Annotated in this window: 99 protein-coding genes and 2 pseudogenes (2 of these 101 cut by a window edge); 52 read left to right on the top strand and 49 right to left on the bottom strand. The window is 67.1% G+C overall.

Going from position 1 to position 113,824, the window contains the following annotated elements; translation table 11 throughout:
- From hmgA to bdhA, 7 genes are all read left to right on the top strand, one after another.
- Window positions 1-365 carry the 3' end of a homogentisate 1,2-dioxygenase gene (hmgA, locus tag VQ065_RS15600; protein ID WP_003088587.1) on the top strand. It extends 934 nt beyond the left edge of the window, so only the last 365 of its 1,299 coding nucleotides appear in the window; its start codon lies off the left edge, out of view; its stop codon occupies window positions 363-365.
- A gap of 4 nt (window positions 366-369) precedes the next feature.
- Complete coding sequence (gene fahA, locus VQ065_RS15595) at window positions 370-1,668, top strand: fumarylacetoacetase (RefSeq protein ID WP_003111363.1); 1,299 nt, start codon at window positions 370-372, stop codon at window positions 1,666-1,668.
- Window positions 1,665-2,303: a maleylacetoacetate isomerase gene (maiA, locus tag VQ065_RS15590; protein WP_003088582.1), complete on the top strand. Its 639-nt coding sequence runs from the start codon at window positions 1,665-1,667 to the stop codon at window positions 2,301-2,303. Before fahA ends, maiA begins: the two co-directional genes overlap by 4 nt.
- A gap of 84 nt (window positions 2,304-2,387) precedes the next feature.
- Entirely contained in the window at window positions 2,388-3,740 is a 1,353-nt protein-coding gene (locus tag VQ065_RS15585) for an MFS transporter (protein ID WP_003088580.1), read from the top strand.
- A 68-nt stretch (window positions 3,741-3,808) separates the two neighbouring features.
- Entirely contained in the window at window positions 3,809-5,254 is a 1,446-nt protein-coding gene (hbcR, locus tag VQ065_RS15580; protein WP_003088577.1) for a sigma-54-dependent transcriptional regulator HbcR, read from the top strand.
- A 262-nt stretch (window positions 5,255-5,516) separates the two neighbouring features.
- A complete protein-coding gene (locus tag VQ065_RS15575; protein WP_003088575.1) occupies window positions 5,517-6,908 on the top strand; it encodes a GntP family permease in 1,392 nt (463 codons plus the stop codon).
- 33 nt (window positions 6,909-6,941) lie between these two features.
- Complete coding sequence (bdhA, locus tag VQ065_RS15570) at window positions 6,942-7,712, top strand: 3-hydroxybutyrate dehydrogenase (protein WP_003088573.1); 771 nt, start codon at window positions 6,942-6,944, stop codon at window positions 7,710-7,712.
- A gap of 190 nt (window positions 7,713-7,902) precedes the next feature.
- Here bdhA and VQ065_RS15565 read toward each other — a convergent pair whose 3' ends face one another.
- From VQ065_RS15565 to VQ065_RS15550, 4 genes are all read right to left on the bottom strand, one after another.
- Complete coding sequence (locus tag VQ065_RS15565) at window positions 7,903-9,327, bottom strand: short-chain fatty acid transporter (RefSeq protein WP_003088572.1); 1,425 nt, start codon at window positions 9,325-9,327, stop codon at window positions 7,903-7,905.
- 212 nt (window positions 9,328-9,539) lie between these two features.
- Entirely contained in the window at window positions 9,540-10,721 is a 1,182-nt protein-coding gene (locus VQ065_RS15560) for an acetyl-CoA C-acetyltransferase (RefSeq protein WP_003088570.1), read from the bottom strand.
- Window positions 10,722-10,870: 149 nt separating this feature from the next.
- Window positions 10,871-11,527, bottom strand: a complete 657-nt coding sequence (locus VQ065_RS15555; RefSeq protein ID WP_003088567.1) for a CoA transferase subunit B — start codon at window positions 11,525-11,527, stop codon at window positions 10,871-10,873.
- Window positions 11,528-11,561: 34 nt separating this feature from the next.
- Window positions 11,562-12,260 carry a CoA transferase subunit A gene (locus tag VQ065_RS15550; RefSeq protein WP_003088566.1) on the bottom strand — a complete coding sequence of 233 codons (699 nt, stop codon included), beginning with the start codon at window positions 12,258-12,260 and terminating at the stop codon, window positions 11,562-11,564.
- Between the two features lie 131 nt (window positions 12,261-12,391).
- On the opposite strand from VQ065_RS15550, the gene VQ065_RS15545 reads away from it, so the two are divergent.
- The 6 genes from VQ065_RS15545 to VQ065_RS15520 all read left to right on the top strand — a co-directional run bounded on the left by VQ065_RS15545 (window position 12,392) and on the right by VQ065_RS15520 (window position 17,939).
- A complete protein-coding gene (locus tag VQ065_RS15545) occupies window positions 12,392-13,312 on the top strand; it encodes a LysR family transcriptional regulator (protein ID WP_003088564.1) in 921 nt (306 codons plus the stop codon).
- Between the two features lie 67 nt (window positions 13,313-13,379).
- On the top strand, window positions 13,380-15,335 hold the full coding sequence (locus VQ065_RS15540) for an acetoacetate--CoA ligase (protein WP_003088561.1): 1,956 nt from the start codon (window positions 13,380-13,382) through the stop codon (window positions 15,333-15,335).
- Window positions 15,336-15,392: 57 nt separating this feature from the next.
- Window positions 15,393-15,671, top strand: a complete 279-nt coding sequence (locus VQ065_RS15535; protein ID WP_003088559.1) for a peptidylprolyl isomerase — start codon at window positions 15,393-15,395, stop codon at window positions 15,669-15,671.
- Window positions 15,672-15,689: 18 nt separating this feature from the next.
- Entirely contained in the window at window positions 15,690-16,046 is a 357-nt protein-coding gene (locus tag VQ065_RS15530; protein ID WP_003088557.1) for an MmcQ/YjbR family DNA-binding protein, read from the top strand.
- Complete coding sequence (locus VQ065_RS15525) at window positions 16,043-16,606, top strand: putative glycolipid-binding domain-containing protein (RefSeq protein ID WP_003088555.1); 564 nt, start codon at window positions 16,043-16,045, stop codon at window positions 16,604-16,606. Before VQ065_RS15530 ends, VQ065_RS15525 begins: the two co-directional genes overlap by 4 nt.
- A gap of 124 nt (window positions 16,607-16,730) precedes the next feature.
- Window positions 16,731-17,939, top strand: a complete 1,209-nt coding sequence (locus VQ065_RS15520) for an MFS transporter (RefSeq protein WP_003088553.1) — start codon at window positions 16,731-16,733, stop codon at window positions 17,937-17,939.
- Window positions 17,940-17,971: 32 nt separating this feature from the next.
- Here VQ065_RS15520 and VQ065_RS15515 read toward each other — a convergent pair whose 3' ends face one another.
- From VQ065_RS15515 to pedF, 10 genes are all read right to left on the bottom strand, one after another.
- On the bottom strand, window positions 17,972-19,666 hold the full coding sequence (locus VQ065_RS15515; protein WP_003088550.1) for a hybrid sensor histidine kinase/response regulator: 1,695 nt from the start codon (window positions 19,664-19,666) through the stop codon (window positions 17,972-17,974).
- On the bottom strand, window positions 19,650-20,813 hold the full coding sequence (ercA, locus tag VQ065_RS15510) for an alcohol dehydrogenase-like regulatory protein ErcA (protein ID WP_003088548.1): 1,164 nt from the start codon (window positions 20,811-20,813) through the stop codon (window positions 19,650-19,652). Before ercA ends, VQ065_RS15515 begins: the two co-directional genes overlap by 17 nt.
- Before the next feature lie 86 nt (window positions 20,814-20,899).
- On the bottom strand, window positions 20,900-22,726 hold the full coding sequence (locus tag VQ065_RS15505) for an alpha/beta hydrolase family protein (protein WP_003088546.1): 1,827 nt from the start codon (window positions 22,724-22,726) through the stop codon (window positions 20,900-20,902).
- A 4-nt stretch (window positions 22,727-22,730) separates the two neighbouring features.
- A complete protein-coding gene (gene pqqE / locus VQ065_RS15500) occupies window positions 22,731-23,876 on the bottom strand; it encodes a pyrroloquinoline quinone biosynthesis protein PqqE (RefSeq protein ID WP_003119136.1) in 1,146 nt (381 codons plus the stop codon).
- Window positions 23,848-24,126, bottom strand: a complete 279-nt coding sequence (gene pqqD, locus VQ065_RS15495) for a pyrroloquinoline quinone biosynthesis peptide chaperone PqqD (protein WP_003088542.1) — start codon at window positions 24,124-24,126, stop codon at window positions 23,848-23,850. The genes pqqE and pqqD overlap by 29 nt, the downstream gene beginning before the upstream one ends.
- A complete protein-coding gene (gene pqqC / locus VQ065_RS15490) occupies window positions 24,123-24,875 on the bottom strand; it encodes a pyrroloquinoline-quinone synthase PqqC (protein WP_003111679.1) in 753 nt (250 codons plus the stop codon). Before pqqC ends, pqqD begins: the two co-directional genes overlap by 4 nt.
- A 9-nt stretch (window positions 24,876-24,884) precedes the next feature.
- Window positions 24,885-25,799, bottom strand: coding sequence for a pyrroloquinoline quinone biosynthesis protein PqqB (gene pqqB / locus VQ065_RS15485; RefSeq protein ID WP_003088537.1), 915 nt, complete (start codon window positions 25,797-25,799; stop codon window positions 24,885-24,887).
- Window positions 25,800-25,851: 52 nt separating this feature from the next.
- Window positions 25,852-25,923: a pyrroloquinoline quinone precursor peptide PqqA gene (gene pqqA, locus VQ065_RS15480; protein WP_003106462.1), complete on the bottom strand. Its 72-nt coding sequence runs from the start codon at window positions 25,921-25,923 to the stop codon at window positions 25,852-25,854.
- 357 nt (window positions 25,924-26,280) lie between these two features.
- A complete protein-coding gene (gene exaC, locus VQ065_RS15475) occupies window positions 26,281-27,801 on the bottom strand; it encodes an acetaldehyde dehydrogenase ExaC (RefSeq protein ID WP_023097707.1) in 1,521 nt (506 codons plus the stop codon).
- 86 nt (window positions 27,802-27,887) lie between these two features.
- Window positions 27,888-28,325, bottom strand: a complete 438-nt coding sequence (gene pedF, locus VQ065_RS15470; protein WP_003088533.1) for a cytochrome c-550 PedF — start codon at window positions 28,323-28,325, stop codon at window positions 27,888-27,890.
- 312 nt (window positions 28,326-28,637) lie between these two features.
- Here pedF and exaA point away from each other — a divergent pair, with 312 nt between their 5' ends.
- Window positions 28,638-30,509: a quinoprotein ethanol dehydrogenase gene (gene exaA / locus VQ065_RS15465; protein WP_112201606.1), complete on the top strand. Its 1,872-nt coding sequence runs from the start codon at window positions 28,638-28,640 to the stop codon at window positions 30,507-30,509.
- Between the two features lie 53 nt (window positions 30,510-30,562).
- Window positions 30,563-31,210 carry a pentapeptide repeat-containing protein gene (locus tag VQ065_RS15460; protein ID WP_003088520.1) on the top strand — a complete coding sequence of 216 codons (648 nt, stop codon included), beginning with the start codon at window positions 30,563-30,565 and terminating at the stop codon, window positions 31,208-31,210.
- Between the two features lie 26 nt (window positions 31,211-31,236).
- Here the strand turns inward: VQ065_RS15460 and VQ065_RS15455 are convergent, their stop codons facing one another.
- Genes VQ065_RS15455 through VQ065_RS15445 form a run of 3 tightly spaced genes read right to left on the bottom strand, consistent with a single transcriptional unit; the run spans window position 31,237 to window position 32,726 of the window.
- Window positions 31,237-31,914: a response regulator transcription factor gene (locus VQ065_RS15455; protein WP_003088518.1), complete on the bottom strand. Its 678-nt coding sequence runs from the start codon at window positions 31,912-31,914 to the stop codon at window positions 31,237-31,239.
- 12 nt (window positions 31,915-31,926) lie between these two features.
- Entirely contained in the window at window positions 31,927-32,577 is a 651-nt protein-coding gene (locus VQ065_RS15450; RefSeq protein WP_003088515.1) for a sensor histidine kinase, read from the bottom strand.
- Between the two features lie 8 nt (window positions 32,578-32,585).
- Window positions 32,586-32,726, bottom strand: a complete 141-nt coding sequence (locus VQ065_RS15445) for a hypothetical protein (protein WP_003088510.1) — start codon at window positions 32,724-32,726, stop codon at window positions 32,586-32,588.
- Between the two features lie 515 nt (window positions 32,727-33,241).
- Here VQ065_RS15445 and agmR point away from each other — a divergent pair.
- Both agmR and VQ065_RS15435 read left to right on the top strand, forming a co-directional pair.
- A complete protein-coding gene (agmR, locus tag VQ065_RS15440) occupies window positions 33,242-33,907 on the top strand; it encodes a response regulator AgmR (RefSeq protein WP_003088508.1) in 666 nt (221 codons plus the stop codon).
- 9 nt (window positions 33,908-33,916) lie between these two features.
- Window positions 33,917-34,780 carry a DMT family transporter gene (locus VQ065_RS15435; protein ID WP_003113465.1) on the top strand — a complete coding sequence of 288 codons (864 nt, stop codon included), beginning with the start codon at window positions 33,917-33,919 and terminating at the stop codon, window positions 34,778-34,780.
- Between the two features lies 1 nt (window position 34,781).
- Here VQ065_RS15435 and nahK read toward each other — a convergent pair whose 3' ends face one another.
- From nahK to VQ065_RS15410, 5 genes are all read right to left on the bottom strand, one after another.
- Window positions 34,782-37,427, bottom strand: a complete 2,646-nt coding sequence (gene nahK / locus VQ065_RS15430; RefSeq protein WP_019486435.1) for a hybrid sensor histidine kinase/response regulator NahK/ErcS' — start codon at window positions 37,425-37,427, stop codon at window positions 34,782-34,784.
- The gene (nosP, locus tag VQ065_RS15425; protein ID WP_003088504.1) at window positions 37,357-38,520 is read right to left on the bottom strand and encodes a nitric oxide-sensing protein NosP; all 1,164 of its coding nucleotides are present in this window, start codon (window positions 38,518-38,520) and stop codon (window positions 37,357-37,359) included. Before nosP ends, nahK begins: the two co-directional genes overlap by 71 nt.
- Window positions 38,521-38,622: 102 nt before the next feature.
- Window positions 38,623-39,825 carry a porin gene (locus tag VQ065_RS15420; RefSeq protein ID WP_340080423.1) on the bottom strand — a complete coding sequence of 401 codons (1,203 nt, stop codon included), beginning with the start codon at window positions 39,823-39,825 and terminating at the stop codon, window positions 38,623-38,625.
- Between the two features lie 259 nt (window positions 39,826-40,084).
- Window positions 40,085-42,412: a pyrroloquinoline quinone biosynthesis protein PqqF gene (gene pqqF, locus VQ065_RS15415; RefSeq protein ID WP_044059439.1), complete on the bottom strand. Its 2,328-nt coding sequence runs from the start codon at window positions 42,410-42,412 to the stop codon at window positions 40,085-40,087.
- 76 nt (window positions 42,413-42,488) lie between these two features.
- Complete coding sequence (locus tag VQ065_RS15410; RefSeq protein WP_003088501.1) at window positions 42,489-44,192, bottom strand: phosphoethanolamine transferase; 1,704 nt, start codon at window positions 44,190-44,192, stop codon at window positions 42,489-42,491.
- Window positions 44,193-44,718: 526 nt separating this feature from the next.
- On the opposite strand from VQ065_RS15410, the gene brnQ reads away from it, so the two are divergent.
- Together brnQ and VQ065_RS15400 are read left to right on the top strand one after the other, a co-directional pair.
- Window positions 44,719-46,032, top strand: a complete 1,314-nt coding sequence (gene brnQ / locus VQ065_RS15405) for a branched-chain amino acid transport system II carrier protein (protein WP_003088499.1) — start codon at window positions 44,719-44,721, stop codon at window positions 46,030-46,032.
- 235 nt (window positions 46,033-46,267) lie between these two features.
- The gene (locus tag VQ065_RS15400; RefSeq protein WP_003088496.1) at window positions 46,268-46,507 is read left to right on the top strand and encodes a hypothetical protein; all 240 of its coding nucleotides are present in this window, start codon (window positions 46,268-46,270) and stop codon (window positions 46,505-46,507) included.
- A gap of 66 nt (window positions 46,508-46,573) precedes the next feature.
- Here the strand turns inward: VQ065_RS15400 and VQ065_RS15395 are convergent, their stop codons facing one another.
- The gene (locus VQ065_RS15395; RefSeq protein WP_003088494.1) at window positions 46,574-46,921 is read right to left on the bottom strand and encodes an I78 family peptidase inhibitor; all 348 of its coding nucleotides are present in this window, start codon (window positions 46,919-46,921) and stop codon (window positions 46,574-46,576) included.
- 91 nt (window positions 46,922-47,012) lie between these two features.
- Window positions 47,013-47,246, bottom strand: a complete 234-nt coding sequence (locus VQ065_RS15390; RefSeq protein WP_003088492.1) for a hypothetical protein — start codon at window positions 47,244-47,246, stop codon at window positions 47,013-47,015.
- A 184-nt stretch (window positions 47,247-47,430) separates the two neighbouring features.
- Here VQ065_RS15390 and VQ065_RS15385 point away from each other — a divergent pair, with 184 nt between their 5' ends.
- Window positions 47,431-47,931 carry a hypothetical protein gene (locus VQ065_RS15385; protein ID WP_003088490.1) on the top strand — a complete coding sequence of 167 codons (501 nt, stop codon included), beginning with the start codon at window positions 47,431-47,433 and terminating at the stop codon, window positions 47,929-47,931.
- 20 nt (window positions 47,932-47,951) lie between these two features.
- Here VQ065_RS15385 and VQ065_RS15380 read toward each other — a convergent pair whose 3' ends face one another.
- Window positions 47,952-48,323: a 5-carboxymethyl-2-hydroxymuconate Delta-isomerase gene (locus VQ065_RS15380; RefSeq protein ID WP_003088488.1), complete on the bottom strand. Its 372-nt coding sequence runs from the start codon at window positions 48,321-48,323 to the stop codon at window positions 47,952-47,954.
- Between the two features lie 128 nt (window positions 48,324-48,451).
- On the bottom strand, window positions 48,452-48,787 hold the full coding sequence (locus tag VQ065_RS15375; protein ID WP_003088486.1) for a hypothetical protein: 336 nt from the start codon (window positions 48,785-48,787) through the stop codon (window positions 48,452-48,454).
- A 304-nt stretch (window positions 48,788-49,091) separates the two neighbouring features.
- On the opposite strand from VQ065_RS15375, the gene VQ065_RS15370 reads away from it, so the two are divergent.
- On the top strand, window positions 49,092-50,681 hold the full coding sequence (locus tag VQ065_RS15370; protein ID WP_003111315.1) for an ABC-F family ATPase: 1,590 nt from the start codon (window positions 49,092-49,094) through the stop codon (window positions 50,679-50,681).
- A gap of 85 nt (window positions 50,682-50,766) precedes the next feature.
- On the opposite strand, the gene VQ065_RS15365 is transcribed toward VQ065_RS15370, so the two are convergent.
- On the bottom strand, window positions 50,767-51,033 hold the full coding sequence (locus VQ065_RS15365) for a hypothetical protein (protein WP_003088334.1): 267 nt from the start codon (window positions 51,031-51,033) through the stop codon (window positions 50,767-50,769).
- A 106-nt stretch (window positions 51,034-51,139) separates the two neighbouring features.
- The gene (azoR2, locus tag VQ065_RS15360) at window positions 51,140-51,748 is read right to left on the bottom strand and encodes an FMN-dependent NADH-azoreductase AzoR2 (protein WP_003088332.1); all 609 of its coding nucleotides are present in this window, start codon (window positions 51,746-51,748) and stop codon (window positions 51,140-51,142) included.
- Between the two features lie 147 nt (window positions 51,749-51,895).
- Between azoR2 and VQ065_RS15355 the strand changes: the two genes are divergently transcribed.
- On the top strand, window positions 51,896-52,831 hold the full coding sequence (locus VQ065_RS15355; RefSeq protein WP_003088330.1) for a LysR substrate-binding domain-containing protein: 936 nt from the start codon (window positions 51,896-51,898) through the stop codon (window positions 52,829-52,831).
- Between the two features lie 10 nt (window positions 52,832-52,841).
- Here VQ065_RS15355 and VQ065_RS15350 read toward each other — a convergent pair whose 3' ends face one another.
- Window positions 52,842-53,558 (bottom strand): DUF1294 domain-containing protein, encoded by a 717-nt coding sequence (locus VQ065_RS15350; RefSeq protein WP_003132686.1) that lies wholly within the window; start codon window positions 53,556-53,558, stop codon window positions 52,842-52,844.
- Window positions 53,559-53,629: 71 nt separating this feature from the next.
- Window positions 53,630-54,463: an undecaprenyl-diphosphate phosphatase gene (locus VQ065_RS15345; protein ID WP_003088326.1), complete on the bottom strand. Its 834-nt coding sequence runs from the start codon at window positions 54,461-54,463 to the stop codon at window positions 53,630-53,632.
- 281 nt (window positions 54,464-54,744) lie between these two features.
- Between VQ065_RS15345 and pnuC the strand changes: the two genes are divergently transcribed.
- From pnuC to VQ065_RS15305, 8 genes are all read left to right on the top strand, one after another.
- A complete protein-coding gene (gene pnuC / locus VQ065_RS15340; RefSeq protein WP_003088324.1) occupies window positions 54,745-55,320 on the top strand; it encodes a nicotinamide riboside transporter PnuC in 576 nt (191 codons plus the stop codon).
- Window positions 55,317-55,844: an AAA family ATPase gene (locus VQ065_RS15335; RefSeq protein ID WP_003088322.1), complete on the top strand. Its 528-nt coding sequence runs from the start codon at window positions 55,317-55,319 to the stop codon at window positions 55,842-55,844. Before pnuC ends, VQ065_RS15335 begins: the two co-directional genes overlap by 4 nt.
- 302 nt (window positions 55,845-56,146) lie before the next feature.
- Window positions 56,147-56,638, top strand: coding sequence for a hypothetical protein (locus VQ065_RS15330; protein ID WP_003088320.1), 492 nt, complete (start codon window positions 56,147-56,149; stop codon window positions 56,636-56,638).
- Window positions 56,635-57,204 (top strand): hypothetical protein, encoded by a 570-nt coding sequence (locus VQ065_RS15325; protein ID WP_003088318.1) that lies wholly within the window; start codon window positions 56,635-56,637, stop codon window positions 57,202-57,204. The genes VQ065_RS15330 and VQ065_RS15325 overlap by 4 nt, the downstream gene beginning before the upstream one ends.
- A 56-nt stretch (window positions 57,205-57,260) precedes the next feature.
- Window positions 57,261-58,283: a hypothetical protein gene (locus VQ065_RS15320; RefSeq protein ID WP_003088317.1), complete on the top strand. Its 1,023-nt coding sequence runs from the start codon at window positions 57,261-57,263 to the stop codon at window positions 58,281-58,283.
- Window positions 58,284-58,344: 61 nt separating this feature from the next.
- Window positions 58,345-59,025, top strand: coding sequence for a C39 family peptidase (locus tag VQ065_RS15315; RefSeq protein ID WP_003088315.1), 681 nt, complete (start codon window positions 58,345-58,347; stop codon window positions 59,023-59,025).
- A gap of 13 nt (window positions 59,026-59,038) precedes the next feature.
- Window positions 59,039-59,791, top strand: a complete 753-nt coding sequence (locus VQ065_RS15310) for a hypothetical protein (RefSeq protein WP_003088312.1) — start codon at window positions 59,039-59,041, stop codon at window positions 59,789-59,791.
- Window positions 59,792-59,851: 60 nt separating this feature from the next.
- Complete coding sequence (locus VQ065_RS15305) at window positions 59,852-61,117, top strand: transporter (RefSeq protein WP_003088309.1); 1,266 nt, start codon at window positions 59,852-59,854, stop codon at window positions 61,115-61,117.
- A 133-nt stretch (window positions 61,118-61,250) separates the two neighbouring features.
- Here the strand turns inward: VQ065_RS15305 and rbsK are convergent, their stop codons facing one another.
- The 7 genes from rbsK to VQ065_RS15270 all read right to left on the bottom strand — a co-directional run bounded on the left by rbsK (window position 61,251) and on the right by VQ065_RS15270 (window position 69,953).
- Window positions 61,251-62,177 (bottom strand): ribokinase, encoded by a 927-nt coding sequence (gene rbsK, locus VQ065_RS15300; RefSeq protein ID WP_003088307.1) that lies wholly within the window; start codon window positions 62,175-62,177, stop codon window positions 61,251-61,253.
- 53 nt (window positions 62,178-62,230) lie between these two features.
- Window positions 62,231-63,244 (bottom strand): LacI family DNA-binding transcriptional regulator, encoded by a 1,014-nt coding sequence (locus VQ065_RS15295; protein ID WP_003119158.1) that lies wholly within the window; start codon window positions 63,242-63,244, stop codon window positions 62,231-62,233.
- A gap of 3 nt (window positions 63,245-63,247) precedes the next feature.
- Window positions 63,248-64,246: an ABC transporter permease gene (locus tag VQ065_RS15290; protein WP_003088303.1), complete on the bottom strand. Its 999-nt coding sequence runs from the start codon at window positions 64,244-64,246 to the stop codon at window positions 63,248-63,250.
- A 23-nt stretch (window positions 64,247-64,269) separates the two neighbouring features.
- Window positions 64,270-65,802, bottom strand: coding sequence for a sugar ABC transporter ATP-binding protein (locus tag VQ065_RS15285; protein ID WP_003088299.1), 1,533 nt, complete (start codon window positions 65,800-65,802; stop codon window positions 64,270-64,272).
- 21 nt (window positions 65,803-65,823) lie between these two features.
- Window positions 65,824-66,783, bottom strand: coding sequence for a sugar ABC transporter substrate-binding protein (locus VQ065_RS15280; protein WP_003088297.1), 960 nt, complete (start codon window positions 66,781-66,783; stop codon window positions 65,824-65,826).
- 218 nt (window positions 66,784-67,001) lie between these two features.
- Window positions 67,002-68,330 carry a sigma-54 dependent transcriptional regulator gene (locus VQ065_RS15275; protein WP_003088295.1) on the bottom strand — a complete coding sequence of 443 codons (1,329 nt, stop codon included), beginning with the start codon at window positions 68,328-68,330 and terminating at the stop codon, window positions 67,002-67,004.
- 135 nt (window positions 68,331-68,465) lie between these two features.
- Window positions 68,466-69,953 (bottom strand): RimK family protein, encoded by a 1,488-nt coding sequence (locus tag VQ065_RS15270; protein ID WP_003088294.1) that lies wholly within the window; start codon window positions 69,951-69,953, stop codon window positions 68,466-68,468.
- 190 nt (window positions 69,954-70,143) lie between these two features.
- On the opposite strand from VQ065_RS15270, the gene VQ065_RS15265 reads away from it, so the two are divergent.
- The 7 genes from VQ065_RS15265 to VQ065_RS15235 all read left to right on the top strand — a co-directional run bounded on the left by VQ065_RS15265 (window position 70,144) and on the right by VQ065_RS15235 (window position 79,533).
- A complete protein-coding gene (locus VQ065_RS15265; RefSeq protein WP_003088292.1) occupies window positions 70,144-71,241 on the top strand; it encodes a GNAT family N-acetyltransferase/peptidase C39 family protein in 1,098 nt (365 codons plus the stop codon).
- Between the two features lie 157 nt (window positions 71,242-71,398).
- Entirely contained in the window at window positions 71,399-71,533 is a 135-nt protein-coding gene (locus VQ065_RS15260) for a hypothetical protein (protein WP_003088290.1), read from the top strand.
- Between the two features lie 310 nt (window positions 71,534-71,843).
- The gene (locus tag VQ065_RS15255; RefSeq protein ID WP_003088288.1) at window positions 71,844-73,739 is read left to right on the top strand and encodes a di-heme-cytochrome C peroxidase; all 1,896 of its coding nucleotides are present in this window, start codon (window positions 71,844-71,846) and stop codon (window positions 73,737-73,739) included.
- Between the two features lie 178 nt (window positions 73,740-73,917).
- Window positions 73,918-75,057, top strand: a complete 1,140-nt coding sequence (locus VQ065_RS15250) for a catalase family protein (RefSeq protein ID WP_003088286.1) — start codon at window positions 73,918-73,920, stop codon at window positions 75,055-75,057.
- A 429-nt stretch (window positions 75,058-75,486) separates the two neighbouring features.
- The gene (locus tag VQ065_RS15245) at window positions 75,487-76,671 is read left to right on the top strand and encodes a nucleoid-associated protein (RefSeq protein ID WP_003088284.1); all 1,185 of its coding nucleotides are present in this window, start codon (window positions 75,487-75,489) and stop codon (window positions 76,669-76,671) included.
- Between the two features lie 32 nt (window positions 76,672-76,703).
- Window positions 76,704-78,380, top strand: coding sequence for an AAA family ATPase (locus VQ065_RS15240; protein WP_003088281.1), 1,677 nt, complete (start codon window positions 76,704-76,706; stop codon window positions 78,378-78,380).
- Window positions 78,373-79,533 carry a hypothetical protein gene (locus VQ065_RS15235; protein WP_003088279.1) on the top strand — a complete coding sequence of 387 codons (1,161 nt, stop codon included), beginning with the start codon at window positions 78,373-78,375 and terminating at the stop codon, window positions 79,531-79,533. The genes VQ065_RS15240 and VQ065_RS15235 overlap by 8 nt, the downstream gene beginning before the upstream one ends.
- A gap of 724 nt (window positions 79,534-80,257) precedes the next feature.
- On the opposite strand, the gene VQ065_RS15230 is transcribed toward VQ065_RS15235, so the two are convergent.
- The 6 genes and pseudogenes from VQ065_RS15230 to VQ065_RS31990 all read right to left on the bottom strand — a co-directional run.
- Window positions 80,258-80,638, bottom strand: a complete 381-nt coding sequence (locus VQ065_RS15230) for a DUF4354 family protein (RefSeq protein ID WP_003088277.1) — start codon at window positions 80,636-80,638, stop codon at window positions 80,258-80,260.
- 494 nt (window positions 80,639-81,132) lie between these two features.
- Window positions 81,133-83,337 (bottom strand): xanthine dehydrogenase family protein molybdopterin-binding subunit, encoded by a 2,205-nt coding sequence (locus VQ065_RS15225; RefSeq protein WP_003088275.1) that lies wholly within the window; start codon window positions 83,335-83,337, stop codon window positions 81,133-81,135.
- Window positions 83,334-84,323 carry an FAD binding domain-containing protein gene (locus VQ065_RS15220; protein ID WP_003088273.1) on the bottom strand — a complete coding sequence of 330 codons (990 nt, stop codon included), beginning with the start codon at window positions 84,321-84,323 and terminating at the stop codon, window positions 83,334-83,336. The genes VQ065_RS15225 and VQ065_RS15220 overlap by 4 nt, the downstream gene beginning before the upstream one ends.
- Window positions 84,320-84,832, bottom strand: a complete 513-nt coding sequence (locus VQ065_RS15215) for a (2Fe-2S)-binding protein (RefSeq protein ID WP_003088271.1) — start codon at window positions 84,830-84,832, stop codon at window positions 84,320-84,322. Before VQ065_RS15215 ends, VQ065_RS15220 begins: the two co-directional genes overlap by 4 nt.
- A gap of 169 nt (window positions 84,833-85,001) precedes the next feature.
- A pseudogene (locus VQ065_RS31995) lies at window positions 85,002-85,346 on the bottom strand (methyl-accepting chemotaxis protein); the annotation flags it as partial.
- Between the two features lie 183 nt (window positions 85,347-85,529).
- Window positions 85,530-86,297, bottom strand: a pseudogene (locus VQ065_RS31990) (PAS domain-containing protein); the annotation flags it as partial.
- Window positions 86,298-86,604: 307 nt separating this feature from the next.
- Between VQ065_RS31990 and VQ065_RS15205 the strand changes: the two are divergent.
- Window positions 86,605-86,901, top strand: a complete 297-nt coding sequence (locus VQ065_RS15205) for a DUF7660 family protein (RefSeq protein WP_003088248.1) — start codon at window positions 86,605-86,607, stop codon at window positions 86,899-86,901.
- Window positions 86,902-86,947: 46 nt separating this feature from the next.
- On the top strand, window positions 86,948-87,517 hold the full coding sequence (locus tag VQ065_RS15200; RefSeq protein WP_003121997.1) for a GNAT family N-acetyltransferase: 570 nt from the start codon (window positions 86,948-86,950) through the stop codon (window positions 87,515-87,517).
- A gap of 61 nt (window positions 87,518-87,578) precedes the next feature.
- Here the strand turns inward: VQ065_RS15200 and metE are convergent, their stop codons facing one another.
- The 6 genes from metE to VQ065_RS15170 all read right to left on the bottom strand — a co-directional run bounded on the left by metE (window position 87,579) and on the right by VQ065_RS15170 (window position 98,968).
- On the bottom strand, window positions 87,579-89,879 hold the full coding sequence (gene metE, locus VQ065_RS15195; RefSeq protein WP_003088243.1) for a 5-methyltetrahydropteroyltriglutamate--homocysteine S-methyltransferase: 2,301 nt from the start codon (window positions 89,877-89,879) through the stop codon (window positions 87,579-87,581).
- A gap of 132 nt (window positions 89,880-90,011) precedes the next feature.
- The gene (locus VQ065_RS15190) at window positions 90,012-92,282 is read right to left on the bottom strand and encodes an OsmC domain/YcaO domain-containing protein (RefSeq protein WP_023657506.1); all 2,271 of its coding nucleotides are present in this window, start codon (window positions 92,280-92,282) and stop codon (window positions 90,012-90,014) included.
- A gap of 80 nt (window positions 92,283-92,362) precedes the next feature.
- The gene (locus VQ065_RS15185) at window positions 92,363-92,689 is read right to left on the bottom strand and encodes a DUF2149 domain-containing protein (protein ID WP_003088238.1); all 327 of its coding nucleotides are present in this window, start codon (window positions 92,687-92,689) and stop codon (window positions 92,363-92,365) included.
- Window positions 92,689-93,165 (bottom strand): MotA/TolQ/ExbB proton channel family protein, encoded by a 477-nt coding sequence (locus VQ065_RS15180; protein WP_003088234.1) that lies wholly within the window; start codon window positions 93,163-93,165, stop codon window positions 92,689-92,691. The genes VQ065_RS15185 and VQ065_RS15180 overlap by 1 nt, the downstream gene beginning before the upstream one ends.
- Window positions 93,162-97,007 carry a cobaltochelatase subunit CobN gene (gene cobN / locus VQ065_RS15175; protein WP_014603732.1) on the bottom strand — a complete coding sequence of 1,282 codons (3,846 nt, stop codon included), beginning with the start codon at window positions 97,005-97,007 and terminating at the stop codon, window positions 93,162-93,164. Before cobN ends, VQ065_RS15180 begins: the two co-directional genes overlap by 4 nt.
- Window positions 97,007-98,968 carry a TonB-dependent receptor domain-containing protein gene (locus VQ065_RS15170; RefSeq protein ID WP_023098674.1) on the bottom strand — a complete coding sequence of 654 codons (1,962 nt, stop codon included), beginning with the start codon at window positions 98,966-98,968 and terminating at the stop codon, window positions 97,007-97,009. The genes cobN and VQ065_RS15170 overlap by 1 nt, the downstream gene beginning before the upstream one ends.
- Before the next feature lie 167 nt (window positions 98,969-99,135).
- Here VQ065_RS15170 and VQ065_RS15165 point away from each other — a divergent pair, with 167 nt between their 5' ends.
- From VQ065_RS15165 to VQ065_RS15105, 13 genes are all read left to right on the top strand, one after another.
- On the top strand, window positions 99,136-99,945 hold the full coding sequence (locus VQ065_RS15165) for a class I SAM-dependent methyltransferase (protein WP_003088221.1): 810 nt from the start codon (window positions 99,136-99,138) through the stop codon (window positions 99,943-99,945).
- Between the two features lie 157 nt (window positions 99,946-100,102).
- A complete protein-coding gene (locus VQ065_RS15160; protein ID WP_003088215.1) occupies window positions 100,103-102,130 on the top strand; it encodes a ribonucleoside triphosphate reductase in 2,028 nt (675 codons plus the stop codon).
- A gap of 43 nt (window positions 102,131-102,173) precedes the next feature.
- Window positions 102,174-102,320, top strand: coding sequence for an anaerobic ribonucleoside-triphosphate reductase (gene nrdD, locus VQ065_RS15155; protein ID WP_003088212.1), 147 nt, complete (start codon window positions 102,174-102,176; stop codon window positions 102,318-102,320).
- The gene (locus VQ065_RS15150; RefSeq protein WP_003088207.1) at window positions 102,317-103,015 is read left to right on the top strand and encodes an anaerobic ribonucleoside-triphosphate reductase activating protein; all 699 of its coding nucleotides are present in this window, start codon (window positions 102,317-102,319) and stop codon (window positions 103,013-103,015) included. Before nrdD ends, VQ065_RS15150 begins: the two co-directional genes overlap by 4 nt.
- Window positions 103,016-103,143: 128 nt before the next feature.
- On the top strand, window positions 103,144-104,544 hold the full coding sequence (locus VQ065_RS15145; RefSeq protein ID WP_021264671.1) for an NAD(P)/FAD-dependent oxidoreductase: 1,401 nt from the start codon (window positions 103,144-103,146) through the stop codon (window positions 104,542-104,544).
- 12 nt (window positions 104,545-104,556) lie between these two features.
- Window positions 104,557-104,904: a cupin domain-containing protein gene (locus VQ065_RS15140; protein WP_003088200.1), complete on the top strand. Its 348-nt coding sequence runs from the start codon at window positions 104,557-104,559 to the stop codon at window positions 104,902-104,904.
- 44 nt (window positions 104,905-104,948) lie between these two features.
- A complete protein-coding gene (locus VQ065_RS15135; protein ID WP_003088197.1) occupies window positions 104,949-106,181 on the top strand; it encodes an aromatic amino acid transport family protein in 1,233 nt (410 codons plus the stop codon).
- Between the two features lie 63 nt (window positions 106,182-106,244).
- Window positions 106,245-107,792 (top strand): PucR family transcriptional regulator, encoded by a 1,548-nt coding sequence (locus tag VQ065_RS15130; protein ID WP_003088194.1) that lies wholly within the window; start codon window positions 106,245-106,247, stop codon window positions 107,790-107,792.
- Between the two features lie 567 nt (window positions 107,793-108,359).
- Window positions 108,360-109,586 (top strand): DUF2599 domain-containing protein, encoded by a 1,227-nt coding sequence (locus VQ065_RS15125; protein ID WP_003112111.1) that lies wholly within the window; start codon window positions 108,360-108,362, stop codon window positions 109,584-109,586.
- Between the two features lie 106 nt (window positions 109,587-109,692).
- Entirely contained in the window at window positions 109,693-110,373 is a 681-nt protein-coding gene (locus VQ065_RS15120; RefSeq protein WP_003088189.1) for a hypothetical protein, read from the top strand.
- Between the two features lie 91 nt (window positions 110,374-110,464).
- On the top strand, window positions 110,465-110,971 hold the full coding sequence (locus VQ065_RS15115) for a sigma-70 family RNA polymerase sigma factor (RefSeq protein ID WP_003088185.1): 507 nt from the start codon (window positions 110,465-110,467) through the stop codon (window positions 110,969-110,971).
- Complete coding sequence (locus VQ065_RS15110) at window positions 110,968-111,918, top strand: FecR domain-containing protein (protein ID WP_014603728.1); 951 nt, start codon at window positions 110,968-110,970, stop codon at window positions 111,916-111,918. The genes VQ065_RS15115 and VQ065_RS15110 overlap by 4 nt, the downstream gene beginning before the upstream one ends.
- 208 nt (window positions 111,919-112,126) lie before the next feature.
- A protein-coding gene (locus tag VQ065_RS15105; protein ID WP_003088172.1) for a TonB-dependent receptor crosses the window boundary here: on the top strand, window positions 112,127-113,824 show its 5' portion. The gene runs 717 nt beyond the window's last position; 1,698 of the gene's 2,415 nt are visible here — the first part of the coding sequence; the start codon lies at window positions 112,127-112,129; its stop codon lies beyond the right edge, outside the window.

Raw genomic sequence — 113,824 nt, 5'->3', positions numbered from 1 at the left:
TCTTCCCGCCGCGCTGGATGGTGGCCGAGAACACCTTCCGTCCGCCATGGTTCCACCGCAACCTGATGAACGAGTTCATGGGCCTGATCCAGGGCGCCTATGACGCCAAGGCCGGCGGCTTCGTGCCCGGCGGCGCCTCGCTGCACAGTTGCATGAGCGCCCACGGCCCGGACGCGGAAAGCTGCGACAAGGCCATCGCCGCCGACCTCAAGCCGCACAGGATCGACCAGACCATGGCCTTCATGTTCGAGACCAGCCAGGTCCTCCGGCCGAGCCGTGCCGCCCTCGAGACGCCGGCCCTGCAGAATGACTACGATGCCTGCTGGGCGTCGCTCGTATCCACCTTCAACCCGCAACGGAGATAACCCCATGAACCAGCCAACCCCCACTCGTAGCTGGGTCGCCTCCGCCAATGGGCATGCCGACTTTCCCTTGCAAAACCTGCCGCTGGGCATCTTCAGCCGTGCCGGCCTGAGCCCGCGTTGCGGCGTGGCCATCGGCGACTCGATCCTCGACCTGGACGCGGCGCTGGCCGCCGGGCTGTTCGAGGGGGCCGCCGGCGAAGCCGCCGAAGCCACCCGCGGCGGCGCGCTGAACGCCTTCTTCGCCCTCGGCAAGCCGGCCCGCGTGGCACTGCGCCAGCGCCTGCTGGAGCTGCTCGGCGAAGGCGCCGCGGAGCGCCCGGAGCTGCTCCATGCGGCCGCCGAGTGCCAAATGCACCTACCGGCCAGGATCGGCGACTACACCGACTTCTACGTCGGCATCCGCCATGCCGAGAACGTCGGCAAGCTGTTCCGCCCGGACAACCCGCTGCTGCCCAACTACAAGCACGTGCCCATCGGCTACCACGGCCGCGCCTCGACCGTGCGCGTCTCCGGCAGCGAAGTGCGCCGGCCCAACGGCCAGACCCTGCCGGCCGGCGCCAGCGAGCCGGTGTTCGGTCCCTGTGCGCGTCTGGACTACGAACTGGAGCTAGGCATCTGGATCGGCCAGGGCAACGCCCTCGGCGAAGCCATCCCGGTTTCCCGCGCCGCCGAGCACATCGCCGGCTTCTGTCTGCTCAACGACTGGTCGGCGCGCGACATCCAGGCCTGGGAATACCAGCCGCTCGGCCCGTTCCTGTCGAAGAGCTTCATCACCAGCGTTTCGCCCTGGGTGGTCACCGCCGAAGCCCTGGAGCCGTTCCGCCGCGCCCAGCCAGCGCGCCCCGAAGGCGACCCGCGGCCGCTGCCGTATCTTTACGACGACAACGACCAGGCCCACGGCGCCTTCGACATCGAGCTGGAGGTCCTGCTGCTCACCGAGGGCCTGCGCGAGAAAGGCCTGCCGCCGCAGCGCCTGACCCTGAGCAACAGCCTGAGCATGTACTGGACGGTGGCGCAGATGGTCGCCCACCACAGCGTCAATGGCTGCCAGTTGCAGCCCGGCGACCTGTTCGGCTCCGGCACCCTGTCCGGCGCCGAGCCCGGCCAGTTCGGCTCGCTGCTGGAGATCACCGCTGGCGGCAAGCAGCCGGTGCAACTGGCCTCCGGCGAGACCCGGCGCTTCCTCGAGGACGGCGACGAGGTCATCCTCCGCGCCCGCTGCAAGCGCGAGGGACACGTCTCGATCGGTTTCGGCGAATGTCGCGGCAAAGTGCTCGCGGCCCATCCGGGGGCGCGCGGATGAAGCTCTATACCTACTACCGTTCCACCTCCTCCTACCGGGTGCGCATCGCCCTGGCGCTGAAGGGGCTGGACTACCAGTCGCTGCCGGTCAACCTGGTCCGCGACGGCGGCGAACACCGCCAACCCGCCTACCTGGCGCTCAACCCGCAGGGCCGCGTACCGGCCCTGCAGGTCGACGAGGGCGAGCTGCTGATCCAGTCGCCGGCGATCATCGAGTACCTCGAGGAGCGCTACCCGCACCCCGCCCTGCTCTCCAGCGATCCGCTGCGCCGCGCCCACGAGCGCGGAGTCGCGGCGCTGGTCGGCTGCGACATCCACCCGTTGCACAACGCCAGCGTGCTCAACCTGCTGCGCCAGTGGGGACACGACGAAGAGCAGGTCCGGCAGTGGATCGGCCACTGGGTCGGCCAGGGTCTCGCCGCCGTCGAGCAACTGATCGGCGACCAGGGCTGGTGCTTCGGCGACCGGCCGGGCCTGGCCGACGTCTACCTGATCCCGCAGCTCTACGCCGCCGAACGCTTCGGCGTAGCGCTGGACGCCTGGCCACGGATCCGCCGGGTCGCCGACCTGGCCGCCGCCCATCCGGCGTTCCGCCAGGCCCATCCGGCCAACCAGCCGGACACCCCGGCCGCCTGAGGGACCGCAGAGTCCCGCTCCTGAAGATAAAGGGGGGCGTCCGCCGGACGCCCCATCACCAATAAGAACCTCAGGTACCTTGCGATGCACAACCAGATCGCCAGCTTTCGCGCGGCGCTCGACGCGCGCCCCGTGTCCCGCTACCAGTGGCTGTTGCTGCTGCTCCTCGCCCTGTTGCTGGTCACCGATGGCTACGATGCCCAGGTGCTCGGCTACGTGGTGCCGACCCTGGCCCAGGAATGGGGCCTGGACAAGGCCGCGTTCGGCCCGGTGTTCAGCGCCAACCTGTTCGGCCTGACCGTCGGTTCGCTGCTGGTGACGCCGCTGGCGGACCGCTTCGGCATCCGCCGGGTGCTGCTCTGCTGCGTGCTGATCTACGCCAGCCTGACCGTCCTGATGGTCTTCGCCGGTTCCCTGGAAAGCCTGATGCTGGCGCGCTTCGTCTGCGGCATCGGAATGGGCGGGGCGATGCCCAGCGCCATGGCGCTGATGGCCGAGTATTCGCCACCGCGCCTGCGTACCCTGATGGTCACCCTGGCGGCCTGCGGTTTCTCCTTCGGCGGCGCCGCCGGCGGTTTCGTCGCCGCCGCCTTCATGGACGGCTTCGGCTGGCAGGCGGTGTTCCTCGCCGGCGGCGTCACCCCGTTGCTGCTGTTCCCCTTCCTCCTCCTGTTCCTGCCGGAGTCGCTGCCGCGCCTGCTCCGCGACGCACCGCCCTATGCCCGCCTACGCCAGCTCAGCGAGCGCATGGCGCCGGGCTGGCAGCCGCCGCCGGCACAGGCCGACGCCGAGCCGGCGGCGAGCCTGACCGTGCTGGAGCTGTTCCGCCACGGTTACGCGCGGCCGACCCTGCTGCTCTGGGCGACCTTCTTCGTCAGCCTGATCCTGCTCTACTTCATGGTCAGCTGGCTGCCCTCGCTGCTCCAGGAAAGCGGCCTGACACGCAATGCGGCGAACCTGGCGACCTCGATGTTCCTCTTCGCCGGCACCCTCGGCGCGATGCTCCTGGCCTGGCTCGCCGACCGCCTGCGCAGCAAGGTCCGCCTGCTGGCGGCGATTCTCGCCGGCGCCGCGCTGTTCACCCTGCTCCTCGGCCTCAACCACGACCAGCCGCGCTGGCTGCTGGCGTTCGTCTTCGCCGCCGGCTTCTGCATCATCGGCGGGCAGTTGACCCTGAACGCCTTCGCCAGCAACTTCTACCCGGCCCAGGTACGCGCCACCGGCACCGGCTGGGCGCTGGGCGTGGGCCGCTTCGGTTCGATCCTCGGCCCACTGTTCGGCAGCCTGCTGCTGGGCATGCACATATCCGTGGAGAACATCTTCATGCTTGCGGCGATTCCCGCCGGGCTCGCCGCGCTACTGATCCTCCAGGTCCGCTCGCCCGCCGCCCAGGCGCAGCGGGAAAGCGCCGCCGCGCTGGCCGTCGAGGAATCCTGAGCCTTCACCGCGAGCGGCTTCCCGGCTACAGTGGCGGGCCGTTTCGCCGTCCGCCGCAGGAGCCGCCGATGAACGACGCCGACAGCCTCCAGGATTACCAACGCGTACGCCAGCAGGCGATCCGTTCGCTGTTCGAGATCGTCGAAGGCTCCAGCGAAGGCACGGTGATCGTCGACCGCGAGGCCCGCATCGTCTGGATCAACCAGCGCTACGCCCAGCGTTTCGGCCTCGCCGACCCGGCGCAGGCTATCGGCCGGCCCTGCGAAAGCGTGATCCCCGGTAGCCTACTGCGCGAGGTGGTAGGCAGCGGCAAGCCGATCCTGCTGGACATGATGGATAGCGCGAAGGACCCGCTGGTGGTGATGCGCCTGCCGATCCACGACGACGCCGGCGAAGTGATCGGCGCCATCGGCTTCGCCCTGCTCGACGAACTGCGTTCGCTGTCGCCGCTGGTGACCCGCTACCTGAGCATGCAGCGCGAACTGGCCTCGACCCGCTCGCAATTGCAGGCGCGCCAGGCCAAGTACAGCTTCAGCCACTTCGTCGGTACCAGTCCGGCCAGCCTGGAAGTCAAGCGCCGCGCCCGTCGTGGCGCGGCCAGCGAAGCGCCGGTGCTGTTGCTCGGCGAGACCGGCACCGGCAAGGAACTGCTCGCCCACGCCATCCACAGCGCTTCGCCGCGGGCGCACAAGGCCTTCGTCAGCGTGAACGCCGCGGCGATCCCGGAAAGCCTGCTGGAGGCCGAATTCTTCGGTACCGCCCCGGGGGCCTTCACCGGTGCCGAGCGCAAGGGCCGGCCAGGCAAGTTGCAGGTGGCCCAGGGCGGCACGTTGTTCCTCGACGAGATCGGCGATATGCCGCTGGCATTGCAAGGCAAGCTGCTGCGCGTGCTGCAGGAGAAAGAGTTCGAAGCGGTGGGTTCCAACGAAGTGATCCGCAGCGACATCCGCCTGGTCGCCGCCACTTCCATCGACCTGCAGCAGGCGATGCGCGAAGGCCGTTTCCGCGCCGACCTCTACTACCGGCTGAACGTCCTGCCGATCGAGATCCCGCCGTTGCGCCAGCGCCTGGACGACCTCCCGGCGCTCTGCGAGTCGATCCTCGACAGCCTCGACCACGGCCGTCTCCACGAACTCGGCGACGACGCCCTGGCGCTGCTCGCCCGGCATGCCTGGCCGGGCAATGTTCGCGAACTGCGCAACGTGCTGGAACGCGCGCTGCTGCTGGCCGACCAACCGTTGCTGGACGCCGCCGCCCTCGGCGCGGCGCTGGGCCCCCTGCAACCGCTGCCGGAGCTGCCTCGAGCGGCGGACGACAGGCCGGTCGGGGATTTCCAACAGGCCCGCGAAGCCTTCGAGCGCGACCTGATCGGACGGGCCCTGGCGCAGAGTGCCGGCAATGTGGTGGAAGCGGCGAAACGCCTGGGCCTGGGTCGCTCGACCCTGTACAAGAAGATCGTGGCGCTGGGCATTCGTCTCGATAACGGGACCCGTCTCGAAATAGAGACGAACTGAGACCTGCATAGCCACGGCACTTTCGCTCGATTACGTCTCCATTTTGAGACAACGCTGTTCCCCACGCTCCCCTTCGTCTCGCCGCAGCCCGCGAAAACCGCGATTCTGTGGCCTGGCACGGTTATCGCAACGCGCCTTTCCGACGGCCCTGCCCCGTTCCAGGCCGTCACGCCGGTGCCCGCACCGTTCGACAACAAGAAACAGGCCCGGAGCGCCCTTCCCCATGCGGAGCGCGCCCCGCAGCGCCGTGGAGATATGCCCGATGAGCGTGATCATCGCCCTTGCCGCCCTGGGCCTGCTGATGCTGGCCGCCTACCGGGGCTACAGCGTCATCCTGTTCGCCCCCCTCGCCGCCCTCGGCGCCGTCCTGCTCACCGATCCCAGCGCGGTCGCGCCGACCTTCACCGGGGTGTTCATGGAGAAGATGGTCGGTTTCATCAAGCTTTACTTCCCGGTATTCCTGCTTGGCGCGGTGTTCGGCAAGCTGATCGAGCTGGCCGGCTTCTCCCGCTCCATCGTCGCGGCGGCGATCCGCCTGCTCGGCACCCGCCAGGCGATGCTGGTGATCGTACTGGTCTGCGCGCTGCTCACCTACGGCGGCGTCTCGCTGTTCGTGGTGGTGTTCGCGGTCTACCCGTTCGCCGCGGAGATGTTCCGCCAGAGCGACATCCCCAAGCGGTTGATTCCGGCGACCATCGCCCTCGGCGCGTTTTCCTTCACCATGGACGCGCTGCCCGGCACCCCGCAGATCCAGAACATCATCCCCTCGACCTTCTTCGGCACCCACGCCTGGGCCGCGCCCTGGCTCGGCACCCTCGGCGCGCTGTTCGTCTTCGCCGTGGGCATGCTCTACCTGCGACGCCAGGCGAACAAGGCGCGGCGCAACGGCGAAGGCTACGGCAGCGACCTGCGCAACGAGCCGGAGACCGCCGATGACCTGCGCCTGCCGAATCCCTGGCTGGCGCTCTCGCCGCTGGTGCTGGTCGGGGTCGCCAACCTGCTGTTCACCCACTGGATCCCGCAATGGTACGGACAGGTCCATACCCTGCAACTGGCCGGCATGGCCACGCCGTTGCAGACCGAGGTCGGCAAGCTCACCGCGATCTGGGCAGTGCAGGCGGCCCTGCTGCTGGGCATCCTGCTGGTGCTGGCGAGCGGCTTCGCGGCGATCCGCAGCCGCCTCGCCGAAGGCACCCGCAGCGCGGTGGCCGGCTCGCTGCTGGCGGCGATGAACACCGCCTCGGAATACGGCTTCGGTGCGGTGATCGCCTCGCTGCCGGGCTTCCTGGTGCTGGCCGACGCGCTCAAGAGCATTCCCAATCCGCTGGTCAACGAAGCGATCACCGTCACCCTGCTGGCCGGCATCACCGGTTCCGCGTCGGGCGGCATGAGCATCGCCCTGGCGGCGATGTCCGATACCTTCATCGCCGCCGCCAACGCCGCGCAGATCCCCCTGGAAGTCCTCCACCGGGTCGCCGCCATGGCCAGCGGCGGGATGGATACCCTGCCGCACAACGGCGCGGTGATCACCCTCCTGGCGGTCACCGGCCTGACCCATCGGGAGGCGTACAAGGACATTTTCGGCATTACCCTGATCAAGACCCTGGCGGTGTTCTTCGTCATCGGACTGTTCTACGCCACCGGCCTGGTCTGATCCGCCCTTTTTTCATCCAGCGGGAGAAACAGCATGACCCTGAAAGGCAAGACCGCCCTGGTCACCGGTTCCACCAGCGGCATCGGCCTGGGCATCGCCCTGAGCCTGGCCGAGGCCGGCGCCGACCTGCTCCTCAACGGCTTCGGCGAGGTCGACGCGGCGCTGGCGCAGGTCCGCGCCCACGGCGTGCGCGCAGAGCACCACCCGGCCGACCTCTCCAGCCCGGAGCAGATCGGCGAACTGATGGCCTTCGCCGAGCGGACCTTCGGCGGCGTCGACATCCTCGTCAACAACGCCGGCATCCAGTACGTGGCGCCGGTGCAGGAATTCCCCATGGAACGCTGGGACGCGATCATCGCGATCAACCTGTCCTCGGTGTTCCATACCACCCGCCTGGCCCTGCCGGGCATGCTCGCGCGCGGCTGGGGGCGGATCGTCAACATCGCCTCGACCCACGGCCTGGTCGCCTCAGCCGGAAAGAGCGCCTACGTCGCCGCCAAGCACGGCGTGCTCGGCCTGACCAAGAGCGTGGCGCTGGAAACGGCGCGCACGCCGGTGACCTGCAACGCCATCTGCCCCGGCTGGGTGCTGACCCCGCTGGTGCAGAAGCAGATCGACGCGCGCACCGCCGAGGGCGTCTCGCCCGAACAGGCGGAACACGACCTGCTGGCGGAAAAGCAACCCTCGCTGGCCTTCGTCACCCCCGAGCAACTCGGCGGACTGACGCTGTTCCTTTGCAGCGAAGCCGCCGACCAGGTGCGCGGCGCGGCCTGGAACATGGATGGCGGCTGGGTGGCGCAGTAGCCGGGGCGGCCAGCCTCTCCCCAGACCCTCTCCCTGAAGGGAGAGGGAACCATCCGGAGTTCGCCCGCCCCATTGCGTAGGGCGGATAACGCCACAGGCGTTATCCGCCGATACCTCGTCTCCCGGCACGGCTGCCCGGTCCCCAACCTCCTCCCTGAAGGGAGAGGAAGTTATCGGGGGGTGCGATGCGCTACGGCATCACCGGCGGGATGTACGCCAGGGTGCTGCCCAGGGCCCAGAGCAGCACCAGCACCAGCGGGATGTGCACCAGCAACTGGACGAACGAGAAGCCGATCAGGTCGCGCGCCTTCAGCCCCAGCACGCCGAGCAACGGCAGCATGTAGAACGGATTGATCAGGTTCGGCAGCGCCTCGGCGGCGTTGTAGATCTGCACCGCCCAGCCGAGGTGGTATTGCAGCTCGTTGGCCACCTGCATCACGTACGGCGCCTCGATGATCCACTTGCCGCCGCCGGAGGGAATGAAGAAGCCCAGCACCGCCGAGTACACGCCCATCAGCAGCGCGTAGGTGTCGTGGGAGGCGATCTGTACGAAGAAGGTCGAGATATGGTGGGCCAGGGTCTCGCCGTCGCTGCCGTTGACCGTGGTCATGATCGCCGCGATCGAGCCGTACAGTGGGAACTGGATCAGTACCCCGGTGGTGGTCGGCACCGCGCGCGCCACCGCGTCGAGGAAGCTGCGCGGGCGCCAGTGCAGCAACGCGCCGAGCATCAGGAACAGCAGGTTATAGGTGTTCAACCCGGAGATCGCCAGGATCGCCGGCTTGGTCGAGAACTCGTGGACCAGCCAGCCGCCGGCCAGCAGTACCAGCAGGATGATCAGCAACGGGCTGTGCTCCAGCCACTCGCCGGGCCGGGTCGGCGCCAGCCTGGCCGGAGCCGTGAAGCTCACGTCGACCCCGCAATCCTTGGCGTCGCGGGCGCTGGCGGCGCTCGGCGCGGTCATGTAGGCGATCACCAGCGAGACCAGGATCAGCGCCAGCAGCATGACCCCGGACTGCCAGAGGAAGATGGTCTCGGTGAACGGGATCACCCCGGTGATCGCCAGGATCGACGGTGGCAGGCTGGCCGGGTTGGCCTGCAACTGCGCGGCCGACGACGACAGGCCCAGCGCCCACACCGCGCCCAGCCCGAGGTAGGCCGCGGCGCCGGCGGCGCGGTAGTCCATGCGCAGGTCGCTGCGGCGCGCCAGGGCGCGTACCAGCAGGCCGCCGAAGACCAGGCTGAGGCCCCAGTTGAGCAGCGAGGCGAGCATCGACACCAGCGCCACCCAGCAGACCGCCGAGCGGCCATTCTTCGGCACCCGCGCGAGCAGGTCGATGAGACGCGAGGCGGGGCCTGAACTGGCCACCACATAGCCGCCGATGACCACGAAGGCCATCTGCATGGTGAATGGGATCAGGCTCCAGAAACCGTCACCGAAGGCTTTCGCCGTGGCGGTCGGTCCGGCGCCCATGGCCAGCGCGGCCAGGCTGACGATGAGGATGGCCAGGGCGGCGAACACCCAGGAGTCGGGAAACCAGCGCTCGGCCCAGTTCGAGCAACGCATGGCGAAGCGCGCGGAGCGGCTTTCTTGGATGGGAAGGATAGCGGTCATCGCGGATTCTCTCGGTTTTATTGTTATTCGGCGACTACGGGGCCGCCTGTGTGTGCTACGGCTCCCTGGGCACCCGGCCGTCCCGAGGGGCGGAACGGTACGGGGCCGGTCGGACGGTCAAGGCCGTCCGCCGCTCGTTCCCTGGACACGAGCGCGCCATGCCCCCGCGAAAGGACATGGCGCGATCACGCCGCGAGCGGCAGGTCGATGGATCAGTCGCGGGCCAGGGTCAGGGCGACGCCCTGCCCGCCGCCGATGCACAGGGTGGCGAGACCCTTCTTCGCGTCGCGACGGATCATCTCGTACAGCAGGGTCACCAGCACCCGGCAGCCGGACGCGCCGATCGGGTGGCCAAGGGCGATGGCGCCGCCGTTGACGTTGACCCTGGCGGCATCCCAGCCCAGTTCCCGGCCCACCGCCAGGGACTGCGCGGCGAAGGCCTCGTTGGCCTCGATCAGGTCCAGTTGCTCCAGGCTCCAGCCGGCCTTGTCGAGCGCGCGACGGCTGGCGGAGACCGGGCCGATGCCCATGATCGCCGGGTCGACCCCGGCGCTGGCGTAGCTGGCGATCCGCGCCAGCACCGGCAGGCCCAGGGCCTTGGCCTTGGCCGCGCTCATCAGCAATACCGCGGCGGCGCCGTCGTTGAGGCTGGAGGCGTTGCCGGCGGTGACGCTGCCGTCCTTCCTGAAGGCCGGCTTGAGCTTGGCCAGGGCCTCGACGGTGGTGCCGGCGCGCGGCTGCTCGTCGGTGTCGAAGCTCAGCGGCTCGCCCTTGCGCTGCGGGACCTGGATCGGCGTGATCTCGTCGCGGAAGCGCCCGCCCTCGATGGCGGCGATGGCCTTCTGCTGCGAAGCGGCGGCGAAGGCGTCCTGCTCCTCGCGGGTCAGGCCGTACTTCTCCGCCAGGTTCTCGGCGGTGATGCCCATGTGGTAGTCGTTGAAGGCGTCCCACAGGCCGTCCTCGATCATGCTGTCGACCAGCTTCGCATGGCCCATGCGCAGGCCGGTGCGGGCGCCGGGCATGACGTAGGGCGCCAGGCTCATGTTCTCCTGGCCGCCGGCGACGATCACCTCGGCGTCGCCGCAGCGAATCGCCTGGGCGCCCAGGTGCAGGGCCTTGAGGCCGGAGCCGCAGACCTTGTTCAGGGTCATGGCCGGCACGCCGACCGGCAGGCCGGCCTTGATCGCCGCCTGGCGCGCCGGGTTCTGCCCGGACCCGGCGGTGAGCACCTGGCCGAGGATCACTTCGTCGACCTGGCCGGCATCGAGACCGGTCTGTTCGAGCAGGCGGCGGATCACCGCGGCGCCCAGCTCGGGGGCGGGAATGCCGGCCAGCGAGCCCTGGAAGCTGCCGACGGCGGTACGGGTAGCGGCGACGATGACGACGTCTTGCATGGATGGTTCTCCTGGATTCGCCCGTGGCCGGGCCGAATCGCTGCGGGTGGACGTAGACGGTGCGACAGCCTCCTATCCTACGCCCTCTGGAAAGGACGGTCCGCGCGGCCGGCGCCTTGCGTGGAGGCGCCGGCCGCGCGGACCGCGATTCAGAAACTCATTTCCGGCACGTGCTCGGGGACGATCAGCTTGCCGGCGGTCTTCGCCACGATCTCCTCGACGCTGACCCCGGGGGCGCGCTCGCGGAGGATGAAGGCGCCGTCCTCGATCTCCAGGTAGGCCAGGTCGGTGAGCACCTTGCGAATGCAGCCGCAACCGGTCAGCGGCAGGGTGCAGTACGGCAGCAGCTTGGACTCGCCGTCCTTGGAGGCGTGGGTCATGGTGACGATGATGTTCTCGGCGCCGGCCACCAGGTCCATGGCGCCGCCCATACCCTTGACCAGCTTGCCGGGGATCATCCAGGAGGCGATGTTGCCGCGCACGTCCACCTCGAAGGCACCGAGCACGGTGAGGTCGACGTGGCCGCCACGGATCATGGCGAAGGACTGCGCCGAGTCGAAGATCGACGCGCCGACGCGGGCGGTCACGGTCTGCTTGCCGGCGTTGATCATGTCGGCGTCGACTTCCGCCTCGCTGGGAAACGCGCCCATGCCGAGCAGGCCGTTCTCCGACTGGAGCATGACGTCGATGCCCTCCGGCACGTAGTTGGCCACCAGGGTCGGGATGCCGATGCCGAGGTTGACGTAGTAGCCGTCCTTCAATTCGCGCGCCACGCGCTGCGCCATCTGTTCGCGGGTAAGTGCCATCTGGGGAAACCTCTTGTCGTTGTAGCGGCCGCCGTCAGGCGCGCAGCGTGCGTTTCTCGATGCGTTTCTCGAAGCGACCCTGGATGATCCGGTCGACGTAGATGCCGGGGGTGTGGATCTGCGTCGGGTCCAGTTCGCCGGGCTCGACGATCTCCTCCACCTCGACCACCGTGATGCGCCCGGCGGTGGCGACCAGCGGATTGAAGTTCTGCGCGGTGTGGCGATAGACGACGTTGCCGAAATGGTCGGCCTTCCAGCCCTTGACGATGGCGAAGTCGCCGGTGATGGCCGGCTCGAGGATGTAGTGGCGGCCATTGAACTCGCGCGCCTCCTTGCCCTCGGCGACCGGGGTGCCGTAGCCGGTGGCGGTGAAGAAGGCCGGGATGCCGGCGCCGCCGGCGCGGATCTTCTCGGCCAGCGAGCCTTGCGGGGTCAGTTCGACTTCCAGCTCGCCACTGAGCAGTTGTTGCTCGAACAGGGCGTTCTCGCCGACGTAGGAGGCGATCATCTTGCGGATCTGCCGGTCTTCCAGCAGCACGCCGAGGCCGAAACCGTCGACGCCGCAGTTGTTCGAGACCACCGTGAGGTCCCTGACCCCGCGCCGGCGGATTTCCGCGATCAGGTTCTCGGGAATCCCGCAGAGGCCGAAGCCCCCGGCGAGGACGGTCATGCCGTCGGTCAGGCCTTCGAGGGCCTCTTCGTAACTGCCTACTCGCTTGTCGAGTCCGCTCATGCTGCTGTGCCTCTTCCGGCTCTTGTGATTGTGCGTGCGGCAGTCTGACTGCCGGGTCGCACAGAGCTTCTCCGCTGCGGACTGATTTGTTAAGTTTGTTTTTCCAATCCATTGATGAGAAAAACAAATAAATGACCGTCAAGCAGTTGCGCGCCTTCCTCGCCGTGGCGCAGAGCCTCAGCTTCGCCCAGGCCGGCGAACGCCTGCACCTCTCCCAGCCGGCCCTGAGCCTGGCGATCAAGAGCCTGGAGGAAAGCCTCGGCGGTCCGCTGCTGGAACGTACCACCCGCAGCGTCAGCCTCACCCCCGAGGGCGAGACCCTGCTGCCGCTGGCGCTGCGCCTGCTGGCCGACTGGGACAATACCGAGGAATTGCTGCGCCAGCACTTCACCCTGCAACTGGGCAAGGTCTCCATCGCCGCCATGCCCTCCTTCGCCGGCAACCTGCTGCCGCTGGTCTTGAAGACCTTTCGCGAACGCCACCCGCGGGTCAACGTGGCGGTGCACGACGTGATCAACGAGCAGGTGCTGGAGATGGTCCGCAACCGACGCGTCGAGCTGGGCATCGCCTTCGAGCCGGAGTCCCTGGAAAACCTCGAGTTCACCCCGTTCTACAGCGACCGCTTCGTCGCCGTGGTGCCGACCGGCTCGCCGCTGTCCGGGCAGGAGCGGATCAGTTGGCGCGAACTGCTCGGCGAGCCCTTCATTACCCTGCAACGCCCCTCGGCGGTGCGCCTGCTCCTGGAAGAAAGCGTGGCCGCCGAGCACGGCCGCTTGCCGGTGGCGTTCGAGAGCCACCAACTGGTCACGGTCGGGCGGATGGTCGCCCAGGGACTGGGTGTCAGCGCCGTGCCGACCCTGTGCATCCAGCAGATGCAGGAACTCGGCGCGCGCTGCCTGCCGCTCTACGCGCCGCAGGTGCAGCGACGGGTCGGCCTGCTGCGGCTGAGCGAGCACAAGCTGTCCACCGCCGCCCAGGCCCTCAGCGACGTGCTGCTGCATGGCACCGACTGGCGCTCGCTGGCGCTGCCGCAGGACCAGTCCACGGAGTGAGGCAGGCAGCGGCGGGTCCGGTTATGCTTCCTGCATGTCCCGGAACAACAACAAGGACGGACACGCCATGCCCGCACCGCTCTGGAGCCCTTCCGCCGAACGCATCGCCGCCAGTCGCATGGAGGCCTTCCGGCGCTTCGTCAACCAGCGCCATGCCCTCGGTCTGGCCGACTACCCGGCGCTGCATGCCTGGAGCGTGGAGCGGCGCGAGGCGTTCTGGCAGGCCATCGTCGACTTCTTCGAGGTGCGCTTCCAGCAACCGCCGCGTGCGGTCCTCGAGGAAGGCACGCAGATGCCCTCGGCGCGCTGGTTCCCCGGCGCCACGCTGAATTTCGCCGAACACCTGCTGCGCCGCCGCGATGATGCCCCGGCGCTGATCGCGGTGAGCGAAGACGGTCGCCGCGAGGTGCTCAGCCACGCCGAACTGGCCCGTCACGTGGCGGGCCTGCAGAAGCGCCTCGCCGCCCTGGGCATAGGCCCCGGCGACCGGGTCGCCGCGCTGATGCCGAACACCTGGCAGACCGTGGTCGGCATGCTCGCCACCGCCAGCCTCGGCGCCACCTGGTCGAGCTGCTCGCCGGACTTCGGCACCCAGGGCGTGATCGACCGCTTCGGCCAGATCGAACCGCGGGTGCTGATCGCCTGCGCCGGCTACCGCTACGCCGGCAAGTCGCTGGACCTGACCGCCAAGCTCAACGAGGTGCTCGCCGGCCTGCCCGGCCTGGAGCAACTGCTGGTGGTGCCCTACGACCGTCCGCAGGCGCAGCCGCAGGACTACCGCTGCCAGGCGCGTGTCGCGCTGTGGGACGGGTTCTACCAGGCCGAGGGCGAGCCGGTCTTCACCCCGGTGCCCTTCGAGCAGCCGCTGTACATCCTCTATTCGTCGGGCACCACCGGGGTACCCAAGTGCATCGTCCATGCCACCGGCGGCGTGCTCCTGCAACATCTCAAGGAGCACGGCCTGCACACCGACCTGGGCGACGGCGACCGGCTGTTCTACTACACCACCTGCGGCTGGATGATGTGGAACTGGCTGGCCTCCGGCCTGGCGGTGGGCGCCAGCCTGGTGCTCTACGACGGCTCGCCGTTCCACCCCGGCCCCGAGCGCCTGCTGGACCTCGTCGACGCCGAGGACATCGCCGTGTTCGGCGCCAGCGCCAAGTACCTGGCGGCGCTCGAGAAGGCCGGCGTACGCCCGCGCCACAGCCACCGCCTGGACAGTCTGAGGACACTGCTCTCCACCGGTTCGCCGCTGGCCCACGAAAGCTTTGATTACGTCTATCGCGAGCTGAAGAGCGACCTCTGCCTGTCGTCGATCTCCGGCGGCACCGACATCGTTTCCTGCTTCGCCATCGGCAACCCGGTGCTGCCGGTGTGGCGCGGCGAACTGCAATGCAAGGCGCTGGGCATGGCCGTGGAAATCTGGGACGACGACGGCCGCCGCCTCGCCAGCGGCAAGGGCGAGCTGGTCTGCACCCGGCATTTCCCGTCGATCCCGCTGGGCTTCTGGAACGACCCGGATGGCTCCAGGTTCTACGACGCCTACTTCGCCAGTTTTCCCGGCGTCTGGGCCCATGGCGACTACGCCGAGGAAACCGCCCACGGCGGGCTGGTCATCCACGGCCGCTCCGACGCGGTGCTCAATCCCGGCGGCGTGCGCATCGGCACCGCGGAAATCTACCGCCAGGTGGAAAAGGTCGAGGAAGTCCTCGAGTCCATCGCCATCGGCCAGGACTGGCAGGGCGATGTGCGTGTGCTGCTGTTCGTCCGCCTGCGCGACGGCGTGCGACTCGACGAGCCGCTGCGTGAACGCATCCGCCAGACCATCCGCGCCAACGCCACGCCGCGCCACGTACCGGCGAAGATCATCCAGGTCGCCGATATCCCGCGCACCCTGAGCGGCAAGATCGTCGAGCTTGCGGTGCGCAACGTGATCCACGGCCGCCCGGTGAAAAACACCGACGCCCTGGCCAACCCGCAGGCGCTGGAGCTTTATCGCGACCTCGCCGAACTGCGCGACTGAAGCCGCGGCGAGCCTGGGCTAGAATGCGCGTTCCGTGCTACCGCAAAAGGTAATCCCATGCCCGTCGCCATGGCCCGCCACATCCTGGTCAAGACCGAAGCCGAGGCCGCCCAACTGAAGCAGCGCCTGGCCAAGGGCGAGGACTTCGCCACACTGGCGAAGAAGCATTCGACCTGCCCGTCCGGCAAGCGCGGCGGCGACCTCGGCGAGGTGCGCCCGGGGCAGATGGTCAGGTCCATCGACAATGCCATCTTCAGGAAACCCGTGGGCGTGCTCCAGGGTCCGCTGAAGAGCCAGTTCGGCTACCATCTCCTGGAAGTGTATTTCCGCGACTGAACCGCCACCGGAGCGTCCATGACCGCCGACCAGATCGCCGCCTTCTGCCTGCAACTGCCCGGCGCCCGGGAAGACCTCAAGTGGGGTTCGAACCGGGTGTTCTCGGTGGCCGGCAACAAGATGTTCGCCATCCTCGACTTCGTCGACAAGGACGGCGGCCTGGCCTTCAAGGTCGGCAGCGAGCTGTTCCTCGGCTATGTCGACCGCCCCGGCATCCGTCCGGCGCCCTACCTGGCGCGCGCGCACTGGATCGTCATGGCCCGCCCCTACCCGATGAAGGCGGCGGAGTTGCGCGAGGCCCTGGTCCGTTCCCATCAACTGGTGGTGGCGCGCCTGCCCAAGCGCCAGCGCCTCGGCCTGGTACTCGACACATGAGTCGCGACCGTCTGTACACCTGGGCCGGCCTGTGGCGCTCGCCGTCGTCCAGCTGGGAGGCCCTGCGCCTGGAGGACGACCAGGCGGAAAGCCAGTTGCGCGCGCCGGACGAACGCAGCGGCCTGCCCTACCAATTGGACTACCGGTTGCGCTGGGACGCCGACTGGCATCTGCGTGAGGCGGTGTTCCACGTCGAAAGCGAAACCGGGGTGCGCAAGCTGCACCTGCTCGCCGATGGCCGCGGCCACTGGCAGGACGGCGACGGCGAAGCGCTACCGGCATTCGACGGTTGCCTGGACATCGATATTTGGCCAAGCCCCTTCACCAACACCTTCCCGATCCGCCGCCTGGGCCTGGCCGATGGCCAGCGCGCGGAAATCCGCGCGCTCTACATCGAGGCCCCGGCCCTGGAGCCGCGTAGCATGCGCCAGGCATACACCCGCCTGGACGCCAGCCACTACCTCTACGAGAACCTCGAAGGCAGCGCGTTCAAGGCGGTACTGCTGGTGGACGAACAGGGCCTGGTGATCGACTACCCGGGTCTCTTCCAGCGTCTCTGAACGCGCTAGCGCCGGGCACCGCGCGTCGCCGATAGCCCGGCGAATCCGTTAGCCTGCTTTCATTCGTCATCCGCAACGGTCATCATGGCGGACCGCGACAACCCACTGCGACCGCGTTTCCCACATGTCCGTCGATATCCGTCCCACCCCGCCGGCGCAGGACAGCGCCCGGCAGAACGTCACCCTGCAGATCGTCTCGGTGGTGATGTTCACCTTCATCGGCTACCTGACCATCGGCATCCCGCTGGCGGTGCTGCCCGGCTACGTGCACGACGACCTCGGCTACGGCTCGGTGCTGGCCGGCCTGGTGATCAGCCTGCAGTACCTCGCCACCCTGCTCGCCCGACCCTACGCCGGGCGCGTCATCGACGGCCTCGGGCCGAAGCGCGCGGTGCTCTACGGCATGGCCGGCAGCGCCGCGAGCGGGCTGTTCATGCTGCTCTCGGTGGCGATCCAGGGCTGGCCGGCGCTGAGCCTGGCCAGCCTGCTGGTCGGCCGCCTGGTACTCGGCGCGGCGGAAAGCCTGGTCGGCTCGGCGGCGATCGGCTGGGGCATCGGCCGGGTCGGCGCGCCGCACACCGCCAAGGTGATTTCCTGGAACGGCATCGCCAGCTACGGTGCCATCGCCCTCGGGGCGCCGCTAGGGGTGCTGCTGGTGCACTGGCTGGGGCTGTGGAGCATGAGCGCGTCCATCGTCCTGCTCGGGGCACTCGGCTTCGCCCTGGCCTGGCCGAAGTTGCCGGCGCCGCTGGTGCACGGCGAGCGACTGCCGTTCCACCATGTGCTCGGCCGGGTCACCCCGCACGGTATGGGCCTGGCGCTGGGGGCGATCGGCTTCGGCACCATCGCCACCTTCATCACCCTCTACTACGCCAGCCGTGGCTGGGCCAACGCAGTGCTCTGCCTGAGTGCCTTCGGCGGTTGCTTCATCGGCGCCCGGCTGTTGTTCGCCAATAGCATCAACCGGCTCGGCGGCTTCCGCGTGGCGATCATCTGCCTCGGCGTCGAAAGCCTCGGCCTGCTGTTGCTGTGGAGCGCGCCGAATCCCTGGGTCGGCCTGGCCGGCGCGGCGCTCACCGGCTTCGGCTTCTCCCTGGTGTTCCCGGCGTTCGGCGTGGAAGCGGTGAACCTGGTACCGGCTTCCAACCGTGGCGCGGCGCTGGGCGCCTACTCGCTGTTCGTCGACCTGTCGCTGGGCATCACCGGGCCGCTGGTGGGCTTCGTCGCCAACCTGTTCGGCTTCCGCTCGATGTTCCTCTTCGCCTGCCTGGCCTCGCTCGGCGGGCTGGCCCTGGCCGTCGCACTGCACCGGCGCAGCCGCCGGCCCGTCTAGGGCGTGCACCGTCCCAGGCGGCGGTACGCGTTCTAGAGCTCGCCGAGCAAGGCGCTCAGGGCCGCGCGCAACTTGCCGGGCTTCAGCGGCTTGTTGAGCAGCGGCACGCCCAGGCGGGCCAGCGCGCGGCGGCAATCGTCGCTGCGGTCGGCGGTGATCATCACCGCGGCGATCTCCGCGCCGTAGTCCTCGCGCAAGGCGCCCAGCAACTGGCAACCGGTAGCGCCGTGGTCCAGGTGGTAGTCGACCAGGATCGCATCCGGCGCGCGGCCATCGAGCGCCTTGCGCGCGCCTTCCAGGTCGGTGGCGGTAAGCACCTCGCAGCCCCACTGGCCGAGCAGCGCGGACATGCTGAAGAGAATCTCGGTCTCGTTGTCCACCACCAGCAGCCGCTGTCCCGGCAGCGGATCGCCGGCCGAAACCCGCGCAATCGCCTCGCCGGGTGCTGGCCGCGCCGGCTTGCGGACCAGCGGCACCTCGATGGCGAACAGCGAGCCTCGGCCTGGAGTCGAATGCACCTCGATGCGGTAGCCGAGGATGCCGGCGATACGGTCGACGATGGCCAGCCCGAGTCCGACGCCACGGCGCTCGGAAGCGCGCCCGGCGTCCAGTTGGTTGAACTCGAGGAAGATCGCCTGCAACTGGTCGGCGGGGATGCCCCGGCCAGTGTCCCACACCTCCAGGCGTACCTTGCCGCCACGCCGGCGCGCCCCCAGCAGCACGCTGCCGCGCTCGGTGTAGCGGCAGGCGTTGCTGAGCAAGTTGCGCAGGATCCGCGACAGCAGGCGCGCGTCGGTGCGCACTGCCAGTCGCGGGATCCGCGCACGCAGGGCCAGGCCGGCGGCACGCGCGACTTCCTCGAACTCCGAGGCCAGCGGAGCGAGCAGTTCGTCGAGGGAATAGTCGTCCAGGTCCGGACGGATCGCACTCTGGTCGAGCCGGGCGATTTCCAGCAGGTCGGTGAGCAAGGTCTCGGCGCCTTCCAGGGCCAGGTGGGTGCGCTCCACCAGTTGCAGTTCGGCGGCCGGCAGGCCCCGCTCACGCAGGGTATCGACCAGCAGCCGCGCCGCGTTGAGCGGTTGCAGCAGGTCGTGGCTGGCGGCGGCGAGGTACTTGTCCTTGCTGTGGTTGGCGGCTTCGGCGGCGTCGCGCGCCTGGCGCAACTGGCGGTTGAGTTCTTCCAGCTCGTGGGTGCGCTCGGCTACCCGCCGCTCCAGTTCCTCGTTCATGGTCTGCAGGCGCTGCTGGGCCTGGACCCGTTCGGTGATGTCGGCGACGAAACCTTCGACCAATTCTTCCTCGTCGTGCCTGAGCAGCAGGTTCATCAATACCTCGATGTGACTGCCGTCCCTGCGCCAGAGGCGCGTCTCGTAGCCGAACAGGCCGCCGCGCTCGCGCAGCAGCGCGCGGATCCGTCGCATCTCGGCCTCGCCGCCGACGAACAGTTGCCCGGCCATGTCCTCCAGCGACCAGAGCACCTGTTGCGGATCGTCGTAGCCGAGCATCTGCGCCAGCGCCGGATTGGCGGCGCGCAGCCCCTGGCCGAGGCTGGCCTGGAAGATGCCGTGCACCGCGTGCTCGAACAGCCATTTGTAGCGGTTGCGCTCGGCCTCCAGCTCCTCCAGGCGCGCCAGCAGCTCCGGGTAGTGGCTCTTGCGCGCGGAGTGGCTGCCCAGGCCGAGTAACCCGGCCAGGGCCTCCTGCTGCTGCTCAGAGGGCCTCGCCATAGACCACCTCGACATCGCGCTGGCTCGACTCGCGCGGGTTGGTAAGGATGCACGGGTCCTGCATCGCGTGGCGCGAGAGGAAGGGAATGTCGGAGCTGCCGACCCCGTGCAGGGCGAGGCTCTCGTGGAAACCCACGGCGTGCTTGAAGGCGATCAGGTGGTCCACCAGGCGCTGGCGGACCTGCCCCTGGGTCAGACCGCGGCAATCGATGCCGAAGGTCTCGGCGATCACCTTGAAGCGTTCCGGCGCGGCGCTGTAGTTGAACGCCACCACGTGTTCGACCAGCGCCGCGTTGCACAGGCCGTGGGGCAGGTCGAGATAGCCGCCGAGGCTGTGCGACATGGCATGCACCGCGCCGAGGATGGCGTTGGAGAAGGCCAGCCCGGCCTGCATGCTCCCGAGCATGATCTTCTCGCGCAGGGCGATGTCGCCGGGGTTGGCGATCATCTGTACCAGATTGCCATCGATCAGGCGCATCGCTTCCAGCGCGTGGGGATCGGTCAGCGGCCCGTGGCCGGTGGAGACGAACGCCTCGATGGCGTGTACCAGTGCATCGATGCCGGTACAGGCCGAAAGGAAGGGATCCATGGTCAACGTGGTTTCCGGGTCGATCAGCGAGACGTCAGGCACAACCGCCTTGCTCACCACGGAGAACTTCATGCGCTCGTCCTGGTTGGAAATGATCACGAACTGCGAGACGTCCGCCGAAGTCCCGGCGGTGGTCGGGATCAGGATCAGCGGCGGACTCGGCACCCGCAGCCGGTCGACGCCTTCGAACTCGAGGATGCTGCGGCCATGGGCGGCGACGATGCCGATGCCCTTGGCGCAATCCATCGGGCTGCCGCCGCCCACCGCGACGATCACGTTGCAGCCCTCGCTGCGATAGAACTCGGCGCCGAGCATCACCTCGTCGACCCGGGGGTTGGGCGAAACGTCGGTATACAGGCAGTAGTCGATGCCCTGCCCCTCCAGGCTTGCCTGGATGTCGGCGACCCAGCCGGCGGCGAGCACGCCGGGGTCGGAGACCAGCAGGACCTTGCGCGCACCGAAGGTCTTCACGTAGTTGGCGACGCTGTGCCGGCAGCCGGCGCCGAAGATGATCTCGGGCGAGACGAATTTACGCAGTTGGCTGAGGTCGTGGCTCATCTGACAGACCATTCTTATTGTTATCGGACATTGCCGGCAGCCTACTGCATTCGTCGGTTATTGCAATGCGACCTTGGCGGGTCCTTTCAATCCTCCAGCAAGCCCAGGTAGAAGCGCCATTCCGCCAGCAGCGCATGGGCGCGATTGGCCGGCTGGCGGAAACCGTGGCGTTCCTGCGGATAGCGGTGGCACTCCACGCGCACGCCGCTACGCCGCAGGCCGGCGACCATCGCCTCGGTCTGCTCCGGCACCACCACCGCGTCGAGCCCGCCCTGGAAGAACACCACCGGCGCGCGGATGCGCCCGACCTGCAGCACCGGACTGCGCGCCAGGTAGCGACGGCGCTGGCGCTGCGGGTCGCCGATCAGCCAGTCGAGGTAGTCGCCCTCGAACTTGTGGGTGCAACGCGCCAGTGCCAACGGATCGCTGACCCCATAGAGACTGGCGCCGCCGCGCAGGCCATCGAGGCAAGCCAGGGCGCGCAGCGCGCTGTAGCCTCCGGCGCTGGCGCCACGGACGAAGACCCGGGCGCGGTCGATCCGTCCCTCCGCGTCCAGCCGCGCCAGCGCGGCCTCGATATCGCGCAACTCCAGGCGCCCCCACTGGCCGCGCAAGCGCTGCCGATAGGCGCGGCCGTAGCCGCTGCTGCCCCGGTAGTTCAGCGCCGCCACGGCGAAACCGCGCTGGGTCCAGAATTGCAGGCCGGCATCGAACGCCGGCGAATGCATCGAGGTCGGTCCGCCATGCAGCCACACCAGCAGCGGCGCTGGTCGTCGGGGATCGACGCGGCGGCGGGCATTGCGCGGCGGATAGAAGAAACCGTGGCCGTTTTCGCCGTTGCCCAGCCCATAGACGAAGGCCTGCGGATGCGACAGGTCATCCTCCGCCAGCGGTCGCTCGCCGCCACGCAGCACCTCGACGCGCAGGTCGTCGCGGTGGATCGCCAGCAGCGCCGGCAGGCGTCCGGCCGCCGCCGCGATGCAGTAGAACGCCCGGGCATCCGCGGCCAGTCCGGCGAACCGGTTCCAGTCCGCGGCCAGGCGCCGCTCGCTGCCGTCCGCTTCGCGCAGGAACAGTTGCCCGCCGCCGACCTCGACGCGACTGAGCAGCAGCCTTCCCTCTCCCAGCGGCAGGTAGCTGCAAGCGCCCAGTTGCCAGGGCGCGCCAGCGTGGTCGGCATCGGCGAAGCGGCCGGCCAACGCGACCTCGGCGCAGGGACGCCACCAGCCGTCGCGGTCGCTCAGCCAGTGAAGGCGGCCGGCGGGATCGAAGCGTGGTTGCTGGATCGACTCGCCGCCTCCGGCTCCGGCCAGGCAGCGCGTACGCCCATTCTCCGCCAGGCCCAGGCGGGTCTCGGTCCAGGGCTGGTGCGGACGGTCCCATTCGATCCAGGCCAGCCGCCGCCCCTGGCCGGCGGCACGCGGCGCGGCGTAGAAATCGGCGCCCTCGACCAGCACCCGGCGCGCGCCATCGGCGTCCAGGCGCACGATGCGATGCACGACCCCGGTCGGCCCATGGCTCTCTTCCACCGCCAGCAGGGCATCCCAGGCATCGACGTAGGCCAGGTCGCCGTAGCGACACTGCGCCCCGCCGCCCAGCACTTGGGCTGCGCGGCCCGCTCGCCAGCGGCGTACCTGCTGGTCGGTTTCGTCGACCCAGGCCAGCCCGTCGAGCGTCACGCAGCAGGCGCCGCCGCCGTACTCGTAGACACGGCTGCGCACCGAGCCGTCCGGCGCGGTGGGCTCCTCCAGCACGCCGTCGCGCCACAGGTACAGGCGCGAGCGCGCGCTGGCCGGATCGAATTCCACCCAGGCCAGCCCGCCATGGGCCGCCTTCAGCTCGCTGAAATCGCGCCCGGCGGCTACCGCGCGCTCGGCGCTCCAGTCGCTCGGCCAGTCGCCGTAGTCGACCATTGCCTCAGGCCTTGCAGATCAGGCGTGACGCGCGCTGGTTGCGCCAGGTCAGCGCGTCCAGGCCAAGCGGCGCCTCCTCGGCCTGGCGACGGGCCGCGAGGATCAGGTCGTGCCGTGCCGACTTGGCGCAGACCGGGTCGGTGGCGTCGGCATCGCCGGTGAGGAGGAACGCCTGGCAGCGGCAGCCGCCGTGGTCCCTCTCCTTCTCCTCGCAGGAACGGCAGGGTTCGGGCATCCAGGCGTCGCCGCGGTAACGGTTGAAGCCGAACGATTCGTACCAGATGTGGCGCAGGCTGTGCTCGCGCACGTTGGGAAACTGCACCGGCAATTGCCGCGCGCTGTGACACGGCAGCGCGGTGCCGTCGGGGGTGATGTCGAGGAATACGCTGGCCCAGCCGCCCATGCAGGCCTTCGGCCGTTCCTCGTAGTAGTCGGGGGTGACGAAGATCAGCTTGCACGGGTTGCCTTCGGCGGCCAGCCGCTGGCGGTATTCGGCGGTGATCCGCTCGGCGCGCTCCAGTTGGGCGCGGGTCGGCAGCAGCCCGGCACGGTTCAGCGCGGCCCAGCCGTAGAACTGGCAAGTGGCGAGTTCGACGTAATCGGCTTCCAGCTCGATGCACAGCTGGATGATCCGCTCGATGTTGTCGATGTTGTGCCGGTGGGTGACGAAGTTGAGCACCATCGGATAGCCGTGCGCCTTCACCGCGCGGGCCATCGCCAGTTTCTGGGCGAAGGCCTTGCGTGAGCCGGCGAGCAGGTTGTTCACTTCTTCGTCAGCGGCCTGGAAGCTGATCTGCACGTGGTCCAGCCCGGCCTCGGCGAAGCGCGCCAGGCGTGCCTCGTCGAGGCCGATGCCGGAGGTGATCAGGTTGGTGTAGAAGCCCAGGCCGCGCCCTGCCTCGATCAGTTCGGCGAGGTCCTGGCGCAGCAGCGGCTCGCCGCCGGAGAAACCGAGCTGTGCGGCGCCCAGCTCGCGAGCCTGGCGGAACACCTCGATCCATTCCGCGGTACTCAGCTCGGCGCCCTCGCGGGCGAATTCCAGCGGGTTCGAGCAGTACGGGCACTGCAACGGACAGCGATAGGTCAGCTCGGCCAGCAGCCAGAGCGGCGGCCCCACGCTTTCACTGCAGCTCGATCCAGAATTGCGCATGGGCCACCTCGAGGAACGCCAGGATGTCTTCGTCTATGCCGGGGACTTCGGGGAAACGCTCGCGCAGCGCCGCGACGATGGCCGCCACGTCGCGGCGGCCATCGACCAGCTTGAGGATTTCCCCGGCGCTGTCGTTGAGCTTGACCATGCCTTCGGGGTAGAGCAGCACATGGCAGTCCTGGGCCGGTTCGAACTGGAAGCGGAAGCCCCGGCGCAGCATCGGCACGCTGTCGAGCGACGGCAGGCTCATGATGCCAGCCCCCGATGCCAGACCCGCTCGCGGGTCACCGTGTGGTACGGCGGGCGTTCGAGTTCGTAGGCCATGCTCATCGCGTCGAGCATGCTCCACAACACGTCCAGCTTGAATTGCAGGATATCCAGCATGCGTTCCTGTGCCTCGCGGGTCCGATAGTGCTCCAGGGTGATCCGCAGGCCGTGCTCGACGTCGCGCCGGGCCTGGGCCAGGCGACTGCGGAAATACTCGTAGCCGGCCGCCTCGATCCACGGATAGTGGCGCGGCCAGCTGTCCAGCCGCGACTGGTGGATCTGCGGGGCGAAGAGTTCGGTCAGCGAACTGCTCGCCGCCTCCTGCCAACTGGCGCGACGGGCGAAGTTGACGTAGGCGTCGACGGCGAAGCGCACGCCGGGCAGCACCCGCTCCTCGGACAGCACCTGCTCGCGCTCCAGGCCCACCGCTTCCGCCAGACGCAGCCAGGCCTCGATGCCGCCCGCCTCGCCGGGGGCGCCGTCGTGGTCGAGGATACGCTGGATCCACTCGCGGCGGACCTCGCGGTCGGGACAGTTGGCCAGGATCGCCGCGTCCTTCAGCGGGATGTTGACCTGGTAGTAGAAACGGTTCGCCACCCAGCCCTGGATCTGTTCGCGACTGGCACGGCCCTCGTACATCGCGACATGGAACGGATGGTGGATATGGTAGTAGCGTCCCTTGTCGCGCAGCGCCCGTTCGAATTCGGCGCGATCCATGGCGGCACGGCTCATGTTGGCCCCCTACAGCTGGATGTGCATGCCATCCCAGGCCACTTCGATGCCACTGGCATCCAGCTCGGCGCGTTCGGCCGAAACGGTGTCGAGGATGGGATTGGTGTTGTTGATGTGGATGAGCACCTTGCGCGCGGCCGGCACCTTCGCCAGCACCTCGAGCATGCCGCCCGGCCCGCTCTGCGCCAGGTGCCCCATCTGCCGGCCGAGCTTGTCGCCGACCTCGCAGACCAGCATCTCGTCATCGCGCCAGAGCGTACCGTCCACCAGCAGGCAGTCGGCGCGGCGCATCCATTCGAGCAGCGCCTCGTCCACCTCGCCGAGGCCCGGCGCATAGAACAGCGTACCGGCGCTATCGAGGTCCTCGACGAACAGGCCGATGTTGTCGCCCGGATGGGGGTCGCCGCGATGCGGGGAATACGGCGGCGCGCTACTGCGCAGGGGGATCGCGGTGAAGCGCAGGCGCGGACAGGCCGGGATGGCGAAAGGCTCGCCATCGAGGGCGATCGGCCGGTGGCGCAGGCCGCCGTTCCAGTGGGAAAGCATGGGGAACAGCGGGAAGCCTTCGCTGAGGTCCTGGTGGACCATCTGCGTGCACCAGACTTCGTGCGGGCAGCCTTCGCGCAGGCTGAGCAGGCCGGTGGTGTGGTCGATCTGGCTGTCGAGCAGGACGATCGCGCCGATCGCCGTATCGCGCGGCCGACGCGCCGGCTGGAGGGCCGGGAAGGCGGCGATCTGGGCACGGATGTCGGGCGAGGCGTTGCAGAGGATCCAGCGCTCGCCGTCGTCGGACAGGGCGATGGAGGATTGCGTGCGTGGCTGGGCCGCTACGCTGCCGTCGCGGACCCCGCGACAGTTGCGGCAGTTGCAGTTCCACTGGGGGAAGCCGCCGCCGGCGGCCGAACCGAGAATACGGATGTGCATGGGTCTGCCCCGCGGGCTGGAGGGAGGCCCCGGAAGACCGGGGCCGAACGGATCAGCGGTTGGCGAAGTAGAGGGTCACTTCGAAACCGAGACGCAGGTCGGTGAAGCTGGGCTTGGTCCACATGGGGTCGATCCTCTCTGGTGGGGCCGGGCGATTCCGGCAGGTCGAGTTAAACATCAGCGGGGCTCGCTCCGAATGAGACTTTCGAAGGAGTTTTCCCCCTGATTTGGTAGGGACTGCCTGTTCCGCCCAAGGTTCGCCGGGAGATCGCCGTTGCGCCCCCCTGGTTCGCCCTGGTGCAGGGCAGAAGCCTAGTCCATGCCGGGGCGGCGGCGAGGCGAAAAAAAAGACGCGGCCAGGGCCGCGTCGCGCCAGAACCCGCCATGGGGAAAGCCGCGTCGGGACGCGGGACGAGCGCACCCGCAGGTGCCTTGGCGGAAAGGCCGCGGGTCGGAGCGATCCGCGGCGGCTGAGGACCGCTCAGAAGAAGCCCAGCGGGTCGATGTCGTAGCTCACCAGCAGGTTCTTGGTCTGCTGGTAGTGGTCGAGCATCATCTTGTGCGTCTCGCGACCGACGCCGGACTTCTTGTAGCCGCCGAACGCGGCGTGGGCCGGGTACAGGTGGTAGCAGTTGGTCCACACGCGACCGGCCTTGATCCCGCGGCCCATGCGGTAGGCGCGGTTGATGTCACGGGTCCAGAGGCCGGCGCCGAGGCCGTACTCGGTGTCGTTGGCGATGGCCAGGGCCTCGGCTTCGTCCTTGAAGGTGGTGACGCCGACCACCGGGCCGAAGATTTCCTCCTGGAACACGCGCATGCCGTTGTGCCCCTTGAGCAGGGTCGGCTGGATGTAGTAGCCGCTGGCCAGGTTGCCTTCGAGCTTCTCGACGCTGCCGCCGGCGAGCAGCTCGGCGCCTTCCTGCTGGGCGATGTCGAGGTAGGAGAGGATCTTCTCGTACTGCTGCTGGGAAGCCTGGGCGCCGACCATGGTCTCGGTGTCCAGCGGGTCGCCGCGCTTGATCGCCCTGACCTTCTTCAGCACCTCTTCCATGAACGCCGGGTAGATCGACTCCTGGACCAGCGCGCGGGACGGGCAGGTGCACACCTCGCCCTGGTTGAAGAAGGCCAGCACCAGGCCCTCGGCGGCCTTCTCGATGAACGCCGGCTCGGCCTGCATGATGTCTTCGAAATAGATGTTCGGGCTCTTGCCGCCCAGCTCGACGGTGGAGGGAATGATGTTCTCCGCCGCGCACTTGAGGATGTGCGAGCCGACCGGGGTGGAACCGGTGAAGGCGATCTTGGCGATGCGCTTGCTGGTGGCCAGGGCCTCGCCGGCCTCCCTGCCGAAGCCCTGGACGACGTTGAGCACGCCCGGCGGCAGCAGGTCGCCGATGAGTTCCAGCAGCACGCAGATGCCCAGCGGGGTCTGCTCGGCCGGCTTGAGCACCACGCAGTTGCCGGCGGCCAGCGCCGGGGCCAGCTTCCAGGCGGCCATCAGCAGCGGGAAGTTCCACGGGATGATCTGCCCGACCACGCCCAGCGGCTCATGGATGTGGTAGGCCACGGTGCTGTCGTTAATCTCGGCGGCGGAGCCTTCCTGGGCGCGGATGCAGCCGGCGAAGTAGCGGAAGTGGTCGGCGGCCAGGGGAATGTCGGCGTTGAGGGTCTCGCGCACGGCCTTGCCGTTGTCCCAGGTCTCGGTGACGGCGAGCAGTTCCAGGTTCTGCTCGATGCGCTCGGCGATCTTCAGCAGGATGTTCGAACGCTCCTGCACCGAGGTACGGCCCCAGGCGTCGGCGGCGGCGTGGGCGGCGTCGAGGGCCTTGTCGATGTCCTCGGCGGTGGAACGGGGGAACTCGGCGATCGGCTGGCCGTTCACCGGCGAGGTGTTGGTGAAGTACTGGCCCTTGACCGGAGGCACGAACTCGCCGCCGATGTAGTTGCCGTAGCGAGGCTTGAAGGTGACGACGGCACCGGGGGTTCCGGGCGCTGCGTAGATCATGGCGAAGCTCTCCTGTGTGGTCGTTCCGCCGTGGCGCGGCGGACTCGTGCAAGGGCGCCGCGGTCGGCGGCGAAGGGTCGGGCGCGTCACTCGTCGACGTGCACGCTTTCCAGATAGCTGCGGATCGCCCAGAGGCCTTCCTGGCTGATGAAGTCGGCCATCTTCGGCATGTACACCGCGCCATCGCGCACCGCGCCGTTGATGACCCGCTCCTTGAACCATTCGTCGCCCTCGGCGCCGGTCTCCAGCAGGCGCAGGTCCGGGGCGATGCCGCCGGACTTGGCTTCCAGGCCGTGGCAGCGCGCGCAGTTCTGGTTGTAGGCGGAGGCGCCGATCTCGACGGCGAGGTCGTGCTTGGCGTAGGGCTCGCGGTAGGGGTTGGTGTCGCGCCATTCCTTGCCCAGCGGCTCGAGTCCCTTGGTGTCCACTGCCTGGGGGGTCACATCGCCGTGGGCCAGCGCCAGGCTCGAGAGGCTGAGACCGGCCAGCACCAGCAGGCCGCGCAAGGCGTTGTTCTTGTTCATCACTTCATTCCTCCGGGGAGACAGGACAAGGCACGGGCGCCAAACGGCGCTCATCGCCATCCTAGGAAGCTCCGCCGCGCGCCCGAATCCTGCTTTGGGCGTCCTCGCCTACTCCCTTCGGAGTAGAGCCTCGGAAGGCCTTACGCGGGGCTTTGGCAGCAAGTCCAAGTCATGCCCCGTCCGGGAAGTCTTCCCGGACGAATCGGGCGATCTTCCGTTCCCGTCGGCGCGCCCCGCTTCCACCATGAAGCCGCCGCGGCCCGAGCAGCGGCCTGCCGTTTCTCGACCCTCACTCCAAACGGGAACCCGATCATGACAACAAGAACCTCACCCGCCCCTGCCGGCCTCCTGCGCCCGAGCCTGCACTGCCTCGCCTTCGCCGTCGCCCTGGGCAGCGCTGGCGCCGCGCTGGCCAAGGATGTGACCTGGGAGGACATCGCCAACGACGACAAGACCACCGGCGACGTGCTGCAGTACGGCATGGGCACCCACGCCCAGCGCTGGAGCCCGCTCAAGCAGGTCAACGCCGACAACGTGTTCAAGCTGACCCCGGCCTGGTCGTACTCCTTCGGCGACGAGAAACAGCGCGGCCAGGAGTCCCAGGCCATCGTCAGCGACGGCGTGATCTACGTGACCGCCTCCTACTCGCGGCTGTTCGCCCTCGACGCGAAGACCGGCAAGCGCCTGTGGACCTACAACCACCGCCTGCCCGACGACATCCGCCCGTGCTGCGACGTGGTCAACCGCGGCGCCGCGATCTATGGCGACAAGGTGTTCTTCGGCACCCTCGATGCCTCGGTGGTGGCGCTGAACAAGAACACCGGCAAGGTGGTGTGGAAGAAGAAGTTCGCCGATCACGGCGCCGGCTACACCATGACTGGCGCGCCGACCATCGTGAAGGACGGCAAGACCGGCAAGGTCCTGCTGATCCACGGCAGTTCGGGCAACGAGTTCGGCGTGGTCGGCCGCCTGTTCGCCCGCGATCCGGATACCGGCGAGGAAATCTGGATGCGTCCCTTCGTCGAAGGCCACATGGGCCGCCTGAACGGCAAGGACAGCACGGTGACCGGCGACGTCAAGGCGCCCTCCTGGCCGGACGATCGCAACTCGCCGACCGGCAAGGTCGAGTCGTGGAGCCACGGCGGCGGCGCTCCCTGGCAGAGCGCCAGCTTCGACGCCGAGACCAACACCATCATCGTCGGCGCCGGCAACCCCGGCCCGTGGAACACCTGGGCGCGCACCGCCAAGGGTGGCAACCCGCACGACTACGACAGCCTCTACACCTCCGGCCAGGTCGGGGTGGACCCGAGCAGCGGCGAGGTGAAGTGGTTCTACCAGCACACCCCCAACGACGCCTGGGACTTCTCCGGCAACAACGAACTGGTGCTGTTCGACTACAAGGCCAAGGACGGCAAGATCGTCAAGGCCACCGCCCACGCCGACCGCAACGGCTTCTTCTATGTGGTCGACCGCAGCAACGGCAAGTTGCAGAACGCCTTCCCCTTCGTCGACAACATCACCTGGGCCAGCCACATCGACCTGAAGACCGGCCGCCCGGTGGAGCGCGAGGGCCAGCGCCCGCCGCTGCCGGAACCGGGGCAGAAGCATGGCAAGGCGGTGGAAGTATCGCCGCCGTTCCTCGGCGGCAAGAACTGGAACCCGATGGCCTACAGCCAGGACACCGGCCTGTTCTACGTGCCGGCCAACCACTGGAAGGAAGACTACTGGACCGAGGAGGTCAGCTATACGAAGGGCAGCGCCTACCTGGGCATGGGCTTCCGGATCAAGCGCATGTACGACGACCACGTCGGCAGCCTGCGCGCCATGGACCCGGTCAGCGGCAAGGTGGTCTGGGAACACAAGGAACACCTGCCGCTCTGGGCCGGGGTGCTGGCCACCGCCGGCAACCTGGTGTTCACCGGCACCGGCGACGGCTACTTCAAGGCCTTCGACGCGAAGAGCGGCAAGGAGCTGTGGAAATTCCAGACCGGCAGCGGCATCGTCTCGCCACCGATCACCTGGGAACAGGACGGCGAGCAGTACCTCGGCGTGACCGTCGGCTACGGCGGCGCCGTGCCACTGTGGGGCGGCGACATGGCCGACCTGACCCGGCCGGTGGCCCAGGGCGGTTCCTTCTGGGTATTCAAGCTGCCCAGCTGGGACAACCGCACCGCCAGCCGCTGATCCCTGCGCCGCGCCCTGCGAGGCGCGGCTTTCCCCGCCTGCGGAGTATCCCGATGAAGACCTTCCTCCTCTGCGCCGCCTTGCTCGGCGCCGGCCTGGCCCAGGCCGCCGACGACATCGACGACGTCCGCGTCATCGCCGGCTGCCGCCTGGAGCCCGGCGCGCGCTGCGCCAAGGCCGACTTGCGCGGCGCCGACCTGCGCAACCTCGACCTCGGCCGCATCGACCTGGCCGGCGCCGATCTCTCCGGCGCCGACCTGCGTCACGCCAGGCTCGACCTGGCCAACCTGGAAAAAGCCAACCTGCGTGGTGCCGACCTCACCCGCGCCAGCCTGCAGCAAGCCAACCTGCGCGGCGCCGACCTCTCCGGCGCCAGGGCGGTGGCCATCCAGGCCTGGGGCCTGTTCGCCCAGGGCGCCCAGTGGCAAGGCGCCGACCTCACCGCCGCCTACCTGGAGTTCGCCCGTCTCAGCGGCGGCCGCCTGCACCAGGCCACGCTGCGCGCCGCCGACCTGGAGATGACCTGGCTGTCCCGCGCCGATCTCAAGGGCGCCGACCTGCGCGACGCCAACCTGCAGGAAGTCAAGCTGGCCGAGGCCAACCTGGAAGATGCCGACCTGCGCGGCAGCAAGGTGCGCTTCGGCAACTTCCAGGGCAGCAACATGCAGGGTTGCAAGGATTGCCCCGCGGGCTGGCAGTGAAGCGCCGGACAGCAGCGACGGCCCCCCTAGCCGAGGCTGCCGCGAGCCTCCTCGGCGAGCGGCAGCGGCAGGCCCAGCCGCAGCACGCCGCTGTCGATGGCCCGGTGCACCAGTTCCGCCTGGGTACTCACCTGCAACTTCTGCTTGAGCAGGCTGACATGGTTGGACACGGTCTTGGCGCTTACCCCCAGGTGCTCGGCCACCTCGCGCAGGGCCAGGCCACGCGCGAGCAGGCGGAAGATCTCGAACTCGCGACGGGTCAGCCCGCGCAACGCTGCCCCGCCCTGCTCTTCCCACGACTGGCAGGCCAGGCGCGTGGCCAGCGGCTGCTCCAGATAGAGCTGGCCGGCGAGCACTCGCCGTATCGCCTCCAGCAGCACCGTCGGCGCCGCGCGCTTGGTCACGTAGCCGCGGGCACCGGCATCCAGCGCCTGGCGCACCAGGGCCAGTTCGTCGTGGAGGCTGAAGAACAGCACACGCAACTGCGGCAGGCGCTGGCGCAGCCGGCGAGTCAGCTCCAGGCCGCTGATGCCCGGCAGGCCGAGATCGACGATGACCAGCGAAGGAATGTCCCGCTGCACCGCCTGCAAGGCTTCTTCGCCATCGCCGGCCTCGCTCACCTCCACGTCGGGGAGCAGCCCGCGCAACAGCGCGGCCAGCCCTTCGCGGACCACGAAATGATCGTCCACCAGCAGGATCCTCATCGTCCCCTCCTCTCAGTCGCCGCGTTCCAGCGGCATCCGCAGGCGCAACGCCAGGCCCTGTCCGGGACGGCTGCGCAGGCTCAGTTCAGCGCCCAGGCAGCGCGCGCGCTGGCGCATCGAGTCCAGGCCGAAGCCGGGTGCCGGGTCCGCCGCGCAGCCGCGACCGTCGTCGCGTACGCTCAGGTAGAGAAAGCCGCCACGGCGTTGCAGGCGGATCCGCACGCGGCTGGCGCCGGCATGCCGGGCGACGTTGTTCAGCGCCTCCTGCAACAGGCGGTAGAGATGAGTCCCGGCCGCCGCATCCAGGGGCGGCAGCGGACCGCACAGGCGCAGCTCGCAGGCGATGCCCTGGCCTTCCTGCCAGTCCGCCACGCAGGCGCGCAGCGCCTCGTCCAGCGACTGGCGTTGCAGGGCCGGCGGCGGTAGACCGCGCAGCAGCGCGCGGAAGCTGTCGTCCAGCCCCTGGCAGTAGCGCTCCAGGCGTGCCAGCGCCGGCTGCCCGGCGCCTGCCGTGCAGCGCAGCAACAACAGTTGGGTGCGGATACCCGTCAGGTACTGGCCGATATCGTCATGCACCGCCTGGGCCAGCAAGCGCCGCTCGCGCTCCTGCACGGCGAGCAGCCAGCGGTACTCCGCCGGGCCGGCGGGTCGCAGGTCATCCATGGCGTGGCTCAGGGGGCGATCCGACAGGCCTGTCCGACGGCGCAGGCGGCAGGTCTTTCCTGGCCGAGGTGGCGGGAATAGAGGAAATCGAACCCGAGCAGGCTGAGGATCAGCAGGATGGGCAACACCAGGGTGACGGCGATGCGCATGGCGGCGACTCCTGTCCATTGTCGTTGTCGAGACATGCTAGGACGCGCGGAGCCACGGCGTGCTACTACCTTGGTACTGCCGGGCCGCTACTTTTGCGCGGCCACCCGCCTCCAGCCGCCCTTGCGGGCGCCGCCGATGCAGCAGGAGCGCTGCGCAAGCGCCTGGTCCTGCTACTTTGGTACTGGTTCACCCCTCCGGACGTCGAATTTCCAAAGCAGCGCGCCTGCCCTGTAATGACGCATACAAGAAGAAACGACGAGAAGCCGCCATGCCCCGCCTTGCCTTGCCCCGCGTAGCGCCCGACTACCCTGCGGCGGTCCCGCCGCAGTACCGAGTTCGCCTTCTCCGCCTACCCGGCTGCCGACCGTCCGCGACGCGTCCCCGGCAGCGCGCGGCGGAACGCCCGCCCGCTGGGCTATCGCGCCCACGGCTGCTACCGTGAGCGCATTCGCATCCGCCCGCGTGCCCCGAGCCGCCACCAGCCGCCCATAACGACAATAACGAGGTGCAGGCCATGTACAAGATCCTGATCGCCGACGACCACCCGCTGTTCCGCGAGGCCATCCACAATGTCATCGCCGACGGATTCCCCGGCAGCGAAGTGATGGAAACCGCCGACCTCGACAGCGCCCTGGGCCTGACCCAGGAACACGACGACCTCGACCTGATCCTGCTCGACCTGAACATGCCCGGCATGCACGGCCTCAACGGCCTGATGAACCTGCGCAACGAGGCCCCGACCATTCCCGTGGTTATCGTCTCCGCCGAGCAGGACAAGCAGGTGGTGCTACAGGCCATCACCTACGGCGCGGTGGGCTTCATCACCAAGTCCTCGCCACGCGCGCAGATGACCGAAGCCATCGAGCAGATCCTCAACGGCAACGTCTACCTGCCCTCGGACGTGATCCGCACCCAGAAGAGTTCGCCGCGACGCAGCGGCCACGAAGAACACGGCATCTCCCCGGAACTGCTCCAGGCCCTGACCCGCAAGCAGCTGCTGGTGCTGGAGCGGATGACCAAGGGCGAGTCGAACAAGCAGATCGCCTACAACCTGGACATCGCCGAGACCACGGTGAAGGCGCACGTCTCGGCGATCCTGCGCAAGCTCAAGGTACACAACCGGGTCCAGGCGATCCTCAGCGCCGGCGACATCGACTTCGCCACCTACCTGCGCCGCTGAGACCCGCCGATGCCCGACCGCCGTACCCTGCTGCTCACTGTCCTGGCGATGCTGGCCTTCGCCGGCAATTCGCTGCTCTGCCGCGCGGCGCTGAAGGACACCGCCATCGACGCGGTCAGCTTCACCGCCCTGCGTCTCTTCTCCGGCGCCCTCATGCTCGCCGTCCTGCTGCATCTGCGCCGGCGCCCGGCCACGCCCGCGCGCGGCGGCTGGCGCGGGGCGGCGGCGCTGTTCGTCTACGCGGCCGCGTTCTCCTACGCCTACGTGCAGCTGGACGCCGGCACCGGCGCGCTGCTGCTGTTCGGCGCGGTGCAGGTCACCCTGCTGCTGGCCGGCCTGCTGCGCGGCGAACGGCTGGGCGGACAGGCGCTGCTCGGTTTCCTGCTGGCCCTGGGCGGCCTGCTGTTCCTGTTGCTCCCCGGAGCCAGCGCGCCGCCGCTGGGCGGTGCCCTGCTGATGCTCCTGTCCGGCCTCGCCTGGGGCCTCTATACCCTGCTCGGCCGCGGCGGCGGCGATCCGCTGGCGGTCAGCGCCGGCAACTTCCTCCGAGCCCTTGCCTTCGCCGCCCTGCTGCTCCTGGCATTCCACGGGCAGTTGCGGCTGGACGGCGCCGGACTGGCCTATGCCCTGCTTTCCGGCGCCCTCGCCTCCGGCCTCGGCTACGCCGTCTGGTACAGCGCACTGCCGGGGCTGACGGCGATCCAGGGCGCCTCGGTGCAGCTCAGCGTGCCGGTGCTCGCCGCCCTCTGCGGCGCCCTGCTGCTCGGCGAGCCGCTCGCCCCGCGATTGCCGCCGGCGACCCTGGCGGTGCTCGGCGGGATCGCCCTGATCCTCGCCCCGCGCCTGGGCCGCGCGGCACGCGAAGGCGCCTGAATCAGACCGAGGCTTCGCGCTCCAGCAAGTGGCAGAGCGCGGTCTTCAGCTTCATCGGCCGCACCGGCTTGTGCATCAGGGTATGGCCAAGCTCGCGAACCTGCTGCTTGAGTTCGTTGCTGTAGTTGGCTGTGATCATCAGCGCCGGCAGCGGCGAGCCGCGCCGGGCGTTGATCGCGGCGACCGCGTCGACGCCGTTGCGCTGGTCGTCGAGGTGATAGTCGACGATCAGCAGGTCGGCCTCGGCATGGTAGTTGTCGACCTGTCGCGCCAGGTCTTCCTCCGACAGCGCCGTCACTACCCGGCAGCCCCAGGCTTCGAGCAACGTGCGCATGCCGGCGCAGATCGCCGCATCGTTGTCCAGCACCCACACCCGCGAACCACGCAGGCGCTCGCGCAGGTCGTCCGCGCTGGCCAGCGGCTCGGCGCGACTGCGCGGGGCATGGCGGGCCAGCGGTACCTCGATGGCGAAGCACGAGCCCTTACCCGGCAGCGAGCCGACCCGGACCCGGTGGCCGAGCATGCGGGCGATCTTGTCGACGATCGCCAATCCCAGGCCGAGCCCGCGGTCCTGGTGGCAACGCTGCGACTCGCCGCGCTTGAATTCCTGGAAAATCTCGCCGAGCTTGTCGGCGGCGATGCCCACCCCGGTGTCCCAGACCTCGATCGACAGGCGCTGCCGATGCCGGCGGCAACCCAGCAGCACGCGCCCTCGCGGGGTATAGCGGATGGCGTTGGAAAGCAGGTTGCGGAGGATTCGCGCGAGCAGTTGCTGGTCGCTGCGGACCAGCGCCCCGCAGGCCACGAAGTCCAGGCGTAGCCCTTCGCTGGCGGCTACCTGGCGGTACTCCGCGGCCAGGTTGCCGAGCAGTTCGCCAAGCTCGAACGGGGCGATGTCCGGGGTGATCACGCCGGCGTCCAGCTTGGAAATGTCCACCAGGGTGCCGAGCAGGTTCTCCACGTCCTCCAGCGAATGGCTGATGTTGTTCACCAGCGCCTCGTTGTCCGGCGCCGCGCTGCCGCGCTCCTGCAAGGCGCTGGTGAACAGCCGCGCGGCGTTCAGCGGTTGCAGCAGGTCGTGGCTGACCGCCGCGAGGAACTTGGTCTTCGACAGGTTGGCCTGTTCCGCCTCGCGCTTGGCCTCGCGCAGGCGCGCCTCGACCTGGCTGCGCTCGTGGATCTCGCGCTTGAACTGGTCGTTGAGGGTGGTCAGCTCGGCGGTCCGCTCGCGCACCCGCTGTTCGAGGTTCTGGTAGGCCTGGTGCAGCGCCTCGGCGGTCCGCCGGCGCTCGGTGATATCCCGAATCAGCACGAACAGCCCGGCGACCCGGCCGTCGGCCTGGCGGTTCGGCACGTAGGAGCGCTGCATGTAGCGCTCCTCGCCGGACAACGCGGTCTCGGCGATCTCGAAGGTCACGCTTTCGCCGGCCAGGGCCCGCTCGAAGTACGGTTCCAGGCGCCGGCAGTGCTCGGCGCCATGCACGTCGCGCAGGCAGCGGCCGAGCATCGAGCCGCTGGGCCAGCGGTACCACTCCTCGTAGACCTTGTTGGTGAATTCGTAGACCAGTTCGTCGCTGAGATAGGCGATCAGCGCCGGCACCTGGTCGGTGATCAGGCGGATCCAGCGCTCGCTGGCGCGCAACGCCTCGGCGTGGCGATAGCGTTCGGTGATGTCGGTGAAGGTGTTGACGAAGCCGCCGGTGGGCAGCGCATGGGTACGGATCTCCAGCACCCGGCCATCGAACAGGCGCTGCTCGCGGGCGCTCAGCGGACTCCCCTGGGAGTCCTGGCTGCACGGCGTGAGCAACGGCAATTCGCTCTCCGCCATGACTTCGGCGAAGGCCCGGTGCCCGGCGATCGGCGCCAGCCCGCAGAGTTCCAGGAAGCGCCGGTTCCACAACTCCAGCACGCCGTCGGCACCGACCATCGCCACGCCCTGGGAGAGGTTGTCCACCGCCCGCTGCAACAGGTGCGACTTCTGCGCCAGCGCCTGCTCGCGGCGCGCGGTCTCGCTGAGCTTGATCTCGGTGACGTCGCTGTAGAGTACCGCCAGCCCGCCGTCGCGGGTCGGCCGTTCGCTCATCCGCAGCCAGCGCTCGTCGCGCAGGCGATACAGGGTCTGCTGGTCGCCGCCGCGCTGTTCCTCGACGATCAGCCCGCCGCTGCGCGCCAGCCGGTGCAGTTCGGCGCGGCGCATGCCAGGACCGATCCGCGCCCGGCTGTCGATCCACAGCGCGCGGAAGCGCTCGTTGAACAACACGATGCGCTGCTGCGGATCGAACAGGACGAAGGCGTCGGAGATGCTTTCGATGGCGTCGAGCAGATGCTGGTGGGCGGTCTCGGCACGCAGGCGAGCGTCGCTGAGCAACTGGTTGCTGGCCTTCAGTTCGAGCATCGTCTGGCTCAGCGCGTCGGTGCGCTCGCGGACCTGCTCGGCCAGCACCACGGAATACTGGAAGGCGCCGTAGGCCTCGTCGCTCTGCGCGGCGCTCGACTCGATGCGTCCGATCAGCGCCTGGTTGATCCGCTGCAACTTGTGCCGCTCTTCTTCGAGGGCGACGACCCGCGCCTGCAGCTCAGCGACGGATACCTCCACGGGGTCGGCCAATGGCGACCCCGGTGAAGGTCTGGTTGATATGCATGCCATTGAATTGCTCTCCGTAGGTGTTGAAGCCGATCACCTGCTGGCTGCGGAGAAACGCGGCGGTAGCTTGCGTGTCACCGCCGACCTCCAGCTCCAGGCGCCGCAGGAAGCAGTCGCAACCGATGGTCAGCAACGGCGGTCCGAGGCGCTCGTGGAGGCGGCGGAACTGCGCCTCCAGGTTGGGCAACAGCGGGCCGGTGCTCATCGCGGTGAGAACGATGCCGTTCTCCACCGCACAGTAGAACGTCAGGCTCAGGTCCTCGTTGGCCTGCTGGATCGAGCGCACGTAATAGCGTTCGTCGACCCGCACCGCCAGCGGATGCGCGGAGAACAGGGCGAAATCCAGCGCCTGCGGCACCACCCCGACCAACCGGGCGTATTCCAGCGCAGCCGGCTCGGCGTTGAGTTCGTGGACCCGCCGGCTGCCGCTGTCGGCGCGGGTCACCACCAGCTTCTCGGCGCGCGGCACCACGTGATGGGTGGTGAAGACCTCGAAGTCCAGCCAGGTGTTGACCAGCACCACCACTGCCGCCCCGGTATGGAACTGGCCCCGGTGGTAGACATGGGTGTGGGTCAGGTGCCGGTCGTCGCCGGCCGAGCCACCGAAATGCGGGATCGCGCCGAGCGCCGCGCCAAGCGCGGCGAGCACCACCTCTTCGCGGCTGGACAGGCCGTCGAGCAAGGTCAGGGCGAAGCTGTGGTCCTTGATCGGCGCCAGGCCGCCGCGGCGACAGCCGGCCACCAGGGTCTCGACCATCTGCTGCGCGTCCAGCAGGTTGAAGCGCTCCATTTCGTCGATCAGCGCGCTGCTGATGGCGAAGCTGCGCACGTCGAAGCCCACCGCGCTGACGCAGCCGCGCCCGTAGCCCGCCGGAGTGATCTCGCCGGCGGTGGTGCAGCCGACCAGGTCGATGCCGCCGAAGTAGCGTTCGAGCATCTCGGCAAGGGCCGGCAGGTCGTATTCCGCGGAACAGAAGAACAGCACGAAGCCCAGGTGCGGATGGATAAGCTGGCGCGCCAGGTCCTGGGCCACCACTTCGACGTCGCGCGCGCTGGACATGCCCCTGCAGACCCCTTCCCCCTGCCCTTCGTACATGCCCGCTCCCCCGTCGTTCCGCCTCGCCAGCATTCTACGAAGGGCGCCGCCGCGGCCCCTATCCTACTTGGGTCGCGGCGGGGTCCTTCGAAAGTAGCGGTATCACCAGTTCAGTACGGCGCCGAGGGCCACGGTGTCGGTGTCCTCGTCGAGCGCGGCACCGTCGCGCCCGTCGATCCGGTAGCGGTTCAGCTCGGCGACCAGCTTGAGGTTGTCGTTGATCGTGCGGAAATAGGCGATGCCGCGACTCTCGTAGTCGGCCGCGGAACCCAGGCCGTTGCCGTCGTCGACGGTCTTGCCGTAGGACAGCGCCAGGCGGTTCTTGCCCCATGAATACGAGCCCTGCAGCAATGCGCCGCGGCTGTCCACCTCGCGCAGCGCGGCTTCGCCGGCGTTGTTGGTGAAGAAGGGATTGATGCCCTTGGCGGTGAACCCCGAACCGGTCACGGAGAAACCGCCCATCTTCACCTGCAAGCCATAGCCGACCCCCTTGGAAGTCACGCTGTCGACGCTGTCGCTGGTGTTCTTCGAAGTCTGGTAGCCGCCGTTGATCCAGCTGTAGACCTGCGCCCCAGCCAGGTCGAACTGGTAGCTGACCTCGCTCTCGTAGCGCGGGTTGTCCTGGTAGGCCTTGTCGTCGAGGCCGTCGCTGGCATCTTTGTCGATCTGGTTGGAGTCGATCGGGTCGAGGATGCCCACGGCGATGCGCAGGCCGGGCAGCAGGTCGTTGTTGCGGTAGGTGATCTGCGAGGTGGGGAACGGATACGGATAGCCGGTGCCGATGTTGCCGAAGGAGACGCCCTTGCCGTCCACCAGGCCGAGGGTGTCGCTGGGGTTGCCGAAACCGGCCAGCAGTTCGTCGAGGAAGATGTTCGAGCGCGAGAACAGGCCGAAGTCCTTGCCGATCAGCACCTCGCCCCAGTCGCCGGCGACCGTGCCGTAGAACTGACGGACGTCGATGGCGGTATCGGTGCCGTCGGTCTCGCTGTCGTTGATGGTCACCCAGAAGGAGGCGCGACCGCCGAGGCTCAGCTCGTCGATCTTCCTGCCGAAGTTGAAGCCGATGTAGTTCGGCAGGAATCCCATCTTCACCCGCGACTGGCGGCGATCGTAGGTCTCGCCCTGGCGGTCGACGTCGCTGTTGACGTAGAAGGCATTGAAGTAGCCGTCGGTGGAAAAGGTGGTCTCGTCCTTGTCGTACAGCAGGATATCGGCGGCGGCCGGTTGCAGGCCGCCCAGGGCACCCAGCGAGGCCAGGGTCAGCGGCAGGATTCGGCGAACGGCGGTGTTGTTTTCATGGCGCACTCCGCGAGGTGAAACGACCGGGCCGGTCGTGGCGGAGCCGATTATCGAAACCGGGAAAGCCCGGCCATACGCTTCCTTGGGCCTGCTTCGACGCTTCTTCATGGTGGGCGTGGGTGCCGCTGCGCAAGGCGCGGGCAGCGCTCCTCCGGCGGTAGCGCAACCTTGGTCGCGGCGGGAGCGCCACCGAAGCAGCGCGGCTTTCGACCTAACGCCGCAGTGACGCCGGCAAGGCTGTCGTCGAGTTACCGCGTGGCTCGCTTCAGCGCCGGCTGGAAAGCACCCACCAGCCGCCGCGCGCCTCCAGCAACCGGGCCTGGGCCGCGAGCAGGTCGTCGCCGCTCAGGCCGAGGGCGGCCTCGGCGAGCAGCCGGGAGCGACCGGCGCCACCGCCAAGGTGCTCCGCCCAGGCGCGCCGGGCTCGCTCGGCGAAGCTACCCGGCGCTCGGCGCAGGTCGTCGGCGAGGGCTTCGCGCAGGCCGGCCAGGCGTTGCGCCGGCAGTTGCGCGAGCGCCTCGACGGAGCGCTGGAGGAAGGTCTCCATATGCTCCAACAGGCGTTCCGGGCAGGCACGCGGGGATTGCGCGGCGAACAGCAGGCCGCGCCGGGCGCCGACCTCGCGGAAGCCGCAGAACAACGCGTAGCCCAGTTGCAGCTCGTCGCGCAGGCGCCGCTGGAAGGCCGGTTCGTGCAGGCGCGCCAGCAAGCGCCAGGCCGCCTCCATCGGCACCTCCGGCGAGGGCAGCGGGCAGAACAGCAGCAACGCCGACTCGCCGTCCACGGCCAGTTCGCGGCGATGCCGTCCGGGCCTCGGCGGCATAGGCTCCAGGCGCTCGCCGGCAGCCTGGCCGGGCATCCATCGGGGATCTGGCATCGCGGCCTGCATGACCAAGGCGTCCCAGCGCGTCCGCCGCCAGTCGTCGACCTCCGCCAGCGGCTCGCCGAGTAGGCCGGGCAAGGCGTCCAGCAACTGCCGGATCGGCAGGCCAGTGGCGCTGCGGCGCCGCTCGGCAGAGGACAGACGCTCGCCGTTTGCGCGCCAGTCGGGCGGCGCCGCGAGGAGCCGGGCCAGGGCCGGGCGCACGGCGGCCTCGAGGCGATCGCGCGGACCGAGCAGGCTCAGCGACCAGTCTTCGCCGAGCGCCTCCAGGCCCATCTCCACTCCCCCCAGGCGCGCCTGGCCGCACAGCGGACGCAACGCCTGGCGCAGCGCCAGGAAGCGTGACCGTGCGGGCACACCGGGAAAGCGCCAGCGCAGGAACAGCGCGCCCTCGGCGGCGGCACTGGGCGGCAACGGCAGTTCGAAGCGCCAGGCATGCCGCTGCGCGGTCAGCGGCGGCGCTGCGGCAACCGGCGCCACGCTCAGGCGGAAGCCCGCCGACCAGCGCGCTTCGGCGCCGTCGAGTTCGCCGTCCAGGTGCAGCCGCAGGCAGCGGTCGGCGCGCAGCGCGTCCAGGCAGGCCGGGCGAATCTCCGCCGGCAGGCCGAGAACGCGCTGGCGTAGTCGCTCCAGCGGCGCAGTGGGCTCCGCCAGCAACGGCCGGCGCGCCGCCAGCAAGCTGGCGGCATCGTCGCGCAGGGCGCCCAGCCAGTCGAAAAAGGCCGCCTCCAGCGCCGCCGCCGCGCTGCCGTCGAACAGTTCGAAGGTCAACGCCAGGAGCGCCTGCCGCGCGTCCCGATGAACCACCCGCAGCGCCACCGATTCGCCCAGGCCCTGTTCGCCGATTGCCGCCAGCAACCCGCCCGGCGAGCGATCGCCGAGCAATTCGGCGAACGCCAGCAGGGTCTGTTCGTCGGCCTCCCGCAAAGCGTCGAGGGCAAAGCCCAGCACCAGCCGCGGCGGTCCCGGCAGGCGCAGCGCCAGCGCTTCGCCGGCGAAGGGCAGCAACGGCGGCGGCGGCGGACTCGCGCCTGGCGCGCGCCCCGGTAGGTCGGCGCAGGCACGCTGCGCCAGCCTCTCCAGCTCGTCCAGTGCCTGCGGCCCTTGCAGCCATAGCTGGCAATTGCCGGCGTGATAGTGGGCGGCATGGAATTCGCGCAGGGCCCGCTGGAACGCATCGTTCTCCAGGGCCAGGCTGTCGCGGCGCCCGGCAGCGAAACGCCGCAGGGGGTGTCCGGCGGGCAGGCCGAGGGCCAGCGCTGCGTCGATCAGGGTCTGCTCGTCGGCCGAGCGCGCCAGGTATTCGGCCTCGAGTACTTCGCGCTCGCGCCGTTGCGCATCGATGTCCAGCAAGGGGCGGGCGAGCATGTCGATCAGCCGTGCCAGACCGGCGCCAAGGTGCTCCGCCGTCACCTCGAAGAAATAGTCGGTGGTCCTGCCCCGGGTGCTGGCGTTGACCTGGCCGCCGCGCAGCTGCAACCACGGCATCAGGCGCTCGTCGCCGGGAAACGCCGCGCCACCGAGAAACGACAGGTGCTCGAGGAAGTGGGCCAGGCCGGGATGCGCGCTCGGCTCGTCGTGGCTGCCCGCCGCCACCCGCAGCCAGGCAGCGGCGCGCGATGCCGCCGGATCATGCGCCAGGTGCAGGCGCAGGCCGTTGGGCAGCACGCAGGCGCGGCTCCTGGGGTGGTGTTGGGCGTGGCGATCCATGGGCGTCCTCGCGGGTTCCGAGGCTGAACCTTACCCTTCCGCGAGGCGAAGGAAATAGTCCTTTCGCCGGGTCGTATCAGGAAGCCGGCGGCTCCTGGCCAGACGCTTCCTCGGAGTACAGCGCCCGTCCGCCGTCGGCCTTGAGCGCCTGCAGGACCTCCGGCGCACGGCACGGGGCGAACAGGTCGAGGCCAGGATCGTAGGCGCCGGTGCGCACTTCCAGCAGGCCGAGCATCGAGTGGAACAGGTTGTCCTGGGACAGCTCCTCGTCGCTGCGCTGGCGCAGGCAGCCACTGTCGAGGCCGAAGGCGCTCTGGTAGCCAGGCGAGAACCAGGCCAGCATGCCGACGTGCTTCTGCTGGTCCGGCGCCAGCAGGTAAGGCGTGCCATGCAGGTAGAGGTTGTACTCGCCGAGCGACTCGCCATGGTCGGAGAGGTAGAGCATGCCGGTATCGATGCGCTCTTCGTTTTTGCGCAGCAGGTCGATCAGGCTGGCCAGCACGTGGTCGGTGTACAGCAGGGTGTTGTCGTAGCCGTTGATGATGCTGTCCCGCGAGCAGGCGCTGAAGTCGTTGCTGGCGCAGACCGGGGTGAACTTCTCGTACTCCCTGGGATAGCGCTTGAAGTAGGCCGGGCCGTGGCTGCCCATCTGGTGCAGGACCAGCACGGTGTCCTGTTGCAGCCCGTCGATGAAGGCCTGCAAGTCGCGCAGGAGGATCTCGTCATGGCACTCGCCGCCGGCGCACAGGGCCGGATCCTTGCTCTCGCTCAGGTCCTGGAAGGCGACGCGGTCGCAGGTGCCCTTGCAGCCGGACTGGTTGTCCCGCCACAGGACCCGCAGGCCTGCGCGCTGCAACACATCGAGAAGGCCTTCCTGGGTGCGCGCGCGAGCGTCGCTGTAGTCCGCGCGGCCCAGGTTGGAGAACATGCAGGGCACCGACACCGCGGTCTCGGTACCGCAGGAGTGCACGTTGGAGAAGTTGATCAGGCCCTCCTCGGCCTTCAGCCGCGGGTTGGTCTCGCGAGCGTAGCCGTTGAGGCTGAAGTTCTGTGCCCGCGCGCTCTCGCCCACCACCAGCACGGTCAGCGACTTGCGCGCATGGCCCTGCCACAGGGCGGCGCGCCGGGCATCGACGGCGATCGGCCGGAGCGGCTGGCTGGCGGCCTGGGCCTGGCCCTTGGCGTAGCCGATGGCGGCGCCGACCAGGTTGCTCGGGGTGACCTGCAGGCGCAGTTCCTTGTTGTTGCGGAACAGCGAGGACAGCCCCTGGTAATTGGCCAGCGCCACCCCGGCGAGCAGGGCCAGGCAGGCGAGCGCCACCAGCAGCTTGCTCAGCAGCTCGCGTGGCCACGGCCGGTAGCGCACCGGCGTGCGCCACAGCAGCCAGACCGGCAGCGCGCCAAGCAACGCCAGGTAGACGGCGAGCTTCGGCGAAAGCAGGTCGGCGACCTCGGCCGGGTTGGTCTGCATGACGTTGCGCAGCATGCCGACGTCCATCAGCACGCCGTACTGGGTCATGAAGTAGGTGGTACCGGCGGCCGCCAGGATCAGCAGGGTCAGCGCCGGCTTGAGCAGCCAGCGGAACGCCAGCAGGGTCAGCGCCAGGTTGAAGATCGCGGCGATCATCAGGCCGACCGCCAGCATCATGCCGAGGCCCTGCCAGCCCGCCGGGGTGATCGCCAGCAGGCGTTGCCACAGCGGCAGGTTGTAGAACAGCAGGAAGGCGAGGCTGACCAGCAGGGTCAGCAGTTCGGGACGGACGGCGCGGGCTTTCGACATGGGCACGGATCTTCACTGACTTCCGGGTTGCCGTGCGCAGCGTTGCCCCTGGCAGCACTCGACGACGGCGGCAGTCTGCTCGGCGATCCGTCAATCTTTCGTGAAGAATACCTACAGAAAACGTAACCCTTCAGAAGCGCCGCAGCCCTTGTGTTCCGGGGCTTTCAGCCGGATTACAAAAAGTTCGCGGGAAGCTTTCCGGGCGTTTTCCGGGTTCGCCGGCATACCCCCCGCATGGCGCCGCCGACGCAGGCGGAAGACAGCAAGCGGCAAGGAGCGCGGAGCGCTCCGGCGCTGGCGCCTACGGACTGTTCTGATTGCGACGTCGTTTTTCAACAAAAGGACAGCCAGACCAATGTCTATCCCGCGACCCCGGCATTTTCGTTAGCATGCCAAGTTTCCGGCCCGGCTCCCACAAGGACAGCGGCCGCCTCCCCTGCTCGTCCCATCCAGATGAGTGCCGTTTCCCCTACCCCCCGGGAAACCCTTCTGTGAATTTCCTCGAGCAGCGCGGTACCTCTCCAGCATGAACGCTTTGAAAGGCCGGGACATCCTGGCGCTTGGTTTTATGACCTTTGCCCTGTTCGTCGGGGCCGGCAACATCATCTTCCCGCCCATCGTCGGCTTGCAGTCCGGCCCCCATGTGTGGCTGGCGACGCTGGGCTTCCTGATCACCGCGGTGGGGCTGCCGGTGATCACCGTGATCGCCCTGGCCAAGGTCGGCGGTTCGGTCGACGCCCTCAGCCATCCGATCGGCAGGTATGCCGGCGGCCTGCTGGCGGCGGTCTGCTACCTGGCGGTCGGCCCGCTGTTCGCCATTCCGCGCACCGCCACGGTGTCCTTCGAGGTCGGCGTGGTGCCGCTGCTCGGCGAGAGCGGCACGGCGCTGTTCGTCTACAGCCTGGCGTACTTCCTTCTGGCCCTGGCCATCTCCCTCTACCCCGGTCGCCTGCTGGACACCGTCGGACGCTTCCTCGCCCCGCTGAAGATCCTCGCCCTGGCGATTCTCGGCGTCGCCGCCTTCCTCTGGCCCGCCGGCCCGATCGGCACGGCCCAGCCGGAGTACACCCAGGCCGCGTTCTCCCAGGGTTTCGTCAACGGCTACCTGACCATGGACACCCTCGCCGCGCTGGTCTTCGGCATCGTCATCGTCAACGCCATCCGTTCCCGCGGCGTGCAGTCGCCGCGGCTGATCACCCGCTATGCCATCGTCGCCGGGCTGATCGCCGGCGTCGGCCTGGTGCTGGTCTACGTCAGCCTGTTCCGGCTCGGCGCCGGCAGCCATGCCATCGCCGCCGACGCCAGCAACGGCGCGGCGGTCCTGCATGCCTACGTGCAGCATACCTTCGGCAGCCTCGGCAGCTCGTTCCTGGCGGGACTTATCGCGCTGGCCTGCCTGGTCACCGCGGTCGGCCTGACCTGCGCCTGCGCCGAGTACTTCTGCCAGCGCCTGCCGCTGTCCTACCGCAGCCTGGTGATCATCCTGGCAGGGTTCTCCTTCATCGTTTCCAACCTCGGCCTGACCAAGCTGATCCAGGTCTCGATCCCGGTGCTCACCGCGATCTATCCGCCGTGCATCGTGCTGGTGGCGCTGAGCTTCTGCATCGGCCTCTGGCATTCGGCGACGCGCATCCTCGCCCCGGTGATGCTGGTTTCCCTGGCGTTCGGCGTGCTCGATGCCCTGAAGGCGGCGGGCCTGGGCCAGGACTTCCCGCAATGGCTGCTGCACCTGCCGCTGGCCGAACAGGGCCTGGCTTGGTTGATCCCCTCGGTCGCCACTCTCGCCGCCTGTAGCCTGGTCGACCGCCTGCTGGGCAAGCCTGCGCAAGTCGCCGCCTGAGCAGGCCCCAGCGGCCTGCCGCTTGTTCTCCCGGCCGAGCGCGGGACATGCCGGCGGGCGGCGCCAATCGCGGCGTCCGCCCCACGGCCCGGCTGGCGCCTGCCGCCGCCGGCAGCGCTTCTTCCCGCGTTCAGCCGAACGAATAAGCACTATCGAGCGGGATGATTTCTAGCGCAGCGGCGCGGTTGTTAGCCTTTCGACCATTCCCCCAGGAAAGCGAATCCAGGAGCCGGTCATGGCCAAGGCACTCATCAGCGTACTGTTGTTCTCCCTCGCCCTCGCCGGCTGCGCCAGCGACTACAACCCCTCTCGCCCGTACAGCAGCGACGAGGTCAGGCAACTGGCGCTGGAAGACCTGGCCCGGCGCAGCCTGTCGTTCGAGGAATACCAGGCCAAGCGTCAGGCAATTCTCGAGGAAAAACCGCAAACCGCCGTCAGCCAGTCCAACGCCGCCCTACGCAGTACCGCCATCTGAGGCCTTTTCGAACGGCCAAGAGAAAGCCCCGCGATGCGGGGCTTCTTCGTATTCGGGGCTGGACGGTCAGCCGCAGGACAGGCGCTTGATCACCAGCGTGTCGTCGACATCGATGTTCAGCCGGCGCGGGTTGTAGTCCATGGTCACCGCATCGTGCGGGCGCAGCGCCCGGGCGACTTCCGCTCCGGCGGCGCGGCGGGCCTCCTCGACGATGGCCGCGGAAGCCTGCTTGCCGACATAGGCCTGCACCGCATTGGCATCGCAACGGCCGTCCGCTGCCGGGGTGGCCGCGGGCGCGCTGGCGCTGCCGGTAGCTACGCTGGCGCCTTCGGTGGACGGGCTGTCGCCGTTGCTGCTGCAACCGGCGAGCAGGGCCGCGAGAACGAGTGCACTGGAAAACTGCTTCAAAGGCATACCGCCTCCTCTGATCTTCTGGGATCGCCACCTTACCAGTGGCATGGGTTTCCTGGCGAAACTGCAATCCGCGCTGACAAATTCGCCAGCTTCAGTCGCCGCTCAGGCGCTGCAGTTCGCGACGCACCATGGCCGCGTACTCCGGCGGACGCAGGAGGTAGAGTTGGCCCGCGACCCAATCCAGCCAACGGCCGCCCTGTTCGGCGCGGGCGTCGAGCAGGCGCCGCGCCTCTTCCTCCGCCCGTTGCCGGTGCTGCCGATGGAATGCCTGGCGCTTCGACAGGCCGGAGGCCTCTCCGGTTCGATCGTCGGGAGTGTCGGTCATGGCTCTCTTCGCAACCTGCTGCACAAGCCGGACATTCTAACCGCGGAACGCCGTTGCCGTTCGCGGCAAGCGCTTGCCTCCGCCCCGCCCTGCGCCATGCGCCGAGCCCTCTGGCGCGGGGTTCGGCGACCTGGCACGGCCCTTGCGACGGAGCGGCGGTCATTCATTTCCATGGAGGCAGGTCATGAACAGCATCGGTCCCGCCAGCCTTTCCGGCTGGTCTGCGCGTTACCCGAACAACCAGCGGCAAGCCAGCACCGAGATCGGCAACGGCGATCTGTTGAAACCGCGCCCCGCCCTCGGCACGCCATTGCGCAACGAGGCCGCCGATCCCGCCACGGAGTCCGCCCGCCAGGCCCTGGACGAGGGTTTCGCGAAGCTGAACCTGACGCTGAAGCAGAACCAGGCGAATGCCCCTGCCGGCGCCAGCGAAGGCAAGTCGGCCTATGACGAGTTCAAGGAGTACATGCAGAAATCGCCTGCCGAGCGGATGCGCGAGCAGGTCCTGAAGAGCCTCGGCCTGACCGAGGAGGAACTGGACGCGATGCCGCCGGAGAAACGCGAACAGGTGGAGAAAGGCATCGGCGAACGCATGCGCGAGATGATCGCCATGCAGAACGGCCAGGCGCCGGGACGGCAAGAGGACCCGACGCAGGCCGGCGCGACGCTGAACGCCTGGATCTGAGCCAGGCGCGCGCCAGTCTCTCAGCGCTGCCGGGCGACGACGCGCTTGGCGTAGCTGGCGCGCTCCATCTCGCGCACTTCGACGCTGACCTGCACGCCCTCCTCGCCGCCGCCCGCCACCGCTCCGGCGAGCACCTCGCAGAGCGACTCGCCCAGCGCCTGGCGGGTCGCCGCGTCGCGCCCGTCGAGGATCGACAGGCAGGCATGCAGGTAGGCGCGCTCGACCGCCGCGGTTCCCTGCCGGTAGGCCTCCAGGGTGACGAAGCGCGACTTGATGTCCGCCTCGCCGAATTGCCCGGAAGCGAACAGCGCGGCATTGGCCTGCTCCAGCAGTTCGCCGGGGGACGTTTCGAGGCGGAGGTTGGCAGTGGCTTCGATGACGAGATGCGGCATGCTGGCGGGCCTTGCGGGGAATGGGGAGCGGGATTCTAGCGGCTCGACGAGCGATGCTACAGCCGGCCTGCGCCTGCGTGGCTCAGTCAACCCGGCGGCCGCGAAAGCCCGCGCGTAGATGGCGCGGATCAGCGCGTCTCGCAGGCCTGCCGCTGGCCCTTGGCCGGCGTGTACAGGTAGCCGGGCGTGTCGCCCGCCTGGCGGTACAGGACCGAACCGTCGCTATAGGAAATCGCGCTCAGCGCCTGGCCATCGGCGAGGCTGCGGACATCGCCGCCCAGCGACTGGACGCTGCTGCCGTCGGGCAGCTTGAGACTGGCAAAACCGTCGATCACCTCGAGTTTGCCGAAGTCTCCGCAGTGCAACGCCAGCGGCTCGGAAGCGGCCTTTCCGTCCGACGATGAATCCCCGCAACCGCCCAGCAGCGACAGAACCAACAACGCGGGGAGAACAGCGGGCTTCATCGGGGAGTCCTTTGCGGATGAGCGGAAGACGGGACTCTACCACCTGCCGGGCAGCGGGAAAAACCGCTTCGGCGTACGCTGTCATGCAACGGCAGGCGCACCTGTGAGACAATTCGCCGAATGCCAGGCATCACACCCCGCCTTCATCGCGCTACAGCCACGTCATGACGCTGGCTGCGGCACTCCACGAATGCCCGCAGGATCGACCCATGCTCCAGATGGAGCGCAGCGGAAAGCCGAGAACCGGTAGCAGACCGGTATCGCCACGGTCCAGGCGTGCGTAAGTCCTCTATAGGTAAAGAAGTTGATCTCCACCGCGAATATCACCATGCAGTTCGGCGCCAAGCCGCTGTTCGAGAACGTTTCCGTCAAGTTCGGCAACGGCAACCGCTACGGCCTGATCGGCGCCAACGGTTGCGGCAAGTCGACCTTCATGAAGATCCTCGGCAACGACCTGGAGCCGAGCGCCGGCCAGGTCATGCTGGAACCCAACGTGCGCCTGGGCAAGCTGCGCCAGGACCAGTTCGCCTACGAGGACTTCAGCGTCATCGATACGGTGATCATGGGCCACGAGGAACTCTGGGCGGTGAAGGCCGAGCGCGACCGCATCTACTCGCTGCCGGAAATGAGCGAGGCAGATGGCATGGCGGTGGCCGAGCTGGAAGTCCAGTTCGCCGAGTTCGACGGCTACACCGCCGAGTCCCGCGCCGGCGAGCTGCTGCTCGGCCTGGGCATCCCGCTGGAGCAGCACTTCGGCCCGATGAGCGCCGTCGCCCCCGGCTGGAAGCTGCGCGTGCTGCTGGCCCAGGCGCTGTTCTCGGACCCGGACGTGCTGCTGCTCGACGAACCGACCAACCACCTGGACATCAACACCATCCGCTGGCTGGAAGGCGTGCTCACCGCGCGCAACAGCACCATGATCATCATTTCCCACGATCGCCACTTCCTGAACAGCGTCTGCACCCACATGGCCGACCTGGACTACGGCGAGCTGCGCCTGTTCCCGGGCAACTACGACGAGTACATGACCGCCGCCGAACAGGCCCGCGAGCGCCTGCTGTCGGACAACGCCAAGAAGAAGGCGCAGATCGCCGAGCTGCAATCCTTCGTCAGCCGCTTCTCGGCCAACGCCTCCAAGGCCAAGCAGGCCACCAGCCGCGCCCGGCAGATCGACAAGATCCAGCTGGAAGAGGTCAAGCCGTCCAGCCGGGTCAGCCCGTTCATCCGCTTCGAGCAATACAAGAAGCTGCACCGCCAGGCGGTGACCGTGGAAAACATCAGCAAGGGCTATGACGGCAAGCCGCTGTTCAAGGGCCTGAGCCTGCAGGTCGAGGCCGGCGAGCGCGTCGCCATCATCGGCCCCAACGGCATCGGCAAGACCACCCTGCTGCGCTGCCTGGTCGGCGACCTGCCGGTGGACGGCGGCGAGGTGAAATGGACCGACAGCGCCGACGTCGGCTATTTCGCCCAGGACCATGCCGACGACTTCGCCGACGACATGAGCCTGTTCGACTGGATGGCCCAGTGGACCCAGGGCGGCGAACAACTGGTGCGCGGCACCCTCGGCCGCATGCTGTTCTCCAACGACGAGATCAAGAAGTCGGTGAAAGTGATCTCCGGCGGCGAGCAGGGCCGCATGCTGTTCGGCCGGCTGATCCTCAAGCGTCCCAACGTGCTGGTGATGGACGAGCCGACCAACCACCTGGACATGGAGTCCATCGAGGCGCTGAACCTGGCGCTGGACAACTATCCGGGCACGCTGATCTTCGTCAGCCACGACCGCGAATTCGTTTCCTCGCTGGCTACCCGCATCATCGAGCTGGGCGAGAACGGCGTGACCGACTTCAGCGGCAGCTACGACGACTACCTGCGCAGCCAGGGCGTGATCGTCTGAGTCCCCGTCGCGCAACGCAAAAGCCCCGCATCCGCGGGGCTTTTTCATTCCGGCATGGCCGCGCAGGGCCTATGGGGAGCGCGACTCAGTCGACGTAGCCGGCCATCATCGCCGCGCGGGTCGCCAGGCGCTGGCCCTCGGCGATCTTCTCGCGCTGTTCGGCGGTCAGCTCGCGGGGCGGGTGGTCCTTGATGTAGGCAGCCACGTTCACCCCGATGTAGACGATCAGGGCGGCGGCGATCAGGACGTTCTTCGGATTGATGTCCGAGCGCCGCTTGCAGGCTTCGCAGATGCCGTTCTCGACGAGACGGGTCGCTCGGGCGCCGCAGTTGCGGCAGTAACACGCGCTCACAGGCCGGTTCCTTGTGCTTGTAATTGTCCGGCCAATCTACACGCAGCGCGCCGCTGCGCACAACGCGAAAACCCCGCCGAAGCGGGGTTTTCCGATGACGCGGGGATCAGGCCGCGGCGAACTGCCCGGCGATCTGCCGGCGGGCGGCGGCGATGGCCTGGGCGCGGGGCTCCTCGCCATAGGCCAGGCCTTCGGCGCGAACCACTTCGATATCGGTGATGCCGAAGAAGCCCAGCACGGTGCGCAGGTAGCCTTCGTGGGCCGCGCCGGTCGGCTGGCCGGCATGCACGCCACCGGCGGTGGAGACGATCACCACTTTCTTGTCGCCGGCCAGGCCAACCGGGCCGTTCTCGGTGTAGCGGAAGGTCTTGCCGGCGACCGCGATGCGATCGATCCAGGCCTTGAGCTGGCTGGAGATGGTGAAGTTGTACATCGGCGCGCCGATGACCACGACGTCGGCGGCGAGGAACTCTTCCAGCACTTCTTCACCCACCGCGACTTCATGCTTCAGCGCGGCATCGCGCAGCTCCGCCGGGGTGCTGCCGGCGGCCAGGGTCAGGGCGGAGAAATGCGCCACCGCGTCGGCGGCCAGGTCGCGGTAGGTGACGTCAAGCCCGTCTTCGTTCTGCCGCCAGGCCTGGACCAGCTCGGCGCTCAGTTGGCGGGAAGCGGAGGCGTCGCCGAGGATGCTGGAATCGATATGCAAAAGTTTCATGTCTCGCTCCTGAAAGTGGGGGATCGCAGTGTGGCGATCGAGTGGTTTGCATCCTACCGGCAAGGCCAATCGACGATTAGTCGGCAGAAACATGACTATTCGTCCCACACATAGGACAATCTGTTTTTCCCCCAGCGGAGCGCCTGCATGCCCCACGACCTCAACGACCTCTACTACTTCGCCAAGGTGGTGGAATGCGGCGGCTTCGCCGCGGCCGGACGCGAGACGGGGATTCCCAAGTCGCGCCTGTCGCGGCGCATCGCCGAGCTGGAGGAACGCCTCCAGGTACGCCTGCTGCACCGCACGACACGCAAGCTGGTGCTCACGGAGGTCGGCGAACGCTACCTGCAGCACTGCCGCAACCTGCTGCTGGAAGCGGAGATGGCCGAACAGGTGATCGCCGAGCTGAGCGTCGAGCCGCGTGGCCGGCTGCGCCTTTCCGCACCGGTGGCCATGGCCTCGAGCAACCTGGCCGACCTGTTGCCGCGGTTTCTCGAACGACACCCGCAGGTCCAGCTGGAAATCCTCCTGACCAACCGCCGGGTCGACCTGCTCAACGAAGGGGTGGACGTGGCACTGCGCGTGCGCGAACTCGGCGACGAGGACCCTGCGCTGGTCTGCCGGCGCCTGGCTCCGGCGACCACGCAGATCCTCGCCGCCCCGTCGCTGATCGCCGGGCATCGCCTGGAACATCCGGAAGACCTCGAAGACCTGCCCTTCCTCGGCGCTATTCATAACGACCGCAAGGTCCACGCGACCCTGATCGGGCCGGATGGCAGCCGCTACCAGTTGGAACGCGAACCGCGCCTGGGCGTCGACGACTTCGTCCTGCGCAAGAAAGCCGCCGTGGCCGGCCTCGGCGTCACCCTGCTGCCCGAAGGCTACTGCGACAGGGAACTGGCCGATGGCAGCCTGGTGCGCATCCTGCCGCAGTGGACCTTGCCGAAAAGCACCATGCAGGCCGCCTACCTGCCGCGCAGCAGCCAGATTCCGGCGATCCGTGCTTTGATCGACTTTCTCGTGGAAGCCCTGCAACGCCCCTCGGGCGAGACCGGCCCGGCCTACCGCCGCGCCCGCGAGTGAGCCGCGCCGTTCAGCCGATCCACTGCAACAGCGCGGCGGACAGGCGCCCGCCGAGCAGGCTGTCGAGCCAGAACAGCTGGTGCAGCAGGACGATGCCCCAGAACACCAGTTGGAACGAGAGCTTGCGGGTCTTGTGGCGGAACGCCTGCTGCGCGACCAGCGCGCCAGGCCAGCCGCCAAGCAGCTCGAACAGGTGCAGGCGGACCTCCGGGGTACGCCAGTCGCCGCGTGCGGCGCTGCGCTTGTCCTGCCAGTAGAGGGCGAATGCGAGCAGGCTGGCCAGCGGATAGGCCAGCAGCGGCCAGAGGGCCTGTCCGTCCAGGTACATCCGCCAGGCGCCGGCGGCCGGCAGCACGCAGAGGATCAGCAGGACCAGCAGCTTCGCCAACGGGCGCTGCAACGCGCTCGGCGGAGTCGGCGCCGGCCGCGCCTGGGCCCGCGTCACCGGCGCCTGGGCGCCACGGCGGACAGTCGGCGGATCGAGGGTCAGCGCGTCCAGCCGCGCCCTCTCGGCGCGCAGACGGCCCTGGGCATCCTGGCTGGCGAGAAACCACACCTGGTCGCCCTGGCGGGGACGGCGGTCGCCGCGGAACGCGGAGATATGCAGGAAGACTTCTTCCCCGCCGGTCTTCGGCAGGATGAAGCCGAAGCCCTTGTCGTCGTACCAGCGGCTGATCATGCCCGGCTTTTCCATATCCACTCGCTCGCTACCCGTTTCGCGCTGCATTCTAGCCACCCGCGGCGGCCAGGCGAAAAAAAGCGCGGCTCGCGCCGCGCCTTTTACCTGGTTCCCGGGCCTCACATTTCGCCGGCGGTGCTCCAGTCGATCAGGTGGAATTGCCAGGTCGCCAGGATCAGCAGCCCGAAGGCGATCCGATACCAGGCGAAAGCCGCGTAGCTGTGGTTGCCGATGAACTTCAGCAAGGCACGCACCGCCACCATGGCGAAGACGAACGAGGTGACGAAGCCGACGGCGAACACCGGCAGGTCTTCGGGGCGGAACAGGTCGCGATACTTGTAGCCGGAATAGACCGCGGCGCCGACCATGGTCGGCATCGCCAGGAAGAACGAGAACTCGGTGGCCGCCTTGCGCGAAAGGCCGAACAGCAGGCCGCCGATGATGGTCGCGCCGGACCGCGAGGTGCCGGGGACCATCGCCAGGCACTGGGCACAGCCGATCTTCAGGGCGTCCTTCCAGGTCATGTCGTCGACGTGTTCGGCGTGGATCACATGCTTCCGGCGCTCGGCCCAGAGCATGACCACCCCGCCCACCACCAGCGCCAGGGCGACGGTGATCGGATTGAACAGCCACTCGTGGATCAGGTCGGCGAACAGGACGCCGAGGACTACCGCCGGGAAGAACGCGATCAGCAGGTTGGCGGTGAAACGCTGGGCCTGGCGCTGGCTCGGCAGGTCACGGACGACTTGAAAGATCTTTCCACGAAACTCCCAGACGACAGCGAGGATCGCCGCCAGCTGGATGATGATGTTGAACGCCTTGGCGCGTTCGCCGCCGAAGCCGATGAGGTCGGCGACGATGATCTGGTGCCCGGTGCTGGAAATCGGCAGGAACTCGGTCAGCCCTTCCACGACGCCCAGGATGAACGCCTGGAAAGCAGTCCACCACTCCATGTTTCTCCCCCTTCTATTACTGTCCCGAACGAGCTTTCGTTGTTCTCGGCGATACACTTGCCGTCTTTTATGAAGGCCTTACGACTCCGAAGAACCCGACCAGTTCCCCCACTGCCGAAGTCGAAACCGGCGGGCATGCTACCAGAGCGGCCGGCAAAGAATCTTGGAATTGTTGCCGGCCGGCGTCCGAACGAATCCGTCCGCGCCCCCCTTTTTCCCAGGCCTTCGCGAAGCGCCGGATACATTCGCTACAATGCGTCCTCGTCGCATGAGGGCCTTCCGTGTCACCCCTTGAACTCTTCGCCGCTTCGCTCGGCGCCATCGCCGTCTACCTGACCGTCCGCCAGAATCCCTGGTGCTGGCCCATCGGACTGGTGATGGTGGCGCTCTACGCCTGGATATTCTTCGAGGTGAAGCTTTATTCGGACATGCTCCTGCAAATGGTCTACGCGGCGCTACAGCTCTATGGCTGGTGGCAGTGGACCCGCGGCGGGCAGGACCACGACGGCCGCTCGGTGAGCCGCCTGAACGCCGCGCAGCGCCTCTACGGGCTCGGTGCGGGCCTGGTCGGCAGCGTCGCGCTCGGTTACCTGATGGCCAACCACACCGATGCCGCCAGTCCCTGGTGGGACGCCGGATTGACCGCCTTCAGCCTGGTGGCGCAATGCTGGATGGCGCAGAAGCGCCTGGAATGCTGGGCCCTGTGGATCGCCGTGGACGTGCTGTTCGTGGCGCTCTTCGCCAGCAAGGCGCTGTACCTGACCGCCGCCCTCTACGCCCTCTTCACCCTGCTGGCGATCCACGGCTGGCGGACCTGGCGCCGCGACCCGGCATTACGCGAGGGCGTCGCCGCATGAAGGTGCTGGTACTCACCGGGCCCGAATCCAGCGGCAAGAGCTGGCTTGCGGAGCAGCTCCAGGCCCGCTTCGGCGGCCGGGTGGTCGGCGAGTACGTCCGCCACTTCATCGACGAACAGCGCCGCGACACCTGCTACGCCGACATCCCCGCCATCGCCCGCGGGCAACTGGCCTGGGAGGATGCCGCCCGCGCGGAGCGGCCGGCGCTGCTGATCCTCGATACCCACCTGCTGAGCAACATCCTCTGGAGCCGGATTCTCTTCGGCGCCTGCCCGGACTGGCTCGAACCCGCCCTGCTGCGGCGGCGCTACGACCTGCACCTGCTGCTCTCGCCGGAGGGCGTGGCCTGGAGCGCCGACGGCCAGCGCTGCCAGCCGGAACTGGCGCAGCGCCAGGCCTTCCACCGCGAATGCCAAGCCTGGCTGGAGCGGCATCGGCAGCCCTACCGCGCCATCGCCGGCGACTGGGCCGAGCGCCGGCGCCAGGCTTTCGCCGCAGTGCAAGGGCTGCTCCGGGACGGCTGACGGGCCGGCCCTGTCACGCCGCCGATACACCGCCAGCGCGGTCCGGGCCTTGGCGCAGAGCGTTTCGCGACGGCACCGCGGAAAGCTGTCTCGGCGCTGAAACAGCTCCAGGCGCGTCCCCAGCAGGCTTCGCCCCCTGGTTGGCGGGCCTGCTGTTGCACGGATGCAACACTGTCCGCCAGGTTCCCCCGGCACTCACGGCCAAGTCCTTGATGGACAAGGAAAGCGCAAAACCGGCACGCCCCATGCTCGCTCCCTGCCAACGCTGATTAGGGCTCAGCGCCAACGAAGGAAGCGCCATCATGTCGGGGAGTTCGCTACGCATCGTCGTTCCAGCGCTGCTGGTCATCGTCGGCTCCGTGCCGGCGAACCTCCCGCCCGCGCATGCGGCGGACGGCACGATCGTCGTCCAGCGCCAGGTCCAGCCACGGGTCGCCTACCGTCCGAGCATGGTGCCCGACCCACATCCCACCGTCGTCGACACCAACGTCTCCGCCGAGGTCAACGCCCTCGCCAACGGGGCGGCCAGCGGCAATACCGTGAGCCGCGAACTGGGCGATGCCGACTTCGCCATCGTGACCAGCGGTTCCGGGATTCGCAGCATGATTCTCCCCGGTGGCGCCCTGCCGGGTTTCGCCAACCAGCCGGCGAACCCGGCGACGGTCCAGGCCGTCGGCAACGTCGGCACCACCCACGGCGCGGGAGGCGGCGCCGGCGCCGGCCTCGCCGGGCAGATCAACGGCAGCCTCAAGCAGGGCCTGGCGCCGCTGCAGATGCTCGGGGGTGGTCAATGAAGCGCCTGTCCGCCCTCCTCCTCGCCTTCGCCTGTATCGCGTCGCTCCAGGCCGACCCGCTGGCCTCACGCAATCGCGCCAGCATCGATGCCAGCGGCACCTACCGCGGCAACTTCGCCCTCAACCAGGCCGCCGGCGACGCCCAGCAACAGAGCAACGTTCGTGTCGTCGCGGTCGGCTCCGCGGCCCTCGTCGGCAACGACCAGCGCCAGCATCTGCAACTCGACGCCAGCCAGCCGATCGCGGCCAGCGCCAGCATCTCGGGGGCGGCGCTGCGCGGCAGCGGCATCCTCGGCGTCAACCAGGGCGCCGGCCTCGGCAACCAACAGATCAACGCCTTCCGGCTGAACGTCAGCAACGGCCCGGAAAGCCTGGATGACAGCGTTCTCGCGCAAAGCGTGGCGCTGACCAAAGTCTCCGGTTCGGCCACTCCGGTCCCGGGAGGACGCAGCGTCTCGACGGACGATCGCGCCTTCGCCGGGAGCAGCGGCGTGGTGCAGGTGAACCAGAGCGCTGGGGTGGGCAATCAGTCGATGAACACCCTCAGCGTCAGGGTCATGGAATGACTCTGCCAAGCCAACACAAGCCCAACACTAAGCACAGAAATGCAAGGAGAAACGCCATGAAAGCGACTATGGTCCTGACCCCGCTGGCCCTGGCAATGGCTGCAGTGCTGTCGGTATCGGCCTACGCCGGAAACGAAGGTGGCTGGCACCCGCCGAAACCCAACCCGCAGTCGAACAACAAGGGCGGAGCCACGGCCCTGGTGGTGGATACGCAGCAGAACTACAACAACAAGGTCAGCAACTTCGGCACGGTGAACAATGCCTCGGTGAGCGGCTCGATCAAGGATGCCTCGGGCAACGTCGGGGTCAACGTCGCCGCCGGCGACAACAACCAGCAGGCCAACGCCGCCGCGCTGGCCAGCGCCGACGCCAGCTTCGTGTTCGGCACCGCGACCGCCAGCACCAGCGTGCTGCAGAGCGGCTACGGCAATACGCTGAACAACTACTCCAACCCCAACACCGCATCGCTGAGCAACTCGGCCAACAACGTCTCGGGCAACCTGGGCGTCAACGTCGCCGCCGGCAACTTCAACCAGCAGAAGAACGACCTGGCCGCCGCCGTCTCCAACGGCCAGTACAGCACTGCCGGTAGCGCCGCGTCGCAGACCTCCACCGGCAACACCACCGTCAACAGCGCCAACTACGCCTATGGCGGCACCTACGTGTCGCTGAAGCTGAACGCCGACGGCAGCTACAAGGGCACCTCCGACCAGATCGGCAACGTCTACCTCGACACCTGGGAAGGCCAGACCCATCCGGGCGGCAGCAATACCGGCCACATCGACGTGGACAGCCAGGCCCAGGGCGCCAAGGACCTGAACCACGACGGCGGCGCGTTCGCCTTCAAGGAAAAGGGCGACGTCGACCTGAAAGGCACGGTATCCGGCTTCATCCCGGCGATCGTCGGCTTCAAGACCCCGGTCACCAACAACGCCAGCCTGAGCAACTCGTTGCAGAACGTCTCGGGCAACGTCGGGGTGAACATCGCCGCCGGTGGCGGCAACCAGCAGAGCAACTCCCTGTCCATCGCCGCCGGTTGCAGCAGTTGCCCGGCCGGTGGCGAGAGCCTTGGCTTCTGATCCTGGCCCAGGGGTTCCGGCGCCAGCCGGAACCCTTTTCCATCCGACACAGGAACCGGCCATGCGCACGCTCATCCTTTCCCTGCTGCTGCTCGTCGACCTCACCGCCCAGGCGGCGACCCTCGGCTTTCCCGCCCTGCCCGGCGGCGGCCTGGTCTACAAGCAGGTGCAGAGCATCCGCGAGCGGCGCTTCGCCGACCTGGTCGAGCAGAAGACCGATTTCAGCTGCGGCGCCGCGGCCCTCGCGACCATCCTGGAGAAGGCCTACGGCGCCCCGCTCGACGAGCAGGCGGTGATCCAGGGCATGCTCGCCCACGCCGACCCGGAGATCGTCCGCACCCAGGGCTTCTCCATGCTCGACATGAAGCGCTACGTCGAATCCATGGGCATGCGCGCGCGCGGCTACCGGATCGAGGCGGCGCAACTGGAACAACTGAAGATCCCCGCCATCGTGCTGATGGAAATCCGCGGCTACAAGCACTTCGTCGTCCTGCAACGCACCCAGGGCGAGTACGTGTACGTGGGTGACCCGGCGCTGGGGCACAAACGCTACGCGCTGACAGAGTTCGCCAAGGGCTGGAACGGCATCGTCTTCGCCGTGATCGGCCAGGGATACGACCGCGGCAATCCGCTGCTGACGCCGCCCGAACCGCTGACCGCGCGCCATCGCCTGGACCGCTTCAAACCGGTCAGGGACGCCGAACTGATGGAGTTCGGCTTCATCCAGAGCGATTTCTTCTGATCGCAGGAGCCGGATGCTCCGGGAGCACGCCATGTACCCGCACCACTGCTTCGTCCTCGCCTGCTGCCTGGGCGCTGCGCTGCCCGCCCCCGCCAGCGACCTCTTCGCCCCCGCCGAACTGAGCGACCAGGAGCTTTCCCAGTTGCGCGGGCGCTACGTGCTGCCGGGGCGGATCGTCAGCTTCGGGGTGACCATGAGCAGCACCTGGCAGAACGCCAGCGGCCAGGTCCTCGGCGCACGCGTCGACCTGCAGGTGCGGCAGAACCTGGCGCGCCCGGTCCTCAACGTCACCCTGGTCGATCGGCCAGGCGACGCCCCGCCACCCGTCGCCGGCAACGGCCAGGTCCTCGGCGGCGCCGGACTGGCGCAGACCCAGGGGGTCAGCCAGAGCATCCGCACCGCCGGCGACCACAACAGCGCCAGCAATGGCGTCAGCATCGAGGTCCGCCACGGCAAGGCGCCGCCGCCACTGCCGGGCGGCACGCCGCTGGAAGGTGCGCTCGCCCTCAGCGGCGAGACCGGCACGGTGAAGGTCACGCCGAACGGCGGCGCCCTGCAACTGGCGATCCAGGCCAGCGGCCAGGGCGCCAGCCTGCAAAGCCTCGGCGCCGGCGGCCTGGTGCAGAGCGTGGCGCTCAGCGGAAACCGCAACCTGGTGCAGAACCTGGCGGCGCTCGAGGTGATGCTCAAGGACCGGCCGGGCGCCGATCCGGCACTGAATTGCGCCTGGGAGCAATTGCGCGCGCTGCGCCCCAGCGGCTACTGAAAGTTGATCTAGTCTGAAATCACTGTGCTATCGGAAGGCCATAAAAACGGAACGGCAAACATGACCCAGACACTCTCGCTGCGAGCTGTCCTCTGCGCCACCACCCTGGTTTCCCCGTTCCTGGCGCAGGCCGCGACGGAATCCGAGGTCGAGGCGCTGAAGAAGGAACTCCTGGAGCTGCGCCAACGCTACGAGGCCCAGCAGAACGCCCTGATGGTCCTCGAACAGCGCGTGCGCCAGGTCGAGGCGCAACCCCAGGCGCCGCAGCCGCAACGCCTGGTCAAGTCGATCCAGCCGCCGGCGCAGGCGCGCAACGACGCCAACGCGGTCGCCGGCACCTACGGCGCCAGCCTCAAGGACGATGGCGCGCCCGCGCCCAGCGTGGAAAACATCTACCAGGACGCCAGCGGCTTCTTCGGCGGCGGCACCTTCAGCCTGGAGACCGGCCTCACCTACAGCCACTACGACACCCGCCAGTTGTTCCTCAACGGCTTCCTGGCGCTGGACTCGATCTTCCTCGGCAACATCGGCGTGGACCAGATCGATGCCGACATCTGGACCCTCGACCTGACCGGCCGCTACAACTGGAACCAGCGCTGGCAGGTGGATATCAACGCCCCGGTGGTCTATCGCGAATCGACCTACCAGTCCGCCGGCGCCGGCGGCTCGACCTCGCAGATCACCGAGAAATCGGTGACCGGCGACCCACGCCTGGGCGACGTCAGCTTCGGCGTCGCCTACAAGTTCCTCGACGAAAGCGAGAGCACCCCGGACGCGGTGGTCAGCCTGCGGGTCAAGGCGCCCACCGGCAAGGATCCCTACGGCATCAAGCTGAAGCAGGTACCGGGCAACAACAACCTCAACGTGCCCGACGACCTGCCCACCGGCAACGGCGTCTGGTCGATCACCCCGGGCATCTCGCTGGTGAAGACGGTGGACCCGGCGGTGCTGTTCGGCAGCCTGTCGTATACCTACAACTTCGAAGAGTCGTTCGACGACATCAACCCGCAGCAAGGCGTGAAGACCGGCGGCAAGGTCAAGCTCGGCAACTGGTTCCAGCTCGGCGTCGGCGTGGCCTTCGCGCTGAACGAGAAGATGAGCATGTCGTTCTCCTTCTCCGAACTGATCAGCCAGAAGAGCAAGGTCAAGCAGGACGGCCAGAGCTGGCAGACCGTCAGCGGCAGCGACGCCAACGCCGGCTACTTCGGCCTGGGCATGACCTATGCGGTGAGCAACAGGTTCAGCATCGTGCCCAGCCTGTCCATCGGCATCACTCCGGACGCGCCGGACTTCACCTTCGGCGTGAAATTCCCCTACTACTTCTGAGGGGCCACCGTTCGAGCCTGGGCATGCCTTACCCCTCGAAGGGATGCGTGAGCCTGGGAGCGATCCTCGCCTAGCTGCGCAGGGCGGATAACGCCGCAGGCGTTATCCGCCGGTAGCAACGGCTCCGTCCCTCTCAAGCCTCGCCAGCGAGCGCCCGCTCGACTTCCTCGCGCGAGGGGATCGAGGTCTGCGCGCCGAGGCGGGTCACCGAGATCGCCGCGGCGGCCTGGCCGAAGCGGATCGCCGCCGCCTCGTCGAGGCCGCGCGCAAGGGCCGCGGCGAAGCCACCGACGAAGGTGTCGCCGGCCGCCGTGGTATCCAGCGCCTTGACCCGCGCCACCGGGAAATGCTCGACCCGCCCCTCGCCCACCAGCAGGGCGCCCTGGGCGCCGAGGGTGACGATCACCCTGCCGGCGCCCATTTCGCGCAGGCGCTCGGCGGCACGTCCGGCGCTCTCCAGGGAGTCCACCGGCAGGCGGCAGAGCAGTTCGCTTTCGGTCTCGTTGGGGACCAGGTAGTCCACCAGCGGCAGCCAGTCCGCCGGCACGTCGCGGGTGGCCGGCGCCGGGTTGAGGATCACCGTCTTGCCCAGCGCATGGGCCCGGCGCAGCACATGACCAACCGTCTCCAGCGGGCTTTCCAGCTGGCAGACCACCACCTGCGCCTGCTCCAGCAAGTGTTCGTGGCGCGCCAGCACGGCCGGCGACAGGTGGCCGTTGCCGCCGGCGACGATGACGATGGCGTTCTGGCTGCTGTCGTCGACCACGATCAGCGCCACCCCGCTGGACTCCCCGGCCACCCGCTCGACGCCCTGGCAGTCGATGCCCTCGGCCTGTAGCGCACGGTACAGCTGGTCGCCGTAGGCATCGTCGCCAAGGCAGCCGATCATCGCCACCCCAGCGCCGAGACGCGCCGCGGCGACCGCCTGGTTGGCGCCCTTGCCGCCGGGAATGGTGGTGAAGGACTGCCCGGCGAGGGTCTCGCCGCCCCGTGGCAGGCGCGGCGCGCGCACTACCAGGTCCATGTTCAGGCTGCCCACCACCAGTACTTTCGCTTGCATCGTTGCGTCCTTGTTCCAGCCTCTCTCTAGCGAGGGCGCCCCCGGCGCCCGGTTCAGACCCGCACCAGCGGCGGCGCGGTGGATTCGCGCAGGACCAGCGCCGGCGCCACCACCCGCCGCTGCATCGGCTCCTCGCGCTCGGCGATGCGTTGCAGCAGCAGTTGCGCGGCGATCTCGCCGAGCAGGCGGATCGACTGGCCCACGGTGGTCAAGGCGGGAAACACGAAGCGGCTCAGCTCGATATCGTCGAAGCCGATCACCGACAGTTCGTGCGGCACCCTGATATTCAGCTCCGCCGCGGCGCGCAGCACGCCGATGCCGATCATGTCGTTGCCGGCGACGATCGCCGTCGGTCGCTCGCCCTCGCCGCCCAGCAGGCCGAGCGCCGCGTGGTAGCCGCCGGGGCTGCTGAACTCGCTTTCCAGCAGCCACTGCGGACGCACCTCCAGGCCGGCCTTGGCCATCGCCCGCCGGTAGCCCTCGACCCGCAGCGTCGAGACCTTGGTCGACAGCGGCCCGCCGATGCAGGCGATGTCGCGATGGCCCAGTTCGAGCAGGTGGCGGGTCGCCAGGTAGGCGCCCATCTCATGGTCGATCTGCACCCGGTCGGCTTCCACGCCTTCCACCTCGCGGTCGACGATCACGGTCGGCGTGCGCATGTTCGCCAGTCCCTTGGCCAGCGCGCCGTCGCCGCCGGCGGACGCCAGGACCAGGCCGTCGATGCGTTTCTCCTGGAGCACGCGCAGGTAGTTGGCCTGCTTCTGCGGGTTGTCGTCGGAGTTGCAGAGGATCACGCAGTAGCCGTTGCGCTCGCAGCAATCCTCGATGCCCCGCGACAGCTCGGCGAAATACGGGTTGGTACTGTTCGGCACCAGCAAGCCGATGATCGAGGTGGTGCGCACCTTCAGCGAGCGCGCCACCGCGCTGGGCACGTAGTGCAGCTGCGCGATGGCGTCCTCGACCTTCTTGCGCACCGCGTCGCTGACCGGCCGCGTCCTGTTCACCACATGCGATACGGTGGTGAAGGAAACCCCCGCCATCGCCGCCACGTCCTTCATTGTCGCCATCGTTCAGCCCTGTCTGCGGGCGCGATGGCTGCGGTAGGTATCCAGCACCACCGCTACCACGATCACCGCCCCGGTAATGATTCGTTTGGTCGGCTCCGACGCACCGATCTGCGCCAGCCCCGCCGCCAATACGGAAATGATCAGCACGCCGAAGAAGGTGCTGACCACCGAACCTCGCCCGCCCATCAGGCTGGTGCCGCCGATCACCACCGCGGCGATGACCTGGAGTTCCAGGCCGACCCCGGCGTTGGGATCGGCCGCTTCCAGACGCGAGATCTGGAACAGCGCGGCCAACCCGGCGAGCAGCCCCATCAGGGCGAATACTGCAATCTTATAGGGTTTCGGGTTCACACCGGCCAATCGCACCGCTTCTTCGTTGGTGCCGATGCCGATCAGGTAGCGGCCGAACACCGTGCGGGTGAGCACCGCCTGGGCGGCGAACATCACCAGCAGGGCGATCACGAAGGCCGGCGAGATGCCGAACGCCAGCGGATTGGACAGCCAGGCATAGGCGTCGCCGATATAGGCCGTGCGCGAGTCGGTCATCTGGTAGGCCAGCCCACGGGCCATCTCCAGCACCCCGAGGGACACGATGAACGAGGGAATCCGCCAGGCCACCGTGATCGAACCGGTGACGCAGCCGGCCAGGGTCGCGCAGGCCATCCCGAGCATCGCCGCCGGCAGCACGCCCCAGCCCCAGCCGAGCGTCGCCAGGCTTACCGCCGAGGCCGCCAGGGCCAGCACCGAACCTACCGAGAGATCGATGCCGCCGACGATCAGGATGAAGGTCATGCCCACCGCCAGCACCACCAGGTCGGGGATCTGGTTGGCGATGGCGAGGAAGGTGCCATAGCTGAGGAAGTGGCTGCTCAGCGCCGAGAACAGCGCGATCATCGCCAGCAGCGCGCCGGCCAGGCCGAGGTAGGTGCCCAGGCCGAAATAGTTGCCGCGTCGCAGGGTTGGCGCTGCGGCGGCGGTAGCGGAAGACGTCGGGTCGCTCATTTCTGGTTCCTTGCGTTGCGTGTTCACGACGTCGCCAGCAGCGCGTCGCGTTTCTTGTAACCGGCGAAGGCCGCCGCCAGCAGCGCGTCCTGGGTCCAGGCGTCGCGCTCGAAGGTGTCCACCATACGTCCCGCCGAGAGCACGCCGATGCGATCGCAGATCAGCATCAGCTCGCGCAGGTCGCTGGACACCACCACCAGCGCCTTGCCCCGGCGGGTCAGTTCGGCGAGCAAGGCATAGATGTCGAACTTGGCGCCGACGTCGATGCCACGGGTCGGCTCGTCGAACAGCAGCACCTGGCAGTCGCGTTCCAGCCAGCGGCCGATCACTACCTTCTGCTGGTTGCCGCCGGACAGTTCGCCCACCGCCTGCGCGGTGTCCGCGCAGCGCACCCGCAGCGCCTCCACCTGGCGCCGCGCCAGGGCCTCCTCGCGGCGCCGGTCGATCACCCCGTGGCGCGCCAGCGCCGGCAGGTTGCCCAGGGCCAGGTTGGCGCTGATCGACTGGTCCAGCAGCAGGCCCTCGCCCTTGCGGTCCTCGGTGATCAGCGCCACCCCCTGGCGCACCGAGTCGGCCGGCGAACGCAGGCTCAGGCGCTGCGGCGGATCGCCAAGCAGGACCTGACCGCCGTCGGCACGGTCGGCGCCGTAGATCAGGCGCAACAATTCGGTGCGCCCGGAGCCGATCAGTCCGGAAATGCCGAAGATCTCCCCCGCGCGCACCTCGAACGACACCTCATGCACCTTGCCGCGCCGGCTCAGCCGCTCCACCCGCAGCAGCGGCGCGCCGATCTGCCGTGGCCCCAGGTCGAAGCGCTCACCCAGCTCGCGGCCGACCATCAGGGTCACCAGTTGGTCGGCGTCGTAGCGCTCGATCGGCTCGACGCAGACCAGGCGGCCATCGCGCAACACCGCGATGCGCTGCGAAATCCGCGCCAGCTCTTCCAGGCGATGGGAGATGTAGACGATCGCCACGCCGCGTTCGCGCAGCCGCTCGACCTGCTCGAAGAGCATGTCCACCTCGCGCGCGGTAAGCATCGCCGTGGGTTCGTCGAGGATCAGCAAGCGGCAGTCGCCGATCAGGTTGCGGGCGATCTCGACCATCTGCTGGTGGCCGATGCCGAGGTCGCCGACCAGCGTGTCGGGATCGATCGCCTCCAGGCCGACCTGGGCCATCGCCTCGCGGGCCGCCGCGCGCAGGCGCCGACGGTCGATCCAGCCGGCGCGCCGGGGCAGGTCGTGGAGGAACAGGTTCTCCGCCACCGACAGGGTCGGCAGCAGGTTCAGTTCCTGCATCACCATGCGCACGCCCAGCGCCTCGGCCTCGCGGCGGCTAGCGGGGGCGTAGGGCCGGCCGAGGAGTTCCAGGCTGCCGGCGCCGGGACGCTCCAGGCCGCCGACGATCTTCGACAAGGTGCTCTTGCCGGCGCCGTTCTCACCGGTCAGGGCCAGCACCTCGCCGCCGAACAGTTGCAGGTCGATCTCCGCCAGCACCGGCTGCGCGTAGGTCTTGCCGACCCCGCGGATGCTCAGCAGCGGCAATGCGTCGCTAGACATGGGAAGGCTCCATCGGACGGCTCAGGGCGCGGTCACCAACTCGACAGGCGTCTCGACCACGCCGTCCTTCTCATGTTCCGGGGTTTGCCCGGCGAGCAGCTTGAGCGCGGTCTGGATACCGAACACCGCCTGCTTCGCGGCGAACTGGTCGGCAGTGGCCAGCACCCGGCCATCCTTGAGCATCGGCTTGATCGCCTGGATATTGTCGTAGCCGACCACCTTCACCTGCCCGGCGCGGCCCGCCGCGCGCACCGCTGATACCGCGCCGAGGGCCATGCTGTCGTTGCCGGCGAGCAGCGCCTTGAGGTCCGGATGCTCGTTGAGCATCGCCGAAGCCACCGCGTTGCCCTTCTCGATTTCCCAGTTGCCCGACTGCAAGGAGACGATCTTCATCCCCGCCGCGTCCATCGCATCCCTGAAGCCGGCGGTGCGCTGCTGGGCATTGGTGGTCGTGGAGACCCCTTCGATGATGCCGACCTCGTCGCCGGCCTTCAGTCGCTTCGCCAGGTACTCGCCGACCAGCCGCGCGCCCTTGCGGTTGTCGGGACCGACGAAGGGCACGCCGATCTTCTTCGCCTGCAGCACCTGCGGGTCGAAGCGGTTGTCGATGTTGACCACCACGATGCCGGCGTCCAGCGCTTTCTTCACCACCGGCACCAGCGCCTTGGAATCGGCCGGCGCGATCACCAGTGCGTCGACCCCGGAAACGATCATCTGCTCGACGATGCGGATCTGGCTGGAGGTATCGGTCTCGTCCTTGATGCCGTTGGAAACCAGTTCGAACCGGTCGGCATGCTCCTTCTGGTAGGCCTTGGCGCCGTCCTCCATGGTCAGGAAGAACTCGTTCGCCAGCGACTTCATCACCAGCGCGATCCTGGGCTTCTCGGGAGTTTCCGCGTGGACGGCGGACAGGGGCAGGAACGAGGAACAGGCAGTCAGCACAACGGCAGCCAACAGGCGCCGGGAAGCGACCCGCTTCATGGTGTATCCTCCAGCTTTTCTTATCGTTGTATTGAGGCTTTTCCAGGAGATTATCCAGACGCAAACGTTTGCGTTAGGTGAATATGCGTCGATCTGACAGATTCTGTCAATCGCCATGAGCAACTGTCGCGAACCGGTCGGGATCGGTTGGATTCTAGTTCGCTACGGCTGGGAAACGCAGGATATTTTGCTTGGCCGGCACATCTCCCGCCGCCCGCTCAGCGCAACCGGTGCTTGTGCAACAGGCGGTAGAAGGTCGGCCGCGACACCCCGAGCATCCGCGCGGCCACGCTGAGGTTGTCGCCGTAGCGGGCCAGCGCGTCGCACATCGCCTGGCGCTCGGCGCAGAGCTTGTAGACCTCCAGGCTGGACAACGGCGGGCCGTCGCCGCGCGCGCATTCCAGGCCGAGGTCCTGGGCCTCGATCTGCCGCCCCTCCGCCAGGACCAACCCGCGACGCACCCGGTTGGCCAGTTCGCGGACGTTGCCCGGCCAGGCGTGCATCGCCATCGCCGCCAGCGCGTCCTCGCTGAAGCGGCGCGGGCGGCGGCCGGTCTCCAGGCTGTAGAGCCGGGAGAAATGATTGGCCAGCAGCGGCAGGTCCTCGCTCCGTTCGCGCAACGGCGCGGTGCCGACCTGCAGGACGTTGAGCCGGTAGTAGAGATCCTCGCGGAACGTCCCGGCATCGATCGCCGCCTCCAGGTCGACATGGGTCGCCGCCAGCACCCGCACGTCCACCTCGACCGGCCGGCTACCGCCGACCCGCTCGATCTGCTGTTCCTGGAGAAAGCGCAACAGGTTGGCCTGCAACTCCAGCGGCAGGTCGCCGATCTCGTCGAGGAACAGAGTGCCGCCGTCGGCCGCCTCGATCCGTCCGACCTTGCGCTGGTGCGCGCCGGTGAAGGCGCCCTTCTCGTGGCCGAACAGCTCGGACTGGATCAGGTGCTCGGGAATCGCCCCGCAGTTGATCGCGACGAACGGCTTGTCCGCGCGCCGCGACTGCCGGTGCAGGGTACGCGCGACCAGTTCCTTGCCGGTGCCGCTCTCGCCACGGATCAGTACCGGCGAGTCGGTCGGCGCCAGCTTCGCCAGCAGCCGGCGCAGGTCGCGTACGGCCAGGCTCTCGCCGAGCAGTTCGTGCTCGCCCTCGGCATCGCCGGGCACCGTGCCGCGCCCGCGCAGGCGGGCCATGCCAAAGGCGCGGCCGAGGGTCACCTGCACCCGCGCCATGTCGAACGGCAAGGTATGGAAGTCGAAGAACCATTCGCAGACGAAATCGCCGACGCCATTCAGCGGCAAGGTGTCCGGGCTGAGCACGGCGATCCACTCGGTGCCGCTGCGGCTGATCAGGTCCTTCACCGTCTCCGGCCGCTCCAGGTGGAACGGCCGCAGGCGCAGCAGGCCGACGTCGCAAGCGCGTTCGCGCGCCGTTTCCAGCGCGCAGCTGTCCACTGCCCAACCCGCCTCGCGAAGGCCCGGCAACAGGCGCCGGCAATCGTCGCACGGGTCCACCACCAGCAGACGGCGGAGGTTCGATGCATCTAACATGTGTGCTCCTTTGCAGCGCCAATTCTTTGAACCGTCATAAAAACGGCATGTTGGCGCTCTGAAAGGAAAATCTAGCAATTTTTTGACGCGCGAAAGTGAATCTTTGTTTATATCGCCAATGCCGAAATCGTCTTATCAGTCGTAGCCGCGACGCTTGACTTCCAGGCGCCGGACGAACTCCTCCAGGACCAGCTTGTAGAGGTCGTCGCCGAGGTAGACATCTTCCACCCCGCAGTCGATGTTCGGGTTGTCGTTCACCTCGATCACCACCACCTTGTCGCCGGCCTGCTTCAGGTCTACCCCGTAGAGGCCGTCGCCGATCAGGTTGGCGGTCTTCACCGCCAGCTCCACCACCTTGCGCGGCGCCTCGTGCACGGGCATGGTGCGGAAATCGCCGCTGACCTCCTCGGCGTCCGGGCTGTGGTCGTAGATCTGCCAGTGGCCCTTGGACATGAAGTACTGGCAGGCGAAGATCGGCTTGCGGTTGAGCACGCCGATACGCCAGTCGTACTCGGTATAGAAGAACTCCTGGGCAAGGATCAGCACCGAGCGCTCGAACAGCTCGGCGCTGGCCGCCAGCAACTGCTCCTGGTCCTCCACCTTGATCACCCCGCGCGAGAAGCTGCCGTCGGGAATCTTCAGCACCAGCGGGAAGCCCAGGCGCTCGCCGACCTTCTCCAGTTCCTGCGGGTTCTCCTTGTAGAGAATCTCCGTGGCCGGCATGCCCAGCTTGTGGCTGCGCAGCAGGTCGGCCAGGTACACCTTGTTGGTGCAGCGCAGGATCGACACCGGGTCGTCCATCACCACCAACCCTTCGCTCTCGGCCTTCTTGGCGAAACGGTAGGTGTGGTCGGCGACATTGGTGGTCTCGCGGATGAACAGCGCGTCGTACTCGGCGATCCGCGAATAGTCCTTGCGCTCGATCAGGTCGACGTCGATGCCGAGGCTGCGGCCGACCCGCACGAAGTTCTTCAGCGCCTTGGCATCGGACGGCGGGAACGCCTCGCCGGGGTCGTGGAGGATCGCCAGATCGTAGCGGAACGGCTTGCGCGAACGCGGCTTGCGCCAGATCTGCCGGCTGAAGCTGTCCAGGGCGTTGGCGAAGAGGTCTTCCTGGTCCTCGCGCAGCTTGTGGATGGCGCCGGGCTTGATGCCCTCGATGTGCCAGGTGCGGTTGCGCTTGAACTCCACCAGCAGCAACGGGCAGGGAAACGCCTCGAACAACTGTCGCGCCAGGTCCTGCAACGGCTCGATGTCGGTACGGCCGAAATACAGGGTCAGGGTGAAACCATCGGTGCTGCCGTAGGGGTGCGCGGCCAGGGCCTTGTCCAGGGTGCGGTCGAGGTCCTCCAGGACCAGGCTGTACAGCGACTTCCTGGCCAGCTCGCTGATGGTCCGCACCGAGGGGATCACCTTGTGCCCGCGCGCCTCGGCGAGCAGCGAGCAGTAGTAGCCATGGCGCAGGTACTTGTAGTGCCGGCACAGGTTGATCACCTGGACCCGCTTGCCAGTGTCGTCGTCGATGGGCAGTTCCAGGTATTCCTGGGCGGTGACCACATCCTCGCTGGGGTAATAGGACGTCCAGTCTTCCTTGCGTTCCACGATGATGAACAGCTTGCTCACGACACCTCCCGGGGGGACAGCGAAACCACGGCGCATTCGGAACCGGCTTGCCGGCGCACGCATCCCGGCCAATACTCGGCGGGAATCCCTTGCGAAACCGCTCTATGGCGCCTGCCAGCAAACCGAAGCGTACAGCACCCATTACAGCACGCCCGCGCGGAAGTTCCCGCCCGCGGCCGTGGAGACCGCTATGAACCTGACCCTCCGCCCGGCCGGCGCGGACGACCTGTCCGCCCTGGTCGAGCTGGAAAACCGCTGCTTCGACTACGATCGCCTGTCCCGCCGCAACTTCCAGTGGATGCTCACCCGCGCCCACGCCAGCCTGACGGTAGCCGAGGGCGACGGCGGCGTGCTCGGCTACGCCCTGGTGCTGTTCCACGAAGGCACCTCGCTGGCCCGCCTCTACTCCATCGCCATCGACCCGCGCGCCCGCGGCATCGGCCTCGGCCAGAAGCTGCTGGAAGCCGCCGAGCAGGCCGCGCGGGACAACGACCGCGCCTACATGCGCCTGGAAGTGCGCCCGGACAACCGTGGCGCCATCGCCCTCTACGAGCGCAACGGCTACCGTCCCTTCGCCACCGTGCGCGACTACTACGAGGACCACAGCGAAGCGCTGCGCTTCGAGAAACGCATCCGCAACCCCGGCCACGACCAGCGCCGCCACGTGCCCTTCTACCGGCAGACCACCGATTTCACCTGCGGCCCGGCCTGCCTGCTAATGGCCATGGGCGCGCTGCAACCGGAGCGCCAGTTGACCCGCCGCGAGGAACTGCGCCTGTGGCGCGAGGCGACCACCATCTACATGACCGCCGGGCACGGCGGCTGTAGCCCCCAGGGCCTGGCGCTGGCCGCCTGGCGGCGCGGCTTCCGGGTCAAGCTGGTGCTGTCCGCCAGCGGCCCGCTGTTCCTCGACGGCGTACGCAACGAAGACAAGAAGGCGGTGATGCGCCTGGTCCACGAGGACTTCTGCGAGGAACTGGACGCCTCGGGCGTCGAGCAGAAGCGCTCGGCCAGGCTCGACATCCCGCGCCAGCTGGCCCGGGGCGGCCAGCCGCTGGTGCTGATCAGCAGCTACCGCCTGACCCGCTCCAAGGCCCCGCACTGGGTGCTGGTCACCCACTACGACGAGGACTTCGTCTACCTCCACGATCCCGACGTCGACCACAGCCAGCACCGCCAGCCGCTGGACTGCCAGCACATCCCGGTAAGCCACGCCGAGTTCGACAAGATGAGCCGCTTCGGCCGCAGCAAGCTGCGCGCGGCGGTGATCCTGTTCAACCCGGAATGATCCGCATCGCCCCGCCCTGCGGCGGGGAGATGTTCTCGCCTATCAATCAATTCCATCGATAGTGGCTAGTGAGACTATCCATTTTTCATTCGCCAACGCCGATGTTTACATAGTCGCCAGATCCCCGAATAACCAGAACGGAACTGGAGACGACACCATGAGCTACTCCGCCAAATCCTTCTCGGCCCTGATCAATGCCATGCGCGCCGACGGCATCACCCGTCTGGAACAACTGGCCCGCCAGCCCTTCCGCAACGCCCAGGGCTTCTGGAGCGCGGAGGCGAAGAAATGAAAGCCCTGCTCGACCGCCGTACCGATCCCACCTGGATGCTCTACGCCGCAATCATCGCCTGGCTGGCCTTCTCCGGTCTCTGACCGGCAGGCCACCGGCGCCTCGCCCTGCCGTTCCACGACGCTCCGGCGTCCACCTTTCTCCGGTGAAATACCGAGCTTTCGTCGCCAACATCGCCAGGCGAGGCCTGCGCAAACGTTTCACCCGTTCGCTGTCAAGAAAACCTTGTCAAAAAAGCTGATAGCAGCTTGCCAATATGCCAACGCCTTGGCATAACGGTGCCCAAAAAAGGCCTACAAGGACGTTCCTGATGCGCACCGTGAAAAAGGCTCTGCTGGTTGTCGGCGTGATCGTGCTGGCGGTCGTCGGGGTGGTGGTCTACTACGTCGCCAATCCCAACCTGCCCCACTACCAGGCGCCGAGCGAGGTACGCTACCTGCCGCAATGGCAGGACGAGGCCCGCCAGCGCTTCTACTACACGCCCCAGGGCACCCTGGTGAAGGGCCTGCACTACGACTGGTTCACCGCCCTCGAACTGCCCTTCTCCGAAGAACCCTTCGCCGCCCCCGAATACCTCGCCCGCTTCGGCTTCCTCGTCGATCCGCAGCAGAAGGCCAGCGACCTCAACCCCGGCAACCTGCCGGTGGGCTTCAGCCAGCACCGCGACGAGAAGACCGGCACCCGCTACCTGGACATCACCTGCGCCGCCTGCCACACCGGCGAACTGCGCTACCAGGGCAAGTCGCTGCGCATCGACGGCGGCGCCGCCATGCACTCCATCGCCGCCACCGTGCCGACTCTGCGCGGCGGCGCCTTCGGCCAGGCGCTCGGCGCGAGCATGGCCGCCACCTACTACAACCCGTTCAAGTTCAACCGCTTCGCCAGGAAAGTCCTCGGCGAACGCTACGAACAGGACAAGTCGCAACTGCGCGCCGACTTCAAGGCCGTGCTCGACACCCTCCTGCGCACCGCCTGGAACGACACCCGCCGCCACCTCTACCCCACCGAGGAAGGCCCCGGCCGCACCGACGCTTTCGGGCGCATCGCCAACAGCGTCTTCGGCGATGCCATCGACCCGGGCAACTACCGCGTCGCCAACGCCCCGGTGAGCTATCCGCAGGTCTGGGACATCTGGAAATTCGACTGGGTGCAATGGAACGGCTCGGCCATGCAGCCGATGGCGCGCAATATCGGCGAGGCCCTCGGCGTCGGCGCGCGCCTGCAGATCTTCGACGAGCACGGCCAGCCGCTGCGGGGCGAGCAGCGCTACGCCTCCAGCGTACGCCTGCACGACCTGCACGCCCTGGAAGAAACCCTGCAACAACTGAAACCGCCGACTTGGCCGGAAGACCTCTTCGGCCGCATCGACCTGCAACGCGCCTCCCAGGGCCGCGCCCTGTTCGAAGCCAACTGCGCCTTCTGCCATGCACCCAAGGTGCAACCGGCGGAATACGCCGCCCCCGGACGCAATCCCGAGTGGCGCATGCACATGGTGCCGACCGAGGTGATCGGCACCGATCCGACCACCGCCGACAACATCGCCGACCACCGCTACGACCTGCGCAAGCTCGGCTGGAGCGTCGACGAACTGGCGCGGATGAACGTCCAGCTGATCGGCGCCGATCCGCAGCAACTCGACCTCTCGCAACTGTCCTCGGCCAAGGGCCTGGCCTACATCACCGCCTTCGTCGAGCAGCGCGCCTACCGGGACGCCGGCATCCCGCCGGAACAGCAGAAGACCATGAACGGCTTTGACCTGCCGATCGGCGTACAGGAACTGCGCGCCTACAAGGCCCGCCCGCTGGACGGCGTCTGGGCGACCCCGCCGTTCCTGCACAACGGCTCGGTGCCCAACCTGTTCCAGCTGCTCTCCCCGGCCGCCGAACGCTCGCCGCAGTTCTACGTCGGCACCTTCGAATTCGATCCGAAATTCGTTGGATTCCGCACCGAGAAATTCCCCGGCGGCTTCCTCCTCGACACCCGTCTCACCGGCAACCGTAACAGCGGCCACGAATTCCGCGACGGCTGCCGGCAGAACGGCGTGATCGGCCGCGCCCTCAGCCCGGAAGAACGCTGGGCGCTGGTGGAATACCTGAAGGTGCTCGGCAACCCCGAATTCGAGCGCCGCCTGGTCCCGGCCCAGACCCCACCCTGGACGCCCGGCCCGAAATGCCCGGCGCCGGAGCAACGGACCGCGCAACGCTGAACCTGGGAAATGGAGAAGCGCGAGGCATGGCGCCGCCGCCCCTCTCCACCCCGAGCAGCCCCTCTCCCTTCAGGGGGGACGCCTGGCCAGAGGACGGGGAGAAGCAATCGTGGCGCACTCCCCGCCCAAGAAGAATAAAAGCCCACAGCCTACGCACACCACCAAGGACACACACTCCATGCGCGCACTCCTCACCCACGCCTGGCTGTTCCTCGGCAAATGGCTCGGCCGCCTGCTCCTCCTGCTGCTGGCCGTCGGCCTCGGCGGCTGGGCCATCGGCAGCCTCTACTACGCCTGGAAATTCTCCGGCCCGGTGTCCGCGGAAGAGCAGATCGCCCCGGACGAAGCCCGCATCACCCAGGCGATCATCCAGGACGCCATCCGCGTGGTCGAACAGCACCGCGACAACACCCGCGTCCTGCGCGATGCCCACGCCAAGGCCCACGGCTGCGTGAAGGCCGAGTTCAAGGTACGCGCCGACCTCGACCCGACCCTGCGTCGCGGCGTGTTCGCCGAAGCGGGCAAGAGCTGGAACGCCTGGGTGCGCTTCTCCAACGGCAACGCCTACCCGCAGTTCGACAGCAAGAACGACGCGCGCGGCATGGCCATAAAACTGCTCGACGTGCCCGGCGAAAAACTCCTGCCCGGCCGCGGCCATGACGGCGAGCAGGACTTCGTCATGTTCAACCAGCCGGTGTTCTTCATCCGCGACATCGCCGAATACCGGCAGAACTTCGCCGCCCAGGCCGACGGCAAGAAAGCCCTGGCCTTCTTCCCCAACTGGAACCCCGCCAGCTGGGAACTGCGCCACCTGCTGATCGCCCTGCGCACCCTCGCCCCCGCCCCGGACAGCCCGCTGCACGCCGGCTACAACGGCATCTCGCCGTACAAGCTGGGCGAACACAACATCAAGTTCCGCGTCGTCCCCGCCCCGGAGAAGTGCCCGGCCTACCAGCTACCGAAGCAGAACCAGGACCTGCCCAACTTCCTCCGCGCCGCCCTGTACCAGCAACTCTCCATCGACCGCACCCCCGCCTGCTACGCCTTCCAGGTGCAGCGCCAGGACCCGGCCAAGTACATGCCCATCGAAGACACCAGCGTCGAATGGAAGGAGTCGGACGCGCCCTTCGCTACCATAGCCGACATCATTGTGCCAGCTCAGGATTTCGATAGCCGGGAACAGAACCTGTTCTGTGACAACCTCTCGTTCAACCCCTGGCACGCACTGCCGGAGCATCGGCCGATCGGCGGGATCAACCGGTTGCGGAAGGCGGTTTACGAGGCGGTCAGTGGGTATAGGTTGGGGAGGAATGGGTGAGGGTTTAGGGGGAGGAGTGCTTGGTGTTACGTTGATCGGGAATGGCCAGAATCGGCCAGAAACGGCCATTCGATCAACGCGCTTTCAGGTCTATCAAGCACGTGACGCGTCACCGTTGAGCACCTTAACTAGAACGCGTTCCTACCGATTGATACACGACCATCAACTTACAGTGTCTGGCAGGTGACAAATGAGCTGAGCAGTACTGCATCTTGGAATGCGGAGCCAACCCATACTGGCTCTGAGTCGCCTGCAGGCTGCCAAACGCTATATGAAGAACCCACAAGGCTGTGGAGCAGGCATTGGCGTGATAGTGGCAAGAGGCTATTCTCGCGTCGAGACGACCATCATAAGCTTCTGCTTGATACCTCTCTTTCATTTCCAGCGTCTAGGCCTACATTTAGAAGATTTTTTAAAAGGAAATTTATTATGAATATGCCTGAAGAAAAAATAATCTCTAAAGATTCTGCTCAGTCATCTCCGCACCAGATGATCGTATTGAATGCGATTACGGCAGATCTATTTAAAGCTCAGAACGGAGCATTGACATATTACGATGCGAAGATAGGAAAAAACTGGGATCTCAAAAAAAATACCGCATTGGATTTTGTTAAAGTAATCGAGAGAAAGTTTGCGAAAAATAACAAGTTTCATGGCTATTTCTCTCCCAAGAACCAGCACATGGCTCCAGTAGTTCTGCAGGAGTTCGTAGATGGAAAGATCCGCTTCGAGCAACTGGTTAAGGCGTTTGTTGATAATGCCTGTGATGAGGCTAACTTACCAACTCGTGGGACTTTGACTTTGGGTCACTTGGTAATGGTTCATTACAAAACTCAGAATGACGCTGATGATGTCGGTAGATTTCTAGCTGTGCTTGTGGGCAAGCAAGATGGATTCGATTTCGACTCTGATCTCCAACCAGTTGATCTAACAAGTATTAATACTAGCGAGCTTCGCCACGCTGCAATGTTTGACTTGACCCTATTCAAAGAGACCTTTCCCAAGAATGACGGAGATGCATATCTAAAGTTTATTACTGGAAAATCGAAAAGTGCATTTCTGAAAGACGCCTTCGGGTGTTCCGATCACATACCTAATCGAGATAGTGTGGAGCAAGTGCGTGCCGCCGTATTGGATTTCTTAAATGATCCATCTATCCCAGAGTCGCGGCGTCTAAAGATCGTAAATGGTGTGACTATGCATCTTGTGGTTGCCGCTAAAAAAAATATCTCTGTCTCCATTCAGGATATTCAGAAAGTAATAAATGACTCTCTACCTTTGGGGTCAAATAAGATTGATGGTTTTAGTGGTTTTGTAAATGATGGTGGCTATACGATTAGTGAAAGATTTCAGCCGACCCGTATAAGTGCACAGCTTTTACAGAACGTGGAGATTGCTGATCCTCAAGCTGGCTTTAAATGCAGTATTAATATTCAGTCTATTAGTTATGCTGACGCTGAAGATAGAAAAATCATAACGGTAGATGAAGACCTTACAAGTATCAACATACCTCTCACTCCGCAGGCGCGAGAGGTCATTAAGAAGATACTCGGTGGAAAGGGAGAATTAGATCAGCAGCGAACAGATACGGTCGACACTGCCTCTGGTCAATAAAGGGAAGTAAATAGACGAGATAGGCCAGCAATATGAGATTGGTTCATATTTATATAGGTGAACATAAGGGTGTTCGGGATCTAAATGTTTCCCTTGGTGGGGAAACGGTGTTTCATGTTGACGGTCAGACTCTTAGTGTTGAGCATAGGGTTGACACATCCAGATATTACAATGGGTATCACTGTTCTGCGATTATTGGGGCTAATGGGGTTGGGAAAAGCACGATTCTGGACTTTCTAGAGTCTGTGTACTTTCCAATAGACTCCAGCGGGGTTCTTATTTTCTTGGATGAAAATTCAAGAATTCACGTTTGCCAAGTCAACTACCATATACTCCATTGCTCTGTCCAGTTCGAAAGGTATGATGACTATGAGGTTTTTGCGAAACTCTTTAAGACTGTCTTGGTTAAAATAAATAATGTATCTGCCGCTCAGTCTAGATTAGGATACGAAAGGAAACATAACCACTCTCTGATTCAAGAGAGATCCTTAGAGCACTACACCACGGGTGCTAGTCGAAAGAAAATGTACTTTGACAACTTGCTTGATTACCTAAGGTGGAATCAATCGAGCAGAAATGTTGTTCAGGATGTTGGTTTTGAATTCAGATTTCAAAACTCATTTAAGCGCATGGCATCTTTGGTTAGACCTGACGTGTACTATCCTGGTCGCCGGGTGGAGCTGGAGAATGCCTACAACACTATTCAGAAGAGTAGAAAGCTACTGAGTCCAAGTAGTCAAAAGGATATATTTGAGCTTCTGGTGGCAGCGCTATCTACATCAATTATCGTTGAGCTTGCAGCAAGCTCAGGCGCTGCGCGCCCAGAAGTTCTGGCTGTGCTGCAGTTGCACTTCATCAGTGCGCTTGCTGTCGGGGATTTAAATTTTCGTCGCAGTATTTCACAGTCACTAGAAGCTCTAAGATACGACGAAAACTGGGACGTATTTGTTAAAGACAAGCAAGGCAATAGCTTTAAGTCTGTTAATTCAATAGACGTTGACATTAATAGAATGCAAGCACTTTACTCTGAATATTTAGAGGCCCTTCGCGACATCTCAGAAATCTTAGCTTCAGGTCGTCGTATATCCATCGATGAAAGCGGATCTTTGATTGTTTTGGTAGATCAATTTTCTTTTGCTAGTAAAGTGGTTTATTTGTCGACAAGGCTTCCGAGAAATATCCTTTCAAATATAAATTGGGGGTGGAGGGGGATTAGTACAGGGGAAATGGCTTACACCCATCTTTTCTCCGAGACATATAATTGCGCAAAGAAGTCAAGAAAAGCAAACTATATAATAGTAATTGACGAGGCCGATCTTTATCTGCACCCTGAGTGGCAACGGGGCTTTCTTGACTCCTATCTTGGGTTGCTAGATAGGTTGGATTGGAAAGGCGCGCTGCCACAGATAATCATCACTACCCACTCTCCTATTATTGTAAGCGATTTTTTACCTAAAGATATTGTGTCATTAGTAAAAGACGCTGGCGGCAAGGTTGAGATTAAAGAGTCGCTTGGCTTTGGAACCAATATTACAAACTTGTTTATTGATGGAATGCACCTTACTGCCACGGTCGGCGAGCACTCGAGGAAAGCCATCGTCTCGCTTGTAGAAAAATCCGAATCCCAAACATTAAGCTCCTTGGATAAGGCGCTAATTAAAGGGATGGGCAACAAGTTTGTCAGGGAGTACCTTTTGCAAAATGATTAAGTTCGAATTCCTGCCTAGCGCCGACCTTAAGGCCAAGTACGATCTTCGAGTTGTTTCGAAGGCTCAGCAGAAAATGAATGCATATATTCATACACTTCCAATAGAGCATCAAGCTAGATTTAGCTATTTTGATGACGCCAAAATAAATGAGATCCTAAATTGCCTGCCAGGCGATATCCTTGGTCATATATATGATATTTATGGAAGGTTTCCAGAACTAGCAGATAGATATTGGCCGGCATACTTCATAAAAGATGCGCCCATCCCGGCGGGTGTCGATAAAAATGGCGCTCAAACACGTGAAGAGAAGGCTGTTTTAGATGAGCTATCGGAGCAGGCTATCGCTTATTTAGAGCCCATCGCTGCGCCGGAGTTGACTTACATAAGCCATTTGTTGATGTCGCTTAAAGGGGCTGTAACTTATTCCGCTAAAAGAGAAATTCTGGCGAATATAGTTAAGGCTGCGCGGGGAGAAAATATAGCGACAGAAAAATTTAAGAAGATCTTTGATGATTGGATTAACAGTTTTGAGGATGTCTTTAGCTACTCAGCGCTATCCTTAGACATTGGTCATGACATAACTGATGAATGGAAAATACATGTTTGCTTGTATTGCAATGATGAACCTATACAGACAAAAGGGAGTCGCGTGAGATTTAGAACAGATCTCGATCATTTCTATCCAAGAACTAAATTTCCATTTTTGGCTGTGACACTATCTAACTTGGTTCCGGCTGGCAAGACTTGCAATCAATCCTATAAAGGAAATAAGGATATGATTGAGTATGAGCATCCTTTTGTCAGGGGCGTCGGTCAGTCCCGTGTATTTCATCTAAACACTCCATTTGGCAAGATAATCACAGAGGAAAATTTCTCCGTTAGTGTTGTGGAGCAGGGTGGAAAATTAGATTTGAATTTGTCCGAATTCGAGATTGCCCATAACTACGAAAATAGTGATGAAATTAAGACTTGGGTAGCTGATGCGGCGGGTACGGTCGAGCTAATTGTTGGGTGCAATAGTCCGCAGGTGAAAGCTGCGTTGTTGAGAGGCTTAATAAAATCTGACAAACCATCTCATCGTGAGCGGCACAAGAAATTCAAGGCTGATTCAATTAATCAGTTTGCTGGCAAAGAGATTGTTTCGTTCTTCTAAGAGAGAATCGCCAAGACGGATCTTAGCTCAGCAGGGTAAAGATTTCATATAGAACGATATCTACTCTAGCATGATGCTTTTACTTGTCTCGCTTGAGCATATCGGCAAGTGCTTTTCGCAAATAACAGCATCGTAATGGCAGTTGGCAACTCCTGCACCCACCCAATCCAATGGATCACTTGGCTTTGTTTTTGCATTCGATTCTTGAAGGCTTGGCAATGAAGATGCATGCCTAGTTTCTTTGTAAGAATTGCGGCGAAGATTGTCTTGTAGTCCTCGAAGTTCCAACTCTCAAAGTTGTTCAAAGACTCTGTGTAGAGTTTCTGCCTGGAAAATCTATTGCTACAGTGCGGCTGCGTTGACTTCTTTGCGGACGGCCGCTTTTGGCCGATTAGCGACCGTTGCTATGGCTGGTCCACCCTTGTCCTCCCTCACATGGAGGACAAGCCATGAACTGTAGTGGTCAACCCTCTCCCGCACACGGGAGAGAGCGCCGGGCGTGCCTTGTGGGTCGAGCGCCTCGCTCGGGCGCAGCCTGGAACGATGTCTACCCTCCCCTAGGCCCCGGGTATCTGGAATTCGGCCCCCAGCCCAGGCAACCAGAAGCACCGGAAACGCGCCCTGAATGATTTCAGATTCGCGCCGAAACCTTCGAAAGCCGTTTCCTCGCACCCGAAAGCCGCCGAGGCTGCCCTGCGGCTTTCGCTGCGCAACGGCTAGTCGCCTACTTGCACCGGTCGCTCAGCCTGACCAGCGATGCGCCGTACACCGCGTCGTCTTCGGAGGCGAAGATCGCGTCGCCTTCGACGGAGGCGCCCGGCTTGAGGGTATCGGCGGTGAGTTCCTCGTCCACGGTATCCAGCCTGAAGGACTGGCCGGCGGCGGACTGCGCCACCAGGCAGCTGTTCTTCAGGCTGATCTCGCTCTTCGCCGCATTCACCAGGCGGACCTTGAAGGCCTGGGTGCGGAAGTGCTTGTCGCCGACGGATACGCTGCCCTTGTCGCCCTGGTGGGCGAAGACCATCACTGCATCCGGCGCGGCGGCGAAGCCGAGGGAAGGAGCGGCCAGCAGGCCGGCCAGGGTCAGGGCCATTGCGTTCTTCATACTGATTTCCTTTGGCAAAGACTGAACGACCCGGTGATTTTCCGTGGGTCTTTTCGCCGCGATCAAGCGCAGTGCCAAGGAATGCGGGGCGCCTCGTGTTCTGCAAGTCGGAGGGTTTCCAGCGGAACTTTTCCCGCAACCGTGCTTCCAGGCGAAAACCGCTCGCTACGCGGAGCGCCGGTCTTCGGCCCCACACGATCCTCGCGCCCGCCAGGCTGTCCTCGAACGCTTGCAACCACAGGCCGGACGCTCGGCCCAGGCGATGGCCCAATGGGCGCCGGGCAGGTTCGCTTCGGCGTGGCCGCGATGCAACAAGTGCGCCTGGACCGGCATCGCGGTAGCGCTCGGCGAGGGCGTCACCGAGGCTGTCGGCGGCATGTCGTGTTCGACTCCGTTGCGGGTGGCGAGCGGGGCCTGCGATCTTCCCCTTGGGGGAGAGTCAAGCCCGGCGACCCGGCGGGTGGCCGCCAAGCTGCTTGCGCAGGCTGCCGGGCTCAGCCGAGCAACTTGTCGACGGTCAGCGGGAAGTCGCGCAGGCGGCGGCCGGTGGCGTGGTACACGGCATTCGCCACTGCGGCGGCGACGCCGACGATGCCTATTTCGCCGACGCCCTTGGAGCCCAGTTCGTTAACGATATCGTCGGGTTCGTCAACGAAGATCACCTCGATATCGCCAATATCGGCGTTAACCGGGATGTGGTACTCGGCGAGGTTGTGGTTCATGCAGCGGCCCAGCGCATGGTCGACCTGGGTTTCCTCCTGCAAGGCCATGCCCAGGCCCCAGACCACCCCGCCGAGTATCTGGCTGCGAGCGGTCTTCGGGTTGATCACCCGCCCCGCCGCGACCGCGCTGACCACCCGGCTCACACGCAGGGTACCGAGGGCTTCATCGATCCGCACCTCGACGAATACCGCCGAATGGGTCGCGGTGGCGTAGCCTTTGCGCCGCGCCGAGGGTTCAGCTTCCACCTCCACCTGCAACGCGTCTTCCGGCAGCCCTTGCAGCAGGTCGGCCAGGGCGTATCGCGTATCGCCCGCTTCCAGATGGCCACGGCATATGCGGAAGCGCTCTTCGGCGGCGCCGGCCAGCTCCGGATGGCGGGCCCTGGCATGGGCGACCAGGGCCTGGCGCAGGCGCAGGCAGGCCAGGCGGACGGCGGAACCGACCGACGAGACGGTGAACGAGCCGCCCTGCAATGGAGCCTTGGGCAACGCACTGTCGCCAAGCTGGAAGCGCACCTCTTCCGGCGCCATGCCAGCGGCGTCGGCGGCGATCTGGGTCATCACCGTGTAGGTGCCGGTGCCGATATCCGTGGTCGCGCTGGCCACCCGCAGCAGGCCGTCCGCCTCCAGCCGCGCCCTGGCGCTGGCCTTGCTCTGCATGGCCTCCCAGACGCCGCCAGCCATGCCCCAGCCGAGCAACTGGCGCCCTTCGCTCATGCTCCGTGGCCGTGGGTCGCGGGCCTGCCAACCGAAGCGCCGTGCGCCCTCCTCGTAGCAGGCCAGCAGCGCCTTGCTGGAGTACGGCTTGTCCTCGTTGCCGTTGCGCTCGGCGAAGTTGAACCGGCGCAGCGCGATGGGGTCCATGCCGAGCCGCACCGCCAGTTCGTCCATCGCGCATTCCAGCCCGATCAGTCCCAGCGCCGCGCCGGGGGCGCGCATGTCCAGCGGGGTATAGACGTCCAGCGGCACCAGACGGTAGGCCAGGGAAAGGTTCTCGCAGCGATAGAGCATGCCGCTCCACTCCACCACGTGCTCGGTGAAGTCTTCGAAGCGCGAGGTCTGCGCTGTCGCCTGGTGGCCCAGCGCAAGCAGGCACCCCTCGGCATCGGCGCCCAGTTGCAGGCGCTGCAGAGTGCGCGGCCGGTAGCCGAAGGTGAACATCTGCTGGCGGGTCAGCACTACGCGCACCGACCGCCGCAGTTGCAGCGCCGCCATCACCGCCAGGGCCAACTGGTATTGCGGACGCAGGCCGGAGCCGAAGGCGCCGCCGACGTAGGCGGCACAGACCCTTACCTTGTCGGCGGGCAGGCCGAAGACCTTTTGCAGGTAGGCCTGGCTGTTCTGCGTCCCCTGGGTCTTGTCGTGCACCAGCAGGCTGCCGTCGGGCTGGACGATGACCGTGGACGCGTGCGGTTCCATGGGATTGTGGTGCTCGATCGGCGTGCTGTAGCTGGCCTCGACCCGAATCGGCGCGGCGCGGTAGGCGGTGTAGAAATCGCCGCGCTCGGGGGGCAGTTCGGCGGGAGCCTCATGGGCCTGGTCGAGGGCGGCCAGCAGGTCGGTCTGGTGCGGCTCGGGCTCGATATCGATGCGCAGCAGCGAGCCCGCGTAGCGGGCCAGTTCCAGGCTCCGTGCCAGGACCAGGGCAAGGGGCTGGCCGCTGTACAGGACGCGGTCGTCGAACAGCGGGCGGAAGGGTTCGCCTTCGGCGGCATCGGCGTCCTTGTAGGGCTCGTCGTCGCCCGCCATCGGCGGCCGGTTCAGGTGATGCAGTACCGCGACCACCCCGGGTACCGCCAGGGCCGCCGCACAGTCGATGCCGCGCACCCGGCCGTGGGCGACATCGCTGCTGACCACGCTGCCGTGGAGCAGGTCGGCGGCAGGATATTCGGCGGCGTAACGAGCCTGGCCGGTGACCTTGGCTGGCCCGTCGACGCGATCCAGGGCTTGCCCGGTGCTGTGTGGCAGGCTGCTCATTGGCCGATCCCTCCCGAGTGGGCTTCTTCCAGTGCGCGAACGATGGCGTTGCGCGCCAATCCGATCTTGAAGGCGTTGTGGGCCAGCGGCCTGGCGTCACGCAGCAGCGCTTCGGCGAAGCGGACATAGCTGTCCCGGTTCGCCGGGTGGCCCCTGAAACGTTCCTCCAGCTCTGCGACGCGCCATGGCTTGTGGGCCACGCCGCCGAGCGCCAGGCGCAGTTCGCCAATGCGCTCGCCGTCCGGTTCCAGGGCCGCCGCCACCGAGACCAGGGCGAAGGCGTAGGAGGCCCGGTCGCGCACCTTCAGGTAGTGGCAATGCCGGGCGAAGCGCGGCGCTGGCAGCTCGATGGCGGTGACCAGTTCGTCGACGGCCAGGCAGTTGTCGCGCTCGGGCGTGTCCGCCGGCAGGCGATGGAAGTCGGCGAAAGCGACCCGCCGCTCGCCAGCGCGGCCGCGCACCCGTACCTGAGCCTCCAGCGCCGCCAGCGCCACGCACAGGTCGGATGGATGTACCGCCACGCAGTGTTCGCTGGCGCCGAGGATCGCATGGTTGCGGTTCAGCCCGCTGCGCGCGGGGCATCCACTGCCCGGCTCGCGCTTGTTGCATGGCGTGCCGGTGTCGTAGAAATACTGGCAGCGGGTACGCTGCAACAGGTTGCCGCCGGTGCTGGCCATGTTGCGCAACTGCGGCGAGGCGCCGGCGAGGATCGCCTGGGCTAGCAAGGGATAGTCCGCCTCCACGGCGGGATTCCAGGCCAGTTCGGCGTTGCTGACCAGGGCTCCGACCAGCAGGCCGCCGGTGGGCGTCCGGCGGATGTCGCGCAGCGGGAGGCCGGTGATGTCGATGAGTCGCCGGGGCCTGGCAACGTTTTCCTTCATCAGGTCGAGCAGGTTGGTGCCGCCGGCGATGTAGCGCGACTCCGGGCCGGCGAGGCCCAGCGCCTGCTCGATGTCGGCCGGCTTGGCATAGGCGAAGGGCGTCATGCGCGCTGCCCTCCCTGTCCGTCGCGATCGAGCAGCGGCAAGGCGTCTTCCACGGCGTCGAGGATATTGCCGTAGGCGCCGCAGCGGCACAGGTTTCCGCTCATGCCCTCGCGGATCTCCGCCCGCGAGCGCGCCCGCCCCTCGCTCGCCAGGCCAAGGGCCGAACAGATCTGTCCGGGCGTGCAGTAGCCGCACTGGAAGGCATCATGGCGGATGAACGCCTGTTGCAGGGGATGCAGGCGATCACCCTCGGCCAGACCTTCGATGGTAGTCAGTGCATCGCCGTCGCACATCACCGCCAGCGTCAGGCAGGCGTTGATCCGGCGACCGTTGCGCAACACCGTGCAAGCGCCGCATTGGCCGTGGTCGCAGCCCTTCTTGCTGCCCACCAGGTCGAGCCGCTCGCGCAGCAGGTCGAGCAGCGTCAGCCACGGGGGTACTCTCAGCTCTCGGCGCTGGCCATTGATCAGCAGGCTGATCGGCAGGTCCGCCGGCTCCGGATTGGTCATGGTACAAGCCTCATGGTCGGTGCATCGGCGCGGCGGATGCCGCTTTTTCAGGTCCGACCGAACGGCTCGAAGATACGTTCAAAGTAAATGACGGCCATGGCCATGCCACAAAGGCGGGCGGATGCTCGACGCCTGCGCCGCTATCGGCCGCCGGAGCCCTGCGCCGAGGTCACTTGAACAGGCTCGACACCACCCGCGCCACGTGCTCGGCGCCCTTGCTGATCTCCTGCATGATGCCGGCCACGGTGGTGATCTGGTTGTTGTTCTCCTGGGCGCTGGACTCGATGGTCTGCATGTTGTGGTTGATCTGCTGGGTCAGCTTGACGTTCTCGGTGACCACGTTCTTGATCTCCACCGTGGCGCCGCTGGTGCGCGCCGCCAGTTGCCGCACCTCGTCGGCGACCACCGCGAAGCCGCGCCCCATGTCGCCGGCGCGAGCCGCCTCGATGGCGGCGTTGAGGGCCAGCAGGTTGGTCTGTTCGGCGACGCTCTGGATGGTGGTGACGATGTTCTCGATGTCCTTGGTCTGGTGGGTGAGCTGGGAAATCAGGCCGACGGCGGTGTTGACCATCGACAGGGTCTTGGCCGACAGGGCGACGGACTGGTCGAGGGAGTCGATGCCGCGGGTGGAAATCTGCGCGGTCTCTTCCGCGGTGGAGAACGACAGCTCGGCGGCGCGCCGTACTTCCTCGTTGCGATTGACCTGTTCGGTAACGTCGATGGCGAACTTGATGACCTTGATTATCCGCCCCGAACCGTCCTTGACCGGGTTGTAGGTGGCTTCGATATGTACCCGCTCACCGGCGGCTGTGCGGCGTTCGAAATGCCCGCGGGAGAATTCGCCGTGCCGCAACCGGGCCCAGAAATCCGGGTTCTCCCGATAGAACTCGTCGAAGCAGAGCATGCGGTGGTGCTGGCCCTTGAGCGACTTGAGGCTGTAGCCGAAGAGACGCAGGAAGTTTTCGTTGGCATCGAGTATCTCGCCGTCCGGGGTGAACTCGATGACGGCCATGGACTGGCGTATGGAGTCGTTGATCGCGTTGAGCAGGAGCAGTTCGGAATGGTTGCGGGTCACGTCGGCGGCGATCTTCAGCACCTCGACGACCGCCCCTTCGGCATTCTTCACCGGGAAATAGGTGGCCTCCAGCCAGATCGGCGAACCGTCGCGTCGCAGGCGCTTGAACACGCCGCGCTGGGGCGTGCCGCTGGCCAGTTCCTTCCAGAAGCGCACGTAGGCGGCAGAGGCCTGGTAGTCCTCGTCGCAGAAGATCCGGTGGTGCTTGCCGACCAGTTCGTCCGCCGAATAGCCGACCGCCGCGAGGAACAGCGGGTTGGCGGACAGTATCTGGCCATCGGGAGTGAATCGGATGGTGGCGACGTTCTGCCCGATGGCCTCGAGTCGCCACGCTACATCTTCATCCTTGGCGGCGCTTTCGACCGCCCTGCTTTTTCTGCCGAAGAGCATCGCGCACGACTCCTTGATGGCACCTGTCCATCGCGAGGGAGTAGAGAACCGGAGATAGTCGTCCTGCCGCTATACGCCAGTGTAGATCGGGCCCGGCAACTTTCCTCGGCGCTCGCGGCACCGTCCGTCCCCTGCCGGGCGTGGCCCCGCGTCCGCGCCATCAGCCACGCAAGCGCCGGCCCGCGCTATGATCGCTACGCCCTGCCGATCGCGGTGGCCAAGGCCGGCATTGGCCAGAGGCACCCGGCCTGACCGCGCTCCGACCTCGCGCCGTCGTATCCCGAAACCCACTTCCAGGAGGAAGCACATGGCAACCGATCTCTACGCGCTGGCCGAACAGGTCGAGGACGAAGCGGGTTACCTGCGCTTCCTCGCCGCGCTGGCGGCAGACTGGGAGGAAGACCGCCGCCTCGCCGCCGCCAACCCGCCGAAGCCGTTCGGCCCCAGCCCGCTGGGTTGGGAGAACGGCAGCATCGGTGGCTTCCTCGATGCCGCCGCGACCTGGGGCGAGGACTCCCGCGACGGCCTGCCGGGCTATTCCAGGCCGGAAAATGCCTGGCGGCGCGCGGCGCAACTGATGCTGGCGGGCAAGTTCTATGAATGACTTCAAGTCCGCCCTGGCGCCCTTCCCGCCCGGCTACCCGAGGGGCTTGCCGGGCAACCGGCGGCAGGTGCCGATACTGCATCGCGACGCAGACTTCCTCCTGCGCGCGCTGCAACCCGACGATTTCGTCCGGACCAGCCGCTACGAGAACGCCAACCGCGAGCACCTGGCGCCGTGGGAGCCGCTGCGCGACCCGGGGTATTTTTCCGTGGACAATGCCCGCGCCCGCACCCTGCTACAGGTGGCGAGCATGGACGAAGGCGAGGCGCTTCTCCTGCTGTTGCTCGATCCCGACGACGGCGAGGTGCTGGGGCGCTGCAGCTACACCAACATCGTCCGCGGGGTATTCCAGGCCTGCCACCTGGGCTTTTCCCTGGCCGCTGCGGCTCAGGGCCGCGGCCTGATGGCGCGTGCCCTGCGGGTAGCCAACCGGTATTGCTTCGAGCAGCTCGGCCTGCACCGGATCATGGCCAGCCACCTGCCGCGCAACGCACGCAGCGAGCGCCTGCTGGAAAGCCTCGGCTTCGAGAGGGAGGGCTACGCCCGCGCCTACCTGAAGATCGCCGGGGTCTGGGAAGACCATGTGCTACGGGCGCTGGTGGACGCTCCGCGCTGAACCGACGTGCAAACGCGGAACGGGACGCCAGGCGTCCCGTTCCGCTCACCAGGCCCGCCGGTCAACCGCAGGCGAGGTCGCCACGCAGTTCGCGGGCAGCGGCGACCATGTTCACCAGCGCCGCCTCGGTTTCCGGCCAGGCGCGGGTCTTCAGGCCGCAGTCCGGGTTGACCCAGAGCCGCTCGGCGGGTATCCGCCGGGCTGCCTTGCGCAGCAACGCGACGATCTCTTCCCGGCTCGGCACGCGTGGCGAGTGGATGTCGTAAACGCCCGGACCGATCTCGTTCGGGTAGTCGAACTGCTCGAAGGCCTCCAGCAGCTCCATGTCCGAACGCGAGGTCTCGATGGTGATCACGTCGGCGTCCATGGCGGCGATGGACTCGATCACATCGTTGAACTCGCTGTAGCACATGTGCGTATGGATCTGGGTTTCGTCGCGGACTCCGGAGGCGCACAGGCGGAAGGCCTCGGTGGCCCACTCCAGGTAGTGCGGCCAGGCGTTGCGGCGCAGCGGCAGGCCTTCGCGGAAAGCCGCCTCGTCGATCTGCACGATCCTGATGCCGGCCGCCTCCAGGTCGACCACTTCGTCGCGGATCGCCAGGGCCAACTGGCGCGCCTGCACCTCGCGAGACACGTCCTCGCGCGGGAAGGACCACATCAGCATGGTCACCGGGCCGGTCAGCATGCCCTTCATCACCTTGTCGGTAAGGCTCTGGGCGTACCTGATCCACTCCACGGTCATGGCCCGCGGACGGCTCAGGTCGCCATAGATCACCGCCGGCTTCACGCAGCGCGAGCCGTAGCTCTGCACCCAGCCGAAGCGGGTGAAGACGTAGCCGTCCAGTTGCTCGGCGAAGTACTCGACCATGTCGTTGCGCTCGGCTTCGCCGTGTACCAGCACGTCCAGCCCCAGTTGTTCCTGGATCTCCACCGCATGGCGGATCTCGCTGTGCATCGCCTCGATGTACTCGGCCTCGCTCAGCTTGCCCTGCTTGAACGACTGGCGGGCCAGGCGGATCGATGAGGTCTGCGGGAAGGAGCCGATGGTGGTGGTCGGGAACGCCGGCAGGTCGAGCCCGGCACGCTGCCTGGCGATGCGTTCGGCGAACGGCGAGCGGCGCTGGGCGTCGCTGGCCTTGATCGCGGCCAGGCGCGCCTGCACGGCCGGCTTGTGGATTCGCGGCGAGGAAGCGCGGCTGGCCTGGACCGCACGGCTCTCTTCCACGGCGGCAAGCACCTCGGCGGCTTCCGGCTCAGTGGCGGCACGGGCCAGCACCGCGACTTCGCGGCACTTCTGCACGGCAAAGGCCAGCCAGCTCTTCAGCTCGGCGTCCAGCCCGTCTTCGCGTTCCAGGTCCACCGGGCTGTGCAGCAGCGAGCAGGACGGCGCGACCCACAGCCGCTCGCCCAGGCGCTCCCGGGCATGGCGCACCACCTCCAGGGCTTTCTCCAGGTCGCAGCGCCAGACGTTGCGCCCGTTGACCAGGCCCAGCGAGACGACCTTGTAGGCCGGCAGGCGGTCGAGGATGCTCGGATACTGTTCCGGCGCTCGCACCAGGTCGATGTGCAAGCCGTCCACCGGGAGGTTGGCGGCCAGGCCCAGGTTGTCTTCCAGGCCGCCGAAGTAGGTGGCGACCAGCCTCTTCAGCGGCTCGCTCTGTAGCAGGTTGTAGGCGCGCTCGAAGGCATTCTTCCATGCCTGCGGCAGGTCGAGGACCAGGATCGGCTCGTCGATCTGCACCCACTCCACACCCTGGCCGGCGAGACGACGGAAGATCTGGCCGTAGAGCGGCAGCAGGCGGTCCAGCAGGTCGAGCCTGTCGAACTCGGCGCCCTTGGCCTTGCCCAGCCACAGGTAGGTCAGCGGACCGATCAGCACCGGCTTCACCTGGTGGCCGAGGGCCCTGGCCTCGTCGACCTCCTCGAACAGTTGTTCCCAGCTCAGCTGGAACTGCTGGTCGGCGCTGAACTCGGGGACCAGGTAGTGATAGTTGGTGTCGAACCACTTGGTCATTTCCTGGGCATGGGCACCGCCGCAACAACTGTCGTCGCTGACGCCACGGGCCATGCCGAACAGGGTATGCAGGGTCGGCCCGGCCTCGCCGTGCGCCCGGAAGCGCTCGGGGATCACGCCGAAGGTCAGCGAATGGGTCAGCACCTGGTCATACCAGGCGAAATCGCCGACCGGCAGCAACTGGATGCCGGCGTCCTTCTGTACCTGCCAATGGGCGGCGCGCAGCTGCCGGCCGACGGCCCGCAGGCCGGCCTCGTCCAGCTCGCCCTTCCAGAACGCTTCCTGGGCTTTTTTCAGTTCGCGATCGCGTCCGATGCGTGGGAAGCCGAGAGTGTGGGCCAGGGCCATGGGTGTTCCTCCAGTCGAAAGGTCGATGGAGGGATTCTCGGGAGACTCATGCCATGAGACAAACTCAATTTCTTCGTGATGAAATCAAGTTTCCCTCATGATCATCCCCGCGCCCTGACCTCGGCGCCCTCCTCACTTGCGCTTGCGGATCGCCATGCGCCGAGGCTTGAGGCCGCCAGCCGCGGCAGCGCCGGCCTCGCCGTCGACCACGGGCTGCATCCTGGCTCGCGCCGCGTGCAGCTTCTTGTAGCTGTCGATCAGCCGCAGGTGCCGGTCGAGCCCTTCCAGCTTCATGCTGGTCGGCGTCAGGCCGAAGAAGCGCACGCTGCCGTCCACCGAGCCCAGCGCGGCGTCCATCCGCGCGTCGCCGAACATGCGGCGGAAATTGGCCTCGTAGTCGGCGATCTCCAGCTCGTCGTCGAGGACGACCTCCAGCACCACGTTCAGCGCCTGGTAGAACAGGCCGCGCTCGACGCTGTTGTCGTTGTACTGGAGGAACGCCTCCACGCCTTCCTTGGCGTCTTCGAAGCGCTTCAGGGCGAGGCCGATGAGCACTTTCAGCTCGAGGATGGTCAGTTGGCCCCAGACCGTGTTGTCGTCGAACTCGACGCCGATCAGCGTGGTGATGTCGGTGTAGTCGTCCACCTCGCAGTCTTCCAGGCGCTCCAGCAACGCCCCGAGCGCAGCATCGTCGAGGCGGTGCAGGTTGAGGATGTCCTCGCGGAACGCCAGGGCCTTGTTGGTGTTGTCCCAGATCAGGTCTTCCACCGGATAGATTTCCGAGTAGCCCGGCACCAGGATCCGGCAGGCCGTAGCGCCGAGGTGCTCGTACACCGCCATGTAGACCTGCTTGCCCATGGCTTCGAGGATGCCGAACAGGGTCGCGGCTTCCTCGGCGTTGGCAGCCTCGCCCTGCCGGGTGAAGTCCCACTCGACGAACGGGAAATCGGCCTTGGCGCTGAAGAAGCGCCAGGACACCACGCCGCTGGAATCGATGAAATGCTCGACGAAGTTGTTCGGCTCGGTCAGCGCATGGCTTTCGAAGGTCGGCTGGGGCAGGTCGTTCAGGCCTTCGAAGCTGCGCCCCTGGAGCAGTTCGGTCAGGCTGCGCTCCAGGGCCACCTCGAAGCTCGGGTGGGCGCCGAAGGAAGCGAACACGCCGCCGGTGCGCGGATTCATCAGGGTCACGCACATCACCGGGAATTCGCCGCCCAGCGAGGCGTCCTTGACCAGTACCGGGAAGCCCTGCTCTTCCAGGCCGCGGATCCCGGCGAGGATGCCCGGGTACTTGGCCAGCACCTCCGGCGGCACGTCCGGCAGCGCCAGTTCGCCTTCGAGGATTTGCCGCTTGACCGCGCGCTCGAAGATCTCCGACAGGCACTGCACCTGCGCCTCGGCCAGGGTATTGCCGGCGCTCATGCCGTTGCTGAGGTAGAGGTTCTCGATCAGGTTGGAGGGGAAATACACCACCTGGTCGTCGGACTGGCGCACGAAGGGCAAGGCGCAGATACCGCGCTGCACGTTGCCCGAGTTGGTGTCGTACAGGTGCGAGCCGCGCAGCTCGCCGTCGGGGTCGTAGATCGCCAGGCAATGGCCGTCGAGCAGTCCCAGCGGCAGCGCATCGTCGCGGCCGGGCTTGAACCAGCGTTCGTCCGGGTAATGGACGAACGCCGCATTGGCGATCTCTTCTCCCCAGTACTGGTCGTTGTAGAAGAAGTTGCAGTTCAGCCGCTCGATGAATTCGCCCAGCGCCGAGGCCAGCGCGCTTTCCTTGCTCGCGCCCTTACCGTTGGTGAAGCACATCGGCGACTGCGCATCGCGGATGTGCAGCGACCAGACGTTGGGCACGATGTTGCGCCAGGAAGCGATCTCGATCTTCATGCCGAGGCCGGCGAGGATGGCCGACAGGTTGGCGATGGTCTGCTCCAGCGGCAGGTCCTTGCCCGGGATGCGCGTGCAGCCGGCGGCATCGGTGCCGGGCATCAGCAGCGCCTGGGCGTCGGCATCGAGGTTGTCGACCTCCTCGATGACGAACTCGGGCCCGGTCTGCACCACCTTCTTCACCGTGCAGCGGTCGATGGAGCGGAGGATGCCCTGGCGGTCCTTCTCCGAGATGTCGGCCGGCAGTTCCACCTGGATCTTGAAGATCTGCCGGTAGCGGTTCTCCGGGTCGACGATGTTGTTCTGCGACAGACGTATGTTGTCGGTGGGGATGTTGCGCGTCTGGCAGTACAGCTTGACGAAGTAGGCGGCACACAGCGCCGACGACGCCAGGAAGTAGTCGAACGGCCCCGGCGCGGAGCCGTCGCCCTTGTAGCGGATCGGCTGGTCGGCGATCACCGTGAAATCATCGAACCTGGCTTCCAGTCGAAGGTTATCGAGAAAATTGACCTTTACTTCCACGGCGAGCACCAAGAGAAACGGAAACCGGCCATTATCCGGGAACTCCGGGCAAAAGTCCCAGCTCTCCGCCGTACGCGTCGCTACTTGCCGGCCTCCCCGCCGCTCTCCGGCACGTAGATCATCCGTCCGTCGGCCAAGCGGTAGGTCACCCCGGCGCGGCTGCCCTGCCCTTCGCCGATCTCGCCGCTGGCCTGGTAGCGCTTCAGCTCCTTGCCGTCCTTGACCAGCATGCGCATGTCCGCCTCGCCGGGATTCTCGACCACCACCACCTTGTCCTGGCTGAACGGGTTGAGCGGGTTCTGCACGATGACGATCAGGAGGATGCCGATCACCACCAGGAACAGGTCGATCAGGTTGACCATCGAGAGGATCGGGTCGTCCGCCTCGTCGTGTTCGAGGAAGCGCATCAGCCGGCCTCCCGCGCACGTTCGACGGCGCGCAGTTCCTGGAGCAGCCAGCGGCGACGCACGGTAAGGATGAAGAAGGTGATGCTGGCGGCGACCAGGGCCAGGATCACCGCGGAAAACGCCACCACCAGGTTCTCGCCGATCCCCTGTGCGTCGTTGCGGGTCAGCGCCAGCAGTGCCGGCCCCATGGGGATCATGGTTGCCACCAGGCCGAGCATCGGCGCGCTGCGCGAGGTGATCCGCAGCCATTCCAGGCGCTGCATGATCCACAGTTCGAGGTCGTCGCTGTTGCCGCCATGCAGCGCCTGCCAGGCCGCCAGGCGCGAGCGGTAGCGCCCGCGACGGCGCTGCCAGGCTTCCATGGCGAAGCCGCCGAGGGCGACGAAGGCGTAGGCCAGCGCGGCGAGGATCAACAGCAGCACCGGCAGCAGGAACAGGCGGGTGAGTTCGTAGAGGCTGGTTTCCAGACCATTCATGAGCGATTTTCCATCGGACGACGATTGACTACGGATTGCCGGACGGCGCCGGCGGCGAACAGCGCGAGCAGCACGGCGGCGGCCAGCCGGAGCCACGGCTGCGGCTCGCCGGACGGCGGCGGCGCGACTTCTTCGAGGACGCGGCCGCTGACCGTTTCGCCGGCACCGGACGCGGCCGCGCCCTCTGCCTGCGCCGCGGCCTCGCCGAAACCGCCGGCCATCCGTTCGATGAATTCACGGGTGGTCGCCGCGCCGACCTCGCCGGCGCCGGCGGCCGCCAGTTGCCGCCAGCGCTCGGCCAGTTCGCGGCGGGTCTGCTCGCTGGCGTCCCAGTAGCCCTTGCGGATGGCCTCGGCCATGCGCGCGATGATCTGCGCCTGGGCGGTCGGATTGTGCGTTTCGAACCACTCGGCGAGACCCAGCTCGCGGCGGTCCATGACGAAGGTGTCGTGCAACGCCTGCCACTGGTCGGCGCGGACCATGGTGCGATCCGCCGCCTGCCAGCCCCACAGGTTGTTGGCCAGGTCGAGCATTTCCAGGCTGCCGGCGTAGCCCTCGCGCTGCATCGCGGCGATCCACTGCGGGCTGAGGTAGCGCCCGCGCAGCTCGCTGGCGAGGAACTGCGCGGCGGCCGTGGTGCGCGGCTGGCGCTGGCGCAGGTCGGCGATGTACAGCGCCGGGCTGGCGCCGTCGAGGTGGCGTACCGCCAGCGACAGGCCGCCGAGGTACTCGAACGGGTGGTCGGTGGAGAGCACGCCGTTGAGCGTCGAGGAGCGCGAGAGGATCGCCGCCTGTACACCCTTCAACTGTTCGGCGAACAGGTTGCCGCCATCCAGCTTCACGCCCCAGTCGCGACTGCCGTAGGCGTACTGCAAGCGCCCGAGGAACTGCTCGGCGAGCGCCGAGTCGTCGTCCCAGCGGGTGGAATCGAGGGTCAGTTGCGTTACCCCGGTGCCGTAGTCGCCCGGCGCATTGCCGAACAGCCGCAGGCGCGACAGGCGCTGCGCCAGTGGCGCTTCGACGCCGCGTTCGCGCAGGCGCCGCTCCAGCGCCTGGCTGTTGCCCGCCAGCGGGTTGCCCGGCTCGTCCAGCACGGCGAGGCGCTCGATGGCCTCGGCGAGCAGGCGCATGAACCCGTCGAACTGGTCGCGGTAGACACTGGTCACCTGTAGCACCACGTCCACCCGTGGACGCCCCAGTTCCGCCGCCGGCACGATGTCCAGCGCCAGCAGGCGGCCACCGGCGTCCCAGCGCGGGCGCAGGCCGAGGGCGTGCAGCGCCTGGCTTTCGACGATGCCCAGGTGGCGCATGGTTTCCGACGACCAGAGGCTGAAGGCGAGCTTTTCCGGCGCCCTGCCCTGGTGCTCGGCGCGGTAGCTTTCCAGCAGTTGGCCGAAGGCCTCGGCGCCGGCTTCGTAGGCGGCGCGGGTCGGTACCTTGTCGGCCTCGAAGGCGAACAGGTTGCGCCCGCTGGGTACCTGCGGATTGCGGATCGGATCGCCGCCCGGCCCGGGCGCGACGAAGCGCCCGGCGAGGCCGGCGAGCAGCGCCTCCAGTTCGCCGGTGTCGGCGAGCTGGCGGTCCAGTTCGCGGGCGCGCAGCAACTGCTCGCGCAGGCGCGGATCGGCCACCTTGGCGATCTCGCCGCCGTCGCGCAGGTAGCGTTGCAGTGTGCGGTAGGCACGACCTTCCCGCAGCGCCCTGAAATCGGCGGCGAACAGTTCGTCGGGGTCGAGACCGAGCGCGCGGTAGTAGGGCTCGCCGAGCTGCTGCATGACGGTGCCCAGGCGCAGCTCCGGCGAGGCGGCGACACCGAAGGTGTGCAGCCCCAGCGGCATCGCCGAGCCGGCCAGTCGGTGCAGGTGGTCGTGGAGCACGCCGAGGAACGCCGGGAAATCCTCGCGCATCGCTGCCTCGCTCCAGCCCAGGTCGTCGTTCATGTGCGCCGCCCGCACCGCCGCGCGGATCTGCTCGGCGCTGCGTTCGCGCACCGCACCCTCGTCCAGTTGCTGGTATTCGTGGATCAACTGGTGCAGGTCGCGCAGTTCGTCGTACAGCCCGGCCGGGGCGAACGACGGCGTCTGGTGGCTGACGGTGACCGCGCGCCCGCGCCGGCGCGCCTGGATCGCCTCGCCAACGTTGTCCTGGATGTACGGGTAGAACACCGGCAGGTCGCCGAGCGCCCGCAGCGGGTAGTCGCCCACCGCCAGCCCGCGGTCCTTGCCGGGTAGCCATTCCTGGGTGCCATGGGTGCCGAAATGGATCAGCGCGTCGGCGCCGAAACCCTCGCGGACGAACTGGTAGACCGCCAGGAAGAGATGGTCCGGCGGCACCGCGCTGTCGTGGTAGGCCTCGCCCGGACGGCCGGCGCGCGGCGGCTGCGGCAACAGCAGCAGATTACCCAGGCGCGCCGCCGGGAACACGAAGCGTCGCTGGCCGTCGATATCGCGCAAGGCCCAATGTCGACGCGGGTCGCCCCAGCGCGCGCGGATCTGCTCGCGCAGATCCGCCGGCAGCGCCTCGAACCAGTGCAGGTAGGCGTCCAGCGGCAGGCTCGCGGCGAGGCCGTCGCGATACAGCGCGTCCAGGGTCTGCGGTCGGTAGTAGCCGCCGAGCAGGCGCTGGGCAGTATCGATCAGCGCGCTTTCGTCGCTCGTCGCAACCCGGTAGCCGGCCGCCCGCAGCGCTTCGCCGAGACGGGCCAGGCTGGCCGGTACATTGAGATGCGAGGCGGCGACGTTCTTCTCGCCCTCCGGGTGGTTCCAGAACATCAGCGCCAGGTGCTTGTCCGCCGCCGGCAGGCGACGCAGGCGCAGCAGTCGGTCGAGCTTGTCCAGCAGGGCCTCGGCCTGCCCGGCCATCAGCTTCGGCTCGCCGTTCTCCAGGGCGCTGATCACCAGCGGATCGCTCATTCCCCAGGTTTCCGGCATGCCGAGGAAGGCCGCCGCGGTACGCGGCGCCACCCCGCTGGCGGCGGCCAGCCAGTCGGCCTCGTTGCCGTCGCGGTAGCCGAGGGTCTGCAATACCGGCACGTCCAGCGCGAGGAACTCGGCACGGCGCGCCGGGCCGTTCTGCAGGTGCTGCAGGTTGACCAGCGCCTGGACATCGGCGCCAGCGAAGGACTTCCTCAACGCTTCCGGATCGCTGTCGTCGAACCACACCGCCAGCGGCGCCTGGCCGTGCCGCTCGCTACGCCGCAACAGTTCGTCGATGGCGCCGGTCTGGGCGTCGGCGATGGCGCCGCGCGGGATCAGGAAGGCGATGCGCGGGGCGTCGCTGGCCCAGCGCGAGGCGCCCCAGGCGAGGTAGTCGGCGAGGCCGGCGAACGGCGCCGGTGCGTCGGGATGATAGAAGCCGGCCTGCGCCAGGGGGTGCGGCGCCGGCAACGCGTCGACGGGCAGGCCGGCATGCCAGCGTCGGACCGCCTCGAACAGCCGGCGCAGGTTGGCTTCGCCGCCGTTCGCGTAGTAGCCGACCAGGCGCCCGCCCAGCGCCGCCGGCAGGTTGCCGAAACCCGGCGGACCACCGCCGACGCGGATCCAGGGTTGCGTCCCGCCTTGCAAGCGCTCGCCCAGCGCCTGCTCGACCTGGGCGCGATCGGTCGGACGCGGTGTGTCGAGGATCAGCAGGTCGCCGCCGTCCAGCCAGTCGCCGGGCGGCGCCTCGCCGATGCCGAGGCGCAGGCCGCGCAACTCGACACCGGCCTCGCGCGCCCAACCGGCTAGGCGCTGGTGCTTGCCCGGGAGGACGAAATCGCTGCTGAGCAGACGCACCTGGGCCGGCTCCGCCCAGGCACAGAGACTGGCCAGCAGCGCGCCGCAGAAGAGTAGCGAACGGCGCATCAGAAGCTCGCCACCAGGCCGAGATGGAAGGTCCGCCCAGGTTCGGCATAGGTGAAGTGCGTGTCGTCGTCGGCCAGGCGCTGGTCGCCAAGGTTCTCGATGCCGCCGCGCAGCGTCAGGTTCTCGCTGAGTTTCTGGCTCAGCTCCAGGTGCCACAGGCTGTAGGCCGGCAAGGCGTAGCCGACGTTGCTGCTGTAGGCCACCTGGCTGCCGACGTATTCGGTACGCAACTGGGCGCTGAAGCGCGCATTGGGGCTCCAGCGCAATTGGCTGTTGGCGAGGTGCCGGGAGCGGTCGCCGAGGCGCTGGCCGGCGGTGCGGTTGCGCGCGTCGAGGTAGGTGTAGTTGAGTTCCCAGCGCAGGTCCGCCGGCAGGTCCACGCCGCCGCTCAGCTCGAGGCCGCGGATCCGTGCCCTGTCGACGTTCTCGTAGTTGCGTATCTCGCCGCCGCGCACCCCGCAGCGCGCTACGCAGACGGTCTGGATCAGGTCGCGGACATCGTTCTCGAACACCGTGCCCTTCAGCGACCAGCCGTCGCCCTGGTAGTCGGCGCCCAGTTCGTAGGACGTATTGGTCTCCGGCTTCAGGTCGGGATTGCCGTAGATAGTGAAGCGCCCGCCGCCGCCGACCGCCGCATACTCCGGCGATAGCTGCTTCAGGCTCGGCGCCTTGTAGCCGCGGCCGACGCCGGCGCGCAGGGTCAGCGCATCGGAAAGGTGGTGCAGCAGGTACAGGCGCGGACTGCTTTCCCAGCCGAACGCCTCGTGCTTGTCGAAGCGGCTGCCGAGGGTCAGCGACCAGTCCGGGCCGAAGGCGATCTCGTCCTGCAGGAACAACGCCTTGTGTCGCGCGCTGGCGTCGCCGGCGGTATTCACCGAGCGATCCTCCAGTTCCTCCTTGCGCCATTCGCCGCCGAGGGTGAAGAGATGTCGCTCGAAGGCCGGCACGCTGAGGTGGCCGTCGACCACGCTGTCGGTAAGGCGCTGCGGGTTGCTCGGCGGTTGTCCGTCGGAACGCGCGTTGTGCCGCTCCAGGCGGTTGCGGTAGGTGCGCAGCTGGCTGCTGCCCCAGTCCCACTGGCCATTGTGGGCGAGCGACCAGCGCTCGCGTTCGATCACGTCGCGCGACTCGTAGTAGCGCGAGCGCGACCCTCCGGTCTCGCTGTTGCGCCAGCGTCGTTCGCGCCCGCGCTGGTGGCCGAGGTCGATGCGCTGGGCGTCGTCCGGGGTCCAGCTGAGGTTCAGCCCGCCGCTGTCGGCGTTGCCGCCTTCCAGCTCGGAGAGCCGGCGCTCGTCGGCGTCCGGGGTTTCCTGCTGGCGGCGGCTCTCGCCGTTCAGGGCGAGGCCCAGCTTGCCGGGCACCAGCGGCCCGGCGAGATAGGCGCCGAGCTGGTGGCTCTGCCCGCCGAGGCCGTCCTCGCGCACGCCGCCATCGAGCAGACCGCTGCCCGTCCAGGTATCGGTGGCGCGCCGGGTGATCACGTTTACCACCCCGCCGAGGGCTTCCGAACCGTAGAGCGAGGACATCGGCCCGCGTACCACCTCGATGCGCTCGATGCTCTCCACCGGCACCCAGCCGAGGTCGAAGTCGGAATGGGCGATGGCCCCGGACGAGGTGGAGATCCGCTGGCCGTCCACCAGCACCAGGGTGTGCTCGCTGGACATGCCGCGAACGCTGATGCCCCGCCGGGACATGCCGACGCCGTTGAACTGCAGGCTTTCCGAACCGCGCAGGGCTTCCTGCAGGTCGCGCACCGGGCGCCGCCGCAGGTCCTCGGCGGCGATCAGCGAAACGCTGGCCGGGGCGTCGCGCAGCTTGCGCTCGGTAGTGGTGGCGCTGACCACCGTCGGTTCCAGGTCGACCGGCGCGGCCAGCGCCAGGCAGGGAAGCATGTAGAGGAACGGCACGGCGCGGGCCAGCCGCAGCGGAGGAAGACGGTGCGGGGAGGAATGAGGGGTCATGGTCGGCAGGTATGAATTATGAATATTTATAAGTTATAACATAACATTTCTTCGAATGAAGAATGCCCGCCGTTTCTTCTTCATCGAGGAGAGGGAACGTCTCGCTCGCCGTATCCCTCGAAGCACAGGACCCCACTCTCAACCGGGCATGCCCCCCAGGAGGAAAGATGACCGCAACCGAGCAGATCATGGCGCTCCTCGAACGCTGGGACCGCCAGCAGGAGGGCTACATCCGCCAGCGCGAGGAGCGCTACGAGGCGATGTTCCAGTTGCTCGAAGACCTCTTCGGCCGCGACGGGCGCTTCACCGCCATCGACGCCGCCTGCGGCCCGGGCTCCCTCGGCCGGCGCCTGCTCGAACGCTTCCCGGCGGCGCGGGTGGTGGCGCTGGACGCCGACGTCATGCTGCTGGAGATCGCGCGTACGGCGCTGGCCGGTTTCGCCGAGCGGGTCCGCGTGGTGGAGTGCGACCTCACCGATCCAGGCTGGACCGAACGGGTCGCCGAAGCGCGCGAGTCCCTCGCCGGCGAACGGCCCGCGGCGCTGCTCTCTTCCACCGCGTTGCACTGGCTGTCGCCCGCCGAACTCGCCGGGTTCTACGCCCAGGCCGGCGAACTGCTCGCCCCCGGCGGCGTGCTGCTGAACGCCGACCACATGCGCTACGACCGACGCTGGCCGGGACTCGCGGAATTGTCCCGGAAGCACCGCGAGCGGGTCCTCCAGGCTTCCGTGGCCAGCGGCGCGGACAGTTGGGAAGACTGGTGGCAACGCGCCGCGCAGATCCCCCGGCTGGCCCCGCTGAAGGCGCAGCGCGACGCCCATTTCGCGCGGCGCCCGCTCAGGCGCGCCAGCGAAGACGAAGACTGCTCGCTCGATTTCCATCTCGCCGCCCTGCGCCAGGCGGGCTTCGCCGAGGCCGCCACGGTCTGGCAGCAGTTGGACAACTACGTCGTCTTCGCCCGCCTCGCCCAGGCCTGATACGCCGTCACCCGGGCGCGGGGAATACCTCCAATGGAACCCGGGCAATCCGCCGGACGTTGACGCAGATCAACGCCGGCTCGGCGTCGCTCGCCAGAATCCACAACATCTTGTTGTTTTTCAAAATCAAAACACATCATGTTGTGGAGAAGTTGAAATGATCCAGCCCCGGAAGGCTACCTGGCCGGCCACCCTGCTCAAGCGCAACGGACGTGAAGTCCCCTTCGATCCCGGCAAGATCGAACGCGCCATCGCCGCCGCCGGCCAGGCCACCGGCGAGTTCGACCCGCAGCAGGCGCAGGCGCTCGCCGAACGCGTGGTGGAACGCCTGCCGGAACGCGCCTGCCTGGATATCGAACGGGTCCAGGACCTGGTCGAACGGGTGCTGATGGAGGCCGGCCACTACCCCACGGCGCGCGCCTACGTGGTCTACCGCGAACGCCACGGCCGGCTGCGCCGCGAGCGCAAGACCCTGGTGGACGTCGCCGCGTCGATGAACGAATACCTTTCCCGCGAGGATTGGCGGGTGCGCGCCAACGCCAACCAGGGCTATTCCCTCGGCGGGCTGATCCTCAACGTATCCGGCAAGGTCACCGCGAACTACTGGCTGGACGAGGTCTACGATGCCGACATCGCCGCCGCCCACCGCGACGCCGACCTGCATATCCACGACCTCGACATGCTCGCCGGCTATTGCGCCGGCTGGTCGCTGCGCACCTTGCTGAACGAAGGCCTGAACGGCGTGCCGGGGCGGGTCGAGGCCGGTCCGCCGAAGCACCTGGGCAGCGCCCTGGGGCAGATGGTCAACTTCCTCGGCACCCTGCAGAACGAATGGGCCGGGGCCCAGGCCTTCAGTTCCTTCGATACCTACCTGGCGCCCTACGTGCGCAAGGACCGCCTCGACTACGCCAGCGTGCGCCAGGCCCTCCAGGAGTTCATCTACAACCTCAACGTGCCGTCGCGCTGGGGCACCCAGACGCCCTTCACCAACCTGACCTTCGACTGGGTCTGCCCGGACGACCTGCGCGACCAGGTGCCGCGCATCGGCGGCGAGGAGATGCCCTTCGCCTACGGCGAGCTGCAGGCCGAGATGGACCTGATCAACCGCGCCTACATCGAGGTGATGCAGGCCGGCGACGCCCATGGCCGGGTGTTCACCTTCCCGATCCCGACCTACAACATCACCCACGACTTCCCCTGGGACAGCGACAACGCCACGCGCCTGTTCGAGATGACCGCGCGCTACGGCCTGCCCTACTTCCAGAACTTCCTCAACTCGGACATGCAGCCCAACCAGGTGCGCTCGATGTGCTGCCGCCTGCAACTGGACGTGCGCGAACTGCTCAAGCGCGGCAACGGCCTGTTCGGCTCGGCGGAGCAGACCGGCTCGCTGGGCGTGGTGACGATCAACTGCGCGCGCCTGGGCTATCGCCACCGTGGCGACGCCGCCGGCCTCTACCGCCAGCTCGACCACCTGCTCGAACTCGCCTTCGCCAGCCTGGAGCTGAAGCGCAAGGTGATCCAGCAGCACATGGATGCCGGCCTCTATCCCTACACCCGACGCTACCTGGGTACCCTGCGCAACCATTTCTCCACCATCGGCGTGAACGGCCTGCACGAGATGGTGCGCAACTTCAGCGACGACCGCGAGGGACTGCACAGCGAAGCCGGGCGCGAGATGGCCCTGGCCCTGCTCGATCACGTGCGCGCGCGGCTGGTGGGTTTCCAGGAGAACAGCGGGCACCTCTACAACCTGGAAGCCACGCCCGCCGAGGGCACCACCTATCGCTTCGCCCGCGAGGACCGCAAGCGCTATCCGCGCATCCTCCAGGCCGGCACGCCGGAGGCGCCCTACTACACCAACTCCTCGCAACTGCCGGTGGGCTTCACCGACGACCCGTTCGAGGCGCTGGAGCTGCAGGACGCCCTGCAATGCAAGTACACCGGCGGCACCGTGCTGCATCTCTACATGGCCGAGCGGATTTCCTCCGCCGAAGCCTGCAAGACCCTGGTGCGCACCGCCCTCGGTCGCTTCCGCCTGCCGTACCTGACCGTCACCCCCACCTTCTCGATCTGCCCACGGCACGGCTACCTGGCCGGCGAGCACGAGTTCTGCCCGAAGTGCGACGAGGAGCTGCTGCAACGCTCCACGCCCAAGAGCTGTTGCGGCGGCTGCGGCGGTTGAGTCGCCTGTCGTTCCTTTCATCCACCAGCAAGGAGTACCACCGATGAACCCCAACCAGTTGCCCGAAGGCCAGCGCCAGCGCTGCGAAGTCTGGACCCGCGTGATGGGCTACCACCGTCCCGTGGCAGCGTTCAATGCCGGCAAGCAGTCCGAGCATCGCGAACGCCGCCATTTCCGCGAGACGCGATGAGCGCCACGCTCAGGGTCGGGGGCCTGGTGCCCCTGACCACCCTCGACTACCCCGGCCTGCTCGCCTGCGTGCTGTTCTGCCAGGGCTGCGCCTGGCGCTGCCGCTACTGCCACAACCCGGAACTGATCGCGCCGCGCGGCGCGGAGGAAATCCCCTGGCCACGCCTGCTCGACTTCCTCCGCCGACGCCAGGGCCTGTTGCAGGCGGTGGTCTTCAGCGGCGGCGAGGCGACCCTGCAGGCGGCCCTCGGCGACGCCATGCGCACGGTCCGCGAACTGGGCTTCCGCGTCGGCCTGCACAGCGCCGGCATCAACCCCCGCGCCTTCGCCCGGGTGCTGGCGCAGAGCGACTGGGTGGGCTTCGACGTCAAGGCGCCGGCCGAGGACGTCGCCGCCATTACCGGCGTGGACGGCAGCGGCGCGGCCAACTGGCGCAGCCTGGAATGCCTGCTGGACAGCGGCGTGGCCTACGAATGCCGGACCACGGTGCACTGGGGCTTGTTCGATAGCGAACGCCTCTGGCGCCTGGCGACGCGCCTGCGCGCGATGGGCGTGGAGCGCTTCGCCGTACAACTGGCGCGCCCGGCCCGCCAGCTCGATCCGCAGCTTCTCGCGAAGCCCGCGCCGCAGGGCGCTGCGCAGCTATGGCGAGAACTGGAAGAGCTGTTTCCCGCCTTCGAACTGCGCGACGCCTGAGCCTCCGCCCTTCACAAGACTCATACGATCGTACGAGAGCACCTTCTCGATTCCTAGTTGCGTCCAATTGTCGCGGACGGCGCCGCTCGCCACCCTTGCTCCAGATTCAGCGACCCCGGACCCGCGCCATGAAACTCACGCTCACCCCTCCCCTGACCCCCAGCCACTGGATGCGCTCGACCGACCTGGCCGACACCGCCAGCGCCCCCCTCGTCGGCGCCCACTCGGCGGACGTGGCGATAGTCGGCGGCGGTTTCGTCGGGCTCTGGACCGCCATCACCCTCAAGCAACTGGAACCGGACGCACGGGTCCTGCTACTGGAGCAGGACGTCTGCGGCGGCGGCGCTTCCGGCAGGAACGGTGGTTTCGTGATGTCCTGGTGGCCGAAGATCGGCACCTTGCTGGGCTTCTGCAACGAGGCGCAGGCGCGCTTCCTTGGCGAAAGCGCGGAGCGGGCGATCCAGGAACTCGGGGAGTTCTGCGCGCGGCATGACATCGATGCGCACTTCCAGCAGAAGGGCTGGCTGTGGACCGCCACCACGGCGCGCCACCTCGACGCCTGGAACGATACCCTCGCCGCCTGCGAACGGCTCGGCGTCAGTCCCTTCGAACGCCTCGACGCCAGCGAAGTGGCACGCCGGACCGGTTCGCCGGTGCATCTCGCCGGGGTCTTCGAGCGCAGCAATGCCACCGTGCAACCAGCCTTGCTGGTGCAAGGCATGCGCCGCGTAGCGCTGGCCCTCGGCGTGGAAATCCACGAGCGCTGTGGCGTCAGCCAGATCGTTCCCGGCCAGCCGGCACAGCTGCTGAGCGCCGGGGCCCGGGTCCAGGCCAAGGCGGTGGTTCTCGCGACCAACGCCTGGTCGGCCGCCCTGCCCAGGCTCTCCAGGCTGATCGTACCGGTGAACAGTTCCATCGCGGTTACCGAGGCGATACCGCAACGGCTGGAGCGAATCGGCTGGACCGGCGGGGAAGCCATCACCGATTCCCAACTGATGGTGGACTACTACCGCACCACCCGCGACGGGCGCATCGCCTTCGGCAAGGGCACCGGCGCCATCAGCTACGGCTCGCGCATCGGCCGGGTATTCGACGTCGACCGGGAGAGCCTGGCCCTGACCGAGGCCGACTTCCGCCGCACCTATCCCTCGCTAGGCGACATCCCGCTGGTCGACGGCTGGTCCGGCCCCATCGACCGTACCTACGACAGCCTGCCGGTCTTCGGCCACCTGCACGAGAACATCCACTACGGCATCGGCTGGAGCGGCAACGGCGTGGGACCGAGCCGCCTGGGCGGGCGGATCCTCGCCAGCCTCGCCCTCGGCCGCGACGACCCGTGGAGCCGTTGTCCGCTGGTAGAACGCCGCTGCCGGAGCTTCCCCCCCGAGCCGCTGCGCTACCTGGGTGGCTCCCTGGTGCGCAACGCCGTCCTGCGCAAGGAACGCGCGGAACTCGCCGGTACCGCGCCCTCGGCCACCGACCGCTTTCTCGCGCGCTTCGCCCCCGCCGGCCTTGAAGACAAATCCTGAGGAGCCCATGGCATGAACCCTTCGCTCATCCGTCTCGACGACGAAAGTCCTTTCACCTCGCCCACGCCCGTCGGCCAGCCCCTGGGCGAACCGGTAGCCCTGACCCGTACCGCGGCCCACCGCCCGCTCGCCGACGGCAACGGCGTGACCGGCATCTGGGAATGCACCCCGGGGCGCTTCCGCCGACAGGTCGAGCAGGCCGAGTACAGCTACATCGTCAGCGGTGAAGGTCGCTTCACCCCGGACGAAGGCCAGGCCGTGGAGTTTCGCGCCGGCGACGCGCTCTATTTCGCCGCTGCCACCCAGGGCACCTGGGACATCCGCCAGACCGTGCGCAAGACCTACCTGATCTTCGACTGACCCCGAAGAACCGAACTCCACCGCCCTGACAGAGGAAACAAGAAATGGGTATGCGAGAAGCGAACGACAACGCATCGGGCCTCAAGGCCCATCCCCTGGGCTCGCTCGAGACGATCGCGATCATCATCGGCACCAACATCGGCGCCGGCGTGCTGAGCATGGCCTACGCCGCCCGCAAGGTCGGCTACGTGCCGTTGCTGGTATGCCTGGCCCTGACCTGCCTCTTCTGCATCGTCACCATGCTCTACGTGACCGAAGCCTGCCTGAGAACCCGCGGCAACAACCAGCTCAGCGGCCTCTCCCGGCGTTACCTGGGCCCGCTCGGCGGCTGGCTGATCTTCATCGCGGTGGCGGCCAACAGCTACGGGGCCCTGGTCGCCTACATGACCGGCAGCGGCAACATCATGCTCGAGTTCTTCGGCCAGTACGGCCTCACGCGCGAGGTCGGCAGCCTGATCTTCTTCGTCCCCTCGGCGCTGGTGCTCTACCTGGGCCTGAAGGCGCTCGGCGTGGGCGAGAAGCTGATCAGCGCCGGCATGGTGGCCATCGTCTGCATCCTCATCGGCGCTACCCTGATGCACGACGACGCCCGTCTCGCCCACCTTTGGCAGAGCCAGTGGCAATACGTGGTTCCAGTGTTCAACCTGGCGGTCTTCGTGTTCGGCGCGCAGTTCCTGGTTCCGGAGCTGGTGCGCGGCAACCTGGCAACCCCCGGGCGCGTGCCGCGCCTCATCGTGGTCGGCATGCTGCTGACCTTCCTGCTGGTGGCGGCCATTCCTGCCTCGGTCATCGCCCTGGTCGGCCCCGACAACCTCAGCGAGGTGGCGACCTTGAGCTGGGGACGCTCCCTCGGCCAATGGGCCTACTACGTGGCGAACACCTTCGCCTTGCTGGCGATGCTGACCTCCTACTGGGGACTCGGTGGGTGCCTGTTCACCAATATCTTCGACCACTTCCGCCTGGGCAGCGAAACCAACCGGCGCAAACGCCTGGCGGTGCTCGCCGCGGTCTCGGTCCCGCCGTTCCTGCTGGCCTATGCGGGGCTCGGCGGCTTCGTGAACGCGCTGTACTTCGCCGGTACCTTCGGCGGCGTACTGATGGGCATCATCCCCATCCTCCTGCTCAACGCGGCGCGGCGCCACGGCGACCAACTGCCGGCATTCAGCTGCGGCTGGTATGCCCATCCGCTGATACAGGGGCTGATCGTCCTGGTGTTCGCCTCCAGCGGGGTCTACGCGATCGCCTCGGCACTGGGGATGCTGCCCGCCAGTTGGTGACAGGGCGCGCTGCCTGCGCCCGGGGCGATTACACTGAAGGCCCATGCCTGGAGTTTCCTGGACATGCCGCAGAGCATCCGCCACCTGATCGCCCTCCCCGAACTCCGTTCACGCCTGCTGAGCGGAGCCGGCGGCCTCGACCGCCCGGTTCGCTGGGCGCATGTCTGCGAACTCGACGACCCCACCGAATGGCTCGGCGAGGGTGACCTGCTGATGACCACCGGGCTGGGCATACCGAGCGACGCCGAGCGGCAACGGCGTTACGTCCGAAGACTGGCCGAGGCCGGCCTGGCAGGCATGATGATCGGCGAGAACATGGAAGCCCCGAGCGACCTCGATGCCCTACGCGAGACGGCCGAGGCCCTGGGCTTCCCGTTGATTCTCACCCACTACGGCGTCCCTTTCGCCGCCGTGACCCGGGCCATCGTCGATGCGGGACAGAAAGACGAATACGAGCGCCGCAACGCCCTGGCCCGGATATACGAAAGCGCCCGGTTGAGCATGCAGGGACTGGGCCTGCCGGCGCTGCTGCAACGCCTCGGCAAGGACGTGCGGAGCAGCCTCTACCTCATCGTTCCCGACACCCTGGCGGCCTGGCAGCCAGGCCTGCCAGGGCTGCCCGTGGAGTTGGCCGACGCGCTGCGCAACCGCCGTCGCGAGCAGGCGGAGCCGCAGCCGATGGTCCTTCGCCATCCGCTCGCGGAAGGCGAAGCGCTCAGCATCGGCATTCCCTCCGACCGGAACTGCCTGCTGATAGCCCTGGGCGAGCGGCTGCCGGACTACAGCCTCCTGCACCACCTGACGGCAGTGCTCGGCATAGAGATCGAACGGCTGCGCGTCGAAAGCGAACGCCACCTGCGCCTGGGTTCGGAATTGCTCGACGACCTGCTGCAACGACGGCTATACCGGGAACAAGCCGAGGAGCGGCTGGAGGAACTGCTGCCCGGGCTCGATCACGACGATGCAGTCGTTTCCGTGGCAAGTTCCGAGGGGCTCGCGACCGACCCTATCGGTCTTTTCCGGGGCCACGACTCACGCCTGCTGGTTCGCGCGCAAGGCCAGGAAATCATTCTGCTGCACCAGGCCGGCCTCGCCTCGACACTGCAGGAAGCCCTGGACAGCTCGCTGGGAATGAGCGCTCCGCTCCGTCGTGCCGAACGTTGCGCCGAGGCCTTGCGCGAAGCGCGCCTGGCCCTGGCCCACAGCCATTCCCGGCGGCCGTTGTGTCGCTACGCGGAACTGGACGACGAGGCGCCCTGGCTACCCAGAAGCCTCGCCGAGGCCGAGCGGGCGTTCCGCCTGGTCCTCGGCGCCCTCCACGACTATGACGCGGCCAATGGCTCTGCACTGCTATACACGCTGCAGGTCTTTCTCGAGGAAAACAGGTCCTGGTTGAACGCCGCGCAGCGGCTACACATACACAAGCAGAGCCTGGTCTACCGGATACGCCGCATCGAGGAAATCAGCGGTCGCTCGCTGGACAGCACCGCCGATGTGGCGACCCTCTGGTTCGCCTTGCAGGCAACCCGGCTGTCGCCGGAAGCTAGGGGCAGGACGGCGAGGAGCAGCCTCCTGGAGCAGTCCGCGCACCATGGCGGCGACATGGACTGACGGCGGAACCCGACACCTGGCGCTTGCAGGGCGACGCCGCCGCCAACAGGCGCGGCCAGGAACGGTTGCCCGACAGCGGCGTGGCCTGTGGATGCCGGACCACGGTGCATCGCAGCGAGCGCCGTTGCGAATGCATTAATCCCCCTTGCTAGCTAGCCACCCCGCCGCTGGAGCGGCGCGGCCCGCGCTTCTAGGCTCGAACGGTAAGACGGAAGCCCATCGGCGCGGCGCAAAGGAGGCCTGCGATGCGTAACGGAATCGACGCTGTATCCGCCCCGCTACCCACCCTATTCGTATCTCCGCCGGCGGTCTTCACCGCCTCCCTCGAGCGACTTCCCCCACGCGCTCGGCAGGCCCCCGCCGCCCAGCGCCCGCCGGGGTCACCCGGCATTCCCGGCAGCGCCCGGTTGCAGACTGGCGCCACCACGCCCCACTGACGTCCCAACGCCGACGGCCATGCCGTCGCAAGCGCTTCATCCCCCGCGATCCGCCCGTCGCGCTCGTCCCCATCGGGACCAACCGGGCCGCCCCCGGCCCGCTCCTTCGAACCTGCGTGGAGTCCATCCCATGAACGGAAGCAGATCCACCTTTCTCTACCTTCTCGCCGCCGCCGGCCTGGCGCTGACACCCGCGGCCCAGGCCGACCGGGGCAACGACGTGGTCGCCCGGCTCAACCAGTTGTACAACGACACCCGCCAGGATTGCGGCGGACCGTCGAAGCCGGCATTCCTCTGTTCCGGCGTGCTGTTCCGCGCCACCTGGCCTTCGACCGACTACATGTTCTACAGCATCAGTCCGAAGAGCCAGAAAAGCGGCGGCGTCTCCGCCTCCTACCTGCGCAAGGACGCCAAGTACCGCAAGCTCGCCTATGGCCTGAAGAGTGGCTTCATCTTCGACACCATCTTCGGTAATCCGAAGGACCACCAGGACTATGCGGTGCTCTGTTCCTTCCCCATCGACGCCGCCACCGACGACCGCGCCCAGCAGGGTTGCACCGATTCGCGGCGCACGCCGAACAGCGTCGAGAAGTCCTGCCAGGACATCAACGTCAGCACCGCCGAGCAGTGGGCGGCGAACTACCGGCAGAACCGCGGTGACCATTCGCGGCAGTGCTCCTTCGACGTCCGCGACGAGCGCAATACCGCCGCCGGCCCGGCCTTCTACCAGAGCATCCGGGCGATGGCGCAGATCGCCGACGAATCCTTCACCACCCAGAACGAACTGCGCCTGGCCAAGTGGGAGGAAAACCCGCCGAAGTCGCCGTCGATCCTCGCCGCGTTCTACACCGAGGACGCCGGCCTGGAGGGCGCTCGGCTCAACCAGATCCAGTGGTACCAGTCGGTCCAGGCATTCCTCCCGATCATCAACATGCGACTGCCGCAGACCCGCCAGCAGGACGCGCAGTTCGCCTACGACGGGCGTAAGCAGGCGATCTACCCGACCAGCGAGAAGAATGCCTGCGAGCGCTATGTGGAAAGCGCCACCTGGGTGGAGCGCGACGATCCGGGCTTCAGGAAGAAGATCATGACCCTGGAAGTGGTACCGACCGATTGCGGGCGCAAGATCCAGGACAACCAGACCAACAATTTCTTCAACGAGCTGGTGGTCGACCACTACCTGGACAGCGAATGGAAGGACAACCCGGACAACCGCGACAGCAATATCGGCAGCATGCGCCGACAACTGGTCTGCCACTTCAACGTCGCCCGCAACAAGCCCGAGTGGAACCTGGAACCCTCGCGGCCGTACACCTCCAACGAGGACTCCATCGCCAAGGGCTGCAATAACACCTGAGGCCGCTCCGCGGGGGCGCTACGGCGCCCCCTGCGAACAGCGACATGGCCTTTTGATATCACACGCTCTACCATGCCGTCTTTCCAAGCCGCCAGGGAACGAACGCATGGCTTTCGATGCCGCCCGCTATGTCCACCGCTACTACGCCAGCCTGGCGCCCGCCCCGGGCAACGAATACCCGCGCCTGAGGGCCTGGGAGTACCTCTGGGAGTATGTCTGGGACCCCAGTCGCAGCTGGGACGACCTGACCGCCCCCGAACAGCTCGACACCACCGCCCTGCACCTGGGTTTCTACCTGGCCAACTGGGGCATGTTCCGTGGCTCCTCGGGACTGCTGCAGAACAGCAACCTGGACCTGATGAAAGCGCTGGCCCGGCAGCTCTTCAGCGGTGCCGGAGCGGAACTCTTCGAGCTGTCCCTGGTGGATTTCGCCGGCAACGGCGCGCGCCTGGCGCACAACCGCAAGCTGCTGGAAACGGTGCTCGGGTCGATGGATGCCCTCAGCAGCCGGGTGAGCTGGACCGACACCCTGAAGAGCAAGATCCTGCTCGGCGTCTGGGGCGAGTTTCCCGCCCTCGACCGCCACTACCTGGCCGCCTGTCGCGCGCTGTATCCACGCCGGGGCCTGACGAGCGTCAACGGCGGGACCCTCACCGCGCTGCACCGCCTGATCGGCGAAGAAAGGCTGTCGTTCCCGCGCCTGGAGACCGCCCGCAAGGGGCTCCTCTACCCCACCGGGCGCCTGGCCGACATGGCTTTCTTCCAGTACGGCCTGGAAAACGCCTGAGGCGCTGCGCCGCCGATCCGGGGGACTTGTAGGCATGCCCTCGCTGTAAGTAGTATGAGACTCATTCTCAATTACAACAGCGATCCCCTCCATGCCGCCGGCCGACGCCTCCCTGCACGACGCTGTGAGCCATCTCTATCAGGACCACCATGGCTGGCTGCAAGGCTGGTTGCGGCGACGCCTGGGCTGCGCGGAAAACGCCGCCGACCTGGCCCAGGACACCTTCGCCCGCCTGCTCGCCTCGCGCCGGGTACTGGATGCGCGCGAACCGCGCGCCTACCTGACCACCGTCGCCAAGGGGCTGATGATCAACTGGTTCCAGCGCCAGTCGCTGGAGCGCGCCTACCTCGATGCCCTGGCCAACCTCCCGGAAGACCTCGCGCCGCCGCCGGAACAGCGGTTGATGGTGCTGGAAACCCTGCATGAAGTAGACGCCCTGCTCGGCAGCCTGCCGGACAGGGTCCGCCAGGCGTTTCTCCTGGCGCAGATCGAAGGCCTGAAGTACGAAGCCATCGCCGAGCGCCTGGGCGTGTCCCTGGGCTCGGTCAAGCGCTACATGCAGCAGGCCTTCCGCCAGTGCCTGGAGCTGATGGAATGAATTCCGCGGGCGAAGGCCGGATTTCCTCGCCGATCCTCGACGAGGCCGCCGAGTGGCTGGTGCGCCTGCAGGACAGCGGCTGCACCGACGACACGCGCCAGGCGTGCGCCCAGTGGCGGCAGCGCAGCCCACAGCACGCCCATGCCTGGGAGCGCGCCGAGCGCCTGCTGCAATGCCTCGGCCGACTGCCGCCGGCGCTGGCCCTGCCGACCCTCGGCCGCGAGCGCGGGCTGGACCGGCGGCGCGCGATCAAGCACCTCGCCCTGGTCCTCGGCGGCGCCTCGCTGGGGCTCGCCACCTGGCAGGCCGAGCCGTTGCGCGACTGGCTGGCCGACCAGCGCACCGGCGTCGGCGAACAGCGCCGCCTGACCCTGCCCGACGGCAGCCTGCTGACCCTGAACACCGACAGCGCCGTGGACCTCGCCTTCGACGCCAGCCAGCGGCTGGTACGCCTGCTGCGCGGCGAGATCTTCGTCGATAGCCGCACCGACCCGCGTCCGTTCCGCGTCGCCACCGCCGAAGCGCGGCTGCATGCCGGTGCCGCCCGCTTCAACGTACGCCAGGAGATGGCCGCGACCCGGGTCGCGGTACTCGCCGGGCGGGTCGAACTGAGCCCGCTCCACGGACGCGGGCGCTGGCTGGAAAGCGGCGAGTCGGTGCGCCTGGGCACCGACGGCGAAGCGCGCCGGCTGGCCTTCGACGGCCTGCCGGACGCCTGGACCCGCGGCATGCTGATGGCCGACCGGATGCCGCTGGCCGAGGTGCTCGCCGAACTCGCCCGCTATCGTCGCGGCTTACTGCGCTGCGACCCGCAACTGGCCAGGCTGGCGGTGTCGGGCGCCTATCCGCTGCTGGACCTGCGGCGCACGCTGGGCATGCTGCAGGCCACCTATCCGCTGAAGGTGCGCGGGGTGACCGACTACTGGATCAGCCTGGTACCGGCGTGACGGCGCGGCCGCCATCCCCGTGGCAACCGCCCCCTCGCGTCCACCCCGGCAGGCCGTCCGCCGCTGCGCCGGAACAGGCGTTGCCATCGACATACCGTGCTCCGCAGAAAAATAACCGCCTCGACCTGAGACCTTTTTCCTTCTCGGCTGGCAAGTAGAGGAATCCGCCCCGACCCAAGGTCCGCAGAGACCACGAGGAACCCTGTACATGCCCGTACGCACGCTTCACCCCCGTTCGCTGTCCCTGGCCATCCACGCCGCCGCCATGACCCTCGCCCTCGCCGGCGCGGCCCCCGACCTGCTTGCCGCCGAGGCGCCCGCCGCCAGCTCGGCGCGCAGCTATGACATCACCCCCGGCCCGCTCGGTCGCACCCTGTCGGCCTTCGCCAGCGACAACGGGGTGTCCCTGGCGTTCGACCCGGCGCTCACCGAGGGTCGCCGCAGCGTCGCCCTGCGCGGCCGCTACGCGCCGCTCGAGGCGCTGCACCGCCTGCTGCTGGGCAGCGGCCTGGAGTTGCAGCAGCGCAGCGATGGCAGCTACACCCTGGTGCCGGCAGCCACCGATGGCGCGCTGGAACTGCAATCCTCGCTGATCACCGCCCAGGCCGCCGGTGCCGAGACCCTGCCCGCCGAGTACGCCGGCGGCCAGGTGGCGCGTGGCGCGCGCCTGGGCATGCTGGGCAACGCCGACGTGATGGATGCGCCATTCAGCATCACCAGCTACACCGCCAGGACCATTGAGCAGCAGCAGGCGCGCAGCGTCGCCGACCTGCTACAGGCCAACGATCCGTCGGTGCGGGTGGTCGGCGGGCGCGGCGACCTGGTGGACAGCTACACGATTCGCGGCTTCAGCGTGCAGAACGCCGACGTCGCCTTCAACGGCCTCTATGGCCTGCTGCCGTTCTGGCGGGTACCGATCGAATTCGCCGAGCGCGTGGAAGTGCTCAAGGGACCGAACGCCCTGCTCGGCGGGATTTCCCCCGGCGGCAGCGTCGGCGGCACCATCAACCTGGTGCCCAAGCGCGCCGACGACCAGCCGCTGACCCGCGTCAGCGTCGACTGGACCCAGCGCGGCCAGCTCGGCACTCACCTCGACATCGGCCGACGCTTTGGCGAGAACAACGCCTTCGGCGTGCGCTTCAACGGCGTCTACCGCAACGGCGATACCGCCGTCGACCATCAGAGCCGCGAGTTTCCCATGCTCTCCCTGGGCCTGGACTTCCGTGGCGAGCGCCTGCGCCTGTCCAGCGACCTGCTGTACCAGAAGGAAAGCCTGGAAGGCGTGGTGCGCCCGCTGCTGACCGGCCCGGGAACCACTCACATCCCCCACGCCCCGGACTCGAAGACACGCTTCGGCCTGCGCGATTCCTACCTGGACCAGGAGGATTACTCCATGGTCAACCGCGGCGAGTACGACCTCGCCGACAACCTGACGGCGTTCGCCAGCATCGGCGGTCGCCAGAGCAACTACGAAACCATCGCCGCCAACAGCATCCTCATCGGCAACCAGGGCGATATCGTCAACAGCCTGGCACGCCAGCGCGGCGACCGCCGCACCTATTCCGCCGAGGTCGGCCTGCGCGGCAACTTCGACATCGGCCCGCTCCGCCACGACTGGACGCTCAGCGCCAACCGCCTGCACGAACGGCTGGGCATGGTCTATGCCTTCACCGGGATGCAGCCGGGCAACCTCTACCAGACCTCGCCGCATACGCCGCTGCCGGACTTCTCCAGCCTCGACGGGAGCATTCCGAAGACCAATGAAACCGACCTCGGCGGCGTGGCGCTGGCCGACAGGCTGTCGTTCCTCGAGGATCGCGTGCAGGTCACCCTGGGCGTGCGCCGCCAGCAGATCGAGTCGCGCAACTACGACCAGACCAGCGGCGCGCGCACCAGCCACGACAAG

The organism is Pseudomonas sp. KBN10P06128, assembly GCF_037574945.1.
In the GTDB taxonomy this organism is placed as follows: domain Bacteria; phylum Pseudomonadota; class Gammaproteobacteria; order Pseudomonadales; family Pseudomonadaceae; genus Pseudomonas; species Pseudomonas aeruginosa.
This window is presented reverse-complemented; position numbering and strand designations above follow the sequence as displayed.

Excerpts from the sequence above, each read along its gene's own strand:
- fahA (WP_003111363.1), top strand. The coding sequence starts at position 370 with ATGAACCAGCCAACCCCCACTCGTAGCTGGGTCGCCTCCGCCAATGGG.
- maiA (WP_003088582.1), top strand. The coding sequence starts at position 1,665 with ATGAAGCTCTATACCTACTACCGTTCCACCTCCTCCTACCGGGTGCGC.
- VQ065_RS15585 (WP_003088580.1), top strand. The coding sequence starts at position 2,388 with ATGCACAACCAGATCGCCAGCTTTCGCGCGGCGCTCGACGCGCGCCCC.
- hbcR (WP_003088577.1), top strand. The coding sequence starts at position 3,809 with ATGAACGACGCCGACAGCCTCCAGGATTACCAACGCGTACGCCAGCAG.
- VQ065_RS15575 (WP_003088575.1), top strand. The coding sequence starts at position 5,517 with ATGAGCGTGATCATCGCCCTTGCCGCCCTGGGCCTGCTGATGCTGGCC.
- bdhA (WP_003088573.1), top strand. The coding sequence starts at position 6,942 with ATGACCCTGAAAGGCAAGACCGCCCTGGTCACCGGTTCCACCAGCGGC.
- VQ065_RS15565 (WP_003088572.1), bottom strand. The coding sequence starts at position 9,327 with ATGACCGCTATCCTTCCCATCCAAGAAAGCCGCTCCGCGCGCTTCGCC.
- VQ065_RS15560 (WP_003088570.1), bottom strand. The coding sequence starts at position 10,721 with ATGCAAGACGTCGTCATCGTCGCCGCTACCCGTACCGCCGTCGGCAGC.
- VQ065_RS15555 (WP_003088567.1), bottom strand. The coding sequence starts at position 11,527 with ATGGCACTTACCCGCGAACAGATGGCGCAGCGCGTGGCGCGCGAATTG.
- VQ065_RS15550 (WP_003088566.1), bottom strand. The coding sequence starts at position 12,260 with ATGAGCGGACTCGACAAGCGAGTAGGCAGTTACGAAGAGGCCCTCGAA.
- VQ065_RS15545 (WP_003088564.1), top strand. The coding sequence starts at position 12,392 with ATGACCGTCAAGCAGTTGCGCGCCTTCCTCGCCGTGGCGCAGAGCCTC.
- VQ065_RS15540 (WP_003088561.1), top strand. The coding sequence starts at position 13,380 with ATGCCCGCACCGCTCTGGAGCCCTTCCGCCGAACGCATCGCCGCCAGT.
- VQ065_RS15535 (WP_003088559.1), top strand. The coding sequence starts at position 15,393 with ATGCCCGTCGCCATGGCCCGCCACATCCTGGTCAAGACCGAAGCCGAG.
- VQ065_RS15530 (WP_003088557.1), top strand. The coding sequence starts at position 15,690 with ATGACCGCCGACCAGATCGCCGCCTTCTGCCTGCAACTGCCCGGCGCC.
- VQ065_RS15525 (WP_003088555.1), top strand. The coding sequence starts at position 16,043 with ATGAGTCGCGACCGTCTGTACACCTGGGCCGGCCTGTGGCGCTCGCCG.
- VQ065_RS15520 (WP_003088553.1), top strand. The coding sequence starts at position 16,731 with ATGTCCGTCGATATCCGTCCCACCCCGCCGGCGCAGGACAGCGCCCGG.
- VQ065_RS15515 (WP_003088550.1), bottom strand. The coding sequence starts at position 19,666 with ATGGCGAGGCCCTCTGAGCAGCAGCAGGAGGCCCTGGCCGGGTTACTC.
- ercA (WP_003088548.1), bottom strand. The coding sequence starts at position 20,813 with ATGAGCCACGACCTCAGCCAACTGCGTAAATTCGTCTCGCCCGAGATC.
- VQ065_RS15505 (WP_003088546.1), bottom strand. The coding sequence starts at position 22,726 with ATGGTCGACTACGGCGACTGGCCGAGCGACTGGAGCGCCGAGCGCGCG.
- pqqE (WP_003119136.1), bottom strand. The coding sequence starts at position 23,876 with ATGCGCAATTCTGGATCGAGCTGCAGTGAAAGCGTGGGGCCGCCGCTC.
- pqqD (WP_003088542.1), bottom strand. The coding sequence starts at position 24,126 with ATGAGCCTGCCGTCGCTCGACAGCGTGCCGATGCTGCGCCGGGGCTTC.
- pqqC (WP_003111679.1), bottom strand. The coding sequence starts at position 24,875 with ATGAGCCGTGCCGCCATGGATCGCGCCGAATTCGAACGGGCGCTGCGC.
- pqqB (WP_003088537.1), bottom strand. The coding sequence starts at position 25,799 with ATGCACATCCGTATTCTCGGTTCGGCCGCCGGCGGCGGCTTCCCCCAG.
- exaC (WP_023097707.1), bottom strand. The coding sequence starts at position 27,801 with ATGATCTACGCAGCGCCCGGAACCCCCGGTGCCGTCGTCACCTTCAAG.
- pedF (WP_003088533.1), bottom strand. The coding sequence starts at position 28,325 with ATGAACAAGAACAACGCCTTGCGCGGCCTGCTGGTGCTGGCCGGTCTC.
- exaA (WP_112201606.1), top strand. The coding sequence starts at position 28,638 with ATGACAACAAGAACCTCACCCGCCCCTGCCGGCCTCCTGCGCCCGAGC.
- VQ065_RS15460 (WP_003088520.1), top strand. The coding sequence starts at position 30,563 with ATGAAGACCTTCCTCCTCTGCGCCGCCTTGCTCGGCGCCGGCCTGGCC.
- VQ065_RS15455 (WP_003088518.1), bottom strand. The coding sequence starts at position 31,914 with ATGAGGATCCTGCTGGTGGACGATCATTTCGTGGTCCGCGAAGGGCTG.
- VQ065_RS15450 (WP_003088515.1), bottom strand. The coding sequence starts at position 32,577 with ATGGATGACCTGCGACCCGCCGGCCCGGCGGAGTACCGCTGGCTGCTC.
- VQ065_RS15445 (WP_003088510.1), bottom strand. The coding sequence starts at position 32,726 with ATGCGCATCGCCGTCACCCTGGTGTTGCCCATCCTGCTGATCCTCAGC.
- agmR (WP_003088508.1), top strand. The coding sequence starts at position 33,242 with ATGTACAAGATCCTGATCGCCGACGACCACCCGCTGTTCCGCGAGGCC.
- VQ065_RS15435 (WP_003113465.1), top strand. The coding sequence starts at position 33,917 with ATGCCCGACCGCCGTACCCTGCTGCTCACTGTCCTGGCGATGCTGGCC.
- nahK (WP_019486435.1), bottom strand. The coding sequence starts at position 37,427 with ATGGCATGCATATCAACCAGACCTTCACCGGGGTCGCCATTGGCCGAC.
- nosP (WP_003088504.1), bottom strand. The coding sequence starts at position 38,520 with ATGTACGAAGGGCAGGGGGAAGGGGTCTGCAGGGGCATGTCCAGCGCG.
- pqqF (WP_044059439.1), bottom strand. The coding sequence starts at position 42,412 with ATGGATCGCCACGCCCAACACCACCCCAGGAGCCGCGCCTGCGTGCTG.
- VQ065_RS15410 (WP_003088501.1), bottom strand. The coding sequence starts at position 44,192 with ATGTCGAAAGCCCGCGCCGTCCGTCCCGAACTGCTGACCCTGCTGGTC.
- brnQ (WP_003088499.1), top strand. The coding sequence starts at position 44,719 with ATGAACGCTTTGAAAGGCCGGGACATCCTGGCGCTTGGTTTTATGACC.
- VQ065_RS15400 (WP_003088496.1), top strand. The coding sequence starts at position 46,268 with ATGGCCAAGGCACTCATCAGCGTACTGTTGTTCTCCCTCGCCCTCGCC.
- VQ065_RS15395 (WP_003088494.1), bottom strand. The coding sequence starts at position 46,921 with ATGCCTTTGAAGCAGTTTTCCAGTGCACTCGTTCTCGCGGCCCTGCTC.
- VQ065_RS15390 (WP_003088492.1), bottom strand. The coding sequence starts at position 47,246 with ATGACCGACACTCCCGACGATCGAACCGGAGAGGCCTCCGGCCTGTCG.
- VQ065_RS15385 (WP_003088490.1), top strand. The coding sequence starts at position 47,431 with ATGAACAGCATCGGTCCCGCCAGCCTTTCCGGCTGGTCTGCGCGTTAC.
- VQ065_RS15380 (WP_003088488.1), bottom strand. The coding sequence starts at position 48,323 with ATGCCGCATCTCGTCATCGAAGCCACTGCCAACCTCCGCCTCGAAACG.
- VQ065_RS15375 (WP_003088486.1), bottom strand. The coding sequence starts at position 48,787 with ATGAAGCCCGCTGTTCTCCCCGCGTTGTTGGTTCTGTCGCTGCTGGGC.
- azoR2 (WP_003088332.1), bottom strand. The coding sequence starts at position 51,748 with ATGAAACTTTTGCATATCGATTCCAGCATCCTCGGCGACGCCTCCGCT.
- VQ065_RS15355 (WP_003088330.1), top strand. The coding sequence starts at position 51,896 with ATGCCCCACGACCTCAACGACCTCTACTACTTCGCCAAGGTGGTGGAA.
- VQ065_RS15350 (WP_003132686.1), bottom strand. The coding sequence starts at position 53,558 with ATGCAGCGCGAAACGGGTAGCGAGCGAGTGGATATGGAAAAGCCGGGC.
- VQ065_RS15345 (WP_003088326.1), bottom strand. The coding sequence starts at position 54,463 with ATGGAGTGGTGGACTGCTTTCCAGGCGTTCATCCTGGGCGTCGTGGAA.
- VQ065_RS15335 (WP_003088322.1), top strand. The coding sequence starts at position 55,317 with ATGAAGGTGCTGGTACTCACCGGGCCCGAATCCAGCGGCAAGAGCTGG.
- VQ065_RS15330 (WP_003088320.1), top strand. The coding sequence starts at position 56,147 with ATGTCGGGGAGTTCGCTACGCATCGTCGTTCCAGCGCTGCTGGTCATC.
- VQ065_RS15325 (WP_003088318.1), top strand. The coding sequence starts at position 56,635 with ATGAAGCGCCTGTCCGCCCTCCTCCTCGCCTTCGCCTGTATCGCGTCG.
- VQ065_RS15320 (WP_003088317.1), top strand. The coding sequence starts at position 57,261 with ATGAAAGCGACTATGGTCCTGACCCCGCTGGCCCTGGCAATGGCTGCA.
- VQ065_RS15315 (WP_003088315.1), top strand. The coding sequence starts at position 58,345 with ATGCGCACGCTCATCCTTTCCCTGCTGCTGCTCGTCGACCTCACCGCC.
- VQ065_RS15310 (WP_003088312.1), top strand. The coding sequence starts at position 59,039 with ATGCTCCGGGAGCACGCCATGTACCCGCACCACTGCTTCGTCCTCGCC.
- VQ065_RS15305 (WP_003088309.1), top strand. The coding sequence starts at position 59,852 with ATGACCCAGACACTCTCGCTGCGAGCTGTCCTCTGCGCCACCACCCTG.
- rbsK (WP_003088307.1), bottom strand. The coding sequence starts at position 62,177 with ATGCAAGCGAAAGTACTGGTGGTGGGCAGCCTGAACATGGACCTGGTA.
- VQ065_RS15295 (WP_003119158.1), bottom strand. The coding sequence starts at position 63,244 with ATGGCGACAATGAAGGACGTGGCGGCGATGGCGGGGGTTTCCTTCACC.
- VQ065_RS15290 (WP_003088303.1), bottom strand. The coding sequence starts at position 64,246 with ATGAGCGACCCGACGTCTTCCGCTACCGCCGCCGCAGCGCCAACCCTG.
- VQ065_RS15285 (WP_003088299.1), bottom strand. The coding sequence starts at position 65,802 with ATGTCTAGCGACGCATTGCCGCTGCTGAGCATCCGCGGGGTCGGCAAG.
- VQ065_RS15280 (WP_003088297.1), bottom strand. The coding sequence starts at position 66,783 with ATGAAGCGGGTCGCTTCCCGGCGCCTGTTGGCTGCCGTTGTGCTGACT.
- VQ065_RS15275 (WP_003088295.1), bottom strand. The coding sequence starts at position 68,330 with ATGTTAGATGCATCGAACCTCCGCCGTCTGCTGGTGGTGGACCCGTGC.
- VQ065_RS15265 (WP_003088292.1), top strand. The coding sequence starts at position 70,144 with ATGAACCTGACCCTCCGCCCGGCCGGCGCGGACGACCTGTCCGCCCTG.
- VQ065_RS15260 (WP_003088290.1), top strand. The coding sequence starts at position 71,399 with ATGAGCTACTCCGCCAAATCCTTCTCGGCCCTGATCAATGCCATGCGC.
- VQ065_RS15255 (WP_003088288.1), top strand. The coding sequence starts at position 71,844 with ATGCGCACCGTGAAAAAGGCTCTGCTGGTTGTCGGCGTGATCGTGCTG.
- VQ065_RS15250 (WP_003088286.1), top strand. The coding sequence starts at position 73,918 with ATGCGCGCACTCCTCACCCACGCCTGGCTGTTCCTCGGCAAATGGCTC.
- VQ065_RS15245 (WP_003088284.1), top strand. The coding sequence starts at position 75,487 with ATGAATATGCCTGAAGAAAAAATAATCTCTAAAGATTCTGCTCAGTCA.
- VQ065_RS15240 (WP_003088281.1), top strand. The coding sequence starts at position 76,704 with ATGAGATTGGTTCATATTTATATAGGTGAACATAAGGGTGTTCGGGAT.
- VQ065_RS15235 (WP_003088279.1), top strand. The coding sequence starts at position 78,373 with ATGATTAAGTTCGAATTCCTGCCTAGCGCCGACCTTAAGGCCAAGTAC.
- VQ065_RS15230 (WP_003088277.1), bottom strand. The coding sequence starts at position 80,638 with ATGAAGAACGCAATGGCCCTGACCCTGGCCGGCCTGCTGGCCGCTCCT.
- VQ065_RS15225 (WP_003088275.1), bottom strand. The coding sequence starts at position 83,337 with ATGAGCAGCCTGCCACACAGCACCGGGCAAGCCCTGGATCGCGTCGAC.
- VQ065_RS15220 (WP_003088273.1), bottom strand. The coding sequence starts at position 84,323 with ATGACGCCCTTCGCCTATGCCAAGCCGGCCGACATCGAGCAGGCGCTG.
- VQ065_RS15215 (WP_003088271.1), bottom strand. The coding sequence starts at position 84,832 with ATGACCAATCCGGAGCCGGCGGACCTGCCGATCAGCCTGCTGATCAAT.
- VQ065_RS15205 (WP_003088248.1), top strand. The coding sequence starts at position 86,605 with ATGGCAACCGATCTCTACGCGCTGGCCGAACAGGTCGAGGACGAAGCG.
- metE (WP_003088243.1), bottom strand. The coding sequence starts at position 89,879 with ATGGCCCTGGCCCACACTCTCGGCTTCCCACGCATCGGACGCGATCGC.
- VQ065_RS15185 (WP_003088238.1), bottom strand. The coding sequence starts at position 92,689 with ATGCGCTTCCTCGAACACGACGAGGCGGACGACCCGATCCTCTCGATG.
- VQ065_RS15180 (WP_003088234.1), bottom strand. The coding sequence starts at position 93,165 with ATGAATGGTCTGGAAACCAGCCTCTACGAACTCACCCGCCTGTTCCTG.
- cobN (WP_014603732.1), bottom strand. The coding sequence starts at position 97,007 with ATGCGCCGTTCGCTACTCTTCTGCGGCGCGCTGCTGGCCAGTCTCTGT.
- VQ065_RS15170 (WP_023098674.1), bottom strand. The coding sequence starts at position 98,968 with ATGACCCCTCATTCCTCCCCGCACCGTCTTCCTCCGCTGCGGCTGGCC.
- VQ065_RS15165 (WP_003088221.1), top strand. The coding sequence starts at position 99,136 with ATGACCGCAACCGAGCAGATCATGGCGCTCCTCGAACGCTGGGACCGC.
- VQ065_RS15160 (WP_003088215.1), top strand. The coding sequence starts at position 100,103 with ATGATCCAGCCCCGGAAGGCTACCTGGCCGGCCACCCTGCTCAAGCGC.
- nrdD (WP_003088212.1), top strand. The coding sequence starts at position 102,174 with ATGAACCCCAACCAGTTGCCCGAAGGCCAGCGCCAGCGCTGCGAAGTC.
- VQ065_RS15150 (WP_003088207.1), top strand. The coding sequence starts at position 102,317 with ATGAGCGCCACGCTCAGGGTCGGGGGCCTGGTGCCCCTGACCACCCTC.
- VQ065_RS15145 (WP_021264671.1), top strand. The coding sequence starts at position 103,144 with ATGAAACTCACGCTCACCCCTCCCCTGACCCCCAGCCACTGGATGCGC.
- VQ065_RS15140 (WP_003088200.1), top strand. The coding sequence starts at position 104,557 with ATGAACCCTTCGCTCATCCGTCTCGACGACGAAAGTCCTTTCACCTCG.
- VQ065_RS15135 (WP_003088197.1), top strand. The coding sequence starts at position 104,949 with ATGGGTATGCGAGAAGCGAACGACAACGCATCGGGCCTCAAGGCCCAT.
- VQ065_RS15130 (WP_003088194.1), top strand. The coding sequence starts at position 106,245 with ATGCCGCAGAGCATCCGCCACCTGATCGCCCTCCCCGAACTCCGTTCA.
- VQ065_RS15125 (WP_003112111.1), top strand. The coding sequence starts at position 108,360 with ATGAACGGAAGCAGATCCACCTTTCTCTACCTTCTCGCCGCCGCCGGC.
- VQ065_RS15120 (WP_003088189.1), top strand. The coding sequence starts at position 109,693 with ATGGCTTTCGATGCCGCCCGCTATGTCCACCGCTACTACGCCAGCCTG.
- VQ065_RS15115 (WP_003088185.1), top strand. The coding sequence starts at position 110,465 with ATGCCGCCGGCCGACGCCTCCCTGCACGACGCTGTGAGCCATCTCTAT.
- VQ065_RS15110 (WP_014603728.1), top strand. The coding sequence starts at position 110,968 with ATGAATTCCGCGGGCGAAGGCCGGATTTCCTCGCCGATCCTCGACGAG.